The 86,999-nt window shown below is 70.7% G+C and carries 72 protein-coding genes and 2 pseudogenes (1 of these 74 cut by a window edge); 28 read left to right on the top strand and 46 right to left on the bottom strand.

All coding sequences use genetic code 11. The annotated features are described in order from the left end of the window. Both IE252_RS33455 and IE252_RS33450 read left to right on the top strand, forming a co-directional pair. A pseudogene (locus tag IE252_RS33455) lies at positions 1–612 on the top strand (2-oxoacid:ferredoxin oxidoreductase subunit beta); the annotation flags it as partial. A 60-nt stretch (positions 613–672) separates the two neighbouring features. Further along, entirely contained in the window at positions 673–2,628 is a 1,956-nt protein-coding gene (locus IE252_RS33450) for an APC family permease (protein ID WP_190093200.1), read from the top strand. Here IE252_RS33450 and IE252_RS33445 read toward each other — a convergent pair. Further along, positions 2,625–3,050 carry a winged helix-turn-helix transcriptional regulator gene (locus IE252_RS33445; RefSeq protein WP_190093199.1) on the bottom strand — a complete coding sequence of 142 codons (426 nt, stop codon included), beginning with the start codon at positions 3,048–3,050 and terminating at the stop codon, positions 2,625–2,627. The genes IE252_RS33450 and IE252_RS33445 overlap by 4 nt on opposite strands. Before the next feature lie 127 nt (positions 3,051–3,177). Between IE252_RS33445 and IE252_RS33440 the strand changes: the two genes are divergently transcribed. The 4 genes from IE252_RS33440 to IE252_RS33425 all read left to right on the top strand — a co-directional run bounded on the left by IE252_RS33440 (position 3,178) and on the right by IE252_RS33425 (position 7,599). Then, a complete protein-coding gene (locus IE252_RS33440; protein WP_190093198.1) occupies positions 3,178–4,035 on the top strand; it encodes an NAD(P)H-binding protein in 858 nt (285 codons plus the stop codon). A 287-nt stretch (positions 4,036–4,322) separates the two neighbouring features. Continuing rightward, a complete protein-coding gene (gene rarD / locus IE252_RS33435) occupies positions 4,323–5,252 on the top strand; it encodes an EamA family transporter RarD (RefSeq protein WP_229848950.1) in 930 nt (309 codons plus the stop codon). Positions 5,253–5,578: 326 nt separating this feature from the next. Further along, positions 5,579–6,889 (top strand): M28 family metallopeptidase, encoded by a 1,311-nt coding sequence (locus IE252_RS33430; RefSeq protein WP_190093197.1) that lies wholly within the window; start codon positions 5,579–5,581, stop codon positions 6,887–6,889. 134 nt (positions 6,890–7,023) lie between these two features. Then, positions 7,024–7,599: a flavodoxin family protein gene (locus IE252_RS33425; protein ID WP_190093196.1), complete on the top strand. Its 576-nt coding sequence runs from the start codon at positions 7,024–7,026 to the stop codon at positions 7,597–7,599. Here IE252_RS33425 and IE252_RS33420 read toward each other — a convergent pair. From IE252_RS33420 to IE252_RS33405, 4 genes are all read right to left on the bottom strand, one after another. Beyond that, positions 7,565–8,170, bottom strand: a complete 606-nt coding sequence (locus tag IE252_RS33420; RefSeq protein ID WP_190093195.1) for a TetR/AcrR family transcriptional regulator — start codon at positions 8,168–8,170, stop codon at positions 7,565–7,567. The genes IE252_RS33425 and IE252_RS33420 overlap by 35 nt on opposite strands. A 151-nt stretch (positions 8,171–8,321) precedes the next feature. Continuing rightward, complete coding sequence (locus tag IE252_RS33415) at positions 8,322–9,299, bottom strand: ABC transporter permease (RefSeq protein WP_190093194.1); 978 nt, start codon at positions 9,297–9,299, stop codon at positions 8,322–8,324. Continuing rightward, positions 9,286–10,233 carry an ABC transporter ATP-binding protein gene (locus IE252_RS33410; RefSeq protein WP_190093193.1) on the bottom strand — a complete coding sequence of 316 codons (948 nt, stop codon included), beginning with the start codon at positions 10,231–10,233 and terminating at the stop codon, positions 9,286–9,288. Before IE252_RS33410 ends, IE252_RS33415 begins: the two co-directional genes overlap by 14 nt. A gap of 111 nt (positions 10,234–10,344) precedes the next feature. Continuing rightward, positions 10,345–11,589: a LolA family protein gene (locus IE252_RS33405; protein ID WP_190093192.1), complete on the bottom strand. Its 1,245-nt coding sequence runs from the start codon at positions 11,587–11,589 to the stop codon at positions 10,345–10,347. A 516-nt stretch (positions 11,590–12,105) separates the two neighbouring features. Here IE252_RS33405 and IE252_RS33400 point away from each other — a divergent pair. Beyond that, positions 12,106–12,675, top strand: coding sequence for a hypothetical protein (locus IE252_RS33400; protein WP_190093191.1), 570 nt, complete (start codon positions 12,106–12,108; stop codon positions 12,673–12,675). Positions 12,676–12,688: 13 nt separating this feature from the next. Here IE252_RS33400 and IE252_RS33395 read toward each other — a convergent pair whose 3' ends face one another. Continuing rightward, positions 12,689–13,699 carry a polyprenyl synthetase family protein gene (locus IE252_RS33395; RefSeq protein ID WP_190093190.1) on the bottom strand — a complete coding sequence of 337 codons (1,011 nt, stop codon included), beginning with the start codon at positions 13,697–13,699 and terminating at the stop codon, positions 12,689–12,691. 222 nt (positions 13,700–13,921) lie between these two features. Here IE252_RS33395 and IE252_RS33390 point away from each other — a divergent pair, with 222 nt between their 5' ends. Then, complete coding sequence (locus IE252_RS33390; protein WP_190093189.1) at positions 13,922–15,910, top strand: CocE/NonD family hydrolase; 1,989 nt, start codon at positions 13,922–13,924, stop codon at positions 15,908–15,910. A 28-nt stretch (positions 15,911–15,938) separates the two neighbouring features. Here the strand turns inward: IE252_RS33390 and IE252_RS33385 are convergent, their stop codons facing one another. Beyond that, on the bottom strand, positions 15,939–17,171 hold the full coding sequence (locus IE252_RS33385; RefSeq protein ID WP_373298658.1) for an NAD(P)-binding domain-containing protein: 1,233 nt from the start codon (positions 17,169–17,171) through the stop codon (positions 15,939–15,941). Between the two features lie 52 nt (positions 17,172–17,223). Next, positions 17,224–18,474, bottom strand: coding sequence for a carboxylate--amine ligase (locus IE252_RS33380; protein WP_190093187.1), 1,251 nt, complete (start codon positions 18,472–18,474; stop codon positions 17,224–17,226). Positions 18,475–18,655: 181 nt separating this feature from the next. Between IE252_RS33380 and fahA the strand changes: the two genes are divergently transcribed. Next, complete coding sequence (fahA, locus tag IE252_RS33375) at positions 18,656–19,879, top strand: fumarylacetoacetase (protein WP_190093186.1); 1,224 nt, start codon at positions 18,656–18,658, stop codon at positions 19,877–19,879. A 33-nt stretch (positions 19,880–19,912) separates the two neighbouring features. Here fahA and recQ read toward each other — a convergent pair whose 3' ends face one another. After that, the gene (gene recQ, locus IE252_RS33370; protein WP_190093185.1) at positions 19,913–21,802 is read right to left on the bottom strand and encodes a DNA helicase RecQ; all 1,890 of its coding nucleotides are present in this window, start codon (positions 21,800–21,802) and stop codon (positions 19,913–19,915) included. A gap of 202 nt (positions 21,803–22,004) precedes the next feature. On the opposite strand from recQ, the gene IE252_RS33365 reads away from it, so the two are divergent. The 6 genes from IE252_RS33365 to IE252_RS33340 all read left to right on the top strand — a co-directional run bounded on the left by IE252_RS33365 (position 22,005) and on the right by IE252_RS33340 (position 28,735). Beyond that, on the top strand, positions 22,005–22,775 hold the full coding sequence (locus IE252_RS33365; RefSeq protein WP_190093184.1) for a GntR family transcriptional regulator: 771 nt from the start codon (positions 22,005–22,007) through the stop codon (positions 22,773–22,775). A gap of 64 nt (positions 22,776–22,839) precedes the next feature. After that, entirely contained in the window at positions 22,840–23,067 is a 228-nt protein-coding gene (locus IE252_RS33360) for a 4Fe-4S dicluster domain-containing protein (RefSeq protein WP_190093183.1), read from the top strand. A 14-nt stretch (positions 23,068–23,081) separates the two neighbouring features. After that, positions 23,082–24,431 carry an ABC transporter substrate-binding protein gene (locus tag IE252_RS33355; protein WP_190093182.1) on the top strand — a complete coding sequence of 450 codons (1,350 nt, stop codon included), beginning with the start codon at positions 23,082–23,084 and terminating at the stop codon, positions 24,429–24,431. Then, entirely contained in the window at positions 24,428–25,288 is an 861-nt protein-coding gene (locus IE252_RS33350) for an ABC transporter permease (protein ID WP_190093181.1), read from the top strand. Before IE252_RS33355 ends, IE252_RS33350 begins: the two co-directional genes overlap by 4 nt. Next, on the top strand, positions 25,272–26,048 hold the full coding sequence (locus IE252_RS33345; protein WP_190093180.1) for an ABC transporter ATP-binding protein: 777 nt from the start codon (positions 25,272–25,274) through the stop codon (positions 26,046–26,048). The genes IE252_RS33350 and IE252_RS33345 overlap by 17 nt, the downstream gene beginning before the upstream one ends. A gap of 11 nt (positions 26,049–26,059) precedes the next feature. After that, entirely contained in the window at positions 26,060–28,735 is a 2,676-nt protein-coding gene (locus tag IE252_RS33340; RefSeq protein ID WP_190093179.1) for a fumarate reductase/succinate dehydrogenase flavoprotein subunit, read from the top strand. A 161-nt stretch (positions 28,736–28,896) separates the two neighbouring features. On the opposite strand, the gene nuoN is transcribed toward IE252_RS33340, so the two are convergent. From nuoN to IE252_RS33270, 14 genes are all read right to left on the bottom strand, one after another. After that, positions 28,897–30,552, bottom strand: a complete 1,656-nt coding sequence (nuoN, locus tag IE252_RS33335) for an NADH-quinone oxidoreductase subunit NuoN (protein ID WP_190093178.1) — start codon at positions 30,550–30,552, stop codon at positions 28,897–28,899. Beyond that, positions 30,549–32,120, bottom strand: a complete 1,572-nt coding sequence (locus IE252_RS33330; protein ID WP_190093177.1) for an NADH-quinone oxidoreductase subunit M — start codon at positions 32,118–32,120, stop codon at positions 30,549–30,551. The genes nuoN and IE252_RS33330 overlap by 4 nt, the downstream gene beginning before the upstream one ends. 3 nt (positions 32,121–32,123) lie before the next feature. Next, entirely contained in the window at positions 32,124–34,007 is a 1,884-nt protein-coding gene (nuoL, locus tag IE252_RS33325; protein WP_190093176.1) for an NADH-quinone oxidoreductase subunit L, read from the bottom strand. Positions 34,008–34,021: 14 nt separating this feature from the next. Beyond that, positions 34,022–34,321 carry an NADH-quinone oxidoreductase subunit NuoK gene (gene nuoK, locus IE252_RS33320; protein WP_067163047.1) on the bottom strand — a complete coding sequence of 100 codons (300 nt, stop codon included), beginning with the start codon at positions 34,319–34,321 and terminating at the stop codon, positions 34,022–34,024. Beyond that, complete coding sequence (locus IE252_RS33315) at positions 34,318–35,130, bottom strand: NADH-quinone oxidoreductase subunit J (RefSeq protein ID WP_190093207.1); 813 nt, start codon at positions 35,128–35,130, stop codon at positions 34,318–34,320. The genes nuoK and IE252_RS33315 overlap by 4 nt, the downstream gene beginning before the upstream one ends. Then, on the bottom strand, positions 35,130–35,771 hold the full coding sequence (gene nuoI / locus IE252_RS33310) for an NADH-quinone oxidoreductase subunit NuoI (RefSeq protein ID WP_268248442.1): 642 nt from the start codon (positions 35,769–35,771) through the stop codon (positions 35,130–35,132). Before nuoI ends, IE252_RS33315 begins: the two co-directional genes overlap by 1 nt. Further along, positions 35,764–37,122 carry an NADH-quinone oxidoreductase subunit NuoH gene (gene nuoH / locus IE252_RS33305; RefSeq protein ID WP_190093174.1) on the bottom strand — a complete coding sequence of 453 codons (1,359 nt, stop codon included), beginning with the start codon at positions 37,120–37,122 and terminating at the stop codon, positions 35,764–35,766. The genes nuoI and nuoH overlap by 8 nt, the downstream gene beginning before the upstream one ends. A gap of 61 nt (positions 37,123–37,183) precedes the next feature. Beyond that, on the bottom strand, positions 37,184–39,685 hold the full coding sequence (locus IE252_RS33300; protein ID WP_190093173.1) for an NADH-quinone oxidoreductase subunit G: 2,502 nt from the start codon (positions 39,683–39,685) through the stop codon (positions 37,184–37,186). After that, positions 39,682–41,052: an NADH-quinone oxidoreductase subunit NuoF gene (gene nuoF, locus IE252_RS33295; RefSeq protein ID WP_190093172.1), complete on the bottom strand. Its 1,371-nt coding sequence runs from the start codon at positions 41,050–41,052 to the stop codon at positions 39,682–39,684. Before nuoF ends, IE252_RS33300 begins: the two co-directional genes overlap by 4 nt. Next, positions 41,052–41,864: an NADH-quinone oxidoreductase subunit NuoE gene (gene nuoE, locus IE252_RS33290; protein WP_190093206.1), complete on the bottom strand. Its 813-nt coding sequence runs from the start codon at positions 41,862–41,864 to the stop codon at positions 41,052–41,054. Before nuoE ends, nuoF begins: the two co-directional genes overlap by 1 nt. A 26-nt stretch (positions 41,865–41,890) precedes the next feature. Continuing rightward, on the bottom strand, positions 41,891–43,225 hold the full coding sequence (locus IE252_RS33285) for an NADH-quinone oxidoreductase subunit D (RefSeq protein ID WP_190093171.1): 1,335 nt from the start codon (positions 43,223–43,225) through the stop codon (positions 41,891–41,893). Further along, positions 43,225–43,950, bottom strand: a complete 726-nt coding sequence (locus IE252_RS33280; protein WP_190093170.1) for an NADH-quinone oxidoreductase subunit C — start codon at positions 43,948–43,950, stop codon at positions 43,225–43,227. The genes IE252_RS33285 and IE252_RS33280 overlap by 1 nt, the downstream gene beginning before the upstream one ends. Beyond that, the gene (locus tag IE252_RS33275) at positions 43,947–44,501 is read right to left on the bottom strand and encodes a NuoB/complex I 20 kDa subunit family protein (protein WP_067163033.1); all 555 of its coding nucleotides are present in this window, start codon (positions 44,499–44,501) and stop codon (positions 43,947–43,949) included. The genes IE252_RS33280 and IE252_RS33275 overlap by 4 nt, the downstream gene beginning before the upstream one ends. A 17-nt stretch (positions 44,502–44,518) precedes the next feature. Further along, a complete protein-coding gene (locus IE252_RS33270; RefSeq protein WP_007383963.1) occupies positions 44,519–44,878 on the bottom strand; it encodes an NADH-quinone oxidoreductase subunit A in 360 nt (119 codons plus the stop codon). Positions 44,879–45,685: 807 nt separating this feature from the next. Here IE252_RS33270 and IE252_RS33265 point away from each other — a divergent pair. After that, the gene (locus IE252_RS33265) at positions 45,686–46,504 is read left to right on the top strand and encodes a C40 family peptidase (RefSeq protein ID WP_190093169.1); all 819 of its coding nucleotides are present in this window, start codon (positions 45,686–45,688) and stop codon (positions 46,502–46,504) included. 123 nt (positions 46,505–46,627) lie between these two features. Here IE252_RS33265 and IE252_RS33260 read toward each other — a convergent pair whose 3' ends face one another. After that, entirely contained in the window at positions 46,628–47,914 is a 1,287-nt protein-coding gene (locus IE252_RS33260; protein WP_190093168.1) for a geranylgeranyl reductase family protein, read from the bottom strand. A gap of 100 nt (positions 47,915–48,014) precedes the next feature. Between IE252_RS33260 and IE252_RS33255 the strand changes: the two genes are divergently transcribed. Continuing rightward, complete coding sequence (locus IE252_RS33255) at positions 48,015–48,542, top strand: GNAT family N-acetyltransferase (RefSeq protein ID WP_190093167.1); 528 nt, start codon at positions 48,015–48,017, stop codon at positions 48,540–48,542. Positions 48,543–48,691: 149 nt separating this feature from the next. Here IE252_RS33255 and IE252_RS33250 read toward each other — a convergent pair whose 3' ends face one another. The 5 genes from IE252_RS33250 to IE252_RS33230 all read right to left on the bottom strand — a co-directional run bounded on the left by IE252_RS33250 (position 48,692) and on the right by IE252_RS33230 (position 54,163). Next, on the bottom strand, positions 48,692–49,603 hold the full coding sequence (locus IE252_RS33250) for a glutaminase (RefSeq protein WP_190093166.1): 912 nt from the start codon (positions 49,601–49,603) through the stop codon (positions 48,692–48,694). 19 nt (positions 49,604–49,622) lie between these two features. Beyond that, positions 49,623–50,318 (bottom strand): demethylmenaquinone methyltransferase, encoded by a 696-nt coding sequence (locus tag IE252_RS33245; protein WP_190093165.1) that lies wholly within the window; start codon positions 50,316–50,318, stop codon positions 49,623–49,625. Positions 50,319–50,549: 231 nt separating this feature from the next. Continuing rightward, the gene (locus IE252_RS33240) at positions 50,550–51,086 is read right to left on the bottom strand and encodes an imidazolonepropionase-like domain-containing protein (protein ID WP_190093164.1); all 537 of its coding nucleotides are present in this window, start codon (positions 51,084–51,086) and stop codon (positions 50,550–50,552) included. A 4-nt stretch (positions 51,087–51,090) separates the two neighbouring features. Next, positions 51,091–52,290, bottom strand: coding sequence for a cyclic dehypoxanthinyl futalosine synthase (gene mqnC / locus IE252_RS33235; protein WP_190093163.1), 1,200 nt, complete (start codon positions 52,288–52,290; stop codon positions 51,091–51,093). 103 nt (positions 52,291–52,393) lie between these two features. Continuing rightward, entirely contained in the window at positions 52,394–54,163 is a 1,770-nt protein-coding gene (locus IE252_RS33230) for a serine/threonine-protein kinase (protein ID WP_190093162.1), read from the bottom strand. Between the two features lie 209 nt (positions 54,164–54,372). Between IE252_RS33230 and IE252_RS33225 the strand changes: the two genes are divergently transcribed. Continuing rightward, positions 54,373–55,425: an alpha/beta hydrolase gene (locus IE252_RS33225; RefSeq protein WP_190093161.1), complete on the top strand. Its 1,053-nt coding sequence runs from the start codon at positions 54,373–54,375 to the stop codon at positions 55,423–55,425. A 12-nt stretch (positions 55,426–55,437) separates the two neighbouring features. On the opposite strand, the gene IE252_RS33220 is transcribed toward IE252_RS33225, so the two are convergent. After that, complete coding sequence (locus IE252_RS33220; RefSeq protein WP_190093160.1) at positions 55,438–56,286, bottom strand: menaquinone biosynthetic enzyme MqnA/MqnD family protein; 849 nt, start codon at positions 56,284–56,286, stop codon at positions 55,438–55,440. Between the two features lie 260 nt (positions 56,287–56,546). On the opposite strand from IE252_RS33220, the gene IE252_RS33215 reads away from it, so the two are divergent. Next, positions 56,547–56,750 (top strand): cold-shock protein, encoded by a 204-nt coding sequence (locus tag IE252_RS33215; protein WP_003967102.1) that lies wholly within the window; start codon positions 56,547–56,549, stop codon positions 56,748–56,750. A 97-nt stretch (positions 56,751–56,847) separates the two neighbouring features. Here IE252_RS33215 and IE252_RS33210 read toward each other — a convergent pair whose 3' ends face one another. Then, positions 56,848–58,485 (bottom strand): AMP-dependent synthetase/ligase, encoded by a 1,638-nt coding sequence (locus tag IE252_RS33210; RefSeq protein ID WP_190093159.1) that lies wholly within the window; start codon positions 58,483–58,485, stop codon positions 56,848–56,850. A 95-nt stretch (positions 58,486–58,580) separates the two neighbouring features. Between IE252_RS33210 and IE252_RS33205 the strand changes: the two genes are divergently transcribed. The 3 genes from IE252_RS33205 to IE252_RS33195 all read left to right on the top strand — a co-directional run bounded on the left by IE252_RS33205 (position 58,581) and on the right by IE252_RS33195 (position 62,212). After that, positions 58,581–59,588 (top strand): AraC family transcriptional regulator, encoded by a 1,008-nt coding sequence (locus IE252_RS33205; protein ID WP_190093158.1) that lies wholly within the window; start codon positions 58,581–58,583, stop codon positions 59,586–59,588. Positions 59,589–59,679: 91 nt separating this feature from the next. Beyond that, a complete protein-coding gene (locus IE252_RS33200; protein ID WP_190093157.1) occupies positions 59,680–60,846 on the top strand; it encodes a lipase family protein in 1,167 nt (388 codons plus the stop codon). Between the two features lie 427 nt (positions 60,847–61,273). After that, positions 61,274–62,212, top strand: coding sequence for an alpha/beta hydrolase (locus IE252_RS33195; protein ID WP_190093156.1), 939 nt, complete (start codon positions 61,274–61,276; stop codon positions 62,210–62,212). A 47-nt stretch (positions 62,213–62,259) separates the two neighbouring features. On the opposite strand, the gene IE252_RS33190 is transcribed toward IE252_RS33195, so the two are convergent. Continuing rightward, entirely contained in the window at positions 62,260–62,853 is a 594-nt protein-coding gene (locus IE252_RS33190) for an MBL fold metallo-hydrolase (protein ID WP_190093155.1), read from the bottom strand. Between the two features lie 138 nt (positions 62,854–62,991). Here IE252_RS33190 and IE252_RS33185 point away from each other — a divergent pair, with 138 nt between their 5' ends. Next, positions 62,992–63,900, top strand: coding sequence for a GlxA family transcriptional regulator (locus IE252_RS33185; protein ID WP_190093205.1), 909 nt, complete (start codon positions 62,992–62,994; stop codon positions 63,898–63,900). Here IE252_RS33185 and IE252_RS33180 read toward each other — a convergent pair. Further along, complete coding sequence (locus IE252_RS33180; RefSeq protein WP_190093154.1) at positions 63,884–64,312, bottom strand: ATP-binding protein; 429 nt, start codon at positions 64,310–64,312, stop codon at positions 63,884–63,886. The genes IE252_RS33185 and IE252_RS33180 overlap by 17 nt on opposite strands. A 109-nt stretch (positions 64,313–64,421) precedes the next feature. Here IE252_RS33180 and IE252_RS33175 point away from each other — a divergent pair. Together IE252_RS33175 and IE252_RS33170 are read left to right on the top strand one after the other, a co-directional pair. Beyond that, positions 64,422–65,267, top strand: a pseudogene (locus tag IE252_RS33175) (helix-turn-helix domain-containing protein). Then, positions 65,264–65,491 (top strand): DUF397 domain-containing protein, encoded by a 228-nt coding sequence (locus IE252_RS33170; protein ID WP_190093153.1) that lies wholly within the window; start codon positions 65,264–65,266, stop codon positions 65,489–65,491. The pseudogene IE252_RS33175 and the gene IE252_RS33170 overlap by 4 nt, the downstream one beginning before the upstream one ends. Before the next feature lie 67 nt (positions 65,492–65,558). Here IE252_RS33170 and IE252_RS33165 read toward each other — a convergent pair whose 3' ends face one another. The 3 genes from IE252_RS33165 to IE252_RS33155 all read right to left on the bottom strand — a co-directional run bounded on the left by IE252_RS33165 (position 65,559) and on the right by IE252_RS33155 (position 73,220). Next, positions 65,559–65,999 (bottom strand): RICIN domain-containing protein, encoded by a 441-nt coding sequence (locus IE252_RS33165; protein ID WP_190093152.1) that lies wholly within the window; start codon positions 65,997–65,999, stop codon positions 65,559–65,561. A 319-nt stretch (positions 66,000–66,318) separates the two neighbouring features. Then, positions 66,319–66,681 carry a hypothetical protein gene (locus IE252_RS33160; RefSeq protein WP_190093151.1) on the bottom strand — a complete coding sequence of 121 codons (363 nt, stop codon included), beginning with the start codon at positions 66,679–66,681 and terminating at the stop codon, positions 66,319–66,321. Continuing rightward, entirely contained in the window at positions 66,678–73,220 is a 6,543-nt protein-coding gene (locus IE252_RS33155) for an RHS repeat domain-containing protein (protein WP_190093150.1), read from the bottom strand. The genes IE252_RS33160 and IE252_RS33155 overlap by 4 nt, the downstream gene beginning before the upstream one ends. A gap of 615 nt (positions 73,221–73,835) precedes the next feature. Between IE252_RS33155 and IE252_RS33150 the strand changes: the two genes are divergently transcribed. Then, positions 73,836–77,138: a ricin-type beta-trefoil lectin domain protein gene (locus tag IE252_RS33150; RefSeq protein WP_190093149.1), complete on the top strand. Its 3,303-nt coding sequence runs from the start codon at positions 73,836–73,838 to the stop codon at positions 77,136–77,138. A gap of 64 nt (positions 77,139–77,202) precedes the next feature. Here IE252_RS33150 and IE252_RS33145 read toward each other — a convergent pair whose 3' ends face one another. The 3 genes from IE252_RS33145 to IE252_RS33135 all read right to left on the bottom strand — a co-directional run bounded on the left by IE252_RS33145 (position 77,203) and on the right by IE252_RS33135 (position 79,258). Then, entirely contained in the window at positions 77,203–77,499 is a 297-nt protein-coding gene (locus tag IE252_RS33145; protein ID WP_190093148.1) for a DUF4229 domain-containing protein, read from the bottom strand. Between the two features lie 76 nt (positions 77,500–77,575). Further along, on the bottom strand, positions 77,576–78,754 hold the full coding sequence (gene mqnE / locus IE252_RS33140) for an aminofutalosine synthase MqnE (protein WP_190093147.1): 1,179 nt from the start codon (positions 78,752–78,754) through the stop codon (positions 77,576–77,578). Positions 78,755–78,808: 54 nt separating this feature from the next. Beyond that, positions 78,809–79,258: an Lrp/AsnC family transcriptional regulator gene (locus IE252_RS33135; protein ID WP_067160265.1), complete on the bottom strand. Its 450-nt coding sequence runs from the start codon at positions 79,256–79,258 to the stop codon at positions 78,809–78,811. A gap of 144 nt (positions 79,259–79,402) precedes the next feature. Between IE252_RS33135 and IE252_RS44025 the strand changes: the two genes are divergently transcribed. Beyond that, positions 79,403–79,528: a hypothetical protein gene (locus IE252_RS44025; RefSeq protein ID WP_267890376.1), complete on the top strand. Its 126-nt coding sequence runs from the start codon at positions 79,403–79,405 to the stop codon at positions 79,526–79,528. On the opposite strand, the gene IE252_RS33130 is transcribed toward IE252_RS44025, so the two are convergent. Genes IE252_RS33130 through IE252_RS33120 form a run of 3 tightly spaced genes read right to left on the bottom strand, consistent with a single transcriptional unit; the run spans position 79,525 to position 82,615 of the window. After that, complete coding sequence (locus IE252_RS33130) at positions 79,525–80,223, bottom strand: UbiX family flavin prenyltransferase (protein ID WP_229848946.1); 699 nt, start codon at positions 80,221–80,223, stop codon at positions 79,525–79,527. The genes IE252_RS44025 and IE252_RS33130 overlap by 4 nt on opposite strands. Positions 80,224–80,261: 38 nt before the next feature. After that, entirely contained in the window at positions 80,262–81,164 is a 903-nt protein-coding gene (mqnP, locus tag IE252_RS33125) for a menaquinone biosynthesis prenyltransferase MqnP (RefSeq protein WP_190093146.1), read from the bottom strand. Continuing rightward, positions 81,161–82,615, bottom strand: coding sequence for a menaquinone biosynthesis decarboxylase (locus IE252_RS33120; protein WP_190093145.1), 1,455 nt, complete (start codon positions 82,613–82,615; stop codon positions 81,161–81,163). Before IE252_RS33120 ends, mqnP begins: the two co-directional genes overlap by 4 nt. A gap of 89 nt (positions 82,616–82,704) precedes the next feature. Here IE252_RS33120 and IE252_RS33115 point away from each other — a divergent pair, with 89 nt between their 5' ends. Beyond that, on the top strand, positions 82,705–82,983 hold the full coding sequence (locus IE252_RS33115; RefSeq protein WP_190093144.1) for a PLD nuclease N-terminal domain-containing protein: 279 nt from the start codon (positions 82,705–82,707) through the stop codon (positions 82,981–82,983). Between the two features lie 425 nt (positions 82,984–83,408). Here IE252_RS33115 and IE252_RS33110 read toward each other — a convergent pair whose 3' ends face one another. The 4 genes in view from IE252_RS33110 to IE252_RS33095 are tightly spaced (at most 40 nt apart) and all read right to left on the bottom strand, a layout consistent with a single transcriptional unit that may run on beyond the window. Beyond that, positions 83,409–83,909 carry an SRPBCC domain-containing protein gene (locus IE252_RS33110; protein WP_190093143.1) on the bottom strand — a complete coding sequence of 167 codons (501 nt, stop codon included), beginning with the start codon at positions 83,907–83,909 and terminating at the stop codon, positions 83,409–83,411. A gap of 40 nt (positions 83,910–83,949) precedes the next feature. Further along, positions 83,950–85,044: a c-type cytochrome biogenesis protein CcsB gene (gene ccsB, locus IE252_RS33105; protein ID WP_190093142.1), complete on the bottom strand. Its 1,095-nt coding sequence runs from the start codon at positions 85,042–85,044 to the stop codon at positions 83,950–83,952. Continuing rightward, on the bottom strand, positions 85,041–86,801 hold the full coding sequence (gene resB, locus IE252_RS33100; protein ID WP_190093141.1) for a cytochrome c biogenesis protein ResB: 1,761 nt from the start codon (positions 86,799–86,801) through the stop codon (positions 85,041–85,043). The genes ccsB and resB overlap by 4 nt, the downstream gene beginning before the upstream one ends. A 2-nt stretch (positions 86,802–86,803) precedes the next feature. Further along, positions 86,804–86,999: the end of a cytochrome c biogenesis CcdA family protein gene (locus IE252_RS33095; protein WP_373298657.1), read on the bottom strand. 605 nt of this gene lie beyond the right edge of the window; only the last 196 of its 801 coding nucleotides appear in the window; the start codon falls outside the window, past its right edge — the gene reads right to left on this strand; it ends in the stop codon at positions 86,804–86,806.

Raw genomic sequence — 86,999 nt, 5'->3', positions numbered from 1 at the left:
TCGGAAGTCGGCAAGATCACCAAGTCGACCCCCATGGGATCACTCGACGCGCCGTTCAACCCGGTGTCCCTCGCGCTGGGCGCCGAGGCCTCCTTCGTCGCCCGGACCATCGACTCCGACCGCAAACACCTCACCGAGGTCCTACGGCAAGCCGCCGACCACCCCGGCACCGCCCTCATCGAGATCTACCAGAACTGCAACATCTACAACGACGGCGCTTTTGAAGCCCTAAAGGACCATGAGCAGGCCCAGGACGCCGTCATCCGCCTCGAACACGGACAGCCCATCCTGTTCGGCGCCGACAACACCAAGGGAGTCGTCCGCGACCCCGCCACCGGGGACCTGAAGATCGTGGCCGTCACCCCGGACAACGTCGCCGACGTCCTCGTCCACGACGCCCACGCGGCCTCCCCCACCACCGCCTTCGCCCTCTCCCGCCTCGCCGACCCCGACACCCTCCACCACACCCCCATCGGCGTCCTCCGCTCCGTGGACCGCCCGGTCTACGACACCCAGATGGCCGACCAGCTCGACACCGCCATCGAGCAGCACGGCAAGGGCGACCTCACCACCCTCCTCACCGGCAACGACACCTGGACCGTCGCGGGCTGACCCAAAGGGCCGACCGGCCGGGGAGTCTGCGCGAGCCCCCGGCCGGGCACCCGTACTGATATGCCCATGGACCGTCTCGCGTACCGCGTCAAACGGCGGCTGCTCGGCAAACCGCTCACCACCGAGCGCATCAGCGACGAGAAGCTGGACAACCGCACGGCGCTCGGGGTGCTGGCGTCGGACTGCATCAGCTCGTCCGCGTACGGTTCCGAGGAGATACTGCGGGTCCTGGTGCCGGTGGTCGGGGCGGCGGCGTTCAGTCTGCTGATGCCGGTGACCGGGGCGATCCTGTTCGTCCTCGTCCTTCTGACGCTCTGTTACAGCGATGTCGTCACCATCTACACCCGGGCCGGCGGCTCGTACGTCGTGGCGCGCGAGAACTTCGGGCCGGACGTCGCGCAGATCGCGGCCGTGGCGCTGCTCGTCGACTACATCGTGACCGTCGCCGTCCAGGTGTCGGCCGGAACCAACGCGATCATCTCGCTGGCGCACCTGCTGGGCGACGGCTGGACCGGCATGGACCACCTCCAACTGCCCATCTCCGTGGGCGTGGTCCTCTTCCTCGCGTACGGGAATCTGCGCGGGGTGCGGGAGGCCGGACGGCTGTTCGCGCTGCCCGCCTATCTGTTCATGGCGGCCATCGGGCTGCTGCTCGTCGTCTCCGCCGTACGCGGGCTCACCTCCGGGCTGCCGCGCGCCGATCTGCACGCGGCGGGCGCGATCCCGGTCGGCAGCGCGGGCAGCGGCTGGCTGTACGGGGCGTCGCTGTTCATGGTGCTGCGGGCGTTCGCCAACGGCGGGTCGTCGCTCACCGGGCTCGAAGCGATCTCGAACGGCATCTCGGCGTTCCGCGAGCCGCAGGGGCGCAACGCCCGGCGCACGCTGATCGCGATGAGCTGCGTCCTGGGCGTGCTGGTGCTCGGCGTGTCGACGCTCGCGCACTTCACGCACGCGGTGCCGTACGGCGACGGCACCCCGACCGTCATCGCGCAGGAGGCCCACTTCGCGTTCGGCGGCGGGGCGCTGGGCACGGCCGGGCTCGTCTTCGTGCAGGTCGCGACCGCGCTGATCCTCTACACCGGCGCCAACACCCCGTTCACCGGCTTCCCCTACCTCGCCAGTTTCGTGGCCGAGGACCGGTTCCTGCCACGGCAGTTGACCCGGCGCGGACACCGGCTCGCGTTCTCCAACGGGATCATCTCGCTGACCGTCGTCTCGCTGGCGCTGCTGCTCGTCACCCGCGCCAATGTGGACAAGCTGGTGGCGCTGTACGCGATCGGGGTGTTCACCGCGTTCACCATGGCCGGGGCCGGGCTCACCGCGTACCACCTGCGGCGGCGCGAGCGGCACCGGCGGCTGAAGGTCGGTGTGAACGGGCTCGCGGCCGTGGTGTCGGCGGCCGTCGTGCTGATCTTCGCGGTCACCAAGTTCACCGAGGGCGCCTGGCTGGTGGTCGTGGTGTTCCCACTGGGGGTGTGGGCGCTGACGCGGATCAACCGCGAGTACCGGCGGGAGGCTTCGGCCCTCGGCACCCTCCAGGCGCCCGGCGCCGATCTGCCGCACGGCCGCCGCCATCAGGTGTTCGTGCTGGTGGAGACGTTGGACCTGGCCGCGCTCAAGGCGCTGCGGTACGCGCACGAGCTGCGGCCCGACGAGATCCGGGCGGTCCACTTCGCGATCGACGAGGCGCACGCGCGGCGGCTCTCGGCGCAGTGGGAGGCGACGGCGGCCACTTCGGTGCCGCTGGAGCTGGTGGACTGCCCGGACCGGCGGTTGCGGCACGCCATGAAGGAGCTGGCGGCCCGGACGACCGAGGACGGCAGGACCTGGCTGACGGTGCTGGTCCCGCACCGCACGTACACCGGTTTCCTCGGCAGGCTGCTGCACCGGGGCACCGGCGAGGCGATGGCCAAGGCCCTGGAGCAGCTGCCGTCGGTGGCGGTGACGGTGCTGCCGTTCGACGTCTCACGGGCGCTGCGGTCGCTGGACGCGGGGCGGGAGCCGCAGCTCGACTAGGACGTGGGCTCGGCTTCCAGGACTTTGAGCTTGGCCTCGCGGGCCTCGTCGTAGGCCGCCCGGGCCTCCTGCACCTGTTCCATCCGTACGCCGGTCCACTCGGCCAGGGCCCGGACGCGTTCGGCGGCCTCGCGGCCGATCGGGGTCAGCGAATAGTCGACGCGCGGCGGGATGACCGGCTTGGCGTCGCGGAGCACGAAGCCGTCGCGCTCCAGCGTCTGGAGGGTCTGGGCCAGCATCTTCTCGCTGACCCGGCCGACGTGCCGACGCAGCTCACTGAACCGGTACGACCGGTCGAGCAGCGCGAGCAGGACCAGCACGCCCCAGCGGCTGGTCACGTGCTCCAGGACGAGCCGGTGCGGACACATGGCCTCGCGGAGGTCCTCGGCGGGCCGGGCGTGGGACGAGGTACTTACTGCCATACCAGTACCTTACTTCAAAGTGGGTACTTACGAAAGGTTAGCGCCAGCCGTACGGTGAGTGTCACGGGTTCCGCACGGGAACCGGAGCCGGTTCCGGACGGGACCGAGAGCCAAGGAGTCAGCAGCCATGAGCATCGTCGTCACCGGAGCCACCGGAGCCCTCGGCCGTCTCGTCATCGACGAGCTGCTCGCCTCGGGGGTGCCCGCGAGCGGGATAGCCGCCGTCGTACGGAACAAGGAGAAGGCCGCCGGGCTCGCCGAGCGCGGTGTGGAGCTGCGGGTGGCCGACTACAGCGCGCCCGAGACGCTGGCCGGGGCCTTCCGCGCCGGTGACCGCGTGCTGCTGGTCTCCGGCAGCGAGGTCGGGCAGCGGGTGGCGCAGCACGCCGCCGTGGTCGCGGCCGCGAAGGACGCCGGGGTGGCACAGCTCGCGTACACCGGCATCCTCGGCGGACCGGAGGCCGACTTCCGCCTCGCGGACGAGCACAAGGCCACCGAGCAGCTGATCCTCGACTCGGGGCTGCCGTACACCTTCCTGCGCAACGGCTGGTACACCGAGAACTACACCGCCCACCTGGAGCCGGTCCTGGCGCACGGCGCGGTCGTCTCCAACGCGGGCGAGGGCCGGGTGGCCTCGGCCGCCCGCGCCGACTACGCGGCCGCCGCGGCGGCGGTGCTGACCGGCGAGGGCCACCTGGGCCGGACGTACGAGCTGAGCGGCGACGTGGCGTGGTCGTTCGCGGAGTACGCGGCGGAGGTCGCGCGGGCGACCGGCAAGGAGATCGCGTACCAGGCGGTCGCGCCCGAGGTGCACCTCGGCATCCTCACGGGTGCGGGGATCCCGGCGCCGTTCGCCGAGATCCTGGTCGACGTGGACCTGGCGATCGGGCGGGGGCGGCTCGCGGGCACGTCCGGCGAGCTGGCGCGGCTGATCGGTCGGCCGACGACGCCGATCGCGGAGACGATCGCGGCGGCGGTGGCCTGACGGGAGTGGCCTGATGGAGGTGGCCTGACGAAACGGTGGTGACCTGACGGAGCGGAAGTGGTCCGACGAAGCCGAGCCGGCGGAATCAGGCGGGCGGAATCAGCCACACCGCAGTCAGGACCGTTTTCGGATATGGGGCATGACAGCTGCGGTCGCCTGGCGCTACCTTCGATGCGTCGGCGTGCGCGCGTCGACGTGCGCGCACGGGAGGGCCAGTGGCCGAGGAACCGAGTACCGCTGCCGGTGAGCAGCGGGCGGGACTGCTCTACGGAATCGGCGCCTACGGGATGTGGGGGCTGGTCCCGCTCTTCTGGCCGCTCCTGAAACCGTCCGGCGCGATCGAGATCCTGGCCCACCGGATGGTGTGGTCCCTCGTGTTCGTCGGCGCCGCGCTGCTCGTGCTGCGCCGGTGGTCGTGGATAGGCGAGCTCGTGCGCCAGCCGCGCCGGCTCGCGCTCATCGGCTTCGCCGCGGCCGTGATCACGGTCAACTGGGGCGTCTACATCTGGTCGGTGAACTCCGGCCACGTCGTCGAGGCGTCGCTCGGCTACTTCATCAACCCGCTGGTCACCATCGCGATGGGCGTGCTGCTGCTCAAGGAGCGGCTGCGGCCGGTGCAGTGGGCGGCGGTGGGGATCGGCGCGGCGGCGGTGGTCGTCCTGGCGGTGGGCGCCGGCCGCCCGCCGTGGATCTCCCTCACCCTCGCTCTGTCGTTCGCCACGTACGGCCTGGTGAAGAAGAAGGTGAACCTCGGCGGGCTGGAGTCGCTGGCCGCCGAGACGGCGATGCAGTTCCTTCCGGCGCTGGGGTATCTGGTGTGGCTCGGGGCGCAGGGCGACGCGACCTTCGCGTCCCACGGGGTCGGGCACGGGGCGCTGCTCGCGGCGACCGGGGTGGTCACGGCGGCGCCCCTGGTCTGCTTCGGGGCGGCGGCGATCCGGGTTCCGCTGTCGACGCTCGGGCTACTGCAGTACCTGGCGCCGGTGTTCCAGTTCGGTCTGGGCATCCTGTACTTCCACGAGGCGATGCCGGCGGAGCGGTGGGCCGGGTTCTCGCTGGTGTGGCTGGCGTTGACGCTGCTTACGTGGGATGCGTTGCGGGCGGCTCGGCGGGGGCGGGTGGCACTGGCGGCGGCGCGGGCCGAGCCCGCACCTGCGATTGAGCCCCTCCCCGCCCCTTCCCTAAACCCTCCGGGGGTGAGGGTGGGCGAGGAGTAGGACTCGTCTGCGGGTGAGTGGTGGGCTGGTCGCGCAGTTCCCCGCGCCCCTTAAATGCCGCTCCGCGGCAATCCCCTGGGCGGCCCGGAGGGGCGCTTTTAGGGGCGCGGGGAACTGCGCGACCAGTTGGGGACGGCCCGCAGACGAAGCATCCGGCCGCCCGCCAGAGGGCTTTCGGGAAGGGGCGGGGTGGGGAAAGCATCCGGCCAACGTCCGCCCTGCGGACACCCGTGACCGGAATCCGTTCTTGACGGTGAGTCAAACTCTCCCTGAACATCAGGCTCGCGTTTCCGTCCCATCCCCGAACGGAACCACGGAGCCCCCACATGCGCACCAAGCACCCCAGAAGCAGCCGCGCCGCAGGCGCGGCCCTGGCCGTCGCCGCGATCGGCCTCGGCCTCGCCGCCCCCGCCGCCCAGGCGAAGACGACCGCCGCCGCCCCCGACATCCCCGTCGCCAACGTCAAGGCCCACCTCGCCCAGCTCCAGCAGATAGCCAACGCCAACGGCGGCAACCGCGCCCACGGCCGGGCCGGGTACAAGGCCTCGCTCGACTACGTGAAGGGCAAGCTGGACGCCGCCGGGTTCACCACGTCCGTCCAGCAGTTCACCTCCTCCGGCGCCACCGGCTACAACCTGATCGCCGACTGGCCGGGCGGTGACACCTCGCAGACCGTGATGACCGGCGCGCACCTCGACTCGGTGACCGGCGGCCCCGGCATCAACGACAACGGCTCCGGCACCGCCGGCGTCCTGGAGACCGCCCTCGCCGTCTCCCGCGCCCAGCTCAAGCCCGACAAGCACCTCCGGTTCGGCTGGTTCGGCGCGGAAGAGCTCGGCATGGTCGGCTCGAAGAACTACGTCAACAGCCTGTCGAGCGCCGACCGCGGCAAGATCTCCGCGTATCTGAACTTCGACATGATCGGCTCGCCGAACCCGGGCTACTTCGTCTACGACGACGACCCGGCCCTGGAGAAGGTCTTCAAGGACTACTTCGCGACCCTCTCCATACCCACCGAGATCGAGACCGAGGGCGACGGCCGCTCCGACCACGCGCCGTTCAAGAACGCCGGGATACGCGTCGGCGGCCTCTTCTCCGGCGCCGACTACAGCAAGACCTCGGCCCAGGCCCAGAAGTGGGGCGGCACGGCGGGCCGCGCGTTCGACGCCTGCTACCACTCCTCCTGCGACACCAGCGCGAACATCGACGACACCGCGCTCGACCACAACAGCGACGCCATCGCGTACGCGCTGTGGCAGCTGTCCACCGGCACCACCACCCCGCCCACCGGTGACACGTACGAGAACACCACCGACGTGACCATCCCGGACTCCCCCGGCGCGGCCGTGACGTCGTCGGTCTCGGTCACCGGCCGTACGGGGAACGCGCCCGCCGCGCTCAAGGTCGGGGTGAACATCGTCCACACCTACAGCGGCGACCTGGTGGTCGATCTGATCGGCCCGAGCGGCAAGGCGTACCGGCTGCACAACTCGTCGTCGGACTCCACGCCGAACATCAACACCACGTACACCGTGAACGCGTCCACCGAGACGGCGAACGGGACGTGGAAGCTGAAGGTCCAGGACAAGGGGCCGCAGGACACCGGCTACATCAACAGTTGGAAGCTGACCTTCTGACTCTCCAAGGTTGGAAGTTGATCTTCCGACCGTCCAACCCGGGCCACGGGGACCCCGGTCCCCGGATTCACCCCTCCCGCAATGAGCATGCGCGTGCATATACTGCACGCGCATGCTTTTCTCTGGAGGGGACCATGGCCCGCAACTTCCTTTTCCTGCTCGGCAGTACGCGCTCCGGCGGCAACACCGAGGCGCTGGCCAGGCTGGCCGCCGAGCAGCTGCCGAGTGACGTCCCGCAGCGCTGGCTGGACCTCTCGAACCTGCGGCTGCCCGAGTTCACCGACCGGCGCCACGACGGCGAAGGCCTGTACACCGCCCCGACCGGGGACGCCGCGACCCTGCTCGACGCGACCCTGGAGGCGACCGACCTGGTCATCGCCTCGCCGCTGTACTGGTACGGGGTGTCGACCCCCGTCAAGCACTACCTCGACCACTGGTCGGGGTGGATGCGGGTGCCGGGTCTGGAGTTCCGGCCGAGGATGGCCGGGCGCACCCTGTGGGGCGTGACCGCGCTCGCCACCGCCGACCAGTCCGTGGCCGATCCGCTGGTGGGGACCCTGCGCCACACCGCCGCGTACATGAGCATGCGGTGGGGCGGCGTGCTGCTCGGCTCGGCGAACCGGCCCGGCACCATCGGGCAGGACACCGAGGCGACGGTCCGCGCGAAGACCTTCTTCAGCTCGGAGACGGTGCTCGCAACGCACGCATGACGTGCGCCACCAGCGAGGCGATCCTGTCCGGGTCGTGGAACGGCCGCTTCAGCGCGTGCCGGTAGTACAGCGGCCCGTACAGCATCTCCACCGCCAGCTCCAGATCCGCGTCCGGCGGGAGCTGGCCCTGGCGCTGTCCGGCGCGCAGCCGCTCGTGCACCAGCGCCACGCGCGGCCCGACCAGCTCCTCGTTGACGGCCCTGGCCAGCGCCTCGTCGTGGAGCAGCTCGGAGAGGATGCCGGTGTACGCGGGGCCGATCACCGGCGAGGTGAAGACCCGCATCACGCTGGTGACGTGCGTCACCAGGTCCGTGTCGACGTCCCCGGTGTCGGGCAGCGGCGAGGTGCTGACCACGGCCTCGATCACGGCCTCCAGGAGCACCGCGCCCTTCGTCGCCCACCAGCGGTAGATCGTCTTCTTGCTCACCCCCGCACGGGCGGCGATGCCCTCGATCGTGACGCGTCCATAGCCGTTTTCCGAGCAGAGTTCGAGGGCCGCCGAGAGGATCGCGCGGCGCGATCTCTCGCTCCGGCGCCGGGGGTTGGGGGCTGGACGTGGCGACTCGGTCACGGGGCGAGTCTACGAGGACGGTCCGTAGCGTATTGACAGCGGAATGGTCTGCTCCAAGAATGTGCCAAGGAAACGGTACGTGTCGTGTCGAGCCGCCACGGGGGTCGGCTCGCACGACCGTCCTTTTCCTCGCGTTCCCGGCTCCCGTTTCTCAGGCCGTGATGTCCTTCGCCGTGAAGCGCGCCCAAGCCGCCGAGCCGAACACCGCCACGTACAGCGCCTGCAGCTCCAGGTTCTTCACCAGCTGGTCCCAGTAGACCGGCACCCGCAGCAGGTCCGCGAAGGACAGCCAGTAGTGCGGGAAGAGATACGGCTGTATCGCGTGCAGCTGGGGGATCTGGTCCAGGATCTGCACGGTGATCAGCAGGCCGACCGTCGCCGCCATCGCCGCGACACCGCTGCCGGTGAGGGTGGAGATGAACAGGCCGAGCGCGGCCATGCCGGTCAGCGACAAGGCCACCAGCCCGGCGATCGCGAGCGCGCGGACCAGTCCGTCCGCGAACGATATCTGTGTGCCGGAGATGGTCGTGACCTCGCCGAGCGGGAAGAGCAGCGCGCCCACGGCGAGCGCGGACGCCGCCACGACCAGCGTCGCCAGCAGGCAGAACGCCAGCACCGACGCGTACTTGGCGAGCAGCAGCCGGGTCCGGCCCGCCGGGGCGACCAGCAGATAGCGCAGGGTGCCGCTGTTGGCCTCGCCCGCTATCGAGTCGCCCGCGACCACGCCGATCGCCATCGGCAGGAACACGGGGAGGGTCGCGGCGAGCCCCGCGAAGACGAGGAAGAGCCCGTTGTTGGTGACCTGCGAGATGAAGGCCGGGCCGTCACCGCCGCTGGGACCGGCCGTGCCGCCGCCGCGCGTCTCGATCTTCACGGCGATGCCGATCAGGATCGGGACCGCCGCCAGCACCCCGAGCAGCGCGAGGGTGCGCCACCGCCGCACGACGGTGACCAGCTCGGACCGGAACAGCCCGAGCGCCCAGAGGGGGCTGGGGCGCCGGGACTCGACACTCGGCCCGTCCGGTACGTGCGCTTCTGTGGCTCGTGCCGCACCCGGGCCGGGCGGGGCCGCCGAAGTCGACACGTCCGTCGACACGTCCTCCGTTGCGTTCACCTCAGCCCGCGACATCGAACCCCTCCCCCGTCAGTGCCACGAACGCGTCCTCCAGCGAGGCCCGTTCGACCCCGAAGGCCCTCACCCGTACGCCGCCGTGCACCAGCGCGGCGTTGAGCTCCGCCAGCTCCACGGCGTCCGGCGGGACTTCGCCCGTCACCCGGTCGCCGTCCACGGTCACGTCCGCGATCCCGCGCTCCTTGAGCAGCCGGGCCGCGTCGGCCGGGTCCGGGGTGGTGACGGCGAGCCGGCCCCGGTTGCCCGCCGAGAGCTCGGCGACCTCGCCCTGGACGACCAGACGGCCCCGGGTCATCACCGCCGCGTGCGTACAGACCTGCTCGATCTCGTCCAGGAGGTGCGAGGAGAGGAAGACCGTGGTGCCGTCGGCCGCGAGCTCCCGCACCAGGGCGCGGATCTCCCGCATCCCCTGGGGGTCGAGGCCGTTGGTCGGCTCGTCCAGGACCAGTAGCTTGCGGGGCTGGAGCAGCGCGGCCGCGAGGCCGAGGCGCTGCTTCATGCCCAGCGAGTACGCCCGCGCCTTCTTGCCGGAGGCGGCGGCGAGGCCGACCCGGTCCAGGGCGTGGGCGACCCGGCTCGCGCGGGTGCGGGGGTCGGCGGTCGGGTCGGCCGAGTCGTACCGTACGAGGTTGTCGCGGCCGGACAGGAAGCCGTACAGCGCGGGGCCCTCGATCAGGGCGCCCACCTGCGGCAGGACCGTGCGCCCCGCGCGGGGCATGGGGCTGCCGAGGACCCGGGCCGTGCCGGAGGTCGGCTCGATCAGGCCCATCAGCATGCGGATGGTGGTCGTCTTGCCCGAGCCGTTGGGGCCGAGGAAGCCGAAGATGCTGCCGCTGGGGACGGTGAGGTCTAGGCCGTCGACGGCCAGTTGGCCGCCGCGGTAGCGCTTGCTGAGACCGTGGGTCTCGATCACCGATGGAGAGTTCCCCACCCCGCCCCTTCCCGTAACTGGTGCTTCGCCCTAGACCCTCGGCCGGTGGCCGCTGGGATCCAGGGGGTTACGAGGGGGGACCCAAGTCCCCCCTCGCCCTCACTACTGCGCCTACTTCGCCGCGTTCGCCGCGTTCACCAGCGCGTCCTTGTTCACCGCGCCCACGAACACCTTCCCGTCGTCCGTCACCAGCGCGTTGATCAGGCGGGTCTTGAAGACCGTGCCCGAGCCGAACTTGCCCGTGACCTTGTCGCCCAGGGAGTCGAGGAACTTCCGGGCCTCCGGCGGGACATCGCCCTTGCCGCCCTTGCCGGAAGGTGCGGTCGGGATGCCCTTACCTCCTGGAACGTCGAGGCGGGCGATGGAGTTCCAGCCCTTTCCGATGACGTTGGCGCCCTTGAACTCGCCGTCCGGCGAGCCCTTGAAGCCCCGGCCGCCCTTGTCCGCGTGCGCCTTGCCGTCGTCCTGGGTGACCTTCGCCCCCTTGGGCGGGGCGAAGTCGAAGGTCGAGGCGGCCGGCTTGCCGAAGTCGACCTTGGTGAAGCCCGCGTCGATCACGGCCTTGCCCCCGCCGGACGGCGTGAGCGTGAACTTCAGCGGCACCCCGTTCTTCGCGTCCACCGCGATCCGGATCGCGCCGACCGTCGTACCGGACTGCTTCGGCTTGATCACCAGCTGGTAGGCGTCGCGGCCCGCCACGTGGGAGGTGCCGTCGACGGTCACCGAGGTGGTCGGGTCGACCGCCTTCAGGGCCTGCTCGGCCAGCGCCTTGGGCGTGGTCGGCAGGGACTCCGGGGCCTTGCCGTGGCCCTTGGCCGGGCCGCCCCCGAGCTCCTTCTTGCCGTCGGCGCCCCGCTTCGAGTGGTACACCTCGTTCGAGGCGCTGTCGTACGCCCACACGTCGTCCCCGTTGTGGACGATGCTGTACTCCGACGCCTTGTCGAGCACCGACAGCTTCTGCTTGTCCGGGCCGTCGGCCGCGACCCGCACGGTGTGCGAGCCGGAGGCCAGCTCCATCAGCTTGCTGTCGGGCGAAGCGGAGCCGCCCTTGCCGTCGCCGCCCTTGGGAGCGAAGGAGCCGAGGCCGCCGAAGGACGGCAGGCCCAGGTCCGTCTTGATCTTCGCCGTGCCGGAGAGCTGCTGGGCGTCCGACGCGGCGATCTTCTCGATGAGCTGCTGCGCGCTGATCTTCGGCAGATCGGGGTCACCTGAAGCCGCGAGCGCCGGGACCAGCCCGATGGTCGCGGCCGCCACCCCCGCCACCCCGACCGGGACCAGGTACCGCGCGGCCTTGCGGCGGCCCGCGACGAGGTCCCTGGCCTCCTCGGTGGTGTGTGCGCTGTCGTTCGGTGCCATGTGTGCCTTACCTCCGTGGTCGGCGGCGTCCGTCCGTAGTGCTGCGCTCTGTCCACCCCGCGCCGCCATTCTCACCCGAATTGGTCAGGAGTGGTGTTCTCAATCTGACCAAATCAGCCGCCGCCGGGCGTCACCCCTCGGGAGCAACCTCGTGTACCTCTCTGGGATGACACCGAGGCCCGGGACCTCCCCCGACCAGTAGGGGTTGTACGTCGCGTACCTGTCACAAGCATCAACTCCGCCGAGGTCAGGCGGGGTTGCTTCCCGCCATCACCAACGCGCCTCGGCACGCTCCGGACTGAGCGGCCTTCAGGGTCACGGCGGCATGCGGCCCACATGCGGCCGTGAGTCCGGTTCACTACTGTTTCACCAGGTATGCAAGCGCTTGCGCAGTGTTACCGAGCACCCAATAGTGTGACCTGGGTCACACTATTGACAGATCGGGTGTTCGAGTCGCTTTGGGCCGGAATCCGTACACCTGAGTGAGAGCAACCGGCACCACCAAAGGGGATCGCCATGCTCACCGTCCACCGCATCGCCGTCGGCGCGGCCGCCGGGACAGCCGTCCTGGCGCTGGCCGCCACGGGGTGCGGAAGCAGCAACAGCAACAGCAGCAAGACCGAGAAGCCGTCGACCGGCACGACGGCCCCCGCGACCCCGAACCCGGCCGCCCCCACGCTCAGCGCCACCGAGGTCGACAAGGTCGGCACGGTCGTCACCGACAGCAACGGTTACGTCCTCTACCGCTTCGACAAGGACACCGCGAAGCCGTCCCACTCGAACTGCCTGGCCGCCTGCGCCGCGATCTGGCCCCCGGCCCCCGCCACCGACGCGCTGAGCGTCAAGGGCATCGACAAGGCCCTGGTCGGCCAGGTCACCCGCCCGGACGGCACCAAACAGCTGACCCTCGCGGGCTGGCCGCTCTACCGGTACGCCAAGGACGACGAGCCCCGCGAGGCATACGGACAGGGCGCCGGCGGCACCTGGTTCGCGATCACCCCGACCGGGGCGAAGGCCACGGCGGACACGGGCGGCGGCACGACCTCGGGCGGCGTCATGACCCCGCCGGGCGGATCCGGGTACTAGAGCCGGAAAAGCCCTACCCGGCCCGGTGCACCACCGCGTCGCACAGCTCCTCCAGGGCCGACTTCGCGTAGCACTCCGGCAGGGGCGCCAGCGTGGTGCGGGCCTCCTCCGCGTACCGCACGGTGTCCCTGCGGGCCTGCTCAAGGGCCGGGTGCACGCGCAGGCGGCGCAGCGTCTCGGCGTGCCGGGCGTCGTCCGTCAGGTCGCCGTCGAGCAGCGCGACCAGCTCCAGGTCCTCCGGGCGGCCGTACTGGGCGGCCTGCGCCCGCAGGTGCAGGACCGGCAGCGTCGGGATGCCCTCGCGCAGGTCGGTGCCGGGGGTCTTGCCGGACTCGTGCGAGTCGCTGGCGATGTCCAGGACGTCGTCGGCCAGCTGGAACGCGGTGCCGAGCCGCTCGCCGTACTGCGTGAGGATGTCCACGACCGACTCGTCGGCGCCCGACATCATCGCGCCGAACCGGCCGGAGACGGCCACCAGCGAGCCGGTCTTGCCCGCGAGCACGTCGAGGTAGTGGTCCACCGGGTCGCGGCCGTCGCGCGGTCCCGCGGTCTCCAGGATCTGGCCGGTGACCAGCCGTTCGAACGCCTCGGCCTGGATGCGCACGGCCTCCGGGCCCAGGTCGGCCAGTATGTGCGAGGCGCGGGCGAACAGGAAGTCGCCGGTGAGGACCGCGACCGAGTTGCCCCAGCGGACGTTGGCGCTGGGCACCCCGCGCCGCACCTCGGCCTCGTCCATGACGTCGTCGTGGTAGAGCGTGGCCAGATGCGTCAGCTCGACCACCACCGCCGAGGGCACGACACCCGGCGCGTAGGGGTCGCCGAACTGCGCGGCGAGCATCACGAGCAGCGGCCGGAAGCGTTTGCCGCCCGCGCGCACGAGGTGCTGCGCGGCCTCCGTGATGAAGGGGACCTCGCTCTTGGTGGCGTCGAGCAGGCCCGCCTCGACTGCCGCCAATCCGGTCTGGACATCGGCTTCAAGAGCCTGGTCCCGCACGCTCAGCCCGAACGGCCCGACGACGGTCACGAGGGGTACTCCTGTCTGCTGACGATCACACGGATTGTCGATGTGTCGCTGCCTTCACTCAAGTCAGCGTATCCGGTCGCTGTTCGATCACCGCTGGCGCCTTCCCGTCACCCCCCGCGCACAGCCCGATGGACCCCGGTATGTTCGTGATCAGTCCATATGATCAGAAGTGGACCTTTTGTTCGGAACGCACCCCGTCCACTGAGGTCCTGCGAGGCTGCCATGCGGATCAGAACCGACTTCCCGTACGAGACCACCCGCGTGGACGGACGCATTCCGCTCCCCGACGGGACGCTGCTCTACGTACGGATCTGGCGCCCGGTGACCGACGAACCGGTGCCGGCGCTGCTCGAATACCTGCCGCACCGGCTCACCGACCGGACCGCGCCGCGCGACTGGCAGCGCCATCCCTGGTACGCGGGGCACGGCTACGCTTCCGTGCGCGTCGATGTGCGCGGGTACGGCAACAGCGAGGGCCTGCCGGACGACGCGCGGGAGCCGGCGGACGGGGTCGCGGTCGTCGAGTGGCTCGCCGCGCAGCCCTGGTGCGACGGCAAGGTCGGCATGTTCGGGATCTCCTGGGGCGGCTCCACCTCCCTCCGGATCGCGGCCCTCGCGCCCGAGCCGCTCAAGGCGGTCGTCACGGTCTGCTCGTCGGACGACCGCTATGACAACGACGGGCACTACCTGGGAGGTTCCGTCCTCGCCGCGGACATGCACGCCCGGGCGGCGACGACACTGGCGTTCACCGCGCGCCCGCCGGACCCGGCGTACGTCGGCGACCGGTGGCGCGACCTGTGGCTGGCCCGCCTGGAGTCCCTGGAGCCGTACGTCCACACCTGGCTCGCGCACCAGACCCGCGACGACTACTGGAAGCACGGCAGCGTCCGCGAGGACTACGGGGCGATCAGCGCGGCCGTGCTCGCGGTGGGCGGCTGGCAAGACCCGTACCGGGACACCGTGCTGCGCCTGGTGGAGCACCTGCCCGCCGACCGGGTGCGCGGGCTGATCGGACCGTGGTCGCACCAGTACCCGGACCGGGGGCTGCCGCCGGGCCCGGCCATCGGCTTCCTCCAGGAGACCCTGCGCTGGTGGGACCACTGGCTCAAGGGCGAGGACAGCGGCGTCATGGCCGAGCCGCTGCTGCGCTCCTGGATCAGCGAGTCGCACCGGCCCGCCACGGTGTACGAGGAGCTGCCCGGGCGCTGGGTCGGCGACCCGGCGTGGCCCTCGCCGCACGTCACCCCCGTCCCGTACGCGCTCGGCGGCGCCCCGGTCCGGGTCGACTCGCCGCAGCACACCGGCCTGGACGCGGGCCGCTTCGTCCCGTCCGGCAACGACGGCGACCTGCCGCCGGACCAGCGCGCCGAGGACGCGCACTCGGCGGCGTTCGACTTCCCGGTGCCGGACGACGGGCCGCCCCTGGAGATCCTCGGGCGCCCGGAGGTGACGCTGCGGCTGCGCATGGACGTGCCGTTCGGGCAGGCGGTCGCACGGCTCTGCGACGTGGCGCCGGACGGCTCCTCCACGCTGGTCACGCGGGGCGCGCTCAACCTCTCCGCGCGCGAGGGCCGGGACCGGGCGGACGCCTGGCCGCTGGGCGCCACCCAGGACGTGACGTTTCTCCTCAACGGCATCGGCCACAGCTTCCCGCCGGGCCACCGCGTCCGCCTCGCGGTCGCCTCGGCGTACTGGCCGTGGATCTGGCCGCAGGCCGACTCGGTGGGCTTCACGCTCGCACCGGAGGGCAGCTCGCTGACCCTGCCGGTGAGGGAGCGGACGGCCGACGCGATCGCCTTCGAGGAGCCGGAGCAGTCGGCGCCGCTCGGCGTGGTCTCCCCCGAGTCGCTGGACGAGCCGCGCCCGGAGCGGCTGGTCGTGCGTGACGTGGCCAAGGGCGAGTGGCGCCTTGAGGTGGACCCGCGCCACGGCGGTACGCGGGTCCACCCCGACGGCCTGGAGTTCACCGAGGACGCCCTGGAGACGTACACGATCGACGAGTCGGACCCCCTGTCCGCGCGCACCCGCTCGGACTGGACGATCCGGCTGCACCGGCCGGAGATGGCCTGGGACGTCACGATCACCACGCGGTCCGAGATCGCCTGCGACGCGGCGGACTTCCTCACCTCGGACGAGGTGATCTGCCGGGACGGCGGGGAGATCGTCTTCCATCGGACGTGGGAGAAGCGCATCCCCCGGACGGCGGGCTGACGTGAGGGCGAAGGGCTGACGCGCCCCCTCAGCCGCCCGCCGCCACCGACGCCGCCAGCCGGGGCGAGGCGTACTCGGTCCCGCACACGAACCGCATCACCGGCCCGAACGACGACGCGGCCGGCAGCCCCGTGAAGTACAGACCGGGAACAGTCGACCGGTATCCGGCGTCCAGGACCGGCGCACCCCGCGAAGTGGAGAGCTGGGTGCGCAGGCCCGGGCCGAGGTAGTCGAGGGCGGCCACGTCCATGCGGTAGCCGGTCGCCGCCATCACGTGGTCGGCGACCAGTTCGCGCTGGGCGCCGATGCCGCCGCTCAGGGTCAGGACCGGGCGGCCGGACTCGACGCGGGCGCGGACCACCCGGCGGCCGTCGGTGACCGCGACCTTGCCGGTGAACCGGTCACGCAGCCACCACGCACCCAGCGGGCCGAGCACCCGGCGCACCAGATAGTGCCGGGTGGGCGCGGGCAGATGGCGGAAGTGCGTGGCGTGGTACGAGAACGCGTACAGCGACCAGGCGCGCCCGAAGGGCGAGTTGGGGCTGAGCCGGGGCTGCTGGTCAGGGGCGGCGCCGAAGCGGACGGCCCCGGTCCGGCGCGCCACGATCCGTACGCTCGCGCCCGCCTCCGCCATCAGCACCGCGCTCTCGATGGCCGACTGGCCCGCGCCCAGGACCACCACCTCGCGCCCGGCGAAGCGGGAGAGGTCGGCGTGCTGGGACGCGTGCGAGACGGGGCCGGTCGCCGAGGGGCCGTCGGGGACCGCGGCCGCCAGCTCGCGGGGCATCCGGGCGAGGCCGTCGAGGCCGGTCGCGACCACGACCGCGCGCGCCTCGAAGGCCTCGCCGGAGTCCAGCTTCAGCTCGAAGTGGCCCGCCCGGGTGCGGTCCACGGAGACCACCCGTACGTCCTCCAGGTCCGGCAGCAGCCGCTGGGCGAACCACTGCCCGTACGCCGCGAAGTCCTCCACCGGGATGAGGTCCCAGTCGGACTCGTAGCGCCGGATCCCGGTGTCGGCGCAGAAGTCGACCAGGGTGTGGCCGGGTTGGGGCGCGTCGATGCTGGAGGCGGACGGCGTCGACTTGAGGACCATGCCCGCGGGCATGTGCGCGCGCCAGCTCACCATGGGCGAGCCGAAGACGCGGACCGGGAGGCCGCGTCCGCGCAGATGCGCGGCGGTGGACAGACCGTAGGGCCCCGCCCCGATGACAGCTACCGGACGAATCACGTGAAGGTCCCCTCCCCAGGGTGGTGCGCACATGTGCTGGTGGTGCTGTTGGTGCTTGTTCCACCGGTCCCGCTCGGCTGACCGGCTACTCGGCTATCGCGCGGCGGGAGCTGCGCCACAGCTGGTACAGGTGCTCGGCCCCCGGTCGTACGAAGCGGGCGAGCATGGTGAAGAACGGCCTCGGGTCGTCCCGGGCGAGCCAGGCCAGCTCGGTGCCGCGGGGGCGCGCGGGCGCGTGCGGGGTGGTGTAGCCGCTGCGCCGGTAGGCCAGGAGCGCGGGCAGGTCGATGTTCTCCACGACATAGCGCCGCCCGGCCCGCTGCTCGCCCTCGGGGACCGCGCGGCCGGTGAGGTGCAGGTGCTGGGCGCGCACGACGTCGACGCCCGCCCCGTTCTCGAACAGGCGGAACTGGGCGCCCATCCTCGGGTTGAAGTCGAGCAGTTTGTACTGGCCGTCGCGCCGGTCGAAGCGCAGGTCGAGGTCGACGATCCCGCTGAAGCCGATCCGCTTCACGAACTGCTCGGCCAGCTGGGCGAGTTCGGGGTTGTCGACGACGTACGCGGTGGCGGTCATCCCGGCGTGCGGCGGCCAGGAGCGGACCTTGACACCGGTGAACAGCGCGAGCGGGGCCGCGTTCTCGTCGAAGTAGGCGTGGACGATCCAGTCCTCGGCGTCCTCGCGCGGCAGGTACTCCTGGAGGATCACGCCCGGCCGCTCGCCCCATTCGCGGGCGAGGGCGAGCAGGTGCGCGGGGCTCTCCACGCGGGTGGTGCCGCGCACCGCGGGCCGCTCGCGCCGCACGAACGCCTCGCGGTTCTTGGCGACCAGCGGGAAGCGGGCGTGCCGGGCGAAGTCCTCGACGTCGGCGTAGCTGTCGGGGAAGGCGGCCGCGGGCGAGGGCACCCCGTGCTCGACGCACAGCTCGTGCAGCCCGCGCTTGCTGGCGAGCCTGCGGGGCAACTCCGGGGCCACCGGCGGGAAGAGGAAGTGCCCGTCGAGCTCCTTCTGGTGCTCGGCGACCAGCACCGCCGCCTCCTCGTCGGTCGGCACGAGGACGGCCGGGCGGCCGATCCGGCGCCCGATCCGCAGCAGCCCGTCGAGCAGGGCGTCCGGGTCCTCGCGGCCGGTGGTCGGCCAGGCGAAGGCGTGGCGCAGATAGCGCGAGTGGGCCGCGGGCGTCCAGCGGTCCTCGGTGATCGCGTACATCGGCACGCCGAGCCTGCCGAGGCTGCGGATGGCGCCGACGCCGCCGTGGTGGAGCGGGTAGTTTCCGATCTTCACGATCAGTGCGGGCACGGTCCGGTCGGCCGTGAACAGGGCATTGCTGCTCGACACCAGTCCCCCCTCGGGACGCACGGCCCCCTCGCCGCGTTTGTGTCCCGGCAAGGACGGTACGGGGGAATCGCCCCTTCCGGACGCGGAGTTTCCGGACATTACGAACTCTTTAGACACTGCCTACGCAACCATCGCCGACGTAACGTGTCCTCCACACCCGTGGAAAGCGAGGCAGGCACAGATGTCCGAGCAGAGCCCGCTCGACCTGGCCGAGGGCGACCCCTTCGGCCCGCACAACCTTCCGTACGGCGTCTTCTCCACGCCCGACGCTCCCGAGCACCGCCGCGTCGGCGTCCGCATCGGCGATCACGTCCTGGACGCGGGGGCCGCCGCGCACGCGCTCGGCTCCCCGTACGCGGCGCTGCTGGCCAGGCCCACGCTGAACCCGCTGCTCGCGGCCGGGCGCACGGCGTGGCGCGATGTGCGGCGCGCGCTCACCGCGTGGGTCACGGTGCCCGCGCACCGGCCCGACATAGAGCCCCTGCTGCACCCGCTGGACACGGTCACCCTGCATCTGCCGTACGAGGTCTCGGACTACGTCGACTTCTACGCGAGCGAGCACCACGCCACCAACGTGGGCCGGATCTTCCGGCCGGACGGGGACGCGCTCACCCCCAACTGGAAGCACCTGCCGATCGGTTACCACGGCCGGTCCGGCACGATCGTGGTCTCCGGCACGGACGTGGTGCGCCCGCACGGGCAGCGCAAGGCGCCCACCGACCCGGCGCCGGTGTTCGGCCCCTCGGTGAAGCTGGACATCGAGGCGGAGGTGGGCTTCGTGGTGGGCACCCCGTCCGCCCTCGGCAGCCCGGTGGACCTGGCCTCCTTCGAGGACCACGTCTTCGGTCTGTTCCTGCTGAACGACTGGTCGGCGCGGGATATCCAGGCGTGGGAGTACGTCCCGCTCGGCCCGTTCCTGGGCAAGTCCTTCGCCACGTCGGTCTCGGCGTGGGTCACCCCGCTGGAGGCGCTGACGGCCGCCCGGGTGGCGCCGCCGGAGCGGGACTTCCCGCTGCTGCCCTACCTCGACGACGCGGACGCCGAGGTGCCGGGCGGCTTCGACATCCGCATCTCTGTCGCGCTCAACGGCCAGGTGGTGGCCGAGCCGCCGTTCGCCGGCATGTACTGGACGGCCGCCCAGCAGCTCGCCCACATGACGGTGAACGGCGCGTCGCTGCGGACGGGCGACGTGTACGGCTCGGGCACGGTGAGCGGCCCCGAGCGCGACCAGCGCGGCTCGTTCCTGGAGCTGACCTGGAACGGCACGGAGCCGATGGAACTGCCCACCGGCAAGCGCACGTTCCTGGAGGACGGCGACGTCGTCACGATGACCGCGTGGGCCCCGGGCCCGGACGGCGTCCGGGTGGGGCTCGGCGAGGTCACGGGACGGATCGTGGAGTCCTAGCGAGGCGCGCGGGGGCGCCGACGGCGCCCCCGGCTACTCCTGCTCCCCCGTCAGCACCTCCAGCACGCCCTCCCCGTACGTCGCCAGCTTCTTCTCGCCGACCCCGGCGATCGTGCCCAGCTCCTCCACCGAGCCGGGGCGGGCGACGGCGATCTCCCGCAGGGTCGCGTCGTGGAAGATCACATACGCCGGAACGCCCTGCTCGCGGGCCTGCGCGGCCCGCCAGGCGCGCAGCGCCTCGAAGAGCGGGGCCGCCTCCTGCGGGAAGTCGGCCGGGGCCGCCTTCGCCTTGGCCGCGGCCCGTGCGCGGGGCGCGCGCTCCGGCTTCGCCGGCTCCGAGCGCAGTCTGACCTCGCGCTGGCGCCCGAGCACCTCGCCGCTGGTCTCCGTGAGCACCAGCGTCCCGTACTCGCCCTCCACCGCCAGCAGGCCCTGGGCGAGCAACTGCCGCACCACGCCCCGCCACTGCGCCTCGGAGAGCTCCTCGCCGATGCCGAACACCGACAGCGCGTCGTGGTCGAACTGGATCACCTTGGCCGTCTTGCGGCCGAGCAGGATGTCGATGATCTGGCCCGCCCCGAACTTCTGGCGGCGCTCCCGCTCCAGCCGGACGACCGTGGACAGCACCTTCTGCGCGGCCACTGTGCCGTCCCAGGTCTCCGGCGGGTTCAGACAGGTGTCGCAGTTGCCGCAGTTCGCGGCCGTGGCCTCCTGGCCGAAGTAGCCGAGGAGCTGGGCGCGGCGGCACTCGGCCGTCTCGCAGAGCGCCAGCATCGAGTCCAGGTGCGCGGCCGCCCGGCGCCGGAACGCCTCGTCGCCCTCGCCGCCCTGGATCATCTTGCGCTGCTGGACCACGTCCTGCAGGCCGTACGCCATCCACGCCGTGGACGGCAGGCCGTCGCGGCCCGCGCGGCCCGTCTCCTGGTAGTAGCCCTCGACCGACTTGGGCAGGTCCAGGTGGGCCACGAACCGCACGTCCGGCTTGTCGATGCCCATGCCGAAGGCGATGGTCGCCACCACGACCAGGCCGTCCTCCCGCAGGAAACGGGACTGGTGCCGCGCGCGCGTGCCCGCGTCGAGCCCCGCGTGGTACGGCACCGCCGCCACACCGTTGTCGCTCAGATACTGCGCGGTCTTCTCCACGGAGGCGCGCGAGAGGCAGTAGACGATGCCCGCGTCCCCCTCGTGCTCGTCCTTCAGGAAGGTCAGGAGCTGCTTCTTGGGGTCGTTCTTCGGCACGATCCGGTACTGGATGTTCGGCCGGTCGAAGCTCGCCTCGAAGTGGCGCGCCTTCGGCATCACCAGGCGGTCGGTGATCTCCCGGTGGGTGACCCGCGTCGCCGTCGCCGTCAGCGCGATGCGCGGCACGTCCGGCCAGCGCTCGCCCAGCATCGACAGCGCCAGGTAGTCCGGGCGGAAGTCGTGGCCCCACTGCGCCACACAGTGCGCCTCGTCGATCGCGAAGACGGAGATCTTGGCCCGGGAGAGCAGATCGAGCGTGGCCTCCACGCGCAGCCGCTCCGGGGCCAGATAGAGCAGGTCGAGCTCGCCCGCGAGGAGCTCCGCCTCCACCGTGCGGCGCTCGTCGAAGTCCTGCGTGGAGTTGATGAACCCGGCCCGCACGCCGAGCGCCCGCAGCGCGTCCACCTGGTCCTGCATCAGGGCGATCAGCGGGGAGACGACCACGCCCGTACCGGGGCGGACTATGGCCGGGATCTGGTAGCAGAGCGACTTTCCGGCGCCCGTCGGCATGAGCACCACGGCGTCGCCGCCGGCCACCACGTGCTCGATGACCTCGCCCTGGTCGCCGCGGAAGCTCTCGTAGCCGAAGACCCGGTTCAGCGTCCGCAGCGCCTCGCTCTCGACCGCCGCGCCGGCCCTCGACTCCTCAGCCTCCACGACCGCCCCTTCCGTCCCGTTCATCCCGCCGTCCCCCACCGTCGTCCCGTTAACTCCGCCACCCCTGCCACGATAGGGGGCCGGGCCGACACCCCCCGCCGCCGTCGTGGCAGATCTTGCTTGTTCGCGGACGAAACCGCAGGTCAGAGCGGGTGAAAAGTTATCCACAGGTGGCGCAACACTGTGGCAACACCACCGCGCCGAGAGCGTCGGTATGGTCCACCGCATGCCAGCCGAACGCACCCGTGAGCGCACCGCGCCGGTCTCCGCCGCGCGTCGGCGCAGGCTGCGCGCGGACCAGGCGCGGCAGCTCGCCGACCTGCTGCGGCGCCAGGCGCTCTCGGGCGGTTTCCCCGGCGGCGTCCTGCCGCTGGAGGACTCCATCGGCGCCGACTTCCGGGTCTCGCGCAACACCGTCCGCCAGGCGCTCGACCTGCTGCGGGCGGAGCAACTGGTCGAGCGCCAGCCCGGCGTCGGCACGGTGGTGGTCTGCGAGAAGTACGCGCACGGCCTCGACCGGTTGCAGGGGCTCGCCGAGACCCTGCACGAGCACGGCACGGTCACCAACGTGGTGCGGACCGCGGGGCCCGTCCCCGCGCCCGCGCCGGTCGCCGGACGGCTGCGCGTCCCCGAGCACAGCGACGTGCTCTACATCGAACGGCTGCGGCTGCTGAACGGCCTGCCGCTCTCCCTCGACCTCACCTACATCCCCATGGACATCGGGGCCGAGCTGATCGGCTGCGACCTGGAGAACACCGACGTCTTCCGGCTGATCGAGACCCTGACCGGCACCCGGCTCGGCACCGCCGACATCACCCTGGAGGCCGTCAACGCCGACGCGCACTCCGCGGCCGTCCTGCAGGCCCCGCGCGGGGCCGCCGTCCTCATGCTGGAACGCCTCACGCACCTGTGCGACGGCCGCCCGGTGGACCTGGAGTTCATCCGCTTCCGCGGCGACCGCATCAGCATGAGCGGGCTGCTCCACCGGTCCGCCTAGGCCCCGGCCCTCAAGGCAAGCCCCCGCACCACCCCACCGCCGTACCCCTTCCCTGGAGACAGCCATGCCCCTGGCGCCCCAGCGGGCCGACGTGCCCGTGACCATCGACGGATCGAAGTGCATCGACGGCTGCACCCTCTGCGTCGACATGTGCCCGCTCGACTCGCTCGCGATCGACCCGGCGAGCGGCAAGGCGTTCATGCACGTCGACGAGTGCTGGTACTGCGGCCCCTGCGCGGCCCGGTGTCCCACCGGAGCCGTCACGGTCAACATGCCCTATCTGCTCAGGTGAGAGGCCGAACCCCGATGAAACGCACCACTACCGCGGGCCTGGCGGCCGCCGCCCTGCTCCTGCCCCTCACCGGCTGCGGCGGCGACGCCGAGGCGGGGAGCGGCCGTACGGTCACCGTGACCGTCGGCTACCAGTCCAAGACCATCAACACCGTGACCGCGGGCACCCTGCTGCGCTCGCTCGGCGCCTTCGAGCGGGAGTTGGCGGCGCGCGGCAAGAAGGACGGCTTCACCTACAAGGTGAAGTGGGAGGACTACGCCACCGGCGCGCCCATCACCGCGCAGATGACCGCCGGGAAGGTCGACATAGGTTCGATGGGTGACTTCCCGCTGCTGCTGAACGCGGCCCGCGGCAAGCAGCTCGGACGCCCGACCCGGCTGGTCTCCGTCACCGGCTACAACCTACGGGGCGGACTCAACACCGTTATAACGACGCCCGATTCCAAACTCACCGATCTGGGTGAACTGCGCGGCAAGAAGGTGTCGACCAGTATCGGCTCGGCCGCCGACGGCACGCTCGTACGGGCACTGCAACGCGCGGGCCTGGACGCCGTCAAGGACATCCACAAGGTCAACCAGCAGCCCGCCGTGGGCGCTTCGGCGCTCGGCGCGGGCAGTGTGGACGCCCTCTCGCAGTTCGTGGCGTGGCCAGGGCTGCTCGCCTTCCAGGGCAAGGCGAAGGCGCTGTACGACGGCGCCGAGCTGAACCTGGCGACCTTCCACGGCGTCACCGCGCGCGAGGACTTCGCCGAGAAGAACCCTGCGGTACTCGACGCGTTCCTGCGGGCGCAGATCACCGCGACGGCGTATCTGCGCGAGCACCCCGTCCAGGCGGCCGAGAAGGTGGCCTCGGCGACCGGCCTGCCCGCCGAGGTGGTCTACCTCTACAACGGGGCGCACGGCATCGCCACCTTCGACCCCACCCTGAAGCCGGGCCTGGTCGACGCCCTCAAGCAGGACGTGCCGGTCCTGAAGGCGGCGAATCTGGTGGGCGACGTGGACGTGGACGCGTTCGTCGACGACCGGTACATAAAGAAGGCGTACGGCGCCGACTACGGGCGCCAGTCGGCGGCCACCGCGCCCGCGCCCCGCAGCGAGGTGTGGCTGAAGGGGGCCGAGAAGACCGAGGCGTTCGACTCGCCGGCGCTCGCGCTGCGCTTCGCGGCGGCGCACCGCGACACCGCGCGCGCCGTCTACGTCCCCGACGCCACCACCGGCACGCTCTGGTTCGCCGACCGCGCGGTCTGGGTGCGCGACAGCGGCGGGCTCAAGCCGTTCGTGACGCCGTCGGTCGCCGCGCGGTACGTCACCGCGCACCCCGGCGCCCGTACCGTCCCCTACGCCACCGCGCTGGCCGGGTCATGACGCGGCGACTGACGCGGGCCCTGTCGCTGCTGGCCGCCCTGGGTCTGTGGCAGCTGCTGACCTCCCTCGACGTCGACCTGTGGCTGCGCTTCGCGCAGTTCCCGACCGTCACCGACGTGGCCCGCGAGCTCGGCCACCGGCTCGGCGAGGGCACGTACTGGCAGGACATCACCCAGAGCCTGACCCGCATCCTCACCGGCTTCGCCCTCGCCTCGGTCGCGGGCGTGGCCACCGGCATCGCGCTCGCCCGCTCCCGGCTCGCCGCCGACCTGCTGGGGCCGCTGCTCGAAGTCCTGCGGCCCATCCCGGCGATCGCGCTCGTCCCGGTCGCCATCCTGCTCTTCCCCTCCAACGAGCAAGGCATCGTCTTCATCACCTGCACCGCCGCCTTCTTCCCGGTCGTGGTGGCGACGCGGCACGCGGTGGGCGCGCTGACCCCCGTCTGGGAGGAAGCCGTCCGCACGATGGGCGGCGGCCGCCGGCGCGTGCTCGGATCCGTCGTGCTCCCGGGCGCGCTGCCCGGCGTCTTCGGCGGCCTCTCGGTCGGCATCGGCGTCTCGTGGATCTGTGTGATCTCGGCGGAGATGATCTCCGGCGAGTACGGGGTCGGCTACCGCACCTGGCAGGACTACACGGTCGTGGACTACCCCGGCGTCCTCGTCGGCATGGTCACCATCGGCGTCCTCGGCCGGCTCACCGCGAGCGCCGTGGAGCTCCTCGGCCGCCGCCTCACCCGCTGGCTGCCGCGCCCGTCGTACGGACCGGGCGCCCGCCCCCGTACGGACAAGGCCGTCGCGCCCGCCCCCGCCGTTCCCCCGATCCCCACCAAGACGGCCCCCCATGACCAACTCGTCTGAGCGGGCCCGCACTTCGGGCGCCGTGCTCGCGCTCCACGACGCCGTCCTCGGCCACCCCGGCGCGCCCGTCCTCGACGGGGTCGCCCTCGATGTCGCGGCGGGCGAGGTGCTGGCCGTCGTGGGGCCCTCCGGCTGCGGCAAGTCGACCCTGCTGCGGACCCTGGCCGGGCTGCTCCCGCCGCTGGCGGGCCGGGTCACCCAGGACGGGGAGCCGGTCCTGGCGCCCTCCGCCGAGCGGGCGCTGGTGTTCCAGGAGGACGCGCTGCTCCCGTGGCGCTCCCTGCGCGCCAACGTCGAACTCCCCCTCGCCATCCAGGGCGTGCCCCGGGCCGAGCGCCGCGCCCGCGCGCAGGCGTGGCTGGGCCGGGTCGGGCTCGACGCTCACGCCGCGAAGCTGCCCCACCGCGTCTCCGGCGGCCAGCGCCAGCGCGCCCAGCTGGCCCGCGCGCTGGCCGGGCGCCCGCGCGCCGTCCTGATGGACGAGCCGTTCGGCGCGCTCGACGCGCAGACCCGCGCCGGGATGCAGCAACTGCTCGTCGAGGTCCTCGGCGGCACGGGCGCGACCGTCGTCTTCGTCACGCACGACGTCGACGAGGCGCTGTTCCTGGCCGACCGGGTCGCGCTGCTCGGCACCGGGCGCGTCCTCGCGGTGCCCCGGCCGCGCGAGCGCGAAGCCCACGACGACCCGGCGACCACGGCCCTGCGCCGCGAGGTCCTCGCCTCCCTCGGGGACACCACCCTGCCCGCCGAACGCCCCTGAAAGGCCTCCCCATGCAGATCCCCGCACTCGCCGACGCCGAGGAGCTGACCTGCGACGTCCTCGTCGTCGGGGGCGGCACGGCGGGCACGATGGCCGCGCTCACCGCCGCCGAGCGCGGCGCCAGCGTGCTCCTCCTCGAAAAGGCCCACGTACGCCACTCCGGCGCCCTCGCCATGGGCATGGACGGCGTCAACAACGCGGTCATCCCCGGCCGCGCCGAGCCCGACGACTACGTCGCCGAGATCACCCGCGCCAACGACGGGATCGTCGACCAGTCCACGGTCCGCCAGACCGCGACCCGCGGCTTCGCGATGGTCCAGCGCCTGGAGTCGTACGGCGTGAAGTTCGAGAAGGACGAGCACGGCGAGTACGCGGTCCGCCAGGTGCACCGCTCCGGCTCGTACGTCTTGCCCATGCCCGAGGGCAAGGACGTCAAGAAGGTCCTCTACCGGCAGCTCAGACGGCGCGAGATGCGCGAGCGCATCCGCATCGAGAACCGTGTGATGCCGGTACGGATCCTCACGGCGGACGGCCGCGCGGTCGGCGCGGCGGGCTTCCACACCCGTACCGGCGCGTTCGTCACGGTGCGCGCCGGCGCGGTGGTCCTGGCGACCGGCGCGTGCGGCCGCCTCGGCCTGCCCGCCTCGGGCTACCTGTACGGAACGTACGAGAACCCGACCAACGCGGGCGACGGCCACGCGATGGCGTACCACGCGGGCGCCGAGCTCACCGGCATCGAGTGCTTCCAGATCAACCCGCTGATCAAGGACTACAACGGCCCGGCCTGCGCCTATGTGGCGAATCCTTTCGGCGGCTACCAGGTCAACCGGCACGGCGAGCGGTTCGTCGACTCTGACTACTGGTCGGGCCAGATGATGGCCGAGTTCGCGACGGAGGTCGCCAGCGACCGGGGCCCGGTCTACCTCAAGCTCAGCCACCTCCCCGAGGAGTCGGTGACGGCCCTCGAATCGATTCTGCACTCCACCGAACGCCCCACCCGCGGCACCTTCCACGCGGGCCGCGGCCACGACTACCGCACCCACGACATCGAGATGCACATCTCGGAGATCGGCCTGTGCGGCGGCCACTCGGCTTCCGGCGTACGCGTCGACGACCACGGCCGCACGACCGTGCCGCGCCTGTACGCGGCGGGCGACCTCGCCTGTGTACCGCACAACTACATGATCGGCGCGTTCGTCTTCGGCGATCTGGCGGGCGCGGACGCGGCGCGGTTCACGGCGTACGACGGCGAGTTGCCGCCCGACCAGCTGCGGGCCGCCCACGAGCTGGTCTACCGGCCCCTGCGCCATCCGTCGGGCCCGCCGCAGCCCCAGGTCGAGTACAAGCTCCGCCGTTTCGTGAACGACTACGTGGCCCCGCCGAAGTCGGGCGCCCGGCTGTCGCTGGCCGTCGAGCACTTCGAGCGGATGCGGACGGAGATCGCGCAGATGGGCGCGCGGACCCCGCACGAGCTGATGCGGTGCGCGGAAGTGACGTTCATCCGCGACTGCGCGGAGATGGCGGCGCGCTCCTCACTGGCACGTACGGAGTCGCGCTGGGGCCTCTACCACGAGCGTACGGACCACCCGCAGCGGGACGACGAGGCCTGGCTGCACCACCTCGACCTGCGCAAATCGCCTTCCGGCGCGATGGAGTTCACGGCCCGCCCGGTGGAGCCGTACCTGGTCCCGGTGGACGGCTACGCCCCCACCGGCGGCACCCCGCGCCACCTCGGGGAGATCCACCCGGAGCAGGTGGCGACGGCGGGCCCCCGGGACCGGGCGCCGATCGGCTCGGGCGGGACCACCCGAACGCAGGCAGCAACAACCGTCTCCCACTCCCCCCGCATCCTGGAAGCCCTGGCGCTGGCGGAGGGCGAGCCGGAACTGGACGCGTTCACGGGTTACTTGACCGACCCCGACCCGGCGGTCCGCTCGGCGGCCGTCGCCGCCCTGACGGAGTCGGCCCCGACGGGGGTGGGCCCGGCCTTGGCGGCCCGGCTGGCGGACGCGGACGCGGGGGTGAGGGTGGCGGCGACTCGGGGCCTCCTTGAGCTGGTCGAAGTGCTGGATCCGGAGCCGGAGTTGAGGGCAGGCCTGCTCCGGGCATCGATGGGCTCGGATCCGGGGGTACGCGCCGGATCGCTGGAGGTCCTGCGTGCCCTGCGCCTGGGCGACGCGCCCCACTACGCGGGTTTGCTGACCGACCCCGACATCGAGGTGCGGCTCGCGGCGGTACGCGGCCTGGTCTCGGTGGACGCGCAGGACGAGCTGGTACGGGCGACGACGGACCCGGCCCGCGAGGTCCGGGTCGCAACGGCCCGAGCCCTGCTCTCCCCCACCCACCTGACCCCGCTCCTGGACGACGGGGACGCGCTGGTGAGGGCGGCGGCGTACACGTCACTGGCGGGGGCGGGTTGCCCCGATGACCTGGCCGTACGGGCGGTACGCGCCTTGGCGGACCCGGCGTGGCAGGTACGGGCGGGGGCGGCGACGGCGCTGGGTTCGGCCCCAGAGCCACTGGCGATCCCCGCCCTCACAGCCACACTGACCGACCCGAACGCGGACGTACGCAAGGCGGCGGTCCTGTCCCTACGAGCCCACGCAACTCCGGAGGCGCGGACGGCTCTAGCCAAGGCGGTAAACGACGCGGACGCGGACGTAAGGGCGTACGCGACCCGGAGATAGCAAAAGGCCCCCGGCACCATGCACGGTGCCGGGGGCCTTACGGGGCGTACCGAAACCCCAACCCCCTAGGGGCGCGGGGCTGTGTCATCGTGCGGCTCCGCCGCGTGGGCGCGACCAGCCACCCACAACCCGCAGCCAAAGATCCACGCCCCCGCGGAGCGTCACCGCACGAAGACCCCAGCCTGACCAGCAAGATCCAAGAAGTACTGCGGCGCCACACCCAACACCAACGTCACCGCAACCCCAACCCCAATAGCCGTCATCGTCAACGGCGACGGAACAGCAACGGTCGGCCCATCGGGCTTCGGCTCGCTGAAGAACATCAGCACGATCACCCGGATATAGAAGAACGCGGCGATCGCCGACGAGATCACACCGACCACGACCAGCGGCCCCGCACCCCCCTCCGCCGCCGCCTTGAACACGGCGAACTTCCCGGTGAAGCCGGACGTCAGCGGGATGCCCGCGAAGGCGAGCAGGAAGACCGCGAACACCGCCGCCACCAGCGGCGAACGGCGGCCGAGCCCGGCCCACTTGGACAGGTGCGTCGCCTCGCCGCCCGCGTCGCGCACCAGCGTGACGCACGCGAACGCCCCGATCGTCACGAACGAGTACGCCCCGAGGTAGAACAGCACCGACGAGATGCCGTCCGCGTTGGTGGCGATGACACCCGCCAGGATGAACCCGGCGTGCGCGATCGACGAGTACGCGAGGAGCCGCTTGATGTCGGTCTGGGTGATCGCGACGATCGCGCCGCCCACCATCGTGACGATGGCGACGCCCCACATCACCGGCCGCCAGTCCCACCGCATCCCGGGCAGCACCACGTAAAGGAGCCGCAGCAGCGCGCCGAAGGCGGCGACCTTGGTGGCGGCCGCCATGAAGCCGGTGACCGGGGTGGGCGCGCCCTGGTAGACGTCGGGCGTCCACATGTGGAACGGCACCGCGCCGACCTTGAACAGCAGCCCCATCAGCAGCATCGCGCCGCCGATCAGCAGGAGCGCGTCGTTGCCCATCGTGCCCGCGAGCGCCGGGTCCACGGTCTGGACCGTGCCGTCGACGACGTCCGCGATGGCCGCGTACTGGACCGAGCCCGCGTAGCCGTACAGGAGCGCGATGCCGAACAGCAGGAACGCCGAGGAGAAGGCGCCGAGCAGGAAGTACTTCACGGCCGCTTCCTGCGACATCAGCCGCTTGCGGCGGGCCAGCGCGCACAGCAGGTACAGCGGCAGGGAGAAGACCTCAAGCGCCACGAAGAGCGTCAGCAGGTCGTTGGCCGCCGGGAACACCAGCATCCCGGAGACCGCGAAGAGCGCCAGCGGGAAGACCTCGGTGGTCGTGAAACCGGCCTTGACCGCGGCCTGCTCGCTGTCGCTGCCCGGGACGGACGCGGCCTGCGCGGCGAACGAGTCGACCCGGCTGCCGTGCGCCTCGGGGTCGAGGCGGCGCTCGGCGAAGGTGAAGATCGCGACGATCGAGGCGAGGAGAATGGTCCCCTGGAGGAAGAGCGCCGGGCCGTCGACGGCCACCGCGCCCATCGCCGCGATGTGCGCCTTCGTCGTGCCGTACCCGTCGGCCGCGAGGGCGACCACCGCGGCGAAGGCGGCGGCGAGCGCGATCACGGAGAGGAACACCTGGGCGTAGTAGCGGCTCTTGCGCGGGACGAACGCCTCGATCAGCACGCCCACCACCGCCGCGCCGACCACGATCAGCGTGGGCGCCAGCTGTGCGTACTCGATGTGCGGCGCCGGGATCTTGTCCACCTTGCCGTCGGCCGCCGTCGTCCACAGGCTGTGGACAGCTGTTGCTGTGCTCACTGGGCCGCCTCCACCACGGGCTTGGGGTCCTTCTTGTGTACGTCGGACATGGTGTGCTGCACCGCCGGGTTGACGATGTCGGTCAGCGGCTTCGGGTAGACCCCCAGGAAGACCAGGATCGCGATCAGCGGGGCGACCACCAGGAGCTCGCGGACCTTGAGGTCCGGCATGCCCTGCACCTCGGCCTTGACCGGGCCGGTCATCGTCCGCTGGTAGAGCACCAGCACGTACAGCGCGGCCAGCACGATGCCCAGCGTGGCGATCACGCCGATCGCCGGATAGCGGCTGAACGTGCCCACCAGGACCAGGAATTCACTGACGAACGGCGCGAGGCCGGGCAGGGAGAGGGTCGCCAGACCGCCCACCAGGAAGGTGCCCGCGAGCAGCGGGGCCACCTTCTGCACCCCGCCGTAGTCCGCGATCAGCCGCGAGCCGCGGCGCGAGATCAGGAAGCCGGCCACCAGCATCAGCGCGGCCGTCGAGATCCCGTGGTTGACCATGTAGAGCGTGGCGCCGGACTGGCCCTGGGTGGTCATCGCGAAGATGCCCATCACGATGAAGCCGAAGTGCGAGATCGACGCGTACGCCACCAGGCGCTTGATGTCCCGCTGGCCGACCGCCAGCAGCGCCCCGTAGATGATGCTGATCACCGCGAGCACCAGGATCACCGGGGTGGCCCACTTGGAGGCCTCCGGGAAGAGCTGGAGGCAGAAGCGGAGCATCGCGAAGGTGCCGACCTTGTCGACGACCGCCGTGATCAGCACGGCGACCGGGGCGGTGGCCTCGCCCATCGCGTTCGGCAGCCAGGTGTGCAGCGGCCAGAGCGGGGCCTTCACCGCGAAGGCGAAGAAGAAGCCGAGGAACAGCAGCCGCTCGGTGTTGGTCGCCATGTCCAGCGAGCCGTTCGCGCGCGCCGCCGCGATCTCGTCCAGCGAGAACGTCCCGGCCACCACGTACAACCCGATCACCGCGGCCAGCATCAGCAGACCGCCGACCAGGTTGTAGAGCAGGAACTTGACCGCCGCGTACGACCGCTGGGTGGCCGCCGCCTCGTCCCCGTGCTCGTGCGCCCGGTCGCCGAAGCCGCCGATCAGGAAGTACATCGGGATCAGCATGGCTTCGAACAGGATGTAGAAGAGGAAGACGTCGGTGGCCTCGAAGGAGAGCACCACCATCGCCTCGACGGCGAGGATCAGGGCGAAGAAGCCCTGGGTGGGCCGCCAGCGGCTGCTGTGCGTCTCCAGCGGGTCGGCGTCGTGCCAGCCCGCGACGATGATGAACGGGATCAGCAGCGCGGTGAGCGCGATCAGCGCCACCCCGATGCCGTCCACACCCAGTTCGTAGCGGACGCCGAAGTCCTTGATCCAGGCGTGGGACTCCGTCAACTGGTAGCGGTCGCCGCCCGGTTCGAACCGTACGAGCTGGACCGCGGCCAGGGCCAGCGTCCCTAGCGAGACCAGCAGCGCCAGCCACTTGGCGGCGGTCCGCCGCTCGGCCGGGACGGCGGCGGTGGCGATCGCGCCGACCGCCGGGAGCGCCGCCGTCGCGGTAAGGAGGGGGAACGACATGCCTTACACCGCCCTCATCAGCAGGGTCGCGGCGATGAGCACCGCCGCGCCTCCGAACATCGAGACCGCGTACGAACGGGCGAAGCCGTTCTGCAGCTTGCGCAGTCGGCCGGAGAGCCCGCCGAACCCGGCCGCGGTGCCGTTGACCACTCCGTCGACCAGGGTGTGGTCGACGTACACCAGCGAGCGGGTGAGGTGCTCGCCGCCGCGGACCAGGACCACGTGGTTGAAGTCGTCCTGGAGCAGGTCGCGGCGGGCGGCCCGGGTGAGCAGCGAGCCGCGCGGGGCGACGACGGGGACCGGCTTGCGCCCGTACTGCGCCCAGGCGAGGCCGACGCCGATCAGCAGCACCACGATGGTGGACGCGGTGACGACGCCGGCGCTCACCGGCGAGTCGCCGTGCGAGAAGCTCGTGACCGGCTCCAGCCACTTCACGAACGACTCGTTGATGCTGAACAGGCCGCCCGCGAGGACCGAGCCGAAGGCCAGGACGATCATCGGGATCGTCATGGTGCCGGGCGACTCGTGCGGGTGCGTCTCCTCCTCGTTCCAGCGCTTCTCGCCGAAGAACGTCATCAGCATCACGCGCGTCATGTAGTACGCCGTGATGGCCGCGCCGAGCAGGGTGACCGCGCCGAGGATCCAGCCCTCGGTGCCTCCCTTGGCGAACGCCGCCTCGATGATCTTGTCCTTGGACCAGAAGCCGGACAGGCCCGGGAAGCCGATGATGGCGAGGTAGCCGAGGCCGAAGGTGACGAAGGTGACCGGCATGTACTTGCGCAGACCGCCGTACTTGCGCATGTCGACCTCGTCGTTCATCCCGTGCATCACGGAACCGGCGCCGAGGAAGAGCCCGGCCTTGAAGAAGCCGTGGGTGACCAGGTGCATGATCGCGAAGGCGTAGCCGATGGGGCCGAGGCCGGTGGCCAGGATCATGTAGCCGATCTGCGACATGGTCGAGCCCGCGAGGGCCTTCTTGATGTCGTCCTTCGCGCAACCGACGATCGCACCGAAGAGCAGCGTGACCGCGCCGACGATCACCACGACCGTCTGCACGTCCTGCACCTGGTTGAAGATCGCGCCGGAGCGGGTGATCAGATACACGCCCGCGGTCACCATCGTCGCCGCGTGGATCAGGGCCGAGACCGGGGTCGGGCCCTCCATCGCGTCCCCGAGCCAGGACTGCAGCGGGACCTGGGCAGACTTGCCGCAGGCGGCGAGCAGCAGCATCAGGCCGACCGTGGTGTTGCGGCCCCAGCCGGTCTCGCCCACCTGGTTGAAGACCGTCGAGAAGGCGAACGAGCCCCAGGTGGTGAACATGACCATGATGGCGATGGACAGGCCCATGTCACCGACCCGGTTGACCAGGAACGCCTTCTTGGCCGCGGTCGCCGCGCTGGGCTTGTGCTGCCAGAAGCCGATCAGCAGGTAGGACGCCAGACCGACGCCCTCCCAGCCGACGTAAAGGAGCAGGTAGTTGTCGGCGAGGACCAGCAGCAGCATCGCCGCCAGGAACAGGTTGAGGTAGCCGAAGAAGCGGCGGCGGTTCTCGTCGTGCTCCATGTAGCCGATCGAGTAGATGTGGATCAGCGTGCCCACACCGGTGATCAGCAGGACGAAGGTCATCGACAGCTGGTCGAGCTGGAAGCCGACGTCGGCCTGGAAGCCCTCCACCGGAACCCAGCTGAACAGGTGCTTGTGCACCGCCCTGTTGTCGGCGGAGCGGCCCAGCATGTCGGCGAAGAGCGCCACACCGAGGCCGAAGGACACGGCCGCGAGCAGCGTGCCCAGCCAGTGTCCGACGGCGTCGAGCCGCCGTCCGCCGCACAGCAGGACGGCCGCTCCGAGCAGAGGCGCCGCGATGAGCAGCGCAATCAGGTTCTCCACGATTCAGCGACCCCTCAGAGCTTCATCAGGCTGGCGTCGTCGACCGAGGCCGAGTGGCGGGAACGGAAGAGCGACACGATGATCGCGAGCCCGACGACGACCTCCGCGGCGGCGACGACCATCGTGAAGAAGGCGATGATCTGGCCGTCGAGGTTGCCGTGCATCCGGGAGAAGACCACGAACGCGAGGTTGCAGGCGTTGAGCATCAGCTCGACGCACATGAAGACCACGATCGCGTTCCGCCTGATGAGCACCCCGGCCGCGCCGATGGTGAACAACAGGGCGGACAGGTAAAGGTAGTTGACGGGGTTCACTTCGCGGCCTCCTCTTCACGGCCGAGCCGCTCGGTGGAGCGCTGCTCCAGCGCCTTCAGGTCGGACAGCGCCTCGCTGGACACGTCGCGGATCTGGCCCCGGCCGCGCAGCGTCTGGTTGACGGTGAGCTCGGACGGCGTGCCGTCGGGCAGCAGGCCCGCGATGTCCACCGCGTTGTGCCGGGCGTAGACACCCGGGGCGGGCAGCGGCGGCAGGTGCTTGCCGTCGCTCACGCGCTGCTCGGAGAGCTCGCGCTGGGTCTTGGCGCGCTCGGTGCGCTCGCGGTGCGTGAGCACCATCGCGCCGATCGCCGAGGTGATCAGCAGGGCGCCGGTGATTTCGAAGGCGAACACGTACTTGGTGAAGATGAGGGCGGCCAGGCCCTCCACGTTCCCCCCCGCGTTGGCCTGCTTCAGTCCGTCGAAGTGCTTCAGGTTGGCGTTGGCGATGCCCGCGACGAGGAGCACCCCGAAGCCGATCCCGCAGACCGCGGCCCAGACGCGCTGGCCCTTGATGGTCTCCTTGAGCGAGTCGGCGGCGGTGACACCGACCAGCATCACCACGAAGAGGAAGAGCATCATGATCGCGCCGGTGTAGACGACGACCTGGACGATGCCCAGGAAGTACGCCCCGTTGGCGAGGTAGAAGACCGCCAGGATGATCATGGTCCCGGCCAGGCACAGCGCGCTGTGCACGGCCTTCTTCATCAGTACGGTGCACAGCGCGCCGATGACGGCGACCGTGCCGAGCACCCAGAACTGGAACGCCTCCCCGGTGGAGGTCTGCGTGGCGGAGACGGCGAGCTGCATCACGCGTCCACCTCCTCGGGCTGTTCCCCGGTGGCCGGCTGCTCGCCCCTGGAGACGGCGACCTGGCGGACCGTGCCGGGCGCGGCCTCGGTGACCAGGCCCCGGTAGTAGTCGCCCTCGCTCATGCCCGGGTAGATCGCGTGCGGCGAGTCGACCATGCCCTCGTCGAGCCCGGCGAGCAGCTGCTCCTTGGTGTAGATCAGGTTCGCGCGGCTGCTGTCGGCCAGTTCGAACTCGTTGGTCATCGTCAGCGCGCGCGTGGGGCACGCCTCGATGCACAGGCCGCACAGGATGCAGCGGGCGTAGTTGATCTGGTAGACGATTCCGTACCGCTCGCCCGGCGAGTAGCGCTCCTCCTCCTTGTTGTCCGCGCCCTCCACGTAGATCGCGTCGGCCGGGCAGGCCCAGGCGCACAGCTCGCAGCCAACGCACTTCTCCAGGCCGTCCGGGTGCCGGTTGAGCTGGTGGCGCCCGTGGAAGCGGGGGGCCGTGGTCTTCTGCTGCTCCGGATACTGCTCGGTCAGCCGCTTCTTGAACATGGCCTTGAAGGTCACGCCGAAGCCGGCCACGGGGTTCATGAACTTCCCCTCGGACGACTCCGCCGAGCCCGCGGGCTCCGCCGGTTCCGATGACTTAGACACCCTCGTCCTCCCTTCCGTCACGGTCACTCTCAGTATCCGACCCACCACTGACAACCAACTCCCGCTCGTGCCTCGGGCGTCGGCGTGGCACCGGCGGAAGGGTCTGTCCGGGCAGCGGCGGCACCGGGAATCCGCCCGCCATCGGGTCGAACGCGGGTGGCCCGGCCTCGGCCGCCGACTCCTCCTTGCGGCCCCGGAACACGTCCGCGACCAGCGAGAGCAGCAGCACCGCGACGACCGCGCCCCCGACGTACAGCACGATCTTGGAGAAGTCGTGGCCGTCGTTGCGCAGCGCGCGCACGGTCGCCACCAGCATCAGCCAGACGACCGAGACCGGGATGAGGACCTTCCAGCCGAGCTTCATCAGCTGGTCGTAGCGGACGCGGGGCAGCGTGCCGCGCAGCCAGATGAAGAAGAACAGCAGCAGCTGGACCTTGATGACGAACCAGAGCATCGGCCACCAGCCGTGGTTGGCGCCCTCCCAGAAGGTGGACACGGGCCACGGGGCCCGCCAGCCGCCCAGGAAGAGGGTGGTCGACACCGCCGAGACGGTGACCATGTTGACGTACTCGGCGAGCATGAACAGCGCGAACTTGATCGACGAGTACTCGGTGTTGAAGCCGCCGACCAGGTCGCCCTCGGACTCGGGCATGTCGAAGGGGGCGCGGTTGGTCTCGCCCACCATCGTGACCACGTAGATGATGAAGGAGACCGGCAGCAGCACGATGTACCAGCGGTCGTGCTGCTGGGCGACGATCTCCGAGGTCGACATCGACCCCGAGTAGAGGAAGACCGAGGCGAACGCGGCGCCCATCGCGATCTCGTACGAGATCATCTGCGCGCACGAGCGGAGCCCGCCGAGCAGCGGGTACGTGGAGCCGGAGGACCAGCCCGCGAGCACGATCCCGTAGATGCCGACCGAGGCGCACGCCAGGATGTAGAGCATCGCGATCGGCAGGTCGGTGAGCTGCATCGTGGTGCGGTGGCCGAAGATCGAGACCTCGTTGCCGGACGGCCCGAAGGGGATCACGGCGATCGCCATGAAGGCCGGGATCGCGGCGACGATCGGGGCCAGGACGTAGACCACCTTGTCGGCCCGCTTGACGATGACGTCTTCCTTCAGCATCAGCTTGATGCCGTCGGCGAGGGACTGGAGCATCCCCCAGGGGCCGTGCCGGTTGGGCCCGATGCGCAGCTGCATCCAGGCGACGACCTTGCGCTCCCAGACGATCGAGAACAGCACGGTCACCATCAGGAACGCGAAGCAGAACACGGCCTTGAGGGCGATGAGCCACCAGGGGTCGCGGCCGAACAGGGAGAGGTCCTCGGCCGCGAGGAAGGTCGGGGTCACGCTCGCACCTCCGGTACGTGGACGGCGGCGCCCGGTGCCGCGGGGCGGACGGGGAAGTCGGTCACGGCTGCACCTCCGGTGCGGCGGTGGCGGCGTCCTGCGCCGCCGGGCCGATGCGGACGACCTGGCCCGGGACGGCGCCGGTGTCCGCGTACACGCCGGTGCCGGTCGAGTTGAGCGGCAGCCACACCACCCGGTCGGGCATCTCGGTGACCGCCAGCGGCAGCCGGACCGCGCCCGCGGGGCCGCTCACCTGGAGCAGGTCGCCGTCCTTGACGCCGGTCTCGGCCGCCGTGGCCGCCGAGAGCCGGGCCGGGGCCGCGTGCCGGGTCCCGGCCAGCGCCTCGTCGCCCTCCTGGAGGGTGCCGAGGTCGAGCAGCAGCCGGTGGCCCGCGAGGACCGCCTCGCCGTCGGCGGGCCGGGGCAGCGCGTGCGCCGTCTCCAGCGGCTCGGTGGCGCGCGGCCCGTCCCAGTGGCCCAGGCCCCGCAGCTCCATGCGGGCGGCGCGGTTGTCCGGCAGCGCCAGGTGCACGTCCATGGCGTCCGCCAGCATGTGCAGCACGCGCGCGTCGGCGGGGGCCAGACGCCGGGTCATCTGCTCGGGCTTCAGCGCGGCCTCGAACATCCGCGCCCGGCCCTCCCAGTTGAGGAAGAAGCCGGACTTCTCGGCGACGGCCGCGACCGGGAAGACCACGTCCGCCCGCTCGGTGACCTCGCTCGGCCGCAGCTCCAGGGAGACCACGAAGGCCCCGCTGAGTGCTTCACGCGCGCGTGCCGGATCCGGCAGGTCGGCCGGGTCGACGCCCGCGACGAGCAGCGCGCCCAGCTCACCGGTGGCCGCGGCCTCCACGATCTGGCCGGTGTCCCGGCCGAAGCGGTGCGGCAGTTCGCGTACGCCCCAGGCGGCGGCCACCTCCTCACGCGCGCGTGGATCGGTGGCCGGGCGCCCGCCGGGCAGCAGCGCCGCCAGGGCGCCCGCCTCGATCGCGCCCCGCTCGCCGGCCCGGCGCGGGATCCACGCCAGCTCGGCGCCGGTCGCGGCGGCGGCCCGGACGGCCGCGGTCAGCGCGCCCGGCACGGCCGCCAACCGCTCGCCGACGACGATGACGGACCCTTCGGCCCGCAGCGCCGTGGCGGCCGCCGAACCCTCGCCGTCCAGGCCGACCCCGCCCGCCAGCGCGTCCAGCCACTCGGTCTCGGTGCCGGGCGCGGCGGGCAGCAGCGTGCCGCCCGCCTTCGCCAGGCCCCGGGTCAGATGCGTGGCCAGCGAATAGGTGCGCTGGCCGTGCTTGCGCCAGGCCTTGCGCAGCCGCAGGAAGACGCCGGGCGCCTCCTCCTCCGCCTCGAACCCGACGAGCAGCACCGCGGGCGCCTGCTCCAGGGAGGCGTACGTGACGCCCTCGCCGGTGAGGTGGCCGCGCCCGGCGACCTTCGCCGCCAGGAAGTCGGCCTCCTCGGCCGAGTGCACGCGCGCGCGGAAGTCGACGTCGTTGGTGTCGAGGGCGATGCGGGCGAACTTGGCGTACGCGTAGGCGTCCTCGACGGTCAGCCGTCCGCCTGTGAGCACCCCGGCCCGGCCCCTGGCCGCCAGGAGCCCGGCCGCGGCCGCCTCCAGCGCCTCGGGCCAGGAGGCCGGCTCCAGCTCACCGGCCGCGTTGCGCACCAGCGGGGTGGTCAGCCGGTCGGGCTTCTGCGCGTACCGGAAGCCGAACCGGCCCTTGTCGCACAGCCATTCCTCGTTGACCTCGGGCTCGTTGGCCGCCATGCGGCGCATGACCTTGCCGCGCCGGTGGTCGGTGCGGGTGGCGCAGCCGCCCGCGCAGTGCTCGCACACCGACGGCGAGGAGACCAGGTCGAAGGGGCGCGAGCGGAACCGGTACGCCGCCGAGGTCAGCGCGCCGACCGGGCAGATCTGGATGGTGTTGCCGGAGAAGTACGACTCGAACGGGTCGCCCTCGCCGGTGCCGACCTGCTGCAGCGCGCCGCGCTCCAGGAGCTCGATCATCGGGTCGCCCGCGATCTGCTCGGAGAAGCGGGTGCACCGCGCGCACAGCACGCACCGCTCGCGGTCGAGCAGCACCTGCGTCGAGATGGGCACCGGCTTCTCGTACGTGCGCTTGTGGCCCTCGAAGCGGGTGTCGGGGTCGCCGACCTGCATGGCCTGGTTCTGCAGCGGGCACTCGCCGCCCTTGTCGCAGACCGGGCAGTCCAGCGGGTGGTTGATGAGCAGCAGCTCCATCACCCCGCGCTGGGACTTCTCCGCCACCGGCGACGTCAGCTGCGACTTGACCACCATGCCGTCGGTGCAGGTGATGGTGCAGGACGCCATCGGCTTGCGTTGGCCCTCCACCTCCACGATGCACTGGCGGCAGGCGCCGACCGGGTCGAGCAGCGGGTGGTCGCAGAACCGGGGGATCTCGATGCCGAGCTTCTCGGCGGCCCGGATCACCAGCGTGCCCTTGGGGACGCTGATCTCGATGCCGTCGATGGTCAGCGAGACCAGGTCCTCGGGCGGCACCGCCGCCTCTCCGCCGCCGGAGGGAGCGCCAGTCGTCACCGTCATGCGTTCACCTCCGTGGTGCGGTGCGGGCCGTCGGCCCACAGGGTCGACTTGGCCGGGTCGAAGGGGCAGCCCCGGCCCGTGATGTGCTGCTCGTACTCCGCGCGGAAGTACTTGAGCGAGGAGAAGATGGGGGCCGCGGCGCCGTCGCCGAGCGCGCAGAACGACTTGCCGTTGATGTTGTCGGCGATGTCGTTGAGCTTGTCGAGGTCGCCCATGGCGCCCTTGCCCGCCTCGATGTCGCGGAGCAACTGGACGAGCCAGTACGTTCCTTCACGGCACGGCGTGCACTTGCCGCAGGACTCGTGGGCGTAGAACTCGGTCCAGCGGGTGACCGCCCGTACGACGCAGGTGGTCTCGTCGAAGCACTGGAGCGCCTTGGTGCCCAGCATCGAGCCGGCCGCGCCCACTCCCTCGTAGTCCAGCGGGACGTCGAGGTGCTCGTCGGTGAACATCGGGGTCGAGGAGCCGCCCGGGGTCCAGAACTTGAGTCGGTGGCCCGGGCGCATCCCGCCGCTCATGTCGAGCAGCTGGCGCAGCGTGATGCCGAGCGGAGCCTCGAACTGGCCCGGGTTGGCGACGTGCCCGCTGAGCGAATACAGCGTGAAGCCGGGCGACTTCTCGCTCCCCATCGATTTGAACCAGTCTTTTCCGCGAGTGAGGATCGCGGGAACGCTGGCGATGGACTCGACGTTATTGACAACAGTGGGGCACGCGTAGAGACCGGCGACCGCAGGAAAGGGGGGACGCAGCCGGGGCTGACCGCGACGGCCTTCCAAGGAGTCCAGCAGGGCGGTCTCCTCACCGCAGATGTACGCGCCCGCGCCCGCGTGCACGGTGAGTTCGAGGTCGAGACCGCTGCCCAGGATGTCCTTGCCGAGGTAGCCGGCCGCGTAGGCCTCCCGCACGGCCTCGTGCAGCCTCCGCAGTACGGGGACGACTTCCCCGCGCAGATAGATGAACGCGTGCGACGACCTGATCGCGTAACAGGCGATCACGATGCCCTCGATGAGGCTATGCGGGTTGGCGAAGAGGAGCGGGATGTCCTTGCAGGTCCCGGGCTCCGACTCGTCGGCGTTGACAACTAGATAGTGCGGTTTGCCATCGCCCTGCGGGATGAACTGCCACTTCATGCCCGTGGGGAAGCCCGCGCCGCCCCGGCCGCGCAGCCCGGAGTCCTTCACGTACGCGATGAGGTCGTCCGGCGACATGGCCAGGGCCTTGCGCAGCCCCTCATAGCCGTCGTGCCGACGGTAGGTCTCCAGGGTCCAGGATTCGGGCTGGTCCCAGAAGGCCGACAGAACGGGTGCCAGCAGCTTCTCGGGGCTGCTTCCGTTCCCGTTCCCACTCAGTTCGGCTGCCAAGGTCATCACTCCCCCTCCTCGTCGACCGGGCCCGCCGGGTGCGCGGGGTCGGACGCAGAGGTCTGCTGCGGTGCGTCGTGCGAGCTCAAGTGCTGGGCGCCGGGCTGCGGTTCGTCGCGGGGGCCCTCGCCGCGCGGGTGGACCACGCGCGGGTGCGGGGCCTCGCCCTTCGCCAGGCGCAGGCCGACCAGGGAGGCCGGGCCCGCGCCGCCGCTCGCCGCGACGGCGCCGGGGCGCTCGTCGGGGAAGCCGGCCAGGATCCGGGCGGTCTCCTTGTAGGTGCACAGCGGAGCACCTCGGGTGGGCTCCACCGGCCTGCCCGCGCGCAGGTCGTCGACCAGGCGCTTGGCCGACTCGGGGGTCTGGTTGTCGAAGAACTCCCAGTTGACCATCACCACGGGCGCGAAGTCGCAGGCGGCGTTGCACTCGATGTGTTCGAGCGTGACCTTGCCGTCGGTGGTGGTCTCGTCGTTGCCGACGCCGAGGTGGCGCTTGAGCTCGTCGAAGATGGCGTCGCCGCCCATCACCGCGCACAGGGTGTTGGTGCAGACGCCCACCTGGTAGTCGCCGGACGGCTTGCGCCGGTACATCGTGTAGAAGGTGGCGACGGCGGTCACCTCGGCGGTCGTGAGGTCCAGCATCTCGGCGCAGAAGCGCATCCCGGTGCGGGAGACGTGGCCCTCCTCCGACTGCACGAGGTGCAGCAGCGGCAGCAGCGCGGAGCGGCTGTCCGGGTAGCGGGCGATGACCTCCTTGGCGTCCGCTTCGAGCCGGGCCCGGACGTCGGCCGGGAAGTCGGGCGCGGGCAGCTGGGGCATGCCCAGGCTCGTCGGCGTGGTCTCGGTCACCGGTCGACGCCTCCCATCACGGGGTCGATGGACGCGACGGCGACGATGACGTCGGCGACCTGGCCGCCCTCGCACATCGCCGCCATGGCCTGGAGATTGGTGAAGGACGGGTCGCGGAAGTGGACCCGGTAGGGGCGGGTGCCTCCGTCGCTCACGACGTGCACCCCGAGCTCGCCCTTGGGCGACTCGACGGCCGCGTACGTCTGTCCGACGGGGACCCGGAAGCCCTCGGTCACCAGCTTGAAGTGGTGGATCAGGGACTCCATGGAGGTGCCCATGATCTTCTTGATGTGGTCGAGGGAGTTGCCGAGTCCGTCCGGGCCGAGCGCGAGCTGGGCGGGCCAGGCGATCTTCTTGTCGGCGACCATGACCGGGCCGGGCTCCAGGCGGTCCAGGCACTGCTCGACGATCCGCAGCGACTGGCGCATCTCCTCCAGGCGCACCAGGAAGCGGCCGTAGGCGTCGCAGCTGTCGGCGGTGGGGACCTCGAAGTCGTAGGTCTCGTAGCCGCAGTACGGGTCGGTCTTGCGCAGGTCGTGCGGCAGGCCCGCGGAGCGCAGGATCGGTCCCGTCGCGCCGAGCGCCATGCAGCCGGTCAGGTCGAGGTACCCGACGTCCTGCATACGGGCCTTGAAGATCGGGTTGCCGGTGGCGAGCTTGTCGTACTCCGGCAGGTTCTTCTTCATCGTCTTCACGAACTCGCGGAGCTGGTCCACCGCGCCCGGGGGCAGGTCCTGGGCGAGGCCGCCGGGGCGGACGAACGCGTGGTTCATGCGCAGACCGGTGATCAGCTCGAAGACGTCGAGGATGAGTTCGCGGTCGCGGAAGCCGTAGATCATGATCGTGGTGGCGCCGAGCTCCATGCCGCCGGTGGCGATGCAGACCAGGTGCGAGGAGAGCCGGTTCAGCTCCATCAGGAGCACCCGGATCACCGAGGCGCGGTCGGGGATCTGGTCGGTGATGCCGAGCAGCTTCTCCACGCCCAGGCAGTACGCCGTCTCGTTGAAGAACGGCGTCAGGTAGTCCATGCGCGTGACGAAGGTGGTGCCCTGCGTCCAGGTGCGGAATTCGAGGTTCTTCTCGATGCCGGTGTGCAGATAGCCGATGCCGCAGCGGGCCTCGGTGACCGTCTCGCCGTCGATCTCCAGGATGAGGCGGAGCACGCCGTGCGTGGAGGGGTGCTGGGGGCCCATGTTGACGACGATGCGCTCGTCGTCGGCGCGGGCGGCGGTGCGGGCGACCTCGTCCCAGTCTCCGCCGGTGACCGTATATACGGTCCCCTCCGTCGTCTCCCTGGCGGAAGCGCGTGAGGTTGCGCTGTCGGTGTTCATCAGCTGTACGACCTCCGCTGGTCCGGAGCCGGGATCTGGGCGCCCTTGTACTCGACGGGGATGCCGCCGAGGGGGTAGTCCTTGCGCTGCGGGAAGCCCTGCCAGTCGTCCGGCATCATGATCCGGGTGAGGGCGGGGTGGCCGTCGAAGACCAGGCCGAAGAAGTCGTAGGTCTCGCGCTCGTGCCAGTCGTTGGTCGGATAGACGCCGACCAGGGACGGGAGGTGCGGATCGCTGTCCGGGGCGGTGACCTCGAGCCGGATCAGCCGGCCGTGGGTGAGCGAGCGCAGGTGGTAGACGGCGTGCAGCTCGCGGCCCTTGTCGCCGGGGAAGTGGACGCCGCTGACGCCCGTACAGAGCTCGAAGCGCAGGGCCGGGTCGTCCCGCAGGGTGCGTGCCACGCGTACGAGGTGCTCGCGCGCGATGTGGAAGGTGAGCTCGCCGCGGTCGACGACGGTCTTCTCGATGGCGTTCTCGGGGAGCAGGTCCTGCTCCTCCAGGGCGCCTTCGAGCTCGTCGGCCACCTCGTCGAACCAGCCGCCGTAGGGGCGGGAGGAGGCGCCCGGCAGGGTCACGGTGCGCACCAGGCCGCCGTAGCCGCTGGTGTCGCCGCCGTTGGCCGCGCCGAACATGCCCTTGCGGACGCCGATGACGTCACCGGTGTCGTCGCGCTGGGCGGGCAGGCCGCCGTTCTCCGGCGCCTCGGGAGTACGGTCGTCGCTCACCGCAGCAGCCCCTTCATCTCAATGGTGGGCAGCGCCTTGAGGGCGGCCTCCTCCGCCTCGCGGGCGGCTTCCTCCGCGTTCACCCCGAGCTTGGAGCCCTGGATCTTCTGGTGGAGCTTGAGGATCGCGTCGATCAGCATCTCGGGCCGGGGCGGGCAACCGGGCAAATAGATGTCGACCGGCACAATGTGGTCGACGCCCTGCACAATCGCGTAATTGTTGAACATTCCACCCGAGGATGCGCACACCCCCATGGAGATGACCCACTTGGGGTTGGGCATCTGGTCGTAGACCTGCCGCAGGACCGGCGCCATCTTCTGGCTGACCCGGCCGGCCACGATCATCAGGTCCGCCTGGCGCGGTGAGCCGCGGAAGACCTCCATGCCGAAGCGGGCCAGGTCGTACCGGCCGGCGCCGGTCGTCATCATCTCGATGGCGCAGCAGGCCAGGCCGAAGGTGGCGGGGAAGACGGACGCCTTGCGCACCCAGCCCGCGGCCTGTTCGACGGTGGTCAGCAGAAAGCCGCTCGGCAGTTTCTCTTCGAGTCCCATAGGTGCCCCTCAGCCCCTCAGTCCCATTCCAGGCCGCCGCGCCGCCACACGTACGCGTAGGCGACGAAGACGGTGAGCACGAAGAGCAGCATCTCCACGAGCCCGAAAACCCCCAGGGCGTCGAAGGTGACGGCCCAGGGGTAGAGGAAGACGATCTCGATGTCGAAGACGATGAAGAGCATCGCCGTCAGGTAGTACTTGATGGGGAAGCGGCCGCCTCCGGCCGGCGTGGGAGTCGGTTCGATACCGCACTCGTACGCCTCAAGTTTCGCCCGGTTGTACCTTTTTGGGCCGATAAGCGTGGCCATGACCACGGAGAAGATCGCAAACCCAGCCCCTAGGGCGCCGAGCACGAGGATGGGCGCGTAGGCATTCACGCTCCTCGCTCCTTCCAGTCGTCCTTGACCGTTGGACCGCACACGGGCGCCGCTGCCGCCCCCTCGCCACGCGAAGATCGCGCACATGTGAGGCAGTTCACAAGCCCGACTGCACCGCATCCTATGCCCGGTGGTCTGTGATCTGCGACACGGGGTACGCCAACGGCTTTGTGATCTCCACCACCTGACGAAGGATCATGAAGTCGGATGAGCAGTGATCTTCACACTCGAAGCGCCCGAGTGATCACAAGGCGTAGCATCCACTCCTGTTACCGCTGGTCGCAAGGGGTGCGGCACTATCAAGACATGTGCCCTACAGGCAAATTGGCGATGGACTCGTTCGAGTGGTAAAGGATCGCGGCTCACTCGTGCGGGTGAGAGCCTCGCCGGAGGGTGGACCTGTGCACGCGTTCACTAACGCGGAGTCGGTCCGGGATCGGTCCGGAGTCGGCTCGAAGTGATCTAGAACGGACCCCGAGTCGATCGCCCGACAACCCCGGCCCCCGCTCCGCTGATCACGGGCCGGTCACGGGACGGCCGACACCCGGCTACGAAGTGACCTGCGTCACAGGAAACCGTCACGGATTAAACCGGGCTTGGCCAACGGTGTGAACGGATGGTAGGCGACGGGCAATTCGGACTTTTTATAAAAACCACATGATCACAGCCGTGATCGCGCATGCCCGGATTGCCCGTTACGGCGTCAATAAGGGCGCGGAGGAAGCGGATTCGTCCGTTCCGACCGCAACTGTGGCGCAGCACACGTTTCTTGAAGGGAACCGTGAACCCCTGATAGCGGTTGTCCTCATGTCCCACACCGCTCACATACCCAGCCACCGGAAGCCCCGCCGCAGCGCCTCCAAGCTCGCGCTCCGTGCCGGAGTTGCCGGTGGCGTCCTCAGCACCATCGCGGTGGCAGGCGCCACCGGTCCGGCGCACGCCGCCGAGCCGGTGACCGAGACCATCGAGATGCCCACGCTCACGACCGGGCTCGCGAGCACCGCCGCCGCTTCCGCCGAGGCCACCCAGCAGGTCGCCGCCGACCTCCAGCTGAAGGCCCAGCAGAACGCGGCCGCCTCCAGCGCCGCGAAGGTCGCCAAGAAGGCGAAGGCCGACGCGGACGCCAAGGCCGAGGCGGAGAAGAAGGCCAAGGAGGAGGCCAAGGCGAAGGCGGACGCCGCCGAGCGCGCCTCCCGCTCCTCCGCGCGCACCACCCTGAGCGCGTCGACCGGTGGCAGCAGCTCCACCACCACCTCGTCCTCCACCGCCACGGGCTCCGCCGCCACCATCGTGAACTTCGCGCTGGCGCAGGTCGGCAAGGCGTACGTGTCGGGTGCCACGGGCTCCAGCGCGTACGACTGCTCGGGCCTCGTGCAGGCCGCGTACCGCCAGGTGGGCATCGACCTGCCGCGGGTCTCGCAGGACCAGTCGACCGTGGGCCACCAGGTCTCGCTCTCGAACCTCCAGGCCGGCGACATCCTGTACTGGGGCGGCGCGGGCTCCGCGTACCACGTGGCGATCTACGTGGGCGGCGGCAAGTTCGTCGGCGCGCAGAACTCCTCGACCGGTGTGGTCGAGCGCAGCCTGGACTGGGACCGGCCGACCGGCGCGGTCCGCGTCCTCTAAGTCCCGGCGTTCGCTTCAGGCGCTCACAGACGCGCAGAAGGGCCGGTGCTCCCCGAGAGGGGTGCACCGGCCCTTCGCCGTACAAAAGCCCTCAACGGGCCCTCACCGGGCCCTGAGGGGCTCTCAGGCCTTCGGAGCCACCTTCGAGAGGCCGTTGATGATGCGGTCCATCGCGTCGCCGCCCGTCGGGTCGGTCAGGTTGGCGAGCATCTTCAGGGTGAACTTCATCAGCAGCGGGTGGGTCAGGCCGCGCTGGGTCGCGATCTTCATGACCTTCGGGTTGCCGATGAGCTTCACGAAGGCGCGGCCCAGCGTGTAGTAGCCGCCGTAGGTGTCCTTGAGGATCTTCGGGTAGTTGTGCAGCGCCAGCTCGCGCTGGGCCGGGGTCGCGCGGGCGTGCGCCTGGACGATGACGTCCGCGGCGATCTGCCCCGACTCCATGGCGTACGCGATGCCCTCGCCGTTGAACGGGTTGACCAGGCCGCCAGCGTCGCCCACCAGCAACAGGCCCTTGGTGTAGTGCGGCTGGCGGTTGAAGGCCATGGGGAGGGCGGCGCCGCGGATCGGGCCGGTCATGTTCTCCGGGGTGTAGCCCCAGTCCTCGGGCATCGAGGCGCACCAGGCCTTGAGGACCTCGCGCCAGTCCAGCTCCTTGAAGGAGTCGGAGGTGTTGAGCACGCCGAGGCCGACGTTGGAGGTGCCGTCGCCCATGCCGAAGATCCAGCCGTAGCCGGGCAGCAGCCGGTCCTCGCCGGGCCCGCGCCGGTCCCACAGCTCCAGCCAGGACTCCAGGTAGTCGTCGTCGTGGCGGGGCGAGTGGAAGTACGTGCGGACGGCCACGCCCATCGGGCGGTCCTCGCGGCGGTGCAGGCCCATCGCAAGGGAGAGCCGGGTGGAGTTGCCGTCGGCGGCGACGACCAGCGGGGCGTGGAAGGTGACTTCCCGCTTCTCCTCGCCCAGCTTGGCGTTGACGCCGGTGATGCGGCCGGTGCGGTCGTCGATGATCGGGCTGCCGACGTTGCACCGCTCGTACAGCCGCGCGCCGGCCTTCTGCGCCTGGCGGGCCAGCTGCTCGTCGAAGTCGTCGCGCTTGCGGACGAGTCCGTAGTCGGGGTAGCTGGCGAGCTCCGGCCAGTCCAGCTGGAGGCGGACGCCGCCGCCGATGATGCGCAGGCCCTTGTTGCGCAGCCAACCGGCCTCTTCGGAGATGTCGATGCCCATGGCGACCAGCTGCTTGGTGGCGCGCGGGGTGAGCCCGTCGCCGCAGACCTTCTCGCGCGGGAAGGCGGTCTTCTCCAGCAGCAGTACGTCGAGTCCGGCCTTGGCCAGGTAGTACGCCGTGGTCGACCCGGCGGGGCCGGCCCCGACGACGATCACATCCGCGGTGTGTTCGGAGAGGGGCTCGGTCACAGCGGGTTCTCCCGAAGACTCGATTTGGCATGCCGGAAAGCACAGGACATGTGCAGTCTATGGGTGGCTGTTGATCGTTATCGCGAAGGGTTGCCCCGCTATGAGCTCGACCGAGGAGAAGTCCCTGCCGTCGCCGCCCGTCGTACGGCTGCGCGTGCCGACCGAGGAGGACGCGTACGCGTGGCACGAGGTGTTCGACGACCCGGAGGTCATGGAGTTCCACGGGGGCAGGGCGGCGGAGCTGTCGGTGTACGAGGAGTTGACGGCGCGGCAGCGCAAGCACGACGCGGAGCGGGGGTTCTGCCTCTGGACCCTCCTCGACGAGGACGACCGCGTCCTCGGCTTCACGGGGGCGCAGCCGTGGCCGCATGCGTGGGGGCCGGTGGGGGAGGTGGAGATCGGGTGGCGGCTGGCCCGTTCCGCGTGGGGTCGGGGGTACGCGACGGCTGCGGCTCGGGCGACGCTGGATCGGGTGCGGGCTGCGGGGGTTGGTGGGGTGGTGGCGATGGTGGATGCGCGGAATGCGCGGTCTGTGGCGGTTGCGCGGCGGCTGGGGATGCGGTTGGGGGAGACGTTTGTGACGCCGGTGGGTGGGCGGGAGGGGTACTGCTTCCGCCTGGCGCTGTGAGTTCGTCTGCGGGCCTCTGGGCTGGTCGCGCAGTTCCTCGCGCCCCTAAACCCCCTCGGGGGAGCGGCTTTCGGCCAAGCTCGGGGCAACCCTGCTAGGGGCGCGGGGAACTGCGTGGCCAGCCAGCCACGGTCCGCAGGTGGAAGGACTCAGAACACCGACAAGCCCGTCAGCGTGGTGAAGCGGTCCAGGGCCGCTACTCCTGCTACCGAGTTGCCGCGGGCGTCCAGGCCCGGGCTCCAGACGCAGAGGGTGCAGTGGCCGGGGACGATCGCGACGATGCCGCCGCCCACGCCGCTCTTGCCGGGGAGGCCGACGCGGTACGCGAAGTCGCCCGCCGCGTCGTACGTCCCGCAGGTCAGCATCACGGCGTTGATCTGTTTCGCCTCGCTGCGCGAGAGCAGGCGGGAGCCGTCCGCCCTCAGGCCGTGGCGGGCCAGGAAGCGCGCCGCCAGGGCCAGGTCCGCGCAGCTCATCTCGATCGCGCACTGCCAGAAGTAGTGGTCGAGCAGCGTCGGTACGTCGTTGGCGATGTTGCCGTACGAGGCCATGAAGTGGGCCAGGGCCGCGTTGCGGTCGCCGTGGGCCGACTCCGACTCGGCCACCACCGCGTCGAACGCGAGCTCGGGGTTGCCGGTCTCCTCCCGCAGGAACTCCAGCAGCTCGCTGCTGGCGTCCCCGGTGAGGGTCTGGAGCCGGTCGGTGACGACCAGCGCGCCCGCGTTGATGAACGGATTGCGCGGGATCCCGTTCTCGTACTCCAGCTGCACGAGCGAGTTGAACGGGTTGCCCGACGGCTCGCGGCCGACGTGCTCCCAGAGGCTGTCGCCGCCGCGCGCGAGCGCCAGGGCGAGCGTGAAGACCTTGGTGATCGACTGCGCGGAGAACGGCCGCTGCCAGTCCCCCACCCCGTACACCTTGCCGTCGAGGTCCGCGACGGCCATCCCGAAGCGGGACGGGTCGACGTCGGCGAGGGCGGGGATGTACGCGGCGGGGGTGCCGCGCCCGACGAGGGGCGCGACGTCGTCGGCGATCTGGTGGAGGACGGCCTGGTAGTCCACGGTGGTCGGGCCCGCCGGGTTACTGGGGCTTGTAGCCGCGGTGCAGCGCGACCACACCGCCGGTGAGGTTGCGCCAGGCGACCTTGGACCAGCCGGCCTGCTGGAGCCGCGCGGCGAGCGCGGGCTGGTCGGGCCAGGCACGGATGGACTCGGCGAGGTAGACGTACGCGTCCGGGTTCGACGAAACGGCCGTGGCGACCGGGGGCAGCGCGCGCATCAGATACTCGCTGTAGACCGTACGGAACGGCTTCCAGGTCGGCTGCGAGAACTCGCAGATGACCACGCGGCCGCCGGGGCGGGTGACGCGGAACAGCTCGCGCAGGGCGGTGTCGGTGTCCTGGACGTTGCGCAGGCCGAAGGAGATGGTGACGGCGTCGAAGGTGTCGTCCTTGAAGGGGAGCTTCGTGGCGTCGCCGGCCGTGAACGGGAGGTGGGGGTGGCGTCCCTTGCCGACCTTCAGCATGCCGGTGGAGAAGTCGCACGGGACGACGTACGCGCCGGTGGCGGCGAAGGGGAGGGACGAGGTGGCCGTGCCGGCGGCGAGGTCCAGGACCTTCTGGGCGGGGCGCGCGTCGACCGCCTTCGCGACCTCCTTGCGCCACAGGCGGGCCTGGCCGAGCGAGAGCACGTCGTTGGTTCGGTCGTAGTTCGCGGCGACGTCGTCGAACATCGTGGCGACTTCGTGCGGCTGCTTGTCCAGAGATGCGCGGGTCACCCCCTCATTGTGCCTGGGGGCTCCGCCCCCGCCGCCCACGCCCCCCTGGGACGCGCCCGTTCACCTGCGGGCCGGTGGTGGGCTGGTCGCGCAGTTCCCCGCACCCCTTAAATGCGCCCCTTCGGGGCGCCCCTTTAGGGGCGCGGGGAACTGCGCGCTCAGCCCACCACGCTTCGCAGACGAACACCCGGCCGCCCGCCAGAGGGCTTTCGGGAAGGGGTGGGGTGGGGGCTACTTCGCGCGGTACACCAGGCGGCCGCCCAGCACCGTAGCCACGCACACCGAACCGTCGAACACCGCGAACCGGGCCGCGTCACCCACCCGCAGCGGCGGCAACCCCACCCCCGCCGACAGAGCAGGCGTCCCGGACGGAACAGACGCGCGCGGCACCACCGCCACCCCCGAGCGCCGCACGGCCTCCACCACCGCCCGCACCCGCAACTCCCCCGAAACCGCCACCACCCCACACGCCAGCATCCGCTGCACCCCCCGACGGGCGCTCGCGCCCAAGCGCACCTCGTCCGCGAAGAACACCGGCACGGGGTCGACCCCGAGCTCGTCGGCCTCACGGGGATCCGGGTGGTAGGCCTGCTCAAGGAGTTCCGGGCCGTACGGATTGACCAGGCCGGGCACCAGCACCCCCGGCCACCGCCGCACCCGCGCGGCCGGATACGCCGCCGCCAACTCCTCGTACGGCCCGATCGCGGCCACCACAGAGCCCTCGACCACGACCGCGTCGCCCACGGCAGGGGCGTGAATCGTCAGCACGGGGCTAGTTCGACGCGAGCAGCTTCAGCTCCGGATGCGCCGTGCCGCCCTCGATCGCCGTCGACGAGATGTGCGACATGACGCGCTCGTCGACCGGGTCGTTCGCCGGGTCGTCGTGGACCAGCAGGTGCTCGTACGTCGTGGCGCGCTGGGCCGGGACCCGGCCCGCCTTGCGGATCAGGTCGATGATCTCCATGCGGTTGGAGCGGTGCTTGGCGCCCGCCGAGGAGACGACGTTCTCCTCCAGCATGATCGAGCCGAGGTCGTCCGCGCCGTAGTGCAGCGACAGCTGGCCCGCCTCCTTGCCGACGGTGAGCCAGGAGCCCTGGATGTGCGCGATGTTGTCCATGAACAGGCGCGCGACCGCGATCATCCGCAGGTACTCGAAGACGCTCGCCTGCGTCCGACCCTTCAGATGGTTGTTCTCGGGCTGGTAGGTGTACGGGATGAACGCGCGGAAGCCGCCCGTGCGGTCCTGTACGTCGCGGATCATCCGCAGGTGCTCGATGCGCTCGGCGTTGGTCTCGCCGGTGCCCATCAGCATGGTGGACGTCGACTCGACGCCGAGCCCGTGCGCGATCTCCATGATCTCCAGCCACCGCTCGCCGCTCTCCTTGAGCGGGGCGATCGCCTTGCGCGGCCGCGCGGGCAGCAGCTCCGCGCCGGCGCCCGCGAAGGAGTCGAGCCCGGCGGCGTGGATGCGCTGGATCGCCTCCTCGACCGGGACCCCGGAGATGCGGGCCATGTGCTCGACCTCGGACGCGCCGAGGGAGTGGATGACCAACTGCGGGAAGGCCTGCTTGATGGCGCTGAAGTGCTTCTCGTAGTACTCGACGCCGAAGTCCGGGTGGTGGCCGCCCTGGAACATGATCTGGGTGCCGCCCAGCTCGACGGTCTCCGCGCAGCGGCGCAGGATGTCGTCGAGGTCGCGGGTCCAGCCCTTCTTGGTGTCCTTGGGGGCCGCGTAGAAAGCGCAGAACTTGCACGCCGTGACACACACGTTCGTGTAGTTGATGTTGCGCTCGATGATGTACGTGGCGATGTGCTCGGTCCCGGCGTACCGGCGGCGGCGCACCGCGTCGGCGGCGGCGCCCAGCGCGTGCAGCGGCGCCGAGCGGTAGAGGTCGAGCGCCTCTTCGGGGGTGATGCGCCCGCCCCCGGCGGCACGGTCGAGGACGGACTGAAGGTCGGCCTTCTCAGTCACCGGGGTGTCCCTTTCGGCAGGGTTGCGGACGGACCGCCAGCCTACGCCAGCGGGGTTCCCCGGCCTCGGTCCGGGGCCCCGGGCACCCCGGGGCCCCCACCCCTCAGCCCGTCTCCTTGACCAGAGTCGCGTACGGGTTGCCCGCGCCGATCTCCTTCGACTCGTACTTGAGCGTGCCGTCGGAGTTGCGGGTGAAGACCAGGGTGGCCGTGCCGGTGGTGCACAGGCCCGCCGTGTTCTCGCGGGTCATGTCCGTGCGCTCCTCGATCGTCACGCGCTGGGCCGTGCCGGAGACCAGCTTGCCCACCCCGAAGCACTCCACGGTCGTGCCCAGGAGGCTGATCTTGGAGGAGGTGCGCAGAACGTCCTCGCCGGTGGCGCCCGCCTTGAACACCGCCGTCAGATCGCCGTGCGGCTGCCCGGTCGTGGACTCCGTCATCGGGCCCTTCCAGGTCCCGAGGAACGCCTTCGGCACCTCCGACACCGCCGGGCCGCCGGTCGCGCCCGTGCCCGCGTCCCCCGGTGTGCTCGACTGGCTGGGGCCGCTCGACGCCGAGTCGTGCTTCTCGTCGCCGCCCGGCACCAGGTCGAAGAGGAACGCGGCGCCGACGGACGCGGCCGCCACCGCCCCCGCCACGGCCAGCGCGACCGTGCAGCTCATCCGCCGCCCCCGGCCCCGCTCCCCCGGCTCGACGGCCGTCCCGACGGAGAGCGAGACGCGGGGCGGGGCGGCGGGCGGCTCGGGCGTACGCGGCCCGGGCACGGCATCGGCGACGGATCCCGTACCGCTCGTACCGCCGGTCGTACCGCCACTGCCATTGCCGTACGCGGCCAGGCCCTGCGAAGCCCCAGCACCGGAGCCAGCACCCGCCCCCGTGCCCACCCCCGCCCCGTACGACGCGTCCGGCGGCCCGAACACCCCCACCGCCGGGCTGGTGAACGCCACCGGCCCCGACGCCTCCGCGTCCTGCACCTCCGGCTCCAGGTCCAGCAGCCGCACCGCCGACCGGCTGACCTCCTCCACCAGCGCCCCCGGCAGCCAGCCGCCCGCGACCAGCGCGGCCGCGCCGTCCGGGGCGAGCCGCCGGGCCAGTTCGGCGGGGGCGGGGCGGGCCGCCGCCGTCTTGGCGAGGCACGCCTCCACCGCCGCCCGCAGCTCCCCGTCGAGCCGCCCGTCCAGCTCGGGCTCCTCGTGCACCACCTTGTAGAGCAGCGAGGCGGAGGAGTCGCCCGGGAACGGGGGCGCGCCGGTCGCCGCGTACGCCAGGACCGCGCCCAGCGAGAAGACGTCGGCGGCGCCGGTGACGCCCTTGCCGAGGATCTGCTCGGGCGACATATAGCCCGGCGAGCCGATCGAGACGCCCGTCGCGGTGAGCGAGGCCGTGCCGTCCGTGGCGCGGGCGATGCCGAAGTCGATCAGCCGGGGGCCGTCGAGGGTGAGCAGCACGTTGGACGGCTTCACATCGCGGTGGACGAGCCCCAGCGCGTGCACCGCCGCCAGCGCCTCCGCGAGCCCGGCGCCCAGCGCGCGCACCGCGTGCTCGGGCAGCGGCCCGTGCGCGGCGACGGCCTGGGCCAGCGAGGGGCCCGCCACATAGCCGGTGGCGACCCAGGGCACCGAGGCCTCGGGGTCGGCGTCCAGGACCGGCGCGGTCCAGGCGCCGCCGACCCGGCGGGCCGCCTCCACCTCGTGCCGGAAGCGGGCGCGGAACTGTTCGTCCAGGGCGAAGTGCGGGTGGACCACCTTCACGGCGACCGTGCGGCCCCCGGCGCTGCGGCCCAGATAGACCCGGCCCATGCCGCCCGCGCCGAGCCGGCCGAGCAGCCGGTAGGCGCCGATGGTGCGCGGTTCGCCGGTTTCGAGCGGCTGCATCGCGATCTGCTCTCCCCCATGCCGTCAAGTACGGTCGCACAGCAGGGTAGAGCGTGACGTGCGCGGGATCACTCGGCCGGGCCGGATCCACGGCGTACGACGGCGAACCGATTCGAACGACCGGTCGTCTCTCTCTGCGGAGTTCACACGGGAAACTAGTAATTGGCCGGAAAACGCCCCAAGCGTCCCAAAACACCTCGGAGCACCGAATGAATCGCCGCACCACCGCACTGATGGCCGCCGCCGTCCTCGGCTCTGTCGCGCTGGTCTCCGGCTGCTCCGACGAGGGCAAGCCGGTGAGCTTCGACGACCCGGGCACCTCCTCGACGCCCGCACCCAAGGGCAGCGGCGGCAAGGGCTCCGGGCAGGACAAGGGGCAGAACGAGAAGACCTCCGAGGTCGCCTCCAAGACCCTGCTGCCGACCGGCCCGAAGGCGCAGTTCACCACGCAGAACACGCTGGAGGACGGCACCAAGATCGGCGTGACCACGCTGCACGGCAAGAAGTCGGGCTTCACGGGCAAGGTGTGGGTCTGGGCGCCGAAGCAGTACTTCGACCCCAAGTACGCCCAGAGCGGCTTCCCGGTGCTCATAGCCCTGCCCGGCGGCAACGGCTACCCCAAGAACTACTGGATGGGCACCGACCTCAAGCTCCAGAGCAGCATCACGGAGTGGTCCAAGCAGGGCAAGAGCGTCCCGTTCGTCGTGGTGATGCCGGTCCTCAACCCGGACGCGAAGTACTACTACGACGGCAGTGACATACCGGGCCGGCCCAAGATGGGCACCTGGATGACCGAGGACGTGCCGGACTTCGTGAAGGCGAACTTCCGCACCTTCAAGTCCCGGGACGGCTGGGCGTTCATGGGCTCCTCCTCCGGCGGCTTCGTCGGCCTGAAGTCGGTGCTCAAGCGCCCCGACCAGTTCAAGGCCGTGATCGCCTCGGGCCCCGACACCGTGCCGGACTCCCCGCTGTGGGCGGGCCACGAGGCCGAGAAGCAGGCGAACAACCCGGAGAAGCTCGCCCAGGACCTGATCGACAAGAAGGGCCCCGAGGTCGACCTCGCCTTCCAGATCGGCACCAAGGAGGGCGGCATGGCGAACCTGAACGGCTTCATAGCCAAGTACGGCAAGGGCCCGGTGAAGACCCACCTCCAGGTGATCCAGGGCGGCAAGCACAACGCCCACACCTACATCAAGGGGATGGGCGACGGGACCATGCAGTGGATCAGCAGCAAGCTGCAGGCCCCGATCCCGTCGTCCTGACCGTGCCGACGCCTACCGGCTGAGCAGCTCCACCGAGACGTCCGCCGGGAACCCGGTGGTCGGTCCGGTCCGGCGCGCGAACTCCCGTACGCCCTTGAGCTGCTCGGCGCCGAAGCGGAAGTCCAGCGTCGTGAAGTAGCGCTCCAGGAGCTCCGCGTCGAAGACCTCCCAGCGGGCGGCCTGCTCGGCGACCTTGGCGACCTCCTCCAGGGAGAGGTCGCGGGAGGCCAGGAACGCCTCGTGGACCTCGCGCACCACCTCGGGCTCGCGGGCCAGGTAGTCCTTGCGGGTCGCCCACACGGCGAAGACGAACGGCAGGCCCGTCCACTCCTTCCACATGGCCCCCAGGTCGTGGACCTGGAGGCCCAGGCGCGGGGCCTCGTGCAGCGAGGCGCGCAGCGCGGCGTCCCCGATCAGCACCGCCGCGTCCGCCTCCTGCATCATCAGGCCGAGGTCGGGCGGGCACGAGTAGTAGTCGGGCTCGACCCCGTACCGCTCGGCGAGCAGCAGCTGCGCCAGGCGTACGGAGGTGCGCGAGGTGGAACCGAGGGCCACCCGGGCGCCGTCGAGCCGGTCCAGCGGCAGCTGCGAGACGATCACGCAGGACATGACCGGCCCGTCGCAGCCGACCGCGAGGTCGGGGAAGGCCACCAGTTCGTCGGCGTTGCGCAGGAACTCCACGAGGGTGACCGGAGCGATGTCGAGATCGCCCCGGATGAGCTGTTCGCTCAGCTTCTCAGGGCTGTCCTTGGTGAGCTCCAGGTCCAGCAGCGTGCCCGTGCGGGCGAGCCCCCAGTAGAGCGGCAGACAGTTGAGGAACTGGATGTGCCCGACCCGTGGCCGGGTGGTTGTTTGGTCCACATCGCGAGACTAGACCTGTCCTGTTTGTCCAGCTACGGCGGGTAGGTTCGTCAGCACGTCAGAGGCCCGTCAAACTCCCGAGTGACGTGATCTTTCCCTCTACCGCGGCCCCGATCCTGCGTGCTACGCTCCTCGCAAGTTGCAGTTTGGTTTCCCTTGCAGTACAGAGCCTGCGGAGCATGTAACCCGCAGGCTTTTGTAGTTTTCAGACTTGTTTGCAGGTTCTGGAGCAGGGCAACCCTTTGGCCCAAGGAGGGCTTATGGCTACCGGAACCGTCAAGTGGTTCAACGCTGAAAAGGGCTTCGGCTTCATCGCCCAGGACGGCGGCGGCCCGGATGTCTTCGTCCACTACTCCGCGATCAACGCGTCTGGCTTCCGCTCCCTCGAGGAGAACCAGGTCGTGAACTTCGACGTCACGCAGGGTCCGAAGGGCCCGCAGGCGGAGAACGTCACCCCGGCCTAAGTTGCCCGGGTCGGCGATCGCTGACTAGCAGTACCCAAGGAGCCCTGTTCCGTACGGAGACGTACGGAACAGGGCTCCTGCCTTTCGCCGGGCCGGATCAAGCTTTCTCGTACAACCGTTCTATTTCTTCCGCGTACCGCTCGGTCACCGCCCTGCGGCGGACCTTCTGGGTGGGTGTGAGCACCCCGCTCTCGACCGTGAAGTCCTCGTCCAGGACCGCGAAGGCGCGGATGCGGGCGGGGCGCGAGACGCGGGCGTTGGCGGCGTCCACGGCCTCCTGGACCAGGGCCCGCACGGCGGCCGGGTCCTTCCCCGCGACCTCGGCCGGGTCCACGGTGATCAGGGCGACGGGGTACGGGCGGCGGTCCCCCACCATCACCGCGTGCGAGACGAACCGGGACCGTTCGATGGCCAGCTCGACCTCGGACGGGGTGAGGTTCTTCCCGGCGGACGTGATGATCAGGTCCTTCTTGCGGCCGGTGATCGTCAGATAGCCGTCGGGGTCCAGGGCGCCCAGGTCGCCGGTGTGCAGCCAGCCGTCCCCGTCGAGCGCCTCGGCCGTGCCGGCGGGGTTGGCGTGGTAGCCGGGGAAGACGTTCGCGCCGCGCGCCAGCACCTCGCCGTCCTCGGCGATCCGCACCTCGCAGCCGTCGATGGGGCGGCCGACCGTGCCGTAGCGGACGGCGCCGGGGTGGTTGAGCGTGATCACTCCGGCCGACTCGGTCATCCCGTACCCCTCGAACACCTGGATCCCGGCCGCCCGCAGGAAGTCGAGGGTCTCGGGGGCGATCGGGGCGCCGCCGGTGAGCGCCCAGCGCAGGTTGCCGCCGAAGGCGGCGCGCACCAGCTCCGAGAGCTCCTTCCCGTCGGTCACGTGGAGCTCCTCGGCGAGCGAGAGCACGCCTTGGTGCACCTTCTCGAACAGCCTCGGTACGGACGGGAGATGGGTCGGCCGCGCCTCGGCCAGCTCCGCCACGATGTCCTCGACGCGACCGCCGAAGTAGCAGAGCTCGCCGCCGTACAGGAGCGTGGAGAACTGGATGAGCTGGGCGAGGAGGTGGGCGAGGGGGAGGTAGAGGTACGTCCTGTCGCCCGGGCCGCCCTCGGTGAGGGGGAGGGTGGCGTCCTGGACGGCGCCGAGGTTGCCGTGGGTGAGGCGGCAGCCCTTGGGGGGGCCGGTGGTGCCGGATGTGTAGACCAGGGTGGCGGTGTCCTCCGGGCGGACGGCGTTCGCGGTCTTCAGGAGGTCGGCGAGGGTGGCGTTTCGACTGCGGGCCGTCGTGGGCTGGGCGCGCAGTTCCCCGCGCCCCTTGAGGCACCACACCGCCTCCAGCGACGGGAGTTCGGGCCGTAGGGCCTCAAGCCTGGCCGCCTGTTCCTCGCTCTCGTACAGCGCGAATCTTGCTCCCGAGTCCTTCAGGACCCACTTCACCTCCTCCTCCCCGGCCGTCGGGTAGATCGGCACCACCACCGCTCCCGCCGCCAGGCACGCCAGGTGGGTGTGGGTCCACTGGGGGCTCGTCTCGGCGAGGATCGCGATGCGGTCTCCGGGGCGCAGGCCCCGGGACAGCAGGGCGCGACCCAGGTCGCGGACCGCGTCGCGCAGGTCCTCGTACGTCTCGGTGGTCCAGGCGTCGCCGTCGCGGTGGCGCAGGGCGGGGTGGTTCGCGTAGCGGTCGGCGGTCCACTCGGCGAAGAGGGCCAGGGTGGGGGGTCGTACCGGGGATCCCGTCATGTACCCGACGGTAGGGACGCCCGTCGGCCACCGGGGATGACCGGAAACGTCACCCCCGCTGACCGCACCGCTCAATCCCGCTACGGTCGTTGACCATGGGCAAGGGGACGATCACCGTGCACCATGTACGCGCCGTGCTGCGCGGCGCCGAGCGGCGTGGGATCGACACCGTGCCGCTGCTCCAGGCCGCCGGCATCCCGCCGCTGCTGCTCGGGGACGACCGGGCGCGGGTCACGCCCGTGCAGTTCGCGCTGCTGTTCCGGGCGCTGTACCGGGCCACCCAGGACGAGTTCCTCGGGCTCGGCTCGGCGCCGAGTCGGCCCGGGACGTTCGCCATGATGTGCTGCGCCTCGCTGGGCTGCCGCGATCTGGGCGGGGCGATGCGGCGCGGGATCGCGTTCTACCGGCTCTTTCCGGGCGGGCCCGATCTCGCTCTGACGGCCGAGGGGCCGGAGGCGGTCTTCGCGGTGCGGGGCGACCTCGGCGGGCGGGACGAGGACCGGTTCCTCACCGAGTGCCTGCTGATCATCTCGCACCGGCTGTGCAGCTGGCTGGTGGGCCGCCGCATCCCGCTCCTTCGGGCGTCGTTCGGCTATCCGCCGCCCGCGCACAAGGACGAGTACCCGTCGCTGTTCGGCTGCCCGGTCCGGTTCGGCCAGACGCGTACGGAAGCGGTGTTCGACGCGCGCTGGCTGACCGCGCCGCTCGTACGGGACGAGGCGGCGCTTGAGCAGATGCTGCGGCGCTCACCCTTCGAGCTGCTGAGCCGCAGGGCGTACGGGACGACGGTGGCCGAGCAGGTCCACCGCGACCTCGGGCGCGCGCTGCTCGCCTCGCCCCGGCTGCCGTCGCTGGACGAGACGGCGGCCCGGCTCGCCCTCTCCCCGGCCACGCTGCGGCGCCGCCTCCAGCACGAGGGCACCTCGTTCCAGCAGCTCAAGGACGCGGTGCGGCGGGACGCGGCGATCGCGGGGCTGGCCGAGGGGCGGGAGCCGATCGCCGAGCTCGCGGCCCGGCTCGGGTTCTCCGAGGACACCTCGTTCCACCGGGCGTTCCGGCGCTGGACGGGGACGACGCCGGGGGCGTATCGGCTGGGCCAGTGAAGGTGAGCGATACGGTCAGCGCCGTACCTACTGGTCAGTCACTACGGTCTCCTCAACTGCCCCCACCCCACAGGATGTTGGGAGAGCCGCAATGCCCATCCGTACCCGAGTCACCGGCGTGCTCGCCGCCGGGCTCCTTGTCGCCGCAGCCACGCCCGCCGCGTTCGCGGCCGATTCCGATGCCGCCGCCGACGCCGCCGCCCGGCCCGGGGACGTGGTGAGCTCCGCGCCCACGGCGTTCCACCCGCTGCCCGGTCAGTGGACCAACACCAAGGCCTGGCACATCACTTACCGCTCCACCACCGCGAAGGGCGGCCCGAACGTCGTCTCGGGCACGGTGATCGTGCCGAACGACGGCCGGACCGGGCCGCGCCCGCTCGTCACGTACGCGGTCGGCACGGTCGGCATGGGCGACTCCTGCGCGCCGAGCGCGGGCTTCCCGTACGGGACGACGATCGAGGCGACGCTCATCAACCAGATCGTGCAGCGGGGGTGGGCGGTCGCGGTGACGGACTACGAGGGGCTTGGCACGCCCGGGGACCACACGTACACGGTCGGCCGGGCGGAGGGCACGGCGGTCCTCGACGCGGCCCGTGCCGCCCAGCGCCTGGGCATTCCGGGGGTCTCCCCCGAATCCCCCGTCGGGATCATGGGGTACTCCCAGGGCGGCCAGGCCAGCAGCTGGGCTGCGGAGCTGCACAAGTCGTACGCGCCGGAGCTGAGGGTCAAGGGGACGGCGACGGGGGGTGTTCCGGCGGACCTGATGAAGGTCGCGCACTTCAACGACGGCGGGCTCGGGTCGGGCCTGATCTTCATGGCGGCGGCGGGCCAGGATGCGGCGTTCCCCGAGCTGCGGCTCGACACGTACCTCAACCCTGCGGGGAAGGCGCTGGTCGACTACTTCAAGTCCAACTGCGTGGCGGTGGACTCGGTGACGGGCTCCTTCAAGAAGATTACCGACCTGACGGTCAAGAACCCCCTGGAACAGGCGGACTGGCAGGCTCGCCTGAACGAGTCCCGCCTCGGGGCGGTGGCACCGGATGCGCCGGTGTACCTGTATCACGCGACGCTGGATGAGCTCATTCCGTACGAGGTCGGTCGTGGGCTTCGGGCCGACTGGTGCGGGCGGGGCGCGTCGGTGTCCTGGCATTCACTGCCGCTGCTGGGGCATGTGGGTGGGGTGACGGTTGGCGCGCTGCCGGCGGCGGACTGGCTGGGGGACCGCTTCGCGGGGAAGCCGTCGACTGACAACTGCTGACCATTCGGCTGCGGACCGTGGGGGGGCTGGTCGCGCATTTCCCCGCGCCCCTTGTGAGCCCGGTCTTCGTCTGCGGGCCGGTGGCCGGTTGCTCGCGCAGTTCCTCGCGCCCCTAAACCCGCCTTCGTCTGCGGGTCGTCCCCAACTGGTCGCGCAGTTCCCCGCGCCCCTAGAAGTGCCGCTCCGCGGCAATCCCTGGGGCGGCCCGAAGGGGCGCATCTCAGGGGTGCGGGGAACTGCGCGAGCAACCGGCCACGGTCCGCACGTCCAGAGGGTTTAGGGGCGCCCCGCAGGGGCGTTCTTAGGGGCGTGGGGAACTGCGCGGCCAGCCCCCACCGGGCCGCAGGGGTGAATCGGCCGCCGGATCCGGGCGGGCGGCGGCGCGGCCCAGACGTATGGCGGGCGCAGCACCGGCATGCTGCCAAGCATGGCCATGGACCCTGAGATCGCAGCCCTGCTGGCGCAGTACGGGGTCGACGGGCCCCCGCCCGACACCGCACCCACCGTCGAGGAGATGCGCGCGGGCAACCGCATGCTCTCCCTCGCCGTGGCGCCGAACCCACCCCGCCCCGTCGGATCCGTGACCGACGACCGCGTCGCGGGCGTCCCGGTCCGCATCTACCGGCCCGAGACGCCCACCCCCACCCCCACCGTCGTCTTCTTCCACGGCGGCGGCTACATCGTCGGCGACCTCGACACCCACGACGGCGTCTGCCGCCGGATGTGCCGAGACCTGGGCGCCATCGTGGTGAGCGTCGGATACCGGCTCGCCCCCGAGTTCCCCTTCCCCGCCGGGTTCGACGACTGCGTGGCCGTGACCAGCCACGTCGCAGAGTCGCTCGGGGAATACGGCGGCGGCGTCCTGGCCGTGGCGGGCGACAGCGCCGGCGGCGGGCTCGCGGCCGCCGTGGCCCTCGCCTTCCGGGACGAGGGGCGCCCACTGGCCGCCCAACTCCTCGCGTACCCCTGCGTGGACATGAGCAGCAAGAACACCCACCCCTCCCGTACCGAGAACGCCACCGGGTACCTCCTCACCACCGCCGAGGTCGAGAACGACATCCGCCTCTACCTCGGCGAGCAGCCCGCCGCCGCCGACTTCCCCCCGGCCTCCCCGCTCCTGGCCACCAGCCACGAGGGCCTCGCCCCGGCGGTGATCGGCGTCGGCGAGTGCGACCCGCTGCGCGACGAGGGCCTGGCGTACGCCGACGCGCTCATCGCAGCCGCCGTCCCCGTCCGCAAACACCGCTACCCCGGCCTCATCCACGGCTTTCTCAACTTCGACACGAAGTCGAAGGCGGTGGACGAGGCGGTGACACAGATGCTCACGGAGTTCGGCGAACTCCTACGGTCCGCCGCGCCCCTTTAGGGGCGCGGGGAACTGCGCGCTCAGCCACCCACCGGCCCGCAGCCGCACTACCTCGGCACCGCCCCCGACGCCGCAAACGACCCCCCATGCCCCGGCACGATCACATCCGCCACACCCAGCACCCGCTCCCGCGACGCCCGCAGGACCTCCCGGTCCGGTGCCACCGGGTCCTCCGCCGGGCCCTCCGCGTGCCACCACAGGTCGCCCGCGAACGCCACCACACCCTCCTCCGTGCCCGCCAGCAGCGTGATGTCCTCCAAACTGTGCCCCGGCGTACGGATCAGCCGCAGCGACGGCGTGAGCTCGTAGCCCTCGGCGTCCCGGTTGCGCCACTGGTCGCCCGCGTACTCCACCTTGTGGTCGTGCACCAGGGCCCGGCCGAACAGGCCCACGTTCATCGTGTTGTCCGGGTGGTGGTGGCTCAGCACCACGTCCGTGATGTCGTCGGGGCCGAGGCCCAGTTCGGCGAGCGGGCCGAGGATGTCGTCGCGGCTCGCCACCATCCCCGGGTCGAAGATCACGTGCCGGTCGCCGTCCCGCACGTAAGAGACGGTGGCGGCGACCCCGGGGCCCGTCGAGCCGACGTAACCGGTGGTCAGGATCGTGTACTTGGCGCTGCGGCCGAGCGGTGCGTCTGTCATGGCTTTGATCCTTCCGGACCCGCCCGTCCCCCACGAGTGGCACATCTGCCGCCCACCGCAGGATTACTGCCAGCGTGCCAGACTGCTCCCGTGCCGCCCTTCACCACCGTCGCCGCGTACGTCCCGCCAGGAGTCGGCATGCTCGCCGTCGGCATCGTGAGCGAGGTGTTCGGGCCGCACGGCGAGGCCCTGCCCGGCTTCGACTTCGCCCTGTGCGCCGAGCGCCCCGGACCGGTCCCCACCGACCTCGGCGTCCCGCTCGCCATCACCCACGGCCTGGACCGGCTCGCCGCCGCCGACCTGGTGATCGCCCTCCCGGGGGCACAGTTCCGTACGCCACCCGCCCCCGCCGTACTCGCCGCGCTCTCGGCCGCGTACGAGCGCGGCGCACTCGTCGCCGCCCACTGCGTCGGCACCTTCGCGCTCGCCGCCGCCGGGCTGCTCGACGGCCGCCGGGCCACCACCCACTGGCGGTTCGCCGACCTGCTGGCCGACCGCCACCCGGACGTCACCGTCGAGCCCGACGCCCTCTACATCGACGAGGGCCGGGTGATCACCGGCGCCGGAGCCGCCGCGGGCTTCGACCTGTGCCTGCACCTGCTGCGCCGGGAGTACGGCGCCGCCACCGCCAACGCCGTCGCCCGCGACATGGTGCTGCCCTCCCACCGCGAGGGCGGCCAGGCCCAGTATCTGGCCGCCCCCGTCCCCGAGGACGGCCAGGACGAACGCCTCGCCGAGGTCCTCGCCTGGGCCCGCGCCCACCTCCACGAACCGCTCCCCGTCGCGGAGTTGGCCCGCCGCGCCCTCATGAGCAAGCGCTCCTTCGCCCGCCGCTTCACCGCCGCGACCGGCACCACCCCGCACGCCTGGCTGCGCGATCTGCGTCTGAGCAGCGCCGAGGAGCTCCTGGAGACCACGGACCTGCCCGTCGAGGAGATCGCCCGTCGGGTCGGCTACGGCAGCGCGGCCGTCCTGCGCGAGCAGTTCGTACGCCGCCGGGGTGTCCCGCCTCGCTCCTACCGCCGCTCGTTCACGAGCGCGCCGTAGCGCCCAGGTCCACTTCCGCCCACACCGTTTTCCCCGGCGCCCTCCCGTCCACCCCCCACGCCTTCGCCAGCGCCTCGACCAGCAGCAGGCCCCGCCCGCCCTCGCCCTCCCCCGCCGGCTCCGGGCGGGCCGGGAGGCGGTCGGCCCTGGTGTCCGTCACCTCGATGCGGAGTACCGTGCCGAGTACGAGCCGGAGTTCGAAGTCCCGGCCCGGTACGCGTCCGTGGAGCACGGCGTTCGCCGCCAGCTCGGCCACGATCAGGGCGGCGGTGTCGGACCCCTCGCTGTCGTGCGGCACGCCCCAGGCGTCCAGCTGCCCGAGCGCGAGGATCCGGGCGAGCCGCGCGCCTCTGCGCGTACTGCTGAACCGCCGCGCGAACTCGACCGTGGGGGTGGTGATTTGCGGATTCATGTCACCGAGCGTGACGAGGTGTGCGTAGGCTGAACAGGGTCGTCGGCCCGACACCGGCTTTTCTGTACGGGTCCGGCGCACGCCCTGTACGAGTCTTCGCCCGTGACCCATGGAGGGGTGCATGGAGGAGGAAGAGGACATCACCTCGGACCTGTTCACCGCCGTGGGAGAGCAGATCAAGGTCCTGCGGATCCGGGCCGGGCTGACGCAGCGGGAGTTGGGCCGTCTGGTCGGGTACACGGAGAGCCAGATCTCGTCGATCGAGCGGGGCGTACGGGTCCCGCAGCCGGACTTCCTGGAGAAGGCGGACAAGCTCCTGAACGCGGGCGGCTTGCTGCTTGCGGTGAAGAAGTCGATCGAGAAGGCGCAGGCGAAGGCGCGGGTGCGGCATCCGGGTTGGTACCGGAACTACGCCTGGCTGGAGGCCTAGGCCCTCGAACTGCACCACTACGGCACGCAGGCCGTGCACGGGCTGCTCCAGACCGAGGCGTACGCACGCGCTCTGTTCACCCAGCGACGCCCGCTGCTGAGCGACGAGACGATCGAGAAGCGCGTGGCCGACCGACTCGCCCGCCAGGAGGTGCTTCAGCGCTGGCCCGCGCCGACTTTCAGCTTCGTGTTCCAAGAGGTTGTCCTGCAACAGCCCATTGGCGGGCGGGCCGTCCGGGTAGAACAACTCGGGCAGCTCCTGCGCATTGCCCAACTACGAACCGTCGAGCTCCAGGTCATGCCGACGGACCGTGAGGACTGTCCTGGCATCGACGGCCCATTCACCCTGCTCACCTCCAAGAAGGGGCGGCAGGTTGCATACACGGAGATCCAGGGCCATCCCCGGTTGATCACGGATCCCGAAGAGGTCCGCGTCATCGTCACCCGCTATGGGATCATCCGAGCGCAGGCTCTCACGCCCCGGGAGTCGCTGGCCCTGATCGAGAAGATGCTGGGAGACGCATGAACTGGTTCAAGAGCAGCTACAGCGGCGCCGAGGGCGGCGAGTGCGTTGAGGTCGCCTACGCCTGGCGCAAGTCGAGCTACAGCGACGGTGAAGGCGGCGCGTGCGTCGAAGTCGCCTCCCACCCCTCCGCAGTCCACATCCGTGACTCGAAAAACACCCCGGGCCCGGAAATCACCGTACTCCCGTCCGCCTGGGCCGCATTCGTCTCGTACGCCACTCGGTAAAACAAAAAAAGCGGCTGCGCCGACTTTGTAAGTCGGCGCAGCCGCCGCCGCTTTCGATCCGTCAGGATCAGACGTTCTCGAAGCGCCACTTCTGGTTTTCGCGGCCTTCCCAGGGCTCGATGATGAGCTGGGTCTTTTCCTTCTCGTCAGGCAGCGTTGCCACGCCGTCCATGTACGGGAAGTGGATCCGGAAGAAGCCGTCGCCGACGGGCTCGATCGACCACTGCTGGCCGTACGGTTGGGTGGCGATCAGCGGCGGGTAGATCCTGATGATGCTCTGCGCGAAGAAGACCGGGGTGCCACCGGTGGTGATCAGCTTGCTCCTGAGCTGGTAGACGTTGCCCGGGAACTGCTCGACCTCCCACTGCTGGTTCTCGCCCTTGTGGTAGCTGAAGCCGATGATCGGCGTGTTCGGCTCGATGCGGGCGTCGCGCACGTCGATCACGCGGTCCTGGTACGCGGCGTTCTTGATCACGTACGTGCCGTGGGTCAGAAACTCGGCTGCCATGAATCCTCCTGGGTCTAGAAGGGGACGGCTTTGATCGAGCGAGCCCCAACTTAGGCGCATCCGCCCGTTCCGTAACGGGGACTTCACGTCGTACGGCGAGAATGAGGATGGCCGGGGCGGGGTGCAATTCACCCCCGCTTTTCGGCCCGGTTGGCCGAGTAAACCATTCCCACTTCCGGGAATTGCGAGCTCGGGCGCGTCAAGGGCCGCAAGCGGAACCGCTCCCGCCCCGGAGCCCCTTCGGCCGTGGCCATACTTCCGAAACGACGAGGGGCCCGGCGCCACCCTCGGCGCCGGGCCCCTCCCTCCACTCAACCCCCTACACCGCCAGCAGCTCCGGCTTCGGCATGACCGCCGTCGCGAAGACCACCTGGGTGAGGAGCATGATCCCGAACAGCGCTCCCCCGCCGCCCAGTGCCAGTGGCAGCACCGGCATGAGCAGGAGGAAGGCCGCAGCCGTGCGGAAGCCGCCCGGTGTTCCGTACCTCTTGAGCAGGCCCAGGAGGAGGAGCAGGAACAGCGAGAGGGCCGCCACGAACAGCATCAGGTTGACGCCGTCCGCCAATTGCTCCCCGAAGGAGAGCGCCCCTCGCGGGGTCAGTGCCATGGCGAGGAACCAGCCGGCCGCGCAGAGCGGGACGTAGCGAACCGCGCAGCGCGGGAACCAGGGTGCGTGGGTCACTTCGGCGGGTCCTTCAGGCATTGGGCGGAGTTCCAGTACCGCATGTCCTTGTTGCCGTACCAGGGCATCGAGTCCAGACCGGACACGTTGTCCATCCGGTCATGGGCCACGACCAGCGGCTTCTGCGCCCGACGGTACTGGACGACCTCCATGTCGGGGTAGTGATCGCCCTTGCGGGTCACGGTCACCGAGCCCTTGTTGGCGGCGATCGTCACATGCGTGTCGACCGAGAACAGGGACATCAGACTGTTCACCCCCGCTATGCCCAGGTCCAGCTTGGACGAGTTCGAGTGGTACTGCCCGAGGAAGTTGTAGTTCACGATGTTCCGTCCGGTGACGCTCTCCGAGGGGTACTCGTTGAGCGACAGCGGGAACGCCGGGATCATCCTCGACGGCGACTCGACGTCGTAGCCGGAACCGCCGCCCGCCTGTCCCATCAGGTACGACGAGACGTGCTTGGTGGACGGCTTGGTGTGGGACGGCGAGACCTTGAAGGTCACGTCACCCGTGGCGGTGTCCCAGAACAGGACCATGCGGTAGGCCGCGTCCGGGTCCGTGGTGTACTCCCGGTCGTCGCCGAGCAGCTGGTAGCCCAGGCCCGGGATCTTCATCGCGTCCTTGGTGTGGATGAAGAACCGCATCATGATGATGCCCCGGTCGGGCCCCTTGCCCACGTTGAAGTGGCCGAACTGGGTGCCCTTCTCGCCGTGCGACCACATCGCCCGCAGGGCGCGGGCGAAGGACGACATCTTGGCGCGGTGGGCGACCTTGTGCACGATGTGCCGGACGATCCGCTTGATCCGGTGGATGACCTTCTTCACCGCGTGCTTGATCTTCTTGAACACATGGCCGATGTGGAACTCGCCGCTCGGGTCGCTGTCGGTGACCGGCGAGTTGTTGGCGTACGCGTACCCGTTGATCTGCTGCGGGTCGGACAGGTCCATGACCGGGTCCACCGAGGCGAACCGGCCGTTGGCCGCGTCGTACTCGCGCGCGCCCATATGGGTCAGGCCCGTGGACTTGTCGGTGGTGCCGCCCACGAAGCCCCGGTCGCCCGGCCAGCCCGTCTGCGGCTGGGTGCCGCGCGGGGTGCCGAACGGGCCGGAGGCGCGGCGCGTCACGCTGAGCGTCACCGAGTCGACCGCCACCTCGTCGGTGCCCTGGTGGTCGCCGAGCAGATAGGTGATCGAGCCGTCCGAGCCGCGCGCGACCGTGGCGTTGCCCGCGTTGTAGTAGCGCACCCCGCTCACGGAGTTGCTCGACTTGGTCAGCGTCAGCTCCTCGGCGCCCAGGTACAGCGTCACCGCGCCCGGGTCCCGGCGCAGCAGCCGGGAGCCGTCCGCGTCGTAGAGGAACGTGGACGTCTGGCCGCCGATCGTCGAGGAGGCGAGGTTGCCCTCCGCGTCCCAGGTCAGCTGCTGGTCACCGGCGGCCGTCACCCGGCGGGTGGTGTTGCCGGAGGCGTCGTACTCGAACGAGTCGGTGCGCGCCCCGGGGCCGGTGATGCCGACCGTGTCCAGGCCGTGCGGCCGGGTCTCGCCCGGCTGCGGGTAGGAGTAGCCGCGCCGGACGTCCTTGCTGGTGTCGCCGGTGACGTCGTGCTGGACCTCGGAGGCCCGGTTGCCGACCGTGTCGTAGGTGTACGAGTACCAGTACGGGTCGACGCCGCCCACCTTCGGGCGCACGTCCGTCGACGGCTTCAGCGCGCAGTCGTCCGTGCCCGTCCACGCGTGCGAGAGCCGCGCCGCGAAGTCGTACGTGAAGCACTGCGTGTCGGTGACCGTCTTGTCGTCGCGGTCGTTGCGGATGCGGGTGATGTTGCCCGCCGGGTCGTAGCCGTAGACCTTGCTGTCGATGGTCTGCGGGCCCTGCGTCTCGCGGTCGTTGACCACGCTGCTGAGCCGTTTGGTGTCCTCCTCGTAGGTGAACGTCTGGACCGTGCGGGCGCCGACCGAGCCGAGCACGGTCTGCAGCAGGTCGCCGGAGGGCGCGTACTGGTTGCCCAGCGAGTAGACGTCCGTGCCGTTGCCGACCGTGGTCGCCAGACCGTAGTCCGTGTAGCCCTGGCGGACCGTCTCGGCGGGCAGCCCGCCGCCGGCCGGGAAGGTCGTCGTGTTGGCGAGACCGGTGTTCGGCGTGAAGGTGGAGGTGAACTCGTAGGTGCCCTGGAGCTTGCCCTCGGCCGCCGGGACCGTGATCACCGAACCGGTGGCCCGGCCCGCCGCGTCATAGCCCTTCACGGCCGTGGTGTAGGCGTTGCCGTTGTCCCAGCGGGTCGACGAGCTCAGCATCTTCTTGCCGCCGGTCAGCGAGTCGTACGTCCACTCGGCCAGCTTGGGACCGGTGTCGCTGTCCTTGCGCAGGCTGGTGGGACGGCCGATCTCGTCGTAGGTGTACGCCAGGACCGTGCCCCGGGCGTCCTTCGTCGTCGCCGTCTTGCCGTCGGGCGTGAAGGTCGTGGAGACGACGCCCTTGTCCGGGTCCGACGAGGAGATCTGGCGGCCCCGCAGGTCGAAGGTGGCCGACCAGGTGTTGCCCGCCGCGTCCACCGCCTTGGTGAGGCGGTCGGCGGTGTCGTACGTGTACTTCAGCGCCTCGTACTTGTCGGGGCTCGCGCCGATCACCGGGTTGCCGTCCTTGTACTGGCGCAGCTCCACCGGCTTGTCGTGGGCGTTGTTGACCACCAGCGTGGCCGTCGCCCCGGTCGGCGGGACGGTCGCCGTCCAGTTGCCTCCGTAGGTGGTGGTCGTGCGCCACCGCTCGCTGCCCTTGGTCACCGCGATGGACGCGGTGGCGCGGCCCATACCGTCGAACTCGGTCACGGTCTGCGCCGGGACCTGGCTGTCGGCCACCGAGAAGAGGGTGTTCACGACCGGCTGGTCGTTGTAGTACTCGGCGTTGTCCTTGTAGGTGCGGCCCTGGCTGTCGTAGAAGGTGTCCGTGATCAGCCGGCCCGTGCCGCCGTACGCCTCGGTCTGGGTCTGCCGCTTGCGCAGCAGCCCGTCGTAGAGGGTGACCGCCTTGCGGTACTTGCCGCTCTCCAGGAGCGTGTTGGAGGTGACGGCGGTGGGGCCGTCGTTGCGGACCTGGTAGGAGAAGGTGACGTCGGCCGAGGCGGGCTTGACCCGGCCCGGCTTCCAGGCGGCGGTGAGCTGCCCGAGCGCGTCGTACTCCTGGCTGGTGACGCGGCCGTTGGCGTCGGTCGCCTTCACCGTGAGCCCGCGCAGCCCGTCGAGGTCGACGCTGGTGGTGAAGCCCTTGTTGTCGGTGGTCTTCACCGACGTGGGCTGGGCGCCGGTCGCCGGGGTGTAGGCAGTGAGGGTCTTGGCGTTGGCGGCGTCGATGGTCTGCGTCATCCGCCCGTACGCGTCGTAGAGCGCGGTGGAGGTGGTGACGTACACCGGGAGCCCGGCGCTGTAGTGGTCCAGCTCCTCGATCTTGGCGGGCATCGCCTTGCCCGCGACGGGCGCGGCGCCGTACGCGCTGGTGTCGTACGTGGTGCGGGTCTCGCCCGTGATGGTGCTCGCCGAGGCGGCCGTGCCGCAGGTGGTGGAGCTCTTCTGCTCGTCGGCGATGTAGGAGATCAGGTGGTTGGTGGTGTCCGGGGTGACGTAGGTGGTGCGGGTGCACTGCTCGTCGCCGGAGACCGCCAGGTCGCCCTCGTCCGAGGTGGTGAGGGTCTGGCCGTAGGAGTCGAAGGTGTCCGTGGTGCGCGTGGTCTGCCAGCTGCCGTCGTCCATCAGGGACCGGCCGGTGGTGGTCTCCGTGTCCGACTGGTAGGCGTGCAGATCGGTGGTGCCCGGCCGGGTCTGCGTCGCGGTCAGCTTCGACCACGGCTTCTCCACCGACGACTCGACGATCTTGCCGCCGTCCTTGTCGTAGCTGACGCTCTCCAGCTCCTTGCCGCTGTACTGCTCGGCGTCGGTGTACAGGGTGCCGAAGGAGTCGGCCACCTGGGCGCCGTCGACACCCCGGAGGTAGGTGGTCTCCGACAGCGTCCTGTTGCTGGTGCCGGTGCGGGTGCGGACCTTGCCGTAACCCCGGTAGTCGCTGTACGTGCGGTGCTTGTCGAGGGTGAACTCGCTGGTGTCCTTGGCCCAGGCGATACCGCCCAGGTACTCGTACTCGGTCACCTCCGAGTCGGTGCCCGCGACCTTGTCGTCCTCGGTCACCTTGGTCACCACGTACTTGTGGAACCAGTCCTTGACCGGCTGGGAGCCGCCCTCGGGGGTCCACCAGTTCGGGTAGCAGCGCTTGGTGTTGGTCGCCTCGGCGGGCGGGCTGGCGTAGGTGCACTCGGTGGGCGAGTACTCGACGAGCGTGTCGCCGCCGTACTCGGAGCTCACCTTGGTGATCCGGTACTTGTTCAGCGGCGGGCGGCCCTCGGAGGCGTCCACGCGGTTGGGCATCAGCGTGCCGCCGAACGTCACCGCCGGGTTCGACAGGGCGGTGCCGCCCGCCTTGCCGGTACGGACGATCGAGTCGAGCCACAGCCCGTTGCCGCCGGTGTCACCGGTGCCGGGGAAGCTCTGGCCGAGGGTCCAGGTGTCGATGTCGGCGTAGCCGGTGCCCTTGAGGACCTGGGTGGAGACCGAGGTCAGCCGCTTCTTCGACCAGAACGACGGCGAGCCGTTGAGGCAGTCCGCGCCGACCGTGCAGACCTCGTCGACGGGCGTGTCCGGCCAGTTGGAGGCGTGCGCCTTGTCGAAGGCGCAGTCGGTGGCCGTGCCGAGGCAGCGGTCGGCCATGACGAAGTTCACCTTGGCGGCGGGCTGGGCCGAGTAGACCTGCCCGGCGCGGTGCCCGTACTCGATGTGGTCGAGGTAGCCGCCGCGCGTGTAACCGGCGTCCGCCTTGGGCTTCGTGGTCGTCGACCCGCCGGAGTTCTTGGCGTACGCGTTCTTCTCCTGGGTGTAGAAGAGCGCCATCGCGTTGCCGTGCGGGTCGACCACGTAGTCGAGGTTCCAGCGCCAGGCCTGGTTGCGGACGGAGTCGGTGAAGGCGGTGGCGTGCCCGGGCTCGCCGGTGTGGTTCCCGTAGACGGGAACGGTGTACGTGGACCCCGTCTCGGTCTTGCCGGTGGCCCAGCCGGGAAGACGGTTCTTGCCGAACCAGTACTGGGTGCCGTCGAGCGTGGTCACCTTCCAGTACTCGTTGTCGTCGTCGCCGTTGTTGGTGTCGGTGGCGGTGCCCTTGACCCGCTCGACGCGGGAGCCGTCGTCGTCGGCGGGCCGCCAGATGTCACCGGTCCCGGTCTTGACGAGCGGGGTGGAGGACCCGTTCAGCGACATCACGGCGTTGTCCGAACGCCAGCACAGGTCACCGGACTTGGCGGGGGCGTTGGTACCGGTCCCGTTGTCGTCCTTGCACCCCATGAACTGCCGCTCGATGAACCCCATCTCCATCGACCACCCCTCACCGATCGAGGAGGGCTGGTTGTTGGTGGCGGCGGTACGCCCGTCCACCCCGGAGGAGGAGTACCCGAGGGCGAGCTTGGGGGTCAGGTCGCCGGGGACGGGCGGCACTTGAAGGGGGTACTCCCAGGAGAACCCGCCTTCGTTGCCGCCCGCGGCCCAACTCCCGCTGGGCGAGAGCGAGGTGGCCTTGAAGTCCCCGTTGGCGCCGTCGGGGGTGGCGGTGGCGGCGAGAACGGTGAAGGAGGGAGCCGAGGCCGTCTTCGCTGTGGCCGCGTCCGCTGTGGCCGCACCTGCCCCCGTCCCGTCTGCTGTGGGCATTCGTTCCGCTGGGGCGGAACGGGTGGGCACAGCGGACCCACGGCGTGCAGCCGCTCCCCTACCCGCGCCCACGACGGCGTCCGGCGCAACCTCGACCTCAGCCGTGAGCAACCCGGACTTGGAGTCGTTACGCGAAACCAGCGGCGTAACCGTCCGACACTCCGCCTTCTCCGGCGTCGTCAGCGCACAGGACGGCAGCTGCACCAGCCGCAACCGCGAAGCCCAGTCCGCCCCGTACGCCCCCCGAAACGCGTTGTAGTCGAGCTGAACGGACGCCCGCCCCGCCGCAGCCCCCCGGTCGTCGCGCGCGACCCCGAGCACGACCCCGTCGAGCCCAAGACGGTCCGCCGCCTTCCGGTCACCCATCCGCACCCGCACCTTGGCAGGCGCACCCCCCTTGGAGGACTTGGGCGCGAGCGGCGCGACCCCGACGGGACTACCCGGCGCGGCAGCGTGACGCGATCCGGCCACACTCCGCCCCGCCGCACTCTTTGCCAACGCATCCGCCGCGACCCGCCCCAGGTCGACCTCGCTGTCCCCGGCCTTCGGCCAGGTCACCTTGGGCGCCTTCCAGGGCCGCTTCGAAGTCTCGCTGGAGCCGACGGCCCCCTCTTTGCCCAGCTCGGAGCCCCGCACCGAGGCCGTCTTCTGTACCGAACGCACCGAGAAGTCGACCTTCCCGGCCGCCGCCGCGACCGTCGGCAGCAGCGTGACCAGTACCGCGCTCGCCGTGAGCGCGCCGACCGCCGCCGTGGTGCGACGGCGTCTGCCTCCCGAGTCCTCGTCGAATCTCCGTATCCCCACCCGTGAACGAGTCACCTGGAACTCTCCAACTCTCCGTATTCAGCTCAAAAGGCGCCCCAAGGGAGGGGCGCCGGGGGGAACTTAACACCAAGGAATTTACGGGCGGAAGAACAATTCACCGTGCGAACACCGCAGTTGGGAGGGGATGTAACGAGAGGAGAACGATCGCCGAACCATACATACTCAAAGGCGCAGCCAAGTGTGCGAAGGGGCCAGTTCGGACGTTATTCCGGCGTTACGCTCCCGCTCTGCAAGCAGCATTAACTGATATGAGGGTGGGGACTGGTGAGGGGACATCACATGCGCCGGGGCAGACGCCTGCCGGCCGCACTGATGGCAGCCGCGCTCGGCGCGGGCGGCCTTGTTCAACTGGCCGCAGCACACACGGCCTTTGCGGACGAGATCACCGACAACGGTACGCAGAGCCGGACAAGTGCGCATGGAACCAAGGCTTCCGTGGCCGGAATTGGCAATTCCGGAGCGGATAATTCCGGAACTACCACTTCCGGAGCCAGCACTTCCGGAGCTGAGAATTCCGGTACCGGTGAGACCCAGGCCCTCGCGCAGGCGAAGCGGTCCGGCCGCCAGGTCGAGATCCTGGACCGCCGCGACGAGATGACGCAGGTGCTGGCCAACCCGGACGGGTCGCTCACCATGCGCCAGTACGTACGCCCCGCCTTCGCCCGCGTCGGCGGCGCCTGGCGCACGGCCGACGCCACGCTGGAGCGGGGCGCCGACGGCCGCCTCGCCCCGGCCGCCGCCACCTTCGGCATCTCCTTCTCCGGCGGCGGCACCGGCCCGCTCGCCACCCTGACGAAGGACGGCCGGACCCTCTCGGTCTCCTGGCCGGACGCGCTGCCGCAGCCCCGCGTCGAGGGCGACACGGCTCTCTACCCCGAGGTGCTGCCCGGCGTCGACCTCACCCTGCGCGCCGACACCGACGGCTTCGCCCAGCACCTGGTCGTCAAGACCCGGGAGGCGGCGGCCAACCCGCGCCTGGCCGAGCTGTCGCTCGCGCTGCACACGGCGGGCGCCGCCCTGAAGGCGGACGCCAAGGGCAATCTGACGGCCACCGACACCCGTACCGGCGCCCGGCTGTTCAGCGCCCCCGCGCCAACCATGTGGGACTCCTCGCACCTGCCCAAGCAGGCGGCGGCCCAACTGGTGCGCGGCACCCGCCCGACCACCGCCGAGACCGCGCCGCCCAAGCTGGTGGCGATGGGCACGAAGGTCACCGCCGACCGGCTGCGGATCACCCCGGACGCGGCGATGCTGAAGGACCCGAAGACGGTCTTCCCGGTCGTCATCGACCCGATCTTCTCCGGCGGCGGCCGCAACAACTGGGCCATGGCCTACAAGCAGTCGGGCAACTCCTCGATCGCCAACACCGCGTACTGGAACGGCGGCACGTTCAGCGACAAGCTCGCCCGGGTCGGCCACGAGACGTCGACCAACGGCACCGCCCGCTCGTACTTCCAACTGAACACCAAGGGCCTGGCCGGGTCGAAGATCATATCGGCCAAGTTCAACGTCTTCAACAGCTACTCGTGGTCGTGCACCAAGACCCCGGTGGAGCTCGGCCTGACCGGCCCCATCTCCTCCTCCACCACCTGGAACAACCAGCCCGCCTGGAAGCAGACCCTCCAGGAGAAGACGTTCGCGCACGGCTGGTCCTCGACCCAGTGCGCCGCCGCCGGCGAGGACTTCGACGCCGACGCGATCAAGACCGCGGTGCAGGCGGTCGCGGACGCCGGCGACAACGACATGACGCTGGGCCTGCGCTCGCGCCAGGACTTCGAGGGCAACGAGCAGAGCTGGAAGAAGTTCCAGAACGACCCGAGCCTGGAGATCACGTACAACACGGCGCCGAAGGTCGACTCCTCGGCCGCCTACCAGGGCTCCTGGGCGCCCGGCGCGAGCGGGCTCGTGCAGGTGGCCTGCGCCACCGACCCGGCCGCGTTCCCGGTCGTCGGCAACAACGGCCTCACCCTCACCGCGAAGATCTCCGACCCGGAGGGCGGCCAGCTCACCGGCGCCTTCCAGCTGAAGGACTACGACACGGGCGCGGTGGTCGCGTCGCCCACCTCGACGGTGGCCGCGGGCGGCACCGCCCAGGCCCGGATCGACGGCTCACTGCTCGCCACCGGCAAGCGCTACAGCTGGTCCGTCCAGTCCCGTGACGGCCTGGACACCTCGGCGTGGACCACGGCCTGCGGCTTCGGCGTCGACAAGGCCGCGCCCGCCAAGCCCACCGTCGCCGCCACCGACGGCCACGCCCTGGACGTGGCCGAGGTGCCCGCGCGCACCGACCGTACGGTCAAGTTCGCCTCCGCCGACGCCGGCGGCGTCGACGGCTTCTGCTACGCGCTCAACCAGCCGCTGTCGGTGTCGAACCTCAAGTGCCCCAACGGTACGTACGTGAAGGCGGCCGCCGACGGCACCGCCACGGTGACCGTCAAGCCCAGCCTGTGGCCCAACAACCGGCTGCACGTGGAGGCGTACGACAAGGCGGGCAACACCTCGGCGTACGACGGCGGTTCCGCGCCGACCGACACCACGCTGATCGCCACCGACCGGCCCATGTACGTGCACGACGCCGCCGGGCGGGTCCAGGGCGACCTGCCGGGCGACCTCGACGGCGACGGGCAGATCGACCTGCTGGCCACCGCCTCCGACGGCACCCTGCGGCTGCTCGGCGGCAAGGGCGACGGCACCCTGAAGGCGCCGCGCACCCTCGCCTGGGGCGGCTGGAACGGCGCGCGCATCGCCCACCGGGGCGACTTCATCGCCGCCACCGACGGCCAGACGATGGACGGGTACGAGGACTTCTTCGTCAAGATCGGCAACAAGCTCTACCTGTACCCCGGCGACGGGAACGGGATGCCGCTCACCACCCAGCGCAAGGAGCTGCTGCGCCCCACCGGCAAGGACAACGGTCCCCTGACCGGCCCTGGCGGCCTCTGCCTGGACGTGAAGTCGGCGAACACCGCCAACGGCACCCCGCTCCAGATCTACACCTGCAACGCCACCACCGCGCAGGACTTCCAGCTCACCGGCGGCGCCCTGAAGGTGCTCGGCAAGTGCGCGGCGGCCGCGGGCACGGACCTGGCCTCGCCGGTCCAGCTCGCCGACTGCGACGGCAGTCCGGCCCAGCAGTGGCTCGACCGCGGTGACGGCTCCCTGCTCAACCAGGGCTCCGGCCGCTGCCTGGACGTGGCGGGCGGCGCCGTCGTCAAGAGCACGCCCGTGCAGATCCTCACCTGCGACGGCGACGCGACGCAGGACTGGGTCGTCCCCGGCACCTGGGCGGGCACCGGTCAGATCCTCACCCCGCGCGACGCCGACGGCATGCCCGGCGCCGACCTGATCGTCCAGGAGGGCGAGGGGATGTGGCTGTACTCCGGCACGGCCGAGGGCCCGCTCGCGGCGGAGCCCGGCTCGTACAAGCTGCTCCCGGCGAAGCAGTTCGGCTTCACGTCCTGGGACCGCTTCGACTTCACCGCGCCCGGTGACGTCAACGGCGACGGCATCCCCGACCTGCTCGGCCGCCACGTCACCACGGACCCGGCGAGCGCGGACTACGGCAAGCTGTACCTGTACCCGGGCACCCGGACCCTGGACGCCTCGGGCAACTCGACGTACGGCATCGGGACCCGCACCACCTACGGCCCGAGCGCCTGGCAGTCGACGAACATCCCGTTCTTCGCGAGCGCGGGCAATGCGCAGGGCCAGGTCGTCGACACCGGCACGTACCTGAAGTTCGTCCCGACGACGGGCCAGGAGACCCCGGACTTCTGGGCGGTCTTCAAGGCGGCGCCGGGGGGCCTGCGCTTCTATCCGGGCACGGCGACTGTGCACGGCACGTCGGTGGTCGTGGGGGATGCGGCGCTGGTGTCGGATGTGGTGGGGCTCTTCTAGACCTGTTCGTACGTGACTGTGCCCGCCCCCGATGGATCGGGGGCGGGCACAGTCACATCTGCGGCTACTGAACCGCGCCGTCCTCCTGGCTGCGGTTTGCCTCCAGGCGGGCCTTGGCGGACTCGACCTTGGTGACGATCTGGGCGGACATCTCGTCGCGCTGCTTGCGCAGCAGGACGAAGCTCAGCGGTGCGGAGAGGACCAGCGCGAGCAGGACGACCCAGATCGCGTTGGCGTCGCCGAGGCCCGCGGGCATGATCCCGAAGTGGACCAGCAGGGCGACGAACACCAGGCAGCCGACGAAGACGGCGACGCGCATCGCGGTGTACCGGACGGCTGCGCTCGGCTTGGCGATGTTCACGGCTGACCTTCTCTCTCGTACGGCGATCCTGCCCGACTAGTGAAGCACGCCCGATATTGGATCAATTCAGGGGCCCTCAGAGCCGCATCGCCTGCGGCGACTCGCGCAGGTCCGGGTCCGGGCCGTCGTACTCGCGGATGATCTCGTAGCGGGTGTTGCGCTCCACCGGGCGGAACCCGGCCTCGCGGATCAGGTCGAGGAGGTCGTCGCGGGTCAGCTTGTTGGGCGTGCCGTAGTTGTCCGCGTCGTGCGTGATCTTGTACTCGACGACCGAGCCGTCCATGTCGTCCGCGCCGTGCTGGAGCGCGAGCTGGGTGGTCTGCAGGCCGTGCATCACCCAGAAGCACTTCACGTGCGGCACGTTGTCGAACAGCAGGCGGGAGACCGCGAAGGTCTTCAGGGCCTCGGCGCCGGTCGCCATCGTGGTGCGCGCCTGGAGGCGGTTGCGGACCTTGCCGTCCTTCATGTCCACGAAGTCGTGCTGGTAGCGCAGCGGGATGAAGACCTGGAAGCCGCCGGTCTCGTCCTGGAGCTCGCGCAGGCGCAGCACGTGGTCGACGCGGTGACGGGGCTCCTCGATGTGCCCGTACAGCATCGTCGAGGGGGTCTTGAGACCCTTCTCGTGGGCGAGGCGGTGGATCCGCGACCAGTCCTCCCAGTGGGTGGCGTGGTCGACGATGTGCTGGCGGACCTCCCAGTCGAAGATCTCCGCGCCGCCGCCGGTGAGCGATTCGAGGCCCGCCTCGATGAGCTCGTCGAGGATCTCGCTCGCACTCAGCCCCGAGATCGTCTCGAAGTGGTGGATCTCCGTCGCCGTGAACGCCTTCAGGCCGACGTTCGGCAGCGCCTCCTTGAGGGCCTTGAGCGAGCGCGGGTAGTAGCGCCAGGGCAGCGACGGGTGGAGCCCGTTGACGATGTGCAGCTCGGTGAGGTTCTCGCTCTCCATCGCCTTGGCGAGCTTGACCGCCTCCTCGATGCGCATCGTGTACGCGTCCTTCTCGCCCGGCTTGCGCTGGAACGAGCAGTACGCGCAGGACGCGGTGCACACGTTCGTCATGTTGAGGTGCCGGTTGACGTTGAAGTGGACGACGTCACCGTTCTTGCGGGTGCGCACCTCGTGCGCGAGGCCGCCGAGCCAGGCCAGGTCGTCCGACTCGTAGAGCGCGACGCCGTCCTCGCGGGACAGCCGCTCACCGGCCCGGACCTTCGCCTCCAGCTCGCGCTTGAAGCCCACATCGGCGATGGACGCGGTCATGCGGCGGCCTCCCAAATATCTCCGTACACAGCCTCACCCACGTTACGCCCCCACTTACTCGGGCAATTCGCCGACCCGGTTCTCCCACTTGGTGGAGAGGACGATCGTCGTCCGGGTGCGCGAGACGCCCTTGGTGGAGCCGAGGCGGCGGATCGTCTTCTCCAGTCCGTCGACGTCCGAGGCGCGGATCTTGAGCATGTACGAGTCGTCGCCGGCGATGAACCAGCAGTCCTCGATCTCCTCCAGGTCGCGCAGCCGGCGGGCGACGTCCTCGTGGTCGGCGGCGTCGGAGAGCGAGATGCCGATGAGGGCGGTCACGCCGAGGCCGAGGGAGGCGGCGTTGACGGTGGCGCGGTAGCCGGTGATCACCCCGGCCGCCTCAAGACGGTTGATGCGGTCGGTGACGCTGGGCCCGGAGAGACCGACGAGCCGGCCGAGCTCGGCGTACGAGGCCCTGCCGTTCTCCCGCAGGGCCTGGATGAGCTGCCTGTCCACGGCGTCCATATGCCTGAAGCCTTCCATTGTTCAGCAATACCGCGAGTTTAGGTGTAGAATCTAAGGTACACAGGGTCGAGGCCCTGCGAATCATTCAGCTGCTTGCATCATTTTCCAGCAGATCAAAGACGATCTTTCAGGAGTGTCGACACCGTGTACACGATCGAGATGGCCTACGCCCGTATGCGCGAGCTTCAGGACCTGGCCAACCGCTCGCGTGCCCACCAGCCCACCGCGACGAAGCGCCGCGCTCTGAAGCGCGCCGCGAAGAAGCGCTAACCGGAAGGCCGGGAGCCTCCTCCCAGCTCTCCCTCCCAGCGGCGGTACAAGCTGTGCGGCACGCCCGCCGCGTCCAGCACCCGCCCCGCGACGAAGTCCACCAGATCCTGGATGTGCGTCGCCCCCGCGTAGAACGCCGGAGAGGCGGGCAGCACCACGGCGCCCGCCTCGTCCAGCGTCACCAGGTGCCTGAGCGTCTGCCCGCCCAGCGGCGTCTCCCGCACCGCGACCACCAGCCGGCGCCGCTCCTTGAGCGTCACGCTCGCGGCCCGCTGCAACAGGTCCTTCGAAAGCCCCAGCGCCACCCCGGCCACACAGGCCGTACTGGCGGGCACGATCAGCATCCCCTTGACCGGGTACGACCCGGACGACGGCCCGGCGCCGAGATCACCGGCGCTCCAGTGCCGTACGCGCGCCACGTCCACCTCGAAGGTGCCCGGCTTCCCGTCCGCCCCCCGCGCCAGCCACTGGGCGAGGTCCTCGCGCCAGTGCGCGTCGCGGAAGGCGATCCCCGTCTCGTCGAGCAGCGTCAGCCGCGAGGCCCGCGAGACCACCAGGTCCACGCTCTCGCCCGCGTCCAGCAACCCCCGCAGCACGGCGGCCGCGTACGGCGTCCCGGACGCGCCGGACACCCCGACGACCCAGGGCGTGCGCGACGCCGCCTCTCGCTGACTGTGTACGTTCACCTGCTCCACGTGTCCGAGCCTATCCGGCCATCCGGGGGCGGGAACGGTCACACCGAGAGCCCGCGCACCAGCAGGTCGAGGAGCGCGCAGACGAAGAGCGAGATCCCGATGAACCCGTTCGTGGTGAAAAACGCTCGGTTGAGGCGCGAGAGGTCGTGCGGCTTGACGATCGTGTGCTCGTAGACGAACGCCACCGCCACGACCACCAGGCCGATCCAGAAGAACGCCCCGGCGTCGGTCGCCAGCGCGTACCAGACGAGCAGCGCCGTGGTGACGGCGTGGCAGGCGCGGGCGCCGCGGATCGCGTTCGGCACGCCGAACCGGGCCGGCACCGAGAGGACGCCGCACTCGCGGTCGGACTCGACGTCCTGGCAGGCGTAGATCAGATCGAAGCCGCCGATCCAGACGCCGACCGCGAGGCCCAGGATCACCGCGTCCCAGGACCACTCGCCGGTGATCGCCAGCCAGCCGCCGACGGGGCCCATGGCCTGCGCGAGCCCCAGGATGGCCTGCGGGAAGTTGGTGAACCTCTTGCCGTACGGATACACCACCATCGGGATCACCGCGATGGGCGCGAGGGCCAGGCAGAGCGGGTTGAGCAGTCCGGCGGCGGCCAGGAAGACGGCCAGCGCGATCAGCGCGCCGGTCCAGGCCGAGCGCACCGACACGGAGCCGGTGACCAGTTCGCGCTGGGCCGTACGGGGATTGCGGGCATCGAGCTCGCGGTCGATGATCCGGTTGCAGGCCATCGCGAACGTGCGCAGCCCCACCATGGCGATGGTGACCAGGAGCAGCTTGCCCCAGTGGATCTCCTCGTCCAGCTGGAACATCGCGGTGAGGGCGGCGATGTAGGCGAAGGGCAGCGCGAAGACCGAGTGCTCGATCATGACCAGGCGCAGGAACGCCTTGGTCCGGCCGGGCTGCGGAACGGCTGCGGCAGAGGCGCTCACTTGAGGCCGTACTCCTTCCAACGGCGGTCGACCATCGCCGCCGTGTCCGGGTCCGACTCGACCATGTGCGGCCAGCCGCCGTCCCGGGTGTAGCCCTCCTCGGGCCACTTCGCGGTCGCGTCGATCCCCGCCTTGCCGCCCCAGAACTGCTGGTACGAGGCGTGGTCGAGGTGGTCGACCGGGCCCTCGACGACGGTGAGGTCACGGGCGTAGTCGGTGTTGCCGAGGGCCCGCCAGGACACCTCGTGCAGGTTGTGCACGTCGCAGTCGGCGTCGACGACCACGATGAGCTTGGTGAGCGACATCATGTGCGCTCCCCAGATCGCGTGCATCACCTTCTGCGCGTGCTTGGGGTACTTCTTCTCGATCGAGACGATCGCGCAGTTGTGGAAGCCGCCGGACTCCGGCAGGTGGTAGTCGACGATGTCCGGCACGATCACCTTGAGCAGCGGCAGGAAGAACCGCTCGGTGGCGCGCCCCAGCGGCCCGTCCTCGGTCGGGGGCCGCCCCACGACGATGGACTGGAGCAGCGGGCGCTTGCGCATGGTCACGCAGTCGATGGTGAGCGCGGGGAACGGTTCCTGCGGCGTGTAGAAGCCGGTGTGGTCCCCGAACGGCCCCTCCGGCAGCATCTCGCCGGGCTCCAGCCACCCCTCGATGACGACCTCGGCGTGCGCCGGGACCTGGAGCGGCACGGTCTTGCAGTCGACCATCTCGACGCGCTTGCCCTGGATGAACCCGGCGAGCATGTACTCGTCCATGTCACCGGGCAGCGGCGCGGTGGAAGCGTACGTGACGGCGGGCGGGCAGCCGAAGGCGATGGCGACGGGCAGCCGCTCGCCCTTCTTGGCCGCCACGGCGTAGTGGTTGCGGCTGTCCTTGTGGATCTGCCAGTGCATGCCGATGGTGCGCTTGTCGTGGCGCTGGAGCCGGTAGAGGCCGAGGTTGCGCACGCCCGTCTCGGGGTGCTTGGTGTGGGTGAGCCCGAGGTTGAAGAAGGACCCGCCGTCCTCCGGCCAGGTGAACAGGGCGGGGAGCTGGTCCAGGTCGACGTCGTCGCCGGTGAGGACGACCTCCTGGACGGGGGCCTCCTTCACCTTCTTCGGGGGGACGTGGACCATCGAGCCGAGCTTGCCGAAGGCCTCCCGGACGCCGACGAAGCCGTGCGGGAGCTCGGGCTTGAGCAGCCCGCCGATCTTCTCGCTGATCTCCTCGTACGACTTGAGGCCGAGGGCCTTGAGGAGCCGCCGGTCGGTGCCGTACACGTTCATGGCCAGGGGCATCGCCGCGCCCTTGACGTTCTCGAAGAGGAGCGCGGGCCCGCCGGCCTTGTTGACGCGGTCGACGATCTCCCCGACTTCCAGGTACGGGTCGACTTCGGCCTTGATGCGGATGAGGTCGCCCTCACGCTCCAGCGCCCTCAGGAGCGAGCGAAGATCGTCGTAAGCCATGGGGCCAAGTATCGGGCACCGGTTACCCTGGGCCGGTCACCGGGGCTGCCGGACGCCCCGCCGCCGTTCCCTGGGGGGACCACCCGAACATGCTCAGGTATCTGCCGTTCCTGCTGGTCCTGGCGCTGTGGATCTACGCGTTCATCGACTGTCTGAATACGCCGGAGGAGGAGGTGCGGGGGCTTCCGAAGGTGGTGTGGGTCATCGTGATCCTGCTCTTCGGCGAAGTCCTTCTCGGCCCGGTCGCCTGGCTCTTCGCGGGCCGCCCGCGCCGCGTGGCCCCCGGCCCTTCCTGGACGGCCCCGGACGACAACCCGGAGTTCCTGGCAAGCCTGAAGCTGCCACCGAAGGACGACCCCCAGCCGTAACGGGCGTTTTGGCCCCCACCCCACCCCTTCCCTAAACCCTCCGGGGGTGGGTGGGGGCGGAGCTGGTCTCCCGGGGGGCTACGCCCCCGGACCCCCAGGCGGGGCCTGCGGCCCCTGCACCCCGCTTTCGGGGCTTCGCCCCGGACCCCGCCGGTGGCACGGGGTGGGTGGGTAAGCCTGCTTGTCTGCGGGCCGTCTGTGGCTGGTCGCGCAGTTCCCCGCGCCCCTAAAAGCGCCCCTCCGGGCCGCCCCGGGGATTGCCGCGCAGCGGCATCTAAGGGGCGCGGGGAACTGCGCGACCAGTTGGGGATGGTCCGCAGACGCGCTCAGAGGGGTCTGGGGGCGCAGCCCCCAGCAGCCCGCCCCGACCCACCACCCGGCCGCCCGCCCAGGGCTTCAGGGAAGGGGCGGGGTGGGGAATCCCCCTAGCCCCCGGCGTACGCCGCCCGTAGTTCCTGCCACCGCCCCGCCGACCACGTCGACCAGTCCTTCGGGCGGCCCGACAGCGCGTCCACGAGGAAGTCGAAGTGGTCGTGCCACCCCGCCAGGCAGTCAAGACGCAGCGCGTCATCCCCGGCGAACTCGTTCGTGAAGCGCAGCACCGTCGCAGACGGAGACACGGACTCCAGGTGGAACCGGATCCGACCGTGGAGGTCGACCGTGTACTCGGCCACAGTCTCCGGCGCCCAGGCGGTGACATGCCCGGAGTGCACCCCCTCCGGCCCCGCGTTCAGCCACCGCAGCGTCACCGCGCCACCAAGACGGGGCTCCAGCACATCCACCGCGCAGAGCCACCCGCGCAGGCCCTCGGGCGTGGCGACGGCCGTCCAGACCCGCTCCTGCGGGTGCGGCAGGTGGAGCTCGTAGCGGAGGAGCCAGGCGCCGTCGTGGGTCTCACTGGTGCCATGAGGGATCACATCCGTCATGGCACCAGTGTCACCCGAACAGACGCGCGGCGCCCTTCGGCTATACGCCCGCGTACGAGTGCTTGCCGTTCACGAAGATGTTGACGCCGTAGTAGTTGAAGAGCCAGCAACCGAACGCGAGCAGCGCCAGCGTCGCGGCCTTGCGGCCCTTCCAGCCCGCCGTGGCGCGCGCGTGCAGGTAGCAGGCGTACGCGACCCACGTGATGAAGGACCAGACCTCCTTGGGGTCCCAGCCCCAGTAGCGGCCCCACGCGTCGCCCGCCCAGATCGCGCCCGCGATGATCGTGAACGTCCAGAGCGGGAAGACCGCCGCGTTGACCCGGTAGGCGAACTTGTCCAGGGACGCAGCGGCCGGCAGCCGCTCCAGGACCGAGGTGGCGAAGTTGCCCGGCTTGCCGCCCTCCGCGAGCTTCGCCTCGTACCGGTCCCGGAAGAGGTAGAGGATCGTGGCGACGGCGCCCACGTAGAAGACCGCGCCGCAGAAGATCGCGGTGGAGACGTGGATCCACAGCCAGTACGAGTGCAGGGCGGGAACCAACTGGTCGCTGGCGGTGTACAAGACAGTGACAGCGAGGCCGAGGTCGAGGAGGACCGAGGTGACCAGCGGAAGGCCCAGCCAGCGCACGTTCTTCTTCAGCGCGAGCAGCGTGACGTACACACCGACGGCGACGGTGGAGAAGGTCAGGTTGAACTCGTACATGTTGCCCCACGGCGCCCGCTGCACGGACAGCGCGCGGGTGAGCACCCCGGAGAACTCGACGAGGAACGCGAGCACGGTGAAGGACACGGCGATACGGCCGTAGAGGTCGCCCTTCACATCGCCGCCCGCCGCGCCCGGCCCGTCGGGCACGTCGCGGTTGCCGGACGAGGAGCGGGTGACGACCTTGGGCCGCTCCAGGACCGCGGTGCCGCCGCCCTTCTTGGCGACCTGCACCTTCACGGTGCCCGAATCGGCCGCCGAGGAGGAGGCGTCGGCGGTGAGCGCGGCCGCCGTGCGGGCGACCTTGCTGCGGCTGCCGAGGATCCACTCCGCCATGTGCGCGAAGAAGGCCAGCAGATAGACCGCCATCGCCGAATAGATCAGGTAGTTACTGGTGTGCGCCAGGCTCTCGTTGGTTGTGGCGGCGAGGATCACTTCTCGGCCCCTTCAGCTTCGGCAGGTTCTGCCACCTGGTCCTTGGCGGGCTCAGGTGCGGGATCAGGCGCGGTCGGCGCCTCTGGAATGAGCGTGACCGCGAGATCGGCCAGCTCCTCGGGGAGCTTCGCGGACTCGCTCCGCCCAAGCCCCGCCATCTCGACGACGGTGACGCCGTCCTTACCGGTCACGGCGCGGACCCACACCCGGCGCCGCTGGATGAACAGCGAGCCGGCCAGACCGGCGATCGCCAGGACCGAGCCGGTCAGGGCGAGGTTGTTGCCGGGCTGCTGGGAGATCTGGAAGCTCGCCCACTGCTTGATGTCCTTGTCGAAGGTGATCGACCCGGCGCCCTCGGGAAGCGTCAGCGTCTCGCCGGGCAGCAGGGTCTTCTTGAGGACCTTGCCCTGGTCGTCCTTGAAGGGCTTCATCTTGTCGGTGTCGAGCTGGTACACGTTCTGCGGCAGCCCGGAGTTGACCCCGAGGCTTCCGTGGTACGCGCCGACGTTGAGGACGGGGAAGTCCAGCGCCGGGAACTGGGAGAACATCGTCCCGTTGCCCTTGCCGCCGTAGGTCGGCACGAAGAACGCGGCGAAGCCCAGCTGGTCCCACTTGCCCTTGGCGTCGGTGTAGCCGTCGTACACCTTGATCGCGCCGCTGGAGGAGATGTTGTTGTCGATGGGCAGCAGCGGCACGGCGCCGTGGAAGACGACCTTGCCGCGGCCGTCCTTGACGGTGACGGTCGGCGCGTAGCCGTGGGCCAGCAGGTAGACCTTGGAGCCGTCGACCACCAGCGGCTTGTTGACCTCGATGGCCTTCTTCTGCGGCTTGCCGTCGGCGCCCTCGGAGTAGGTGACGTGCGCCACGAACTCGCGGGCGGTGCCGAGGTTGGGCCCGCTGCGCTCGTACGTGGCGTCGAAGCGATCCAGGGTGAAGCTGAACGGCGCGAGGTCGTCCGTCTTGAACAGCGAGCCGGACTTGAAGTCGTCGTACTGGGTGAGCGTGTTGGAGAACCCGTCGCCCTGGACGATCAGCTTGCCGCCCTCGGACTTGAAGAGCTGCCCGACGGCGAACGCCACCAGGATCAGGATCAGCGAGACGTGGAAGATCAGGTTCCCGGCCTCGCGGAGGTAGCCCTTCTCCGCGGCGACCGCGTCCCCCACGATGTGCGTACGGAAGCGGCGCTTCTTCAGCATCGCGGCCGCGGCCTCGCGCACCTGCTCCGGATCGGCCTCGGTGCGCCAGGTGGTGTACGCGGGCAGCCGGGTCAGCATCCGGGGCGCGCCCGGCGGGCGGCCGCGCAGCTGGCCGACGAACTGCCAGGTGCGCGGGACGATGCAGCCGATGAGGGAGACGAACAGCAGGATGTAGATCGCGGAGAACCACACCGAGCTGTAGACGTGGAACATGCCGAGCTTCTCGTAGATCGGCGAGATCGTGTCGTGCCGCTTCTGGAAGTCGGCGACCTTCAGCTCGTCCACATTGGTCTGCGGGATCAGCGAGCCGGGGATCGAGCCGAGGGAGAGCAGCAGCAGCAGGACGAGGGCGACCCGCATCGAGGTCAGCTGGCGCCAGAACCAGCGCGCCCAGCCGAGCACACCGATGCCGACCGGGCCGTTGGACAGATCCTCGGCCGGGGCCGTGGAGAGCTGCGACCCGGCCGCGCCGAGCTCCCGCTCGTCGGCGGCCCGCTCGGCCCTGCCGCGTTCCGCCGCCGTGCGCGGCGCCTCTTCCGGGGCCGCTTCGGTCTTGCTCATGTTCAGACACCCACCTGGAAGCCGTTGGACCACACCTGCACCTGCTGGATGAGCTCCGCCCAGGCCCCGGTGAGCAGCAGCAGACCGGTCGCGATCATCATCACGCCTCCGGTGCGCATCACCCACGCGTAGTGCCGCTTCACCCAGCCGAAGGCGCCGAGGGCCTTGCGGAAGGCGACCGCCGCCAGCACGAACGGC

Source organism: Streptomyces melanogenes, assembly GCF_014649795.1.
Taxonomy (GTDB): Bacteria; Actinomycetota; Actinomycetes; order Streptomycetales; family Streptomycetaceae; genus Streptomyces; species Streptomyces noboritoensis.
The sequence above is the reverse complement of the archived record's forward strand: the minus strand, read 5'-3'. Positions and strand labels throughout refer to the sequence as shown.

What these genes read in the sequence shown, in the direction of transcription:
- IE252_RS33340 (WP_190093179.1), top strand. Translation starts at nt 26,060, where the DNA reads ATGCAGATCCCCGCACTCGCCGACGCCGAGGAGCTGACCTGCGACGTC.
- nuoF (WP_190093172.1), bottom strand. Translation starts at nt 41,052, where the DNA reads ATGACCTTGGCAGCCGAACTGAGTGGGAACGGGAACGGAAGCAGCCCC.
- IE252_RS33355 (WP_190093182.1), top strand. Translation starts at nt 23,082, where the DNA reads ATGAAACGCACCACTACCGCGGGCCTGGCGGCCGCCGCCCTGCTCCTG.
- IE252_RS33150 (WP_190093149.1), top strand. Translation starts at nt 73,836, where the DNA reads ATGACGCAGGTGCTGGCCAACCCGGACGGGTCGCTCACCATGCGCCAG.
- IE252_RS33195 (WP_190093156.1), top strand. Translation starts at nt 61,274, where the DNA reads ATGGCCATGGACCCTGAGATCGCAGCCCTGCTGGCGCAGTACGGGGTC.
- IE252_RS33190 (WP_190093155.1), bottom strand. Translation starts at nt 62,853, where the DNA reads ATGACAGACGCACCGCTCGGCCGCAGCGCCAAGTACACGATCCTGACC.
- IE252_RS33385 (WP_373298658.1), bottom strand. Translation starts at nt 17,171, where the DNA reads ATGTGCGCACCACCCTGGGGAGGGGACCTTCACGTGATTCGTCCGGTA.
- IE252_RS33285 (WP_190093171.1), bottom strand. Translation starts at nt 43,225, where the DNA reads ATGAACACCGACAGCGCAACCTCACGCGCTTCCGCCAGGGAGACGACG.
- IE252_RS33170 (WP_190093153.1), top strand. Translation starts at nt 65,264, where the DNA reads ATGAACTGGTTCAAGAGCAGCTACAGCGGCGCCGAGGGCGGCGAGTGC.
- IE252_RS33165 (WP_190093152.1), bottom strand. Translation starts at nt 65,999, where the DNA reads ATGGCAGCCGAGTTTCTGACCCACGGCACGTACGTGATCAAGAACGCC.
- recQ (WP_190093185.1), bottom strand. Translation starts at nt 21,802, where the DNA reads ATGAACGGGACGGAAGGGGCGGTCGTGGAGGCTGAGGAGTCGAGGGCC.
- IE252_RS33205 (WP_190093158.1), top strand. Translation starts at nt 58,581, where the DNA reads ATGGGCAAGGGGACGATCACCGTGCACCATGTACGCGCCGTGCTGCGC.
- IE252_RS33405 (WP_190093192.1), bottom strand. Translation starts at nt 11,589, where the DNA reads ATGGCACCGAACGACAGCGCACACACCACCGAGGAGGCCAGGGACCTC.
- IE252_RS33230 (WP_190093162.1), bottom strand. Translation starts at nt 54,163, where the DNA reads ATGCAGCCGCTCGAAACCGGCGAACCGCGCACCATCGGCGCCTACCGG.
- IE252_RS33120 (WP_190093145.1), bottom strand. Translation starts at nt 82,615, where the DNA reads ATGGCTTACGACGATCTTCGCTCGCTCCTGAGGGCGCTGGAGCGTGAG.
- IE252_RS33215 (WP_003967102.1), top strand. Translation starts at nt 56,547, where the DNA reads ATGGCTACCGGAACCGTCAAGTGGTTCAACGCTGAAAAGGGCTTCGGC.
- nuoE (WP_190093206.1), bottom strand. Translation starts at nt 41,864, where the DNA reads ATGCCCCAGCTGCCCGCGCCCGACTTCCCGGCCGACGTCCGGGCCCGG.
- IE252_RS33445 (WP_190093199.1), bottom strand. Translation starts at nt 3,050, where the DNA reads ATGGCAGTAAGTACCTCGTCCCACGCCCGGCCCGCCGAGGACCTCCGC.
- IE252_RS33330 (WP_190093177.1), bottom strand. Translation starts at nt 32,120, where the DNA reads ATGTCGTTCCCCCTCCTTACCGCGACGGCGGCGCTCCCGGCGGTCGGC.
- IE252_RS33225 (WP_190093161.1), top strand. Translation starts at nt 54,373, where the DNA reads ATGAATCGCCGCACCACCGCACTGATGGCCGCCGCCGTCCTCGGCTCT.
- IE252_RS33300 (WP_190093173.1), bottom strand. Translation starts at nt 39,685, where the DNA reads ATGACGGTGACGACTGGCGCTCCCTCCGGCGGCGGAGAGGCGGCGGTG.
- IE252_RS33430 (WP_190093197.1), top strand. Translation starts at nt 5,579, where the DNA reads ATGCGCACCAAGCACCCCAGAAGCAGCCGCGCCGCAGGCGCGGCCCTG.
- IE252_RS33350 (WP_190093181.1), top strand. Translation starts at nt 24,428, where the DNA reads ATGACGCGGCGACTGACGCGGGCCCTGTCGCTGCTGGCCGCCCTGGGT.
- IE252_RS33360 (WP_190093183.1), top strand. Translation starts at nt 22,840, where the DNA reads ATGCCCCTGGCGCCCCAGCGGGCCGACGTGCCCGTGACCATCGACGGA.
- mqnE (WP_190093147.1), bottom strand. Translation starts at nt 78,754, where the DNA reads ATGACCGCGTCCATCGCCGATGTGGGCTTCAAGCGCGAGCTGGAGGCG.
- IE252_RS33390 (WP_190093189.1), top strand. Translation starts at nt 13,922, where the DNA reads ATGCGGATCAGAACCGACTTCCCGTACGAGACCACCCGCGTGGACGGA.
- IE252_RS33440 (WP_190093198.1), top strand. Translation starts at nt 3,178, where the DNA reads ATGAGCATCGTCGTCACCGGAGCCACCGGAGCCCTCGGCCGTCTCGTC.
- rarD (WP_229848950.1), top strand. Translation starts at nt 4,323, where the DNA reads ATGTGGGGGCTGGTCCCGCTCTTCTGGCCGCTCCTGAAACCGTCCGGC.
- IE252_RS33365 (WP_190093184.1), top strand. Translation starts at nt 22,005, where the DNA reads ATGCCAGCCGAACGCACCCGTGAGCGCACCGCGCCGGTCTCCGCCGCG.
- IE252_RS33200 (WP_190093157.1), top strand. Translation starts at nt 59,680, where the DNA reads ATGCCCATCCGTACCCGAGTCACCGGCGTGCTCGCCGCCGGGCTCCTT.
- IE252_RS33265 (WP_190093169.1), top strand. Translation starts at nt 45,686, where the DNA reads ATGTCCCACACCGCTCACATACCCAGCCACCGGAAGCCCCGCCGCAGC.
- IE252_RS33135 (WP_067160265.1), bottom strand. Translation starts at nt 79,258, where the DNA reads ATGGACGCCGTGGACAGGCAGCTCATCCAGGCCCTGCGGGAGAACGGC.
- IE252_RS33180 (WP_190093154.1), bottom strand. Translation starts at nt 64,312, where the DNA reads ATGAATCCGCAAATCACCACCCCCACGGTCGAGTTCGCGCGGCGGTTC.
- IE252_RS33415 (WP_190093194.1), bottom strand. Translation starts at nt 9,299, where the DNA reads ATGTCGCGGGCTGAGGTGAACGCAACGGAGGACGTGTCGACGGACGTG.
- IE252_RS33110 (WP_190093143.1), bottom strand. Translation starts at nt 83,909, where the DNA reads ATGACGGATGTGATCCCTCATGGCACCAGTGAGACCCACGACGGCGCC.
- IE252_RS33345 (WP_190093180.1), top strand. Translation starts at nt 25,272, where the DNA reads ATGACCAACTCGTCTGAGCGGGCCCGCACTTCGGGCGCCGTGCTCGCG.
- IE252_RS33315 (WP_190093207.1), bottom strand. Translation starts at nt 35,130, where the DNA reads ATGCAGCTCGCCGTCTCCGCCACGCAGACCTCCACCGGGGAGGCGTTC.
- IE252_RS33185 (WP_190093205.1), top strand. Translation starts at nt 62,992, where the DNA reads ATGCTCGCCGTCGGCATCGTGAGCGAGGTGTTCGGGCCGCACGGCGAG.
- IE252_RS33115 (WP_190093144.1), top strand. Translation starts at nt 82,705, where the DNA reads ATGCTCAGGTATCTGCCGTTCCTGCTGGTCCTGGCGCTGTGGATCTAC.
- fahA (WP_190093186.1), top strand. Translation starts at nt 18,656, where the DNA reads ATGTCCGAGCAGAGCCCGCTCGACCTGGCCGAGGGCGACCCCTTCGGC.
- IE252_RS33400 (WP_190093191.1), top strand. Translation starts at nt 12,106, where the DNA reads ATGCTCACCGTCCACCGCATCGCCGTCGGCGCGGCCGCCGGGACAGCC.
- IE252_RS33255 (WP_190093167.1), top strand. Translation starts at nt 48,015, where the DNA reads ATGAGCTCGACCGAGGAGAAGTCCCTGCCGTCGCCGCCCGTCGTACGG.
- IE252_RS33210 (WP_190093159.1), bottom strand. Translation starts at nt 58,485, where the DNA reads ATGACGGGATCCCCGGTACGACCCCCCACCCTGGCCCTCTTCGCCGAG.
- resB (WP_190093141.1), bottom strand. Translation starts at nt 86,801, where the DNA reads ATGAGCAAGACCGAAGCGGCCCCGGAAGAGGCGCCGCGCACGGCGGCG.
- IE252_RS33425 (WP_190093196.1), top strand. Translation starts at nt 7,024, where the DNA reads ATGGCCCGCAACTTCCTTTTCCTGCTCGGCAGTACGCGCTCCGGCGGC.
- IE252_RS33275 (WP_067163033.1), bottom strand. Translation starts at nt 44,501, where the DNA reads ATGGGACTCGAAGAGAAACTGCCGAGCGGCTTTCTGCTGACCACCGTC.
- IE252_RS33450 (WP_190093200.1), top strand. Translation starts at nt 673, where the DNA reads ATGCCCATGGACCGTCTCGCGTACCGCGTCAAACGGCGGCTGCTCGGC.